Annotated in this window: 78 protein-coding genes and 1 pseudogene (2 of these 79 only partly in view); 36 read left to right on the forward strand and 43 right to left on the reverse strand. The window is 49.3% G+C overall.

Features of this window, described 5'->3' with window-relative positions; genetic code table 11:
• Positions 1 to 1,389 carry the 5' portion of a DNA mismatch repair endonuclease MutL gene (gene mutL / locus IPF95_13625; protein ID MBK6475723.1) on the reverse strand. It extends 477 nt beyond the left edge of the window, so 1,389 of the gene's 1,866 nt are visible here — the first part of the coding sequence; the start codon lies at positions 1,387 to 1,389; its stop codon lies beyond the left edge, outside the window.
• 269 nt (positions 1,390 to 1,658) lie between these two features.
• Between mutL and IPF95_13630 the strand changes: the two genes are divergently transcribed.
• Together IPF95_13630 and IPF95_13635 are read left to right on the forward strand one after the other, a co-directional pair.
• Positions 1,659 to 4,658 (forward strand): serine hydrolase, encoded by a 3,000-nt coding sequence (locus IPF95_13630; GenBank protein ID MBK6475724.1) that lies wholly within the window; start codon positions 1,659 to 1,661, stop codon positions 4,656 to 4,658.
• A gap of 85 nt (positions 4,659 to 4,743) precedes the next feature.
• The gene (locus IPF95_13635; protein MBK6475725.1) at positions 4,744 to 5,379 is read left to right on the forward strand and encodes a hypothetical protein; all 636 of its coding nucleotides are present in this window, start codon (positions 4,744 to 4,746) and stop codon (positions 5,377 to 5,379) included.
• 87 nt (positions 5,380 to 5,466) lie between these two features.
• Here the strand turns inward: IPF95_13635 and IPF95_13640 are convergent, their stop codons facing one another.
• Complete coding sequence (locus tag IPF95_13640; GenBank protein ID MBK6475726.1) at positions 5,467 to 5,988, reverse strand: hypothetical protein; 522 nt, start codon at positions 5,986 to 5,988, stop codon at positions 5,467 to 5,469.
• Positions 5,989 to 6,154: 166 nt separating this feature from the next.
• Here IPF95_13640 and IPF95_13645 point away from each other — a divergent pair, with 166 nt between their 5' ends.
• Complete coding sequence (locus tag IPF95_13645) at positions 6,155 to 6,397, forward strand: hypothetical protein (protein ID MBK6475727.1); 243 nt, start codon at positions 6,155 to 6,157, stop codon at positions 6,395 to 6,397.
• Positions 6,398 to 6,811: 414 nt separating this feature from the next.
• Here IPF95_13645 and IPF95_13650 read toward each other — a convergent pair whose 3' ends face one another.
• From IPF95_13650 to IPF95_13670, 5 genes are all read right to left on the reverse strand, one after another.
• Entirely contained in the window at positions 6,812 to 9,085 is a 2,274-nt protein-coding gene (locus IPF95_13650; protein ID MBK6475728.1) for a BamA/TamA family outer membrane protein, read from the reverse strand.
• A gap of 72 nt (positions 9,086 to 9,157) precedes the next feature.
• Positions 9,158 to 14,278 (reverse strand): translocation/assembly module TamB domain-containing protein, encoded by a 5,121-nt coding sequence (locus IPF95_13655; protein MBK6475729.1) that lies wholly within the window; start codon positions 14,276 to 14,278, stop codon positions 9,158 to 9,160.
• A 154-nt stretch (positions 14,279 to 14,432) separates the two neighbouring features.
• Positions 14,433 to 15,413, reverse strand: coding sequence for an SIMPL domain-containing protein (locus IPF95_13660; GenBank protein ID MBK6475730.1), 981 nt, complete (start codon positions 15,411 to 15,413; stop codon positions 14,433 to 14,435).
• 44 nt (positions 15,414 to 15,457) lie between these two features.
• On the reverse strand, positions 15,458 to 16,660 hold the full coding sequence (locus IPF95_13665) for a class I SAM-dependent RNA methyltransferase (protein ID MBK6475731.1): 1,203 nt from the start codon (positions 16,658 to 16,660) through the stop codon (positions 15,458 to 15,460).
• Positions 16,661 to 16,749: 89 nt separating this feature from the next.
• Positions 16,750 to 17,382, reverse strand: coding sequence for a carboxypeptidase-like regulatory domain-containing protein (locus IPF95_13670; GenBank protein ID MBK6475732.1), 633 nt, complete (start codon positions 17,380 to 17,382; stop codon positions 16,750 to 16,752).
• Positions 17,383 to 17,524: 142 nt separating this feature from the next.
• On the opposite strand from IPF95_13670, the gene IPF95_13675 reads away from it, so the two are divergent.
• Positions 17,525 to 18,586 carry a T9SS type A sorting domain-containing protein gene (locus tag IPF95_13675; GenBank protein MBK6475733.1) on the forward strand — a complete coding sequence of 354 codons (1,062 nt, stop codon included), beginning with the start codon at positions 17,525 to 17,527 and terminating at the stop codon, positions 18,584 to 18,586.
• On the opposite strand, the gene IPF95_13680 is transcribed toward IPF95_13675, so the two are convergent.
• On the reverse strand, positions 18,583 to 19,182 hold the full coding sequence (locus IPF95_13680; protein MBK6475734.1) for a hypothetical protein: 600 nt from the start codon (positions 19,180 to 19,182) through the stop codon (positions 18,583 to 18,585). The genes IPF95_13675 and IPF95_13680 overlap by 4 nt on opposite strands.
• A gap of 157 nt (positions 19,183 to 19,339) precedes the next feature.
• Between IPF95_13680 and IPF95_13685 the strand changes: the two genes are divergently transcribed.
• The 5 genes from IPF95_13685 (at position 19,340) to yaaA (ending at position 22,919) form a co-directional block, all read left to right on the forward strand.
• A complete protein-coding gene (locus tag IPF95_13685; protein ID MBK6475735.1) occupies positions 19,340 to 19,930 on the forward strand; it encodes a LemA family protein in 591 nt (196 codons plus the stop codon).
• Positions 19,931 to 19,933: 3 nt separating this feature from the next.
• Positions 19,934 to 20,401 (forward strand): TPM domain-containing protein, encoded by a 468-nt coding sequence (locus IPF95_13690; protein MBK6475736.1) that lies wholly within the window; start codon positions 19,934 to 19,936, stop codon positions 20,399 to 20,401.
• On the forward strand, positions 20,398 to 21,207 hold the full coding sequence (locus IPF95_13695) for a TPM domain-containing protein (protein ID MBK6475737.1): 810 nt from the start codon (positions 20,398 to 20,400) through the stop codon (positions 21,205 to 21,207). The genes IPF95_13690 and IPF95_13695 overlap by 4 nt, the downstream gene beginning before the upstream one ends.
• Before the next feature lie 127 nt (positions 21,208 to 21,334).
• The gene (locus tag IPF95_13700) at positions 21,335 to 22,081 is read left to right on the forward strand and encodes a TerB family tellurite resistance protein (GenBank protein ID MBK6475738.1); all 747 of its coding nucleotides are present in this window, start codon (positions 21,335 to 21,337) and stop codon (positions 22,079 to 22,081) included.
• A gap of 61 nt (positions 22,082 to 22,142) precedes the next feature.
• Positions 22,143 to 22,919 carry a peroxide stress protein YaaA gene (yaaA, locus tag IPF95_13705; GenBank protein ID MBK6475739.1) on the forward strand — a complete coding sequence of 259 codons (777 nt, stop codon included), beginning with the start codon at positions 22,143 to 22,145 and terminating at the stop codon, positions 22,917 to 22,919.
• Positions 22,920 to 22,946: 27 nt separating this feature from the next.
• Here yaaA and IPF95_13710 read toward each other — a convergent pair whose 3' ends face one another.
• Entirely contained in the window at positions 22,947 to 23,579 is a 633-nt protein-coding gene (locus tag IPF95_13710; GenBank protein ID MBK6475740.1) for a hypothetical protein, read from the reverse strand.
• A 50-nt stretch (positions 23,580 to 23,629) separates the two neighbouring features.
• Here IPF95_13710 and IPF95_13715 point away from each other — a divergent pair, with 50 nt between their 5' ends.
• Positions 23,630 to 24,445, forward strand: coding sequence for an alpha/beta hydrolase (locus IPF95_13715; GenBank protein ID MBK6475741.1), 816 nt, complete (start codon positions 23,630 to 23,632; stop codon positions 24,443 to 24,445).
• Between the two features lie 200 nt (positions 24,446 to 24,645).
• The gene (locus IPF95_13720) at positions 24,646 to 25,254 is read left to right on the forward strand and encodes an FKBP-type peptidyl-prolyl cis-trans isomerase (GenBank protein ID MBK6475742.1); all 609 of its coding nucleotides are present in this window, start codon (positions 24,646 to 24,648) and stop codon (positions 25,252 to 25,254) included.
• Positions 25,255 to 25,411: 157 nt separating this feature from the next.
• Here IPF95_13720 and IPF95_13725 read toward each other — a convergent pair whose 3' ends face one another.
• From IPF95_13725 to IPF95_13735, 3 genes are all read right to left on the reverse strand, one after another.
• Positions 25,412 to 25,690: a DUF551 domain-containing protein gene (locus tag IPF95_13725; protein MBK6475743.1), complete on the reverse strand. Its 279-nt coding sequence runs from the start codon at positions 25,688 to 25,690 to the stop codon at positions 25,412 to 25,414.
• Between the two features lie 83 nt (positions 25,691 to 25,773).
• Positions 25,774 to 27,303, reverse strand: coding sequence for a hypothetical protein (locus IPF95_13730; protein MBK6475744.1), 1,530 nt, complete (start codon positions 27,301 to 27,303; stop codon positions 25,774 to 25,776).
• Between the two features lie 82 nt (positions 27,304 to 27,385).
• Entirely contained in the window at positions 27,386 to 28,456 is a 1,071-nt protein-coding gene (locus IPF95_13735; GenBank protein MBK6475745.1) for an alkane 1-monooxygenase, read from the reverse strand.
• A gap of 314 nt (positions 28,457 to 28,770) precedes the next feature.
• Here IPF95_13735 and IPF95_13740 point away from each other — a divergent pair, with 314 nt between their 5' ends.
• From IPF95_13740 to IPF95_13755, 4 genes are all read left to right on the forward strand, one after another.
• On the forward strand, positions 28,771 to 30,060 hold the full coding sequence (locus IPF95_13740) for an insulinase family protein (GenBank protein ID MBK6475746.1): 1,290 nt from the start codon (positions 28,771 to 28,773) through the stop codon (positions 30,058 to 30,060).
• Positions 30,057 to 32,240, forward strand: a complete 2,184-nt coding sequence (locus tag IPF95_13745; GenBank protein ID MBK6475747.1) for an insulinase family protein — start codon at positions 30,057 to 30,059, stop codon at positions 32,238 to 32,240. The genes IPF95_13740 and IPF95_13745 overlap by 4 nt, the downstream gene beginning before the upstream one ends.
• Positions 32,241 to 32,588: 348 nt before the next feature.
• On the forward strand, positions 32,589 to 36,377 hold the full coding sequence (locus IPF95_13750) for a lamin tail domain-containing protein (protein MBK6475748.1): 3,789 nt from the start codon (positions 32,589 to 32,591) through the stop codon (positions 36,375 to 36,377).
• A 364-nt stretch (positions 36,378 to 36,741) separates the two neighbouring features.
• On the forward strand, positions 36,742 to 40,665 hold the full coding sequence (locus tag IPF95_13755) for a T9SS type A sorting domain-containing protein (GenBank protein ID MBK6475749.1): 3,924 nt from the start codon (positions 36,742 to 36,744) through the stop codon (positions 40,663 to 40,665).
• A gap of 130 nt (positions 40,666 to 40,795) precedes the next feature.
• Here IPF95_13755 and IPF95_13760 read toward each other — a convergent pair whose 3' ends face one another.
• Together IPF95_13760 and IPF95_13765 are read right to left on the reverse strand one after the other, a co-directional pair.
• Positions 40,796 to 41,563 carry a DUF2490 domain-containing protein gene (locus IPF95_13760; GenBank protein ID MBK6475750.1) on the reverse strand — a complete coding sequence of 256 codons (768 nt, stop codon included), beginning with the start codon at positions 41,561 to 41,563 and terminating at the stop codon, positions 40,796 to 40,798.
• 43 nt (positions 41,564 to 41,606) lie between these two features.
• Positions 41,607 to 42,029: a hypothetical protein gene (locus IPF95_13765; GenBank protein ID MBK6475751.1), complete on the reverse strand. Its 423-nt coding sequence runs from the start codon at positions 42,027 to 42,029 to the stop codon at positions 41,607 to 41,609.
• Positions 42,030 to 42,081: 52 nt separating this feature from the next.
• Between IPF95_13765 and IPF95_13770 the strand changes: the two genes are divergently transcribed.
• The 8 genes from IPF95_13770 (at position 42,082) to ftsY (ending at position 50,701) form a co-directional block, all read left to right on the forward strand.
• Entirely contained in the window at positions 42,082 to 42,663 is a 582-nt protein-coding gene (locus IPF95_13770) for a tRNA-(ms[2]io[6]A)-hydroxylase (GenBank protein ID MBK6475752.1), read from the forward strand.
• A gap of 222 nt (positions 42,664 to 42,885) precedes the next feature.
• Positions 42,886 to 45,798: an insulinase family protein gene (locus IPF95_13775; GenBank protein MBK6475753.1), complete on the forward strand. Its 2,913-nt coding sequence runs from the start codon at positions 42,886 to 42,888 to the stop codon at positions 45,796 to 45,798.
• 89 nt (positions 45,799 to 45,887) lie between these two features.
• Entirely contained in the window at positions 45,888 to 47,138 is a 1,251-nt protein-coding gene (locus tag IPF95_13780) for a competence/damage-inducible protein A (protein MBK6475754.1), read from the forward strand.
• A 366-nt stretch (positions 47,139 to 47,504) separates the two neighbouring features.
• Positions 47,505 to 47,744, forward strand: a complete 240-nt coding sequence (gene rpmB, locus IPF95_13785) for a 50S ribosomal protein L28 (protein ID MBK6475755.1) — start codon at positions 47,505 to 47,507, stop codon at positions 47,742 to 47,744.
• Between the two features lie 66 nt (positions 47,745 to 47,810).
• A complete protein-coding gene (locus tag IPF95_13790) occupies positions 47,811 to 49,214 on the forward strand; it encodes an aminopeptidase P N-terminal domain-containing protein (GenBank protein MBK6475756.1) in 1,404 nt (467 codons plus the stop codon).
• Positions 49,215 to 49,318: 104 nt separating this feature from the next.
• Positions 49,319 to 49,501 (forward strand): 50S ribosomal protein L33, encoded by a 183-nt coding sequence (rpmG, locus tag IPF95_13795; GenBank protein ID MBK6475757.1) that lies wholly within the window; start codon positions 49,319 to 49,321, stop codon positions 49,499 to 49,501.
• A gap of 3 nt (positions 49,502 to 49,504) precedes the next feature.
• Complete coding sequence (locus IPF95_13800; GenBank protein MBK6475758.1) at positions 49,505 to 49,660, forward strand: DUF4295 domain-containing protein; 156 nt, start codon at positions 49,505 to 49,507, stop codon at positions 49,658 to 49,660.
• An 81-nt stretch (positions 49,661 to 49,741) separates the two neighbouring features.
• Positions 49,742 to 50,701 carry a signal recognition particle-docking protein FtsY gene (gene ftsY / locus IPF95_13805; GenBank protein MBK6475759.1) on the forward strand — a complete coding sequence of 320 codons (960 nt, stop codon included), beginning with the start codon at positions 49,742 to 49,744 and terminating at the stop codon, positions 50,699 to 50,701.
• A gap of 47 nt (positions 50,702 to 50,748) precedes the next feature.
• On the opposite strand, the gene IPF95_13810 is transcribed toward ftsY, so the two are convergent.
• The 8 genes from IPF95_13810 to IPF95_13845 form a co-directional block, all read right to left on the reverse strand.
• Positions 50,749 to 53,019, reverse strand: a complete 2,271-nt coding sequence (locus IPF95_13810) for an OmpA family protein (GenBank protein ID MBK6475760.1) — start codon at positions 53,017 to 53,019, stop codon at positions 50,749 to 50,751.
• A 4-nt stretch (positions 53,020 to 53,023) separates the two neighbouring features.
• On the reverse strand, positions 53,024 to 53,974 hold the full coding sequence (locus IPF95_13815; GenBank protein MBK6475761.1) for a type IX secretion system membrane protein PorP/SprF: 951 nt from the start codon (positions 53,972 to 53,974) through the stop codon (positions 53,024 to 53,026).
• Positions 53,971 to 60,711 (reverse strand): HYR domain-containing protein, encoded by a 6,741-nt coding sequence (locus IPF95_13820; protein ID MBK6475762.1) that lies wholly within the window; start codon positions 60,709 to 60,711, stop codon positions 53,971 to 53,973. The genes IPF95_13815 and IPF95_13820 overlap by 4 nt, the downstream gene beginning before the upstream one ends.
• A gap of 381 nt (positions 60,712 to 61,092) precedes the next feature.
• Positions 61,093 to 66,282, reverse strand: coding sequence for a T9SS type A sorting domain-containing protein (locus IPF95_13825; GenBank protein MBK6475763.1), 5,190 nt, complete (start codon positions 66,280 to 66,282; stop codon positions 61,093 to 61,095).
• Positions 66,283 to 66,695: 413 nt separating this feature from the next.
• A complete protein-coding gene (locus tag IPF95_13830) occupies positions 66,696 to 67,103 on the reverse strand; it encodes a DUF1987 domain-containing protein (protein ID MBK6475764.1) in 408 nt (135 codons plus the stop codon).
• A gap of 2 nt (positions 67,104 to 67,105) precedes the next feature.
• Positions 67,106 to 67,642, reverse strand: coding sequence for a hypothetical protein (locus IPF95_13835; protein MBK6475765.1), 537 nt, complete (start codon positions 67,640 to 67,642; stop codon positions 67,106 to 67,108).
• Positions 67,643 to 67,644: 2 nt separating this feature from the next.
• Positions 67,645 to 70,191 (reverse strand): SpoIIE family protein phosphatase, encoded by a 2,547-nt coding sequence (locus tag IPF95_13840; protein MBK6475766.1) that lies wholly within the window; start codon positions 70,189 to 70,191, stop codon positions 67,645 to 67,647.
• A complete protein-coding gene (locus IPF95_13845; GenBank protein MBK6475767.1) occupies positions 70,188 to 72,209 on the reverse strand; it encodes a TonB-dependent receptor plug domain-containing protein in 2,022 nt (673 codons plus the stop codon). Before IPF95_13845 ends, IPF95_13840 begins: the two co-directional genes overlap by 4 nt.
• A gap of 217 nt (positions 72,210 to 72,426) precedes the next feature.
• On the opposite strand from IPF95_13845, the gene rimO reads away from it, so the two are divergent.
• Both rimO and IPF95_13855 read left to right on the forward strand, forming a co-directional pair.
• A complete protein-coding gene (rimO, locus tag IPF95_13850) occupies positions 72,427 to 73,758 on the forward strand; it encodes a 30S ribosomal protein S12 methylthiotransferase RimO (GenBank protein ID MBK6475768.1) in 1,332 nt (443 codons plus the stop codon).
• 36 nt (positions 73,759 to 73,794) lie between these two features.
• Positions 73,795 to 74,790, forward strand: coding sequence for a gliding motility-associated C-terminal domain-containing protein (locus IPF95_13855; protein MBK6475769.1), 996 nt, complete (start codon positions 73,795 to 73,797; stop codon positions 74,788 to 74,790).
• Positions 74,791 to 75,042: 252 nt separating this feature from the next.
• Here the strand turns inward: IPF95_13855 and IPF95_13860 are convergent, their stop codons facing one another.
• Positions 75,043 to 75,414: a hypothetical protein gene (locus tag IPF95_13860; GenBank protein ID MBK6475770.1), complete on the reverse strand. Its 372-nt coding sequence runs from the start codon at positions 75,412 to 75,414 to the stop codon at positions 75,043 to 75,045.
• A gap of 77 nt (positions 75,415 to 75,491) precedes the next feature.
• A complete protein-coding gene (locus IPF95_13865; GenBank protein ID MBK6475771.1) occupies positions 75,492 to 76,631 on the reverse strand; it encodes an FAD-binding oxidoreductase in 1,140 nt (379 codons plus the stop codon).
• A 148-nt stretch (positions 76,632 to 76,779) separates the two neighbouring features.
• Here IPF95_13865 and IPF95_13870 point away from each other — a divergent pair, with 148 nt between their 5' ends.
• Complete coding sequence (locus tag IPF95_13870; protein MBK6475772.1) at positions 76,780 to 80,952, forward strand: hypothetical protein; 4,173 nt, start codon at positions 76,780 to 76,782, stop codon at positions 80,950 to 80,952.
• Between the two features lie 122 nt (positions 80,953 to 81,074).
• Here IPF95_13870 and IPF95_13875 read toward each other — a convergent pair whose 3' ends face one another.
• Positions 81,075 to 82,439 (reverse strand): T9SS type A sorting domain-containing protein, encoded by a 1,365-nt coding sequence (locus tag IPF95_13875; protein MBK6475773.1) that lies wholly within the window; start codon positions 82,437 to 82,439, stop codon positions 81,075 to 81,077.
• Between the two features lie 113 nt (positions 82,440 to 82,552).
• Positions 82,553 to 86,872 (reverse strand): T9SS type A sorting domain-containing protein, encoded by a 4,320-nt coding sequence (locus tag IPF95_13880; GenBank protein ID MBK6475774.1) that lies wholly within the window; start codon positions 86,870 to 86,872, stop codon positions 82,553 to 82,555.
• Between the two features lie 257 nt (positions 86,873 to 87,129).
• Here IPF95_13880 and IPF95_13885 point away from each other — a divergent pair, with 257 nt between their 5' ends.
• Positions 87,130 to 87,585, forward strand: a complete 456-nt coding sequence (locus IPF95_13885) for a helix-turn-helix domain-containing protein (GenBank protein MBK6475775.1) — start codon at positions 87,130 to 87,132, stop codon at positions 87,583 to 87,585.
• A 69-nt stretch (positions 87,586 to 87,654) separates the two neighbouring features.
• On the opposite strand, the gene IPF95_13890 is transcribed toward IPF95_13885, so the two are convergent.
• Positions 87,655 to 89,160 carry a DUF5106 domain-containing protein gene (locus tag IPF95_13890; GenBank protein ID MBK6475776.1) on the reverse strand — a complete coding sequence of 502 codons (1,506 nt, stop codon included), beginning with the start codon at positions 89,158 to 89,160 and terminating at the stop codon, positions 87,655 to 87,657.
• Between the two features lie 255 nt (positions 89,161 to 89,415).
• Entirely contained in the window at positions 89,416 to 91,026 is a 1,611-nt protein-coding gene (locus tag IPF95_13895; protein ID MBK6475777.1) for a peptide chain release factor 3, read from the reverse strand.
• 150 nt (positions 91,027 to 91,176) lie between these two features.
• Here IPF95_13895 and IPF95_13900 point away from each other — a divergent pair, with 150 nt between their 5' ends.
• The 3 genes from IPF95_13900 (at position 91,177) to IPF95_13910 (ending at position 96,411) form a co-directional block, all read left to right on the forward strand.
• Positions 91,177 to 92,796, forward strand: a complete 1,620-nt coding sequence (locus IPF95_13900; protein MBK6475778.1) for a PQQ-dependent sugar dehydrogenase — start codon at positions 91,177 to 91,179, stop codon at positions 92,794 to 92,796.
• A gap of 136 nt (positions 92,797 to 92,932) precedes the next feature.
• Positions 92,933 to 94,915 carry a hypothetical protein gene (locus IPF95_13905; GenBank protein MBK6475779.1) on the forward strand — a complete coding sequence of 661 codons (1,983 nt, stop codon included), beginning with the start codon at positions 92,933 to 92,935 and terminating at the stop codon, positions 94,913 to 94,915.
• Between the two features lie 161 nt (positions 94,916 to 95,076).
• Positions 95,077 to 96,411: a PhoH family protein gene (locus IPF95_13910; protein ID MBK6475780.1), complete on the forward strand. Its 1,335-nt coding sequence runs from the start codon at positions 95,077 to 95,079 to the stop codon at positions 96,409 to 96,411.
• Between the two features lie 230 nt (positions 96,412 to 96,641).
• Here the strand turns inward: IPF95_13910 and IPF95_13915 are convergent, their stop codons facing one another.
• The 3 genes from IPF95_13915 to IPF95_13925 all read right to left on the reverse strand — a co-directional run bounded on the left by IPF95_13915 (position 96,642) and on the right by IPF95_13925 (position 98,129).
• Positions 96,642 to 97,034, reverse strand: coding sequence for a DUF1987 domain-containing protein (locus IPF95_13915; GenBank protein ID MBK6475781.1), 393 nt, complete (start codon positions 97,032 to 97,034; stop codon positions 96,642 to 96,644).
• Between the two features lie 151 nt (positions 97,035 to 97,185).
• Complete coding sequence (locus IPF95_13920) at positions 97,186 to 97,590, reverse strand: hypothetical protein (protein ID MBK6475782.1); 405 nt, start codon at positions 97,588 to 97,590, stop codon at positions 97,186 to 97,188.
• Between the two features lie 2 nt (positions 97,591 to 97,592).
• Positions 97,593 to 98,129, reverse strand: a complete 537-nt coding sequence (locus IPF95_13925; GenBank protein MBK6475783.1) for a tetratricopeptide repeat protein — start codon at positions 98,127 to 98,129, stop codon at positions 97,593 to 97,595.
• A 187-nt stretch (positions 98,130 to 98,316) separates the two neighbouring features.
• On the opposite strand from IPF95_13925, the gene IPF95_13930 reads away from it, so the two are divergent.
• Both IPF95_13930 and IPF95_13935 read left to right on the forward strand, forming a co-directional pair.
• Positions 98,317 to 99,528: a hypothetical protein gene (locus tag IPF95_13930; protein MBK6475784.1), complete on the forward strand. Its 1,212-nt coding sequence runs from the start codon at positions 98,317 to 98,319 to the stop codon at positions 99,526 to 99,528.
• Positions 99,529 to 99,606: 78 nt separating this feature from the next.
• Positions 99,607 to 100,050, forward strand: coding sequence for a very short patch repair endonuclease (locus tag IPF95_13935; protein MBK6475785.1), 444 nt, complete (start codon positions 99,607 to 99,609; stop codon positions 100,048 to 100,050).
• Between the two features lie 40 nt (positions 100,051 to 100,090).
• Here IPF95_13935 and IPF95_13940 read toward each other — a convergent pair whose 3' ends face one another.
• Both IPF95_13940 and IPF95_13945 read right to left on the reverse strand, forming a co-directional pair.
• Positions 100,091 to 100,411: a prolipoprotein diacylglyceryl transferase gene (locus IPF95_13940; GenBank protein MBK6475786.1), complete on the reverse strand. Its 321-nt coding sequence runs from the start codon at positions 100,409 to 100,411 to the stop codon at positions 100,091 to 100,093.
• Positions 100,412 to 100,506: 95 nt separating this feature from the next.
• Positions 100,507 to 101,619 carry a PD40 domain-containing protein gene (locus IPF95_13945; protein ID MBK6475787.1) on the reverse strand — a complete coding sequence of 371 codons (1,113 nt, stop codon included), beginning with the start codon at positions 101,617 to 101,619 and terminating at the stop codon, positions 100,507 to 100,509.
• 102 nt (positions 101,620 to 101,721) lie between these two features.
• Between IPF95_13945 and IPF95_13950 the strand changes: the two genes are divergently transcribed.
• Positions 101,722 to 102,810: a PA0069 family radical SAM protein gene (locus tag IPF95_13950; GenBank protein ID MBK6475788.1), complete on the forward strand. Its 1,089-nt coding sequence runs from the start codon at positions 101,722 to 101,724 to the stop codon at positions 102,808 to 102,810.
• Positions 102,811 to 102,826: 16 nt separating this feature from the next.
• Here IPF95_13950 and thpR read toward each other — a convergent pair whose 3' ends face one another.
• Positions 102,827 to 103,378, reverse strand: a complete 552-nt coding sequence (gene thpR, locus IPF95_13955) for an RNA 2',3'-cyclic phosphodiesterase (GenBank protein MBK6475789.1) — start codon at positions 103,376 to 103,378, stop codon at positions 102,827 to 102,829.
• Positions 103,365 to 103,637 carry an acylphosphatase gene (locus IPF95_13960; GenBank protein MBK6475790.1) on the reverse strand — a complete coding sequence of 91 codons (273 nt, stop codon included), beginning with the start codon at positions 103,635 to 103,637 and terminating at the stop codon, positions 103,365 to 103,367. The genes thpR and IPF95_13960 overlap by 14 nt, the downstream gene beginning before the upstream one ends.
• A 52-nt stretch (positions 103,638 to 103,689) precedes the next feature.
• Between IPF95_13960 and IPF95_13965 the strand changes: the two genes are divergently transcribed.
• Positions 103,690 to 107,466: a PQQ-dependent sugar dehydrogenase gene (locus IPF95_13965; GenBank protein MBK6475791.1), complete on the forward strand. Its 3,777-nt coding sequence runs from the start codon at positions 103,690 to 103,692 to the stop codon at positions 107,464 to 107,466.
• Positions 107,467 to 107,511: 45 nt separating this feature from the next.
• On the opposite strand, the gene IPF95_13970 is transcribed toward IPF95_13965, so the two are convergent.
• Together IPF95_13970 and IPF95_13975 are read right to left on the reverse strand one after the other, a co-directional pair.
• Positions 107,512 to 107,664 (reverse strand): hypothetical protein, encoded by a 153-nt coding sequence (locus IPF95_13970; protein MBK6475792.1) that lies wholly within the window; start codon positions 107,662 to 107,664, stop codon positions 107,512 to 107,514.
• A gap of 123 nt (positions 107,665 to 107,787) precedes the next feature.
• Positions 107,788 to 108,954, reverse strand: coding sequence for a hypothetical protein (locus IPF95_13975; protein MBK6475793.1), 1,167 nt, complete (start codon positions 108,952 to 108,954; stop codon positions 107,788 to 107,790).
• A gap of 40 nt (positions 108,955 to 108,994) precedes the next feature.
• Here IPF95_13975 and IPF95_13980 point away from each other — a divergent pair, with 40 nt between their 5' ends.
• The gene (locus tag IPF95_13980; GenBank protein ID MBK6475794.1) at positions 108,995 to 109,690 is read left to right on the forward strand and encodes a phosphatase PAP2 family protein; all 696 of its coding nucleotides are present in this window, start codon (positions 108,995 to 108,997) and stop codon (positions 109,688 to 109,690) included.
• Here the strand turns inward: IPF95_13980 and IPF95_13985 are convergent.
• From IPF95_13985 to mnmH, 6 genes and pseudogenes are all read right to left on the reverse strand, one after another.
• On the reverse strand, positions 109,675 to 110,802 hold the full coding sequence (locus IPF95_13985) for a sorbosone dehydrogenase family protein (GenBank protein MBK6475795.1): 1,128 nt from the start codon (positions 110,800 to 110,802) through the stop codon (positions 109,675 to 109,677). The genes IPF95_13980 and IPF95_13985 overlap by 16 nt on opposite strands.
• Before the next feature lie 4 nt (positions 110,803 to 110,806).
• Positions 110,807 to 111,244, reverse strand: a complete 438-nt coding sequence (locus IPF95_13990; GenBank protein MBK6475796.1) for a universal stress protein — start codon at positions 111,242 to 111,244, stop codon at positions 110,807 to 110,809.
• A 91-nt stretch (positions 111,245 to 111,335) separates the two neighbouring features.
• Positions 111,336 to 111,920 (reverse strand): hypothetical protein, encoded by a 585-nt coding sequence (locus IPF95_13995; GenBank protein MBK6475797.1) that lies wholly within the window; start codon positions 111,918 to 111,920, stop codon positions 111,336 to 111,338.
• A gap of 16 nt (positions 111,921 to 111,936) precedes the next feature.
• Positions 111,937 to 112,697, reverse strand: a pseudogene (locus tag IPF95_14000) (IS5 family transposase).
• Between the two features lie 377 nt (positions 112,698 to 113,074).
• Entirely contained in the window at positions 113,075 to 114,127 is a 1,053-nt protein-coding gene (gene selD, locus IPF95_14005) for a selenide, water dikinase SelD (protein MBK6475798.1), read from the reverse strand.
• On the reverse strand, positions 114,120 to 115,136 hold the full coding sequence (gene mnmH, locus IPF95_14010) for a tRNA 2-selenouridine(34) synthase MnmH (protein MBK6475799.1): 1,017 nt from the start codon (positions 115,134 to 115,136) through the stop codon (positions 114,120 to 114,122). Before mnmH ends, selD begins: the two co-directional genes overlap by 8 nt.
• A 203-nt stretch (positions 115,137 to 115,339) precedes the next feature.
• On the opposite strand from mnmH, the gene IPF95_14015 reads away from it, so the two are divergent.
• Positions 115,340 to 115,343, forward strand: the beginning of a protein-coding gene (locus IPF95_14015; protein MBK6475800.1) for an SRPBCC domain-containing protein. The gene runs 515 nt beyond the window's last position; only the first 4 of its 519 coding nucleotides appear in the window; its start codon is at positions 115,340 to 115,342; the stop codon falls past the right edge of the window.

Consider the following 115,343-nt stretch of genomic DNA (forward strand, 5'->3'; position numbering starts at 1 on the left):
GTGGGCACGATGTTGATCCACGACCATATAGCCGTTCCGCAGTTGAGCCAAGATGTAGGTTCCGTGTAACTGGAATAACGGGCGGTCACTTTGCTCGCCATCCAATTCGCGCGATGGCAAAATGCGTGGTTCGCTGTATGGCCGACCGTCCATTTCACGGGCCGGTCTGTTTGCCTCATCTTCGATGGTGTCATCCACTGGCGATGCCAACCCCATATTGAATAACTGTTGCCAGCCTTCGGCACTCGGTCGTGGCGGGGCCGTGAATGCGCCTAGATCACGTGGGTTCCAGTCGGGTGCTTTGCTGGACGCAGCAGCACTGCTGAACGCTGCGATCATGGCCGGCTCCGGTTCAAAATCCAAACTGGGCACAATGTTGAATCGACCCAAAGCACGCCGTACAGCTGCATGAACGATCGCATAAATAGCGCGGTCATCACGGAACTTGATCTCGGTTTTTGTAGGGTGGATGTTAATGTCGATCTGTGCCGGGTCCAATTCGATGAACAAGAACCAGGATGGGAAATTTTCTCGAACCACCAACTCTTCGTAGGCACGCCGGACCGCATGGTCCAGGTAGCTGCTGCGGATGAATCGTTGGTTGATGAAATAGTATTGCTCTCCGCGCGTGCGCTTTGCGAATTCGGGCTTCCCGACGAAGCCGGTCACGCTCACGAAATCCGTGTGTTCTTCAACCGGGACCAACCGTTCATCATACTTACGGCCGTAAAGGCCAACGATCCGCTGACGTAGTGCTGCACTTGGTGTCGCATCATCCAACGCACCGCTCAGGTTGAACTCTTGAACATCGTTGTGTACGACTTGGAAGGCAATATCCGGATGCGCCAACGCCACACGATGGAATTCTTCCATAACGTGCTTCAGTTCAACACCATCACTCTTAAGGAACTGCCGGCGGGCCGGGACATTGTAGAAAAGACTACGCACCGAGATCGTGGTTCCAATAGGACCGGCCATTGGGTCCTGCGTACGAACGCGACTTCCTTCAATGGTGATGTGGGTTCCAAGCTCCTCGTGCTTATCCCTGGTCTTCAGGTCAACTTGTGCAATAGCAGCGATACTCGCCAAAGCTTCACCCCGGAATCCCTTGGAGCGCAACGTTTGTAGATCATTGGCTTCACGGATCTTGCTTGTAGCGTGTCGTTCGAAACAAAGACGCGCATCGGAAGCACCCATTCCGTGCCCATCATCGGTCACTTGGATCAGTGTACGACCGGCATCCTTGACCACAACGATGATCCGCTTAGCGCCGCTGTCCACACTGTTCTCCAACAGCTCCTTTACAACGCTGGCTGGACGCTGAACCACTTCGCCCGCAGCGATCTGGTTCGCCACGTGGTCCGGTAAGAGCCTGATCAGATCGGCCATGATCCGGAAGCGAAAGGGTTGGTGTATGACATGCACTTATGGAGATCGAACAATCGATATCCGAAGAATTCGTGCAAAAGTAACTGCTGGTGCTGAAGGGAGTTCGGATCGGTTCTTGTTCATAGATTCCTTCATCGATCCGCATGATCGGCAATATGATCACGTTTTCAGTTGTAGAATAGGCGCTATCACCATCAATTCGTTGTTAGCAAGTGAGCGGTTCCGGCCTTGATCTTGCGCATGACCACGGATAGTTTTGGGCTTCCTTAATGAAGAATACTCTTTCCATACTCGCTGTTTCCGCAGCATTAGCCCTATTTTTCAGTGGTGTTCCGCACCAGGATCGTGCTGTGGAATTTCCACCGCCTTTTCTGAAATCGGCCACGCCATGGGCCGACTCAGTATTCAATACGCTAACGTTGGATGAACGCATCGCCCAGTTGATGATGGTGGCTGCGTTCGGCAATAAGAACAGCAAACACGTAGAGGAAGTTGAGCAATTGGTCCGCGAACGGAATATCGGAGGGTTGATCTTCTTTCAAGGTGGTCCGGGTAGGCAAGCAAATTTGACGAACCGTTATCAAGCGGCCGCGAAAACGCCGTTGATCCTAGGGATGGATCTGGAGTGGGGCTTGGCCATGCGCTTGGACAGCACGATCCGTTTCCCAAGACAGATGACGTTGGGGGCAATACAAAATGACGAGTTGATCGAAGCGATGGGTTTGGAGATCGCACGGGAAATGAAGCGGCTTGGCGTACACATCAGTTTCAGTCCGGTGTTGGACGTGAACAACAATGCTGCGAACCCGGTGATCAACGACCGCAGTTTCGGTGAGGACCGTGAGTTGGTCGCGCAAAAAGGTATCGCCTATATGCGCGGGTTGCAGAAAGGAGGCATCATGGCCACAGCGAAACATTTCCCCGGTCACGGTGATACGGATACGGATTCGCACAAAGCATTGCCGGTCATTATGCACGATCGAAAACGCTTGGATGAAGTGGAACTCTATCCGTTCCGGAGATTGATCGCTGAAGGGCTATCGGCCATGATGATCGCGCACATGGACGTGCCAGCACTGGACAGTGCCGTTGGCGTACCAAGCACGTTGAGCAAGCCGATCGTTACTGATCTTTTGCAGACGGAGATGGGTTTTGAAGGACTGATCTTCACCGATGCACTGAATATGCAAGGCGTTGCAAAATTTGATAAGCCCGGGGAGATCGAATTGCGTGCGTTGATCGCTGGAAATGATGTAATGCTCTTTCCTCAGGATCCGGTTAAAGCAATTGAGCGGATCAAGCTTGCGGTGGATAGCGGCGAGATCGCACGATCGCTTATTGATACAAAATGCCTGAAGATCCTTCGCGCGAAAGAATGGGCAGGGTTAGCTAAGATGAAACCGATAGCGACCAAGAACTTACAAGAAGACCTGAACCCTGTGTCGGCTCAGTTACTGCGTAGAGAGCTCTATGCAAATGCCATTACGGTGTTGAACGACCACAATAACATCTTGCCGATCGGGAAATTGGATTCTCTGAAGATCGCTTCGGTTGTGATCGGCGATAGCGTCGGAAACCCTTTTCAAATTGGCCTCCAGCGCTATGCTGATGTGAAAATCTTCCGTTGCAATAAGGCCATGCGGCCGGATAGTATTCAAGCATTGTTGCGGAAGTTGGAGCAGTTCGATCGCGTGATCGTATCCGTACACAATACCACCTGGCGCTTGAACAAGGACTTCGGTGTTCCTGAATCTTCGATGGATATCATTCGAGAGATCGCTGCCAAGAAGCCGACCATTTTCGCCCTTTTCGCGAATCCGTACACGCTGACCAGAGCTTATGGATCCAACTACATGGCTTCGGTGTTGGTGGCCTACGAAGAGACCGAAGAAACGCAAGATCTAATGTCGCAAGTGATCTTCGGTGGCATGGGCGCGAATGGTAAACTACCCGTAACACCATCATCATTCTTTGTATTGGGCGATGGCAAAGAGGTGCGTTCCAATGGTCGGTTGGCGTATACGTTGCCCGAGAGCATTGGCATCCGTAGTGCGGATCTCGCTGCGATCGATGCCATCGTTGCGGAAGGCATTAGCGCAAAAGCCTATCCTGGTTGCGAAGTATTGGTTGCAGTGGATGGCAAAGTGATCATGAACAAAGCTTACGGCAATCCAACATACGAGAAACTGCGTCCCACAAGATCCGATGATATCTATGACCTGGCGAGCATCACGAAAGTGGCTAGTACCACACTCTCGTTAATGAAACTAGTGGATGAAGGAAAGGTGGATCTCGATGATACTTTCGGTAAATACCTCCCGGAATTGAAAGCCGATCATCCGGGTCATGCGCGGATGGAATTGCGCGATATGCTTACTCACCAAGCAGGATTGAAGCCTTATGTTCCATTCTATTTGAGGTTGATGAAGGATGGAAAGTTGAAGGCTGGAATTGCCAGTGACAGCGCCACAGAGAAACACAACGTGCGCGTTGCCGATGGTCTTTACATCCCACAAGCTTATCGCGATAGCATGCTCACGTGGATGCTTGATACGCCTCTTGGAAAGAAGGGTGACTACGTCTATAGTGACATGGGTTATTACCTCTTGCAGGAATTGATCGAACGCGTTACTGGCGAGCCGCTTGAACGTTATGTGCAGCACACGTTCTACGTACCTCTTGGTGCAAGTACATTGGGCTATAAGCCATGGGAGCGCTTTGCAAAAGGCCGCCTAGCACCGACGGAGTTCGATGTTGCATTCAGAGGGAAACAGATCCAGGGTGATGTACACGATCCGGGCGCAGCCATGAAAGGCGGTGTTGCCGGACATGCAGGCTTGTTCAGCAATGCGAATGACCTGGCCATAATCATGCAGTTGTTGGCCAATGGCGGCACCTACGGAGGTCGGCGTTATTTGAGCGAGAAGGTGGTAACTGAATTCACGAAGTGCCAATTCTGTTCACCCAGCGGAACGGGCAATCGACGTGGCCTTGGTTGGGATAAACCGGAGCGTGGTAAAGGTGGTCCTACGTGCGAATGCGTGAGTTATGCGAGCTTCGGGCATACTGGATTTACAGGAACCATGGCCTGGGCGGACCCTGACGCCAATGTGGTTTACATCTTCTTGAGCAACCGGGTTTATCCGAATGCGACCACGAACAAATTGGCAAGCATGGGCACGCGCACCAAGATCCAAGAGGTGATCCACGATGCCGTTGCTGCGCGCATTCGCCCTGAGCCACTGGCACGGACGGGGGTGGTGAAGTAGGGTGGAGTAGAAAACCAGATCCGCGGGAACGGGGTTGTAACGGTTAGTTATTATCTTTTAGCTTAAAATGGTTTGAATGAGATCCATGGCACGTTACGCTTTCGCATTAATACTTTTACTCGTCTTGGTCGGGTGTGGTGGACGTTGTGGCAAACCAGAAAATTTTGCTTTGCGAAGTACCGCGCTCGCATATTTCGGTCCATTCCTTGATAACAGTTATTGGGTATACCAGTGCGTAGAGGATACTTCCGTACTGGATACGATCACCTTGCATGGTCGACTGCATCGTATTGTGGAATTGGGTTCGGATTCAAGATGTAAACCGGACTATTCGGAAGAGTTATCATATCTGCTAATTGGTGGTATGGAGAGTGATACGATCCGGGTATGGTTGTCCGCTCGGCGATCCGACTCTTTTTATATGAACGGATCGTTCCTGGGTGATCAGCTTTACTTGTATGGAGATATTGAAGGTGACACCGATTGGTTCTATGTAAGTGACTATTGGAATGATGAACTCGTAAACCATGGTTCCCTGGCCATTGGAGGTATAACTTACGAGGGCGTTGTACAGATCAAGAAACCATGGGGAAATCCGTTTCCTGAACAAGTGCCATCATTCTGGTTGGCTCGTGGCGTCGGAATGATCCAGTTCCAGCTGTATGATGAAACCCTTGGTGAGCAAAGGACATATCAGTTGAAGGAATATCTTATCCAATAGTTCTTAATCGGATCGTTATTTAAGTTAAACCGCCGCAGGGTCTGCGCCTCGCGACCCTGCGACCGCTGAGATTGATTGTTACGTATTTCACCGCACGGTAGGTTGATAGGGTAGTTCATGGCGGTTCAACTCCGCTTTAATACTCGACAAAGCCATACTATTCTTTGGGAGAACGAAGCCCTCGACTAAGTCCCCATGTTCAAAAAACACACATTGTAACCTATCTGCTGGATCACCGCCGAATCTAAGTATCAAGAAGGCCTTGAATAATGCAGATCCCGGATAGTTTTCTTCTCCAAATTCAACTGACTCGGGAAGGCTCGGATCATATTGGAAGAATGAGATCATAGAAGTATTGTTGATGTTTTCCAATTGATGATCGAGAACTCGAATAATTCCGGAATGGATCGAATCACGATCTCCATCCAAGTAATAGAACGATTCACTAATTCCTTCTTTTGATTGAAGTTGGTAAACTTTGATCGAAGACGGTATGGAGATCTGTGATTGAAAATGTTCTTGACCAATGTCCTTATCAGAATTGGTCGTACAACCGCATACAAGCAAGATAGAGATGAATGTGCCGACGAACCTATGCTGATCTTTCATCAATAATTTCGTTAATCCAGCAGGTTCTATGCCTCGCGACCTCGAAGGTACGGCAAATCAAAAGCTGAACAAGGCAGAAATCAAAGACCACATTTACACCTGAAAAGCAACGTAGTTCCATCCGATCGGCTCAACATCGTAACTTTACGGGACGAAACCTAGCGCCATGGATATTGCACTTAAGAAGCTGGACCTGATGCAGCGCCTCATGTTGATCTGGGATGAAGCGGCACTGCAACGCGTTGCCAAGGTCATAGAGAAGGAAGCACCTTCCTCAATAGACCCTGATGATGATATTACGGATGAGGAGTACGCAGCGTTCCAAGAGGAGCTTGCCAAACGAGATCGCAATGAGATCAAATTTTTCTCAGAGGAAGAATCCATTCGCATTATCCGACAAGGGTCGTAAGAATGAAATACCGCTTGGATGTAGCGCCTAGCGTGGTTGCAGAAGCGAGGAAGGTCTATCTATATAGAGAGACGGAAAAGAAGGGGTCCGGCAACAGGTTTGTCGATTCGTTGGTCGAATGTTATGTAAGGATCAAAGCAAACCCATACGCGTATCAGGTACGCAAGGATCCGTTCCGTCATGCTTATCTGCATCGACTGAAATTCCGTGTAGTTTTTAAGGTAGAAGGAGATCTGGTCTCGGTTGTTCAAGTGCGGCACACAAGTCGCAAAGTCAGTAAACGATTTGGGCCATAAAACCGAGAAAGGTTTACTTCTCCGTATCAAAGAGGTGATCCACGATGCCCTTGCTGCGCGCATTCGCCCGGAGCCTTTGGCACGGACGGGGGTGGTGAAGGAGGAAGTGGGATCCGCCTCAGAACGGATACCCGATCGCGATATTCAGAATGAAATTATTCCACAGTTTCGGAGCTTGATCGTCGAATACCCAACGGTCTCCTTTTGGTAGGTCCGGGCGGCGGAGCGGGGTGGCGAGGTCCAGACGGATCACGATCACTTCGGGGTCGAAGCGAAGACCAACACCAGCTCCAACAGCGAGTTCATCCAACGCTGTGTCCCATTTGAATTGGCCTCCGGGGCGTTGTGGATCGTCATTCAAAAGCCACACGTTGCCGGCATCCGCAAAGATGGCGGCCTTGATAGGTCCGCCGATCACCCAGCGGTATTCCAAGTTCGCTTCGAATTTGATATCGCCCACTTGATCTATCAATAGGTTCTTTGGATTGTCGCTGTTCACTGAAGGAGAATAGGTGCCAGGGCCTACACCGCGCGCCCTGAAGGCACGCAAGCTATTGGTGCCGCCGCTGTAGAATTGTTTCACATACGGTGTTACCGAACTATTACCGTAGGGCACTGCTACCGACGCCAGTACGCGTGATGCGATCTGGGCCCCTTTGTTACCGATCCGTTGGAACCAGCGCACTTCGGGACGGAAACGTACGAACTGCGAGTAGCGCTCCCCGAACAGCTTGTACCCTTCCTCAGGACGAGGGCCGCTAATTGCATTCACACCGGAAATAATGTTACCTCCTTCATCTGTACCTACGCTGAGCAGCCACCACGAGAGATCAGCCTTACTGCGTTGTGATGTACGCATGTACGTATATCCTACGCCCACGATGAATTGCTCGTCGAAACTTCTGCGGATGGCGGGGTTGCCATTGAGGAAGGTGTTGAACACATCGCTAGCATAGTAGAGGTTGTTGTAGCTGATGTCCAACACCTTCAGATCATGCCATACCTGAGTATTGTAGCGCCAGACATAACTGTACGCCCCGTTAATGGATTCCAGACCATATAACCCGATCCTCCGGAAAAGTCCATAACCCACATCAATGCGCGTGGTGGGCACGGAAAAGCGGGCAGAGCGTAGAAAGGGCAGAAGCGCAAGTCGTGGAAGTACGAGCGAGGCTTTGATCCCGATCTCGTACGCATTCGTTCCCTTGTTCTGTCCGGCGAGTTGCGTTTCGAAGCGACCATTCAGATCCACGGTAAGCAATTCTGCGCCGCGTAGAAGATCGCGATCCTTAAAACCCACTTTTAGCCCTGGTCCTGCGAAGTTGTTGCTCTTGCTGGTGGCATTCAACTCGGTGAAGAGCGAGAATCGCTTTTGAGGAGTAAGCAGAACATCCGCGATCAGTGAGGCTTGTTTCGTACTGTCATCACGGAAATCAACCTGCACACTTCGGAAGGTACCGTAACTACCCAAGTAACGTTTGGTCTGCTCTGTGCGCAATTGCGAGTAGTAATTCCCGGCGCGAAGGAATACTCCGCGTGTGATCGTGCTGGGCCGGAACATGTTCAGGTAGTTGATGTACTTCAGGCTGTCTTCCGGGAACGTATCGTTGGGTGCAAGAAGATCATCATGATCGCCATGCACGAAGACCTCGCTCATGCGGTATCGCGTGCGTTCGTCATTACCGGTAGTGAGCTTTACACGTAAGCGCATATCCACCTGATGGTCCCCCACGGTGGTATCGGCTGCGAATTCCAGATCATCGTCCTTGAACCGATAGAATCCCATGTTCCTCAATTCGTCCGCCACGCGTGTGCGCTCTGCGATCAAGGCTGCCAGGTGGTAAGGGTCATCGGGTTTGATGGGACTTTTTTCCTTCGCCATTTGAATGTGTTTCTCCAGCGTATCGATACTGGCTACCGTTCGCGAACTATCCGTGTAGGCAATGGTACGTATGCGATGTACCCGGCCTGGTGTTACAAAAAAATCCACGCTTGCGGTGCGGCCTTTATTCTTCGTTTCGTGTCTGGATGTGGCGCTGAAATAGCCCCGGTTGTTCATTCGGTTCGCGAGTGCTGCATCAATATCCTTCAATGGCACTTCGTCGAAATAAACCGGTTTCGAACCGATCTTGTACTTCAGCAGATTCCGTAGTCCTTTGCCTTCCCGTTTAGGCTCCTTCGTCATGTTGTAGAGCGCAACAGTGGGCCGCATTCCGAAGACCGTGTTGTTCGGTTTGGGTTCGATAACGTTCTCCAATTCTTTCTGAGCTGCCGCAGCATCGGCTTCGGGGTTCTGGTTGAACCGGACTTCGTAACCACTGAACAACGGCCGTTCCGGTGTGGCGTATTTCAAACCACGACAACCGCTAATTAGCATGATCAACGCGATCATAAGAGGATATGTTTTTGCAGTTTTCAGGACTTCTCTTTCTTGCGTTCTTGGTGGTACATCTTCTATCTTATTCTACCGTCCGGGCGGAGGCTCTTCCGCCCCTCCTTCCCCATTTTCCGCGCGTCTTATCCTTTCCCTCTCCCGTATCCGGCCGCGTTCATTCTCTTCGAATTCCTTGGTGTACATCAATGCTACACCGCTATTGGTGATCTCGCCATCGTAAAGATCATACGCGTTCTCGTGGAAACCATGAATGCGGAAACGCCCGTCCTTCGTTAGATCATAGAGGATCGCATATTGTGCTGCTCGCGTGTTGCTCACGTTGCTCACTTGGCTGTTCGATTCATTCACGCCAACCGAACCTCCGACTTCAAAACTCAGGCGATCGTTCATTATGCTCTTGCTCACTTTGTAATCCACTGAAGTGCGCTGATAGGTTTGGTTCCCACTGGCTTGATCGTAAGTGTTCACACCCAGCTGGATATTTACGCCCTTGATGTATTTGCCACTGAGTTTGTTCAATTGATCGGTAAGCAATCCGTTAACGCTATTCCGCGCGGCACTGCTGGCGATACCGCTGCTGGGTGAACCGCCACTAGCTTCATCCTGAATGAAACTGTTCAACACCAGCAACCCGAATACTTGTCGATTTCGTTCATCGATACTGCCTGTTTGGGCCAGCTGCTCAAGTTTGCTGCTCACCTTCGGGTAGCTGTTACGCAGGTCGCGACTCAGGTCAATACCGAAATCGATCTTAGGGTCCTTGATGGCGCCATCCACACTGATCACCACTTCGAATGGGATGGGTTGTTGCAATCGGTTGCGTTCCACATCCGCTATGCCGCTGCTACTGCTAGCAACAAGCGGGTAGGGTGCACTTTCTGATATGTACCTTGCTTTGATCGCCATTGTCGCATCCAATGGGTCACCGTACCAGCGCACGGAACTTCCTTTCACCAGATCGAAGCGTTTTTTGACCAGGCCATAGAATTCAAGTGTATAGCCACCTTCTTCGATCGTGAAAGGGCCCTTCAGATAAATATCACCCTTCGGTGAATAGCGGAACGTAAGGTCTCCATTTCCCCTGAAGGTTGCTTGGTCGCCCGTAGTGGGATCCAACACCACAGCGAATTGTGCACCGTTGTCGATCAATATGCGAAGGTCCAATTCCACTCCCGGCAGATTGGCCATCAGACTATCTCGCAGCACTTCGCCATCCGTACTTAACGCCAAGGTGTCATAAGCATTCAAGTTATCGGTAAAGACCACCACACCTTCAGCTTGCACCAATTGCACTTTCGAACCGGGCAATACTACGCTGAAGTCCGTGCCGCTCAATATGCCAACAGTTCCCTTCAGCAATGGTTTCTTGGCCGAACCGGTTACTGTAAGATCCGTGCTCGCGAACAGGTCTCCGTAGAACAATTGGTTCTGATCGTACGTACTGCTGATCATCTGGAATTTATCAGTCTGAACTTTAAGGTCCAAAGTAGGTTCAGCCATATTCTTGAGTCCGATATCTCCATTCAATTCGAACGTATTTCCCAAGCTATCCGAGAGTGTGAAATTCTTTAGTGATGCATTCTGAGCAGTTAGTACCAACCGTTCGTTCTTCAGCGTGTAAGTGGCTCCGGTCATGATCACACCCACAGCAGCATTATTGAAGTCCAGACTCCCTTCCATTTCTGTCCGCTTCCCCTGTTGCGCGTAGCGCACCTTACCTTTTATACCTCCGTTCAGCGCATAGAGAAAGTTACTGACGAAGGGTTTCAGAAAGCTGATATTGCCAAGGTCTATGTCGGCTTCGGCACGGACCGCAGTATTTTCTCCAGTGGTGATCCTGGTGTTCGCATCCAATTTGTTCTGGCTGTTGGATAATTTTGCGGAGCCATCGTAGGTGGTGCTGTTCCGTTGGTCCGCGTTGAGGGTGAGTGTTCCAATCGGAGTGCCAAGTGTAGTCAGATCATTGATCGTGATCGCCGCTTTCAACAGACCATTCTCACTACGCGGAATGGCCACATCACCATCAATAGTGCCTGTAGCGACCGGTACGCTGTCCATAGTGCTCACCAAGTTGGTAAGGGTTGCCAATCTGAATTTGCCCAGCAGAACGTGCAACGCATCGGGTTCTGTCTTTAGTTCCAGACGCTGGTCTTCGGAGCGCAGAACGAAGTTCTCAGCACGCATTCCCTCTGCATCGAAATGCAACAAGTTCGTGCTATCGGCTTCCCACTTTATGTGGTCCAGAACAAGGTTCTCTTGAACGTGTAAGGTCCGGATCTTCTCAACATCCCGTAGGACCACTCCGATCAGGTATTGCTCAGTGCTATCCTCCGGCTGCACACGTAACGTAGTTATGAGCGCCCCTGCATCAGTTCTTGCCTTCACTTCCAGCCCATCAATATAAAGTGAATCGCGTTGGATGTGTGCAATGGTGATGTCTCCGTTCAATACGGCGCGTTCGGCCTTTACAGTGGTATGTAGTTCCTTCACACGGATGCTATCATACACGAGTAAAGGCATGTCGATGGTGAGGTCGATCACATCAGCATTACTGTCGTAGGTCCCCGAGAAGTTTTCCAGTTCTATGGCTTGTAATTGAGGCACCAATAATCCTGTGAGCCACTCCGTACGAGGTAAGGTGATCGCGAGGTCCATGCGTTTGCCGGTCCTAGCAATGAACGTAGTATCCGCAGTGAACAGGCTGATCAGCTTTTCGCGTGTACTAGGCAGTAAACTATCGATGGATAAATTGGTATGGTAGGCGAGTGTAATGGCATCGCTTTCGATCTCGAACGCAGTGGAATCGGTATTGAGCAACCCCTTCGCCAAGAAGCGTTCAAATTGGAAATCACGTTCATTATTGGCCATGCGCAGGCTATCCGCATTCAATTGGAAACTACCGTAACCATCGGGGTGGAATGCTGCTCGACCTTTCAAATTTCCATTGAAATTGAGCGCTCGATCCATTAAACCCAGTGCTTGCAATTTCAATGTATTCACCGCAATATCGAAACGTGCGGTGAGGCTATCTCCATTGCTAGGCCACGTGCCATGAGCATTGAGCACAAGATCGATGGGTTCCGCTCGGACAGTAATATTCGCATGGATCGAATCGCGCAGCGCATCGGCGACGATCTTTAAACTGCTGAGGTCATTGCCTTGGTAGCGTAATTTCTTGGGAAGAACTTCGAGATGGGCGATCCTGTTCGGTGAATTGATCTGCGTTCCGGAACCTTTGATGCGCGCACTTATGGGTGCGATGGCCGTGTCCTTCATGAATGCTGAAACGCGAAAGCGATCCACGTCCAGATCGATGTTGAATGCATTCGGAATGCTATCGCGCCAATCATCCACTCCAACTTTACCGCGTACTGATCCAAGGTCACTATCCATGTCGATGTTGGCCCGCATAGAACCATTGTCACCGGTGGCATCGGCAACTAGTGTGAAGCGTTCCGGTAGTACCATTCCCTGAGGGGTGAAGAGATGCACCGTCTGCCGTATACCCGCTCCCATCGTGATCTGTTCAATACCAAGCGCGAATGTTGATCGGGGCCAATCCGATGCATTCACAATGTGCCCTTTCAACCGTACTAGCGAACCTTGATCTCCGTCCAACAGCAATGCGATCGTATCCAGCGTCTGAAGCGTTCCACGTACGTTGACCTTCATTGCTAAGACCTCGTCCATGGTCAGTTCATTCGGAACTTCGATATCAAAGGCTTCCAGCAGTGGTTTCAATTGGGCAATATCGAGTTCTGAACTTGCTTTCAGTTTAAGTGGAATTGTTTTAGGGTCGCGATAGATCCGTGCGAGTTCCCCTTGTTCCGCTAGGGCTTCAAAGCTGATGGCAATCCCTCCAGCAGTAACCGATCCGTTGTTAATTGCGAAGCGTGCTGGAGTAGCATCCAACTTCAAGGAAGCTTCAAACGGAGTATCCTTGTGACCGGTCATCGCTTTCAACTTATCAATATCCGCAGCGATATTTTTGTTGTTCACCGTTAGGTCTTCCAATTCTAGCTCTAACTTTTTTACGACCAAGTGCTCGGGATCAAATAGCTTTTGTGCATCACTAACAGTGCTGGTATGCATAGCGAATTCACTTTCATTGATCGATACGGTTTTCGCCGTGATGTTCCAGTCACGAATGAAGAACCGGAAACCATCATTCTGGTCCAGCCAGATCGGTTCTTCTTTCAGTTTCTCTGTGGTGTCCGGTATCGCCTTCAGCATGCCGAAAGTGAATTCATTCAGCGATAGTTTCTCCAGTGAAGCCTGTTGTTCCGTTAGGTCCATGGCATCCGCAATAACTTCAACTTTCCCGGCATACATCCAAAGACTATCCCCCGTATTCGTGGTCTTCATGGTGAAGGATACGTTCTTCAATCCGAGGTTCTGAAAGCGAATATCCAAGCTATCCAGTGGATTGATCAGAGCGGGATATTCGTCCGCTTTCGGAGGCGATGATCGGGTCCGCATGGCGATCTTGGTATCGCTGAGTTGTAGATCACCAACGTAATAACGCTTCTGGGCAAGGTCTAGATCATCCATATCAATGGAAAACTCACCCAGATGCAGGTCCAAAGCCAAGTGCGAAGGTTCAAGTTCCAGGTCCAGAACGATATTCTTCAGCAACACATCTTCGATGGTAAACGCCCACCCGCCACTTGTATCTTTTGGTGCAACGGTCACGGTATCCTTTGAAGCAAAACCATCGATCACGAACTGGAAATTGAAGACACTATCGGCACGTTGGATCACTGTTGCTCGGACATCAGTTAGTTGCACCCCGCCCAACAAGATCTTTTTTTGGGTGAGTGCTGTAAGAGCTAAACGTGCTTTCACATCACCGGCATAGAGCAGCGTATCACCATCCTGTCCTTCTACATAAAGCCCTTCCAACGAAACCCCGATCGGGAAGCGTAAGGCGAAATGCCCGAGTTGCACTTCCGTTCCCGTCTTTTCTTGAAGGAAAACGATCGCCTTTTTACGAATGAAGTTCTGAACGGGTGGAACATAGATCAGAACTGCGATCAATGTGATCAGGAGAACTGGCCAGAAAGCGATATGTAGAAGTACACGAAGAAGCCTGCGTCCTATGCGTTTACGCTTTGGCGCAGGCCGTTCATCGTCTTTATTTTTTGTTCCACTCGCCAAGGCCCCTAAAGTACGTGCGCGCGATAGCGCCATAAACGTGCCGGATCAGGAGATCCAAACATTCATCGGTCGATCCCGCATATCGTCACTCCGGGCGCAGGGAGGCTTTGCGACTGGAGACCCGGATCAATACCAAGCCGATGCACGCTCATATCTGGGGAAGCACTGCCCCGCACCGAATAAGGCTTTACCCGCCAATTGCAAGCGGTTTCACTTCACCCTTCTCCGTTATCCAGATGTACTTGATGATCTCCTTCACGTCCTTCTTTGGGAAAGCCTCGGGCAGTTGGCATTGGAGTGTAAGGTTATAGGTGTACTGCACAGGAGGCTCGGTGATATCGGCATGTAGAATGATATCGAAATTACCATAAGGAACCTTGTTGTAGAACAGCGTATTCGGCTTGCGGATATCGTTCACCACTTGTCCGCGACGTTTGCTGTTCAAGCTGCTTTGGGTACGCGATTGGTAAGCGGTGTAGCGGTCCAACGGGAAATAGGCTGTGTTCTTTTCTGCACCAAGTCGATGGCTTTCCTCTACCTTCAATCCGAGCTTCTCGAAGTTGCTCAGCTTCTCTTTCATCAACCGCGTAGCGAAGATCCTGAGTGTATCATAACAAGCACTTTGCTTCTCAACGAAGAAATCCACTTTCACCAGATCGTAGATCTCCTCCTTAGCTGCTGCAGTCACTAATTTATCAAGCACCCGAGCATCCGTGAATTTCACGTGGATGTTCTTCTGGATCTCAAAACCTGCTGGTACCTCCTGGTACGTTTTGCTGAATAATTTCCGTGTAGTCTCGATCTCATAAACGGGCACGAACGACAACATATCCGCAAAGACATCACGCTCTTTTACGCCATGCACTTTCACACGATCGGTAAATCCGCTGATGCGCATGTTCATTAAACTATCGGCCTCTTCGGTATTCTGCCCCAATTGCGAAATATGAAAAATGGCCAAGTAACTATCGGCCTTCATGTTCATCATTGCATTCACTTCCAACACCAGCACATTGCCTTGTATCGATGCCTTCACGGTCTGTTCAGCCTGTTGAAAGAACATACGGCTATTGGTCTCATACATCAGGTTTCCCATGGCTTGGGACCTGGCCTCAAGGGCAACGGTGAAAAGAAAAAGCGCGAGAAAAAAATGTTGAACGTGTCTCATGTTGTGGTGTTTGCCGAATAGGTACACCACACGATCACTTTCGTTCAATCGCGTTCGGAATTCTGATGATCCGGATCGTTCGGATGAGGCGTTAACCGACGTGATCCCGCATAAATCTCGTAGCGCAGGAACCTGCAATCCAATGCACCATTGAACAACTGGATCTTCGGCTTGGGCGTGAGCTTGATGTATTTGGCCGCTTCCATATTGCTTGTCAGGATCCATGCTGTCCAACCTGGCCAATTGTGTTTGAGTGTGTCGCCGATCATCTTGTACATGGCATTGATCGACTCGTCATCACTTGGTGAGTTGATGCCGCGCTCGTCCATACGTTCTCCGTACGGCGGGTTGAAGATCAACGTACCTGCGCGGTCCGGAGGTGGTTCGAGATCCGCAAAAGCACAATGACGGATAGTGACCACATCATCGAGCTTCGCGTTGCGCAGCGTTTCCTTCGCTTTACCAACGGTTACGCCATTGATATCGCAGCCCCAAAGAATAGGGCGTTCATCAATGATCTTATCCACTGCGCCGTTGAAGATGGTTTCATAGAGATCGGCATTGAAATCATTCCAGCGCTGAAAACCGAATTGTGCACGATGAATGTTCGGCGGAATATTCGCTGCGATCATCGCTGCTTCGGTGAGTATTGTCCCTGATCCGCAAAATGGATCCACCAATGGACTACGCTTATTCCAATCGCTCAACAGGACCATTCCGGCTGCCAATACCTCATTCAAAGGTGCGGCGTTGGTCTCTGTGCGATACCCGCGATGATGCAAAGAGCCTCCCGAACTATCCAACGAAAGTGTGCAACGATCTTCATTGATGTGCAAATGGATCCGCAACAACGGGTCCTCCGTATCCACCGAAGGACGAATGCCATACTTATCCCGAAAACGATCTACCAGCGCATCTTTTGCTTTTTGCGCGACATATTGCGAATGGCCGAAATACGTCGAATTCAACGAAACACGGAACATGAACGTGTCCTTCACACCCATGAACGTTTCCCAATCGATCTCGCGGAGGGATATGTATAATTCTTCTGGACTACGTGCCTCGAATGTTTCAAGCGGAACTAATATTCGCAGCGCGGTACGCAAACACAAATTCGCCTTGTACATGAAGCCGAGGTCCCCGGTAAAGCTCACAGCACGGTTGTGACGCTCCAGATCCCTTGCCCCAAGTTTCAAGAGTTCCAGCCGCAACACCTCTTCCAATCCATGAAGGGTTTGGGCGACCATACGGAACGAGGAGGTTGTGTGTTGTTCTTCCAAAATCAGATGAACGTTAGCTCAGTTATGACGATGAACGCGTGAAAGAAAGACATGTATCAAGGACCTTTCTTTTTAAAATCGCCATTCTGCCATGCTTGCAGGAATTGAGCCCAGGCGATCGGGTTGAAGAGATTAATGCTTGGTGTACCTCCAGAATTATAAAGGCGGGTCTGGTCTGCGGCCATCGCATAGCGGAAGCTGGTATATGCGTCCGGCGGTAAGTTCTCCATGCGTTGCATCATTTCCGCAGGTGAAAGGTTGCGCATAGCGATCTGGTAGTCATCCTCCGGCAAGCGAAGACCCAAGAATGCATCGCGAAATTGCTCGCGTGATGGCCATGGGGTCACAACGAACTGATCCAGTAGGACCGTATCCAGTTTCAGTACATGGATCAGGGAATACTTGTTCTGACCTAGACTATCCGGGATCACATATTGCGAGCGTTTGAAGCCGACCGCGGAGAACAGGATCGTATCACCTTCCTGCCCCACGAAGCTGAAATATCCGTATACGTCAGACATGGTTCCACGATATGAATTCTTGATCAGAATATTCGTGAACGGCACTGGCATCAGACTATCGGTAACAATTACACCGCTGAATTGCACAAGATTTGGCTGACCAGGTTGGGCGTAAGCGCTGGAGGCAATGAAAAAGATGCAGAATATGGATAGAACGAATGTTTTCATTGTTGACAAAGGTAGTTGGTCTCAAACGTGTATTGGGTCAATTGCCATACCAAGCTTAGTATTGGTTCTGTGAAGAACTATGGCAGAAGTCCATGGGTGTTAGCAAGTGAAACCGATACATTTGGCGAAACTCAACGAACCAATGCGTGCGATCCTTACGCTAACCGGCACCTTTAGCATTCTTTGTGCTTCAGCACAGATCTCCATTTCTGAAACGGATATGCCAAGTGCTGGAGATACCATGCGCTACAGTACCATAGCTGCTCAGGGTATCGATGTGCTTTCAACAGGAGCTGGTTATACATGGGATATGAGTCTGCTGGTTCCGCAAGGATCCAGTGCAGATACAGCAGTGACAGTAGGGTCTACGCCTTTGTTGTACCAATTCTACTTCAACAACCAGATCCTCTACCCGCAACATAAAGCGGACTATGCGCAGAAAGGACCCAGTTTTGGGGCACAAGGCCTCCAGGTCAGCGATGTGTACGAGTATTATAAGAAAGGCACGGATGGTTTCAGGAATGTTGGTTTCGGGGCATCGATTAATGGCGTGCCGGCGAGCGTTCGTCGTATTCCCGTGGATGTGGTTTATGAATTCCCGATGAATTTCGGTGATGTGAGCAGTTCGTCAAGTTTCTTCGAACTTACCGTACCCACGTTGTTGTATTACTCACAAAGTCAGCAACGTGACAATGTCGTTGATGGCTGGGGAACTTTGAATTTGCCTACGAATACCTTCCAAGTATTACGTGTGAAGTCGGTGGTTCAGCATCATGATTCGGTCTATATTGAACAATTCGGGACCGGCTTCGGGTTCGATCAACCGGAAACGATCGAATACAAATGGCTCGCTGCCGGTATGGATGCACCTATATTGATCGTAACTACGGTTGGAGGTGCAGCAACGACGGCACGTTTCTTCTACGACAACTCCATAGTGACGACCATTGTTGAAAATGAACAGCTGACTCCTAAGATCTATCCGAATCCGGTATCCGATATGCTTTCTATTTCGATCCCGAACAAAATGACCGGTATTGCTTCCATCCATGATGCGAGCGGTAGAGAAATTCGTGGAGGCATCCGGTTGAATGGTACCGATCTCTTGAAGGTCGATGTCGCACAACTGGAACCGGGTACCTATGTGCTGCGTTCGGTCGGTGGTGAGCGACCATGGAGCAAAAACTTTGTTGTTTCACACTAAGGCCGGGACAAGTAGTTGGCTTGATAAGTCTTTCGTAAACCTGCGATCAACTCGGCGTGGACAGCCAACCAATTGATCATGGAACTAGGATCTTCTAAGGCAAGAATATCGGATAGATCTTGTCGTCGTTCTGTTCTGGCAATGGTTTCCATTAACTTTCCAAGCACCCACCGACCTTCGTCGGCCTCGCGTTCCAATGGGGCATCATCGTGCGCATGGGTGGGTCCGTTCCGTAAGGCACTCCATCCGTATTGTCCAGCAGCCCAAACCGCGTAGCGTATTTTCCCAAGACCGTTCATTCCGAAGCGGTGGGCTTGTGGAAGGTGACCGACTTCATGCGCCAAAAGGAGTAATGAAGCACTATGCTCCGGACCGCTTGTGTGATGGGTCCCTGCGAGTGATCGTTCCTTGAGATAGATCCTTGAACCCAACACGAACGCTCCACCCCGACTACGCGGGTACCACGGGAAGTGCAACCAATTAGCCGTATGCGGATAGATGCGTGCGCGTTCCAGAAACTGCCGTTCAACACCGGAAACAGCGTGTAACAACTCCAGTAGCGGAACAGTAAGGCTACGATCGGACCTGACCAACATTGCTGCAAAGGTCGGAGGCTATTAATGGTTTTGGGCGACTTCTCGGAAAAATGAAGCGTTCTCTGCCAGTATGACACAACAATGGATCCGGCACGTAGATCGTATTAGAACGCGTTATCGTGTTGGCAACTATCTTCGCAGCGCAACAAAAAAAACCATGAGAAAATACCTCGGAATCATAATAGTTCTTGGCGTTATTGCATTGATCGCAATGTGGGGCGTTGGCTTTTACAACGGCACAGTAGGCCTTAATGAGGATGTGACCAAGCAATGGAGTAACGTGGAGAATGCCTACCAGCTTCGCGCGGATAAGACCAAGAATCTGGTCGAGATCGTAAAGGGTGCTGCGGATTTTGAGAAGGAGACCTTGATTCAGGTTACGGAAGCAAGAAAGCAGGTGTCAGACATTAAAATCGACCCGAGCAACCTTACCCCTGATGCAATCCAACAATTCCAAAAGGCACAAGACCAATTCAGCGGAGCGTTATCGCGATTATTGGTGACCATAGAGCGGTACCCGGATCTGAAGGCCGTAAAAGGTTTTCAGGATTTCCAAGTACAATATGAGGGAATGGAGAACCGCATCGGTGTGGAGCGTCGTAAATTCAATGACGTCGCACGTGACTACAACACCCGCATCAAACGCTTCCCGGGTAATCTACTTGCGGGTATGTTCGGTTTCAGCGAGAAAGGATATTTCGAGGCACAGGAAGGTACCGAGAATGCTCCTGATATCTCCTTCAAATAGATCGTGCTTTCAGTAGAGGAATTTATTACGCTTGCTCAACGAGAGCAGGTAGAGCGTGCGATCGTAGCGGCAGAAATGCTCACGTCCGGTGAGATCCGTGTTCACTTGGACCAACACATCGAAGAGGATGTAATGGACCATGCGGCCTTTATTTTCGAAGCATTGGATATGCACAGGACACGCGATCGTAATGGTGTTCTGATCTATATCGTTGTAGGCGATCGGAATATGGCTGTTCTTGGCGATGTCGCTATCGATAAGGCGGTGCCCCATGGATTTTGGGATGAAGTCTATCATCTTCTGAGAACGCGTTTTGCTGCAGGAGAACAAGTGGACGGCTTATGTGAGGCGGTAACCTTGGTCGGGCAAAAGCTTCAGCAATTCTTCCCGCTTTTACCCAGTGATACCAACGAATTGCCCAATACGATCACAGTTGGTAAGCCGAACATTTCATCGAGCACCAAGCCATGAGGATCGCATTGCTATTTGCGGCCATTCTGGTTGGTATTTCCTCACGTGCGGCGAACTTCGACTGTAGGTTGATACCGCCCGCTAAAAGTGAACAGATCAAATTGGTATGGCAGTTCACCGAGCTTTTGAGCAGTAGTGAGGAGGCACAGCTCAACGCAAAACTGACCCAATTCGCACGGGAGACGAGTAACCGCCTTTTGGTGATCATTGTTGATACGCTTTGCGGACTTCCAGAATCGGATCTGGCATTTGATATTGGCGAGAAGTGGGGGATAGGAAAAGCCGGTTTTGATAATGGACTTGTGCTGTTGGTGAAACCAAATGGACCGCCAGGACAGCGTAAGGTGTTCATTGCTATTGGCTATGGCCTTGAGGGAGGTATTCCTGATCTGATGGCCAAGCGTGTTGTTGATAATGAGATCATACCGAGGTTCAAAGAGGGCAACTATTATGCAGGTATCAATGCAGGAACCACCGTGCTGATGGATATTGCCAAAGGCGAGTACGATGAACAGAGCTATGGCGAAGATGAATTTCCTTGGAGCATATTGATCTTCTTCGGCATATTCGGAGCCATCATGTTCTTTGGTTGGCGCAATCGCGTTAGCAGTTATGCTGCGACCAATAAAGTGGATTTTTGGACTGCGATGTGGTTAATGAGCCAAATGACCGATCGACATTCAGGAGGGTCCAGAGGCGGCGGTGGTTGGACAGGTGGAGGCGGAGGAGGATTCAGCGGTGGTGGTGGATTCGGTGGTTTTGGCGGCGGCGGATTCGGCGGAGGTGGAGCCGGTGGATCCTGGTAGGGTCCTTGGGGAGCGACGATCGAGAATGAACAATGATCAAACCCATGCCTGCCAAGATCGGACCCGAACAGATCCCTTCTTTCCGACTGATCCAAGTTCCGTGAATAAGTAGTAAAGGATACGAACAATGAGTTTCAAAAAGTGGATCGGAAGTGGATTGGGTTGGGCGTTCGGCGGTCCTATAGGTGGAGTTATCGGCTTTGCCATTGGAGCCATGCTGGACCATATGCAGCCGCAGTCCAGGTTAGAAGAAGGGGATACGCGTTATCGCCGGACAACACAGAGCACCACGGGTGGTGACCTCACCATGAGCTTGGTGGTGCTTACCGCAGCGCTCATGAAAGCCGACGGTAAGGTCACACAGCGCGAGCTGGACCATGTCCGTCAATTCTTTTCGAGGGAATTCGGTGCAGCGCAAGCTGGTCAATTATTGATGGTGTTGCGCGATGTACTGAAGCGCGAGATCCCTGTGCACGATGTATGTGAGCAAATACGGCAGAACATGCCCCATGCCGTGCGCCTTCAATTGATGCATTATTTGATCGGGTTGGCCAATGCGGACGGTTCAGTGGACCGCAGTGAATTTGATATGTTGCGGCGTATTGGCCATGGTATGGGCATAAGCGATAAGGACCTTGGTTCGCTCAGTGCAATGTTCCGAACGTCAGATCCAACTTCAGCATATAAGATCCTGGAGATCGAACCGACAGCAACCGATGATGAAGTGAAGAAAGCTTATCGCCATATGGCGAAGAAATATCACCCGGATAAAGTAGCCCAACTTGGAGAAGATGTTCAAAAATCGGCAACGGAAAAATTCAAGAAAGTGCAAGAAGCGTACGAGACGATCCAGAAGAAACGCGGCATGAATTGATACCGCCAACTGGTGTTGTTATCCTACATCTCGCATAAAGAATAGTATTCCCTTTACAACCATGCTCCTTCTCCTTTCACCTGCCAAAGATCTGTCCACATTGCCGGCGCCGACCGTGAAATGCACGACCATCCCGGTTCTGTTGGAGCATAGCCAGCCCTTGGTGAATAAGATACGCGGGTTTACCGCGAAACGCCTGAGTAAATTGATGGGCGTCAATCCCAAGATCGCGGAATTGAACGTGGAACGCTATCAGCGGTGGAACACGCCGTTCACGCAAAAGAATGCTACCCCAGCAGCAATGCTGTTCAATGGTGAAGCTTACCGTGGATTGGATGCCCGTTCGATGGATGCTGCGGATCTCGCCTTCGCACAACATTATTTGCGGATCCTTTCAGGCTTGTACGGTGTCTTGCGGCCGTTGGATCTGATGCAACCGTACCGCTTGGAAATGGGTACGAAGTTGAAAGTTGGGCGCCCAAAGGATCTATACGGCTACTGGGGAACCCGCATTTCGGATGTGCTGAAGGAGGATCTAGTACGAAGTGGCAGTAAGGCGATCATAAACCTGGCCAGCAATGAATACAGTAAAGTTGTACAGTTGGATGAATTCGGAGTTCCGGTGATCACGCCCGTTTTCAAGGACAGGGTAGGAGCGGGTTACAATATGCTGATGGTCTATGCGAAACATCAACGCGGCGCTATGGCACGGCATGTCATCCAGCACCGGATCCTTGAGCCCAATAAGCTCAAGAAATACGATGGGGATGGATACCGCTTTTCCAAAGAGGATAGCACAGAGACGGAATTCGTGTTCTTGCGAGATACGCGTCAATAGGTCGATCTTGCCATTTCATAACAACTCTCAGAACCGCACGATCATGCCGGCCGAAACGCGCTGGGCATTCCAATTGAGCTGAATTGGATCCAGGTCGGTGCCGATCATGACTTTGTCGTTCTCCGTAAGATCACCATCACCGGAAACCGTGTGTTCCAATGTGACATATGAACCGATCACGTTGCTGAACATCAGAAGATAGCGCCCCCCAAAGGTCAGTACCCCGCTATCCGATCTCAGCGGAAGGTTGGATCTACGCGGTGTAAGTGCCATTAGGCCGACACCGAATGCCGCATGTGTTTCGATGGACGAGTTCTCGCCGATCCATGGACGCCAGATCGCTTCCAGCTGGTAGGTGGTGAATCGTACTTTATCCGTAATGACCGTAAGTCCCTCTGTACCCAGTCGGTCGTAGTGAAAGCCCAAAGACCAGTGGTCCGTAAGTGCATAGGCAAAAGCGAACCGCACCGCGGCACACGTTGCATTCCGAGCGGCATAGCCCGATGTATCACCTCCGGTCGCGATGTGCAACTGCCCGATGCCCGCGCCAAAGCTCGTAAGCAGATGTTTCCGATGAACAGCTTGCGCATTCGTTCGCGCCGCATACATCAGCATTATGAAGATCATGCTGACCCGAAATATCTGCTTCTTTATGATCACGAGTGGCAAAGATCGGTCTCTTGTTCGGAACACACCGGTAGATTTGCAACGTGTTACCGCTCATCCTTGGTATAATTCTACTGCTCTTCCTAGGGTATGTACTGCTATGCCTGTTCTATTTCATTTTTCAGGAGCGATTCATTTTTGTACGGTACCAGCTCGCCGTTCAGGAGCATTTTAAATTCAATTACCCTTTTGAAGAGCGCAGGATCAGTGCCACGGATGGTTCAAAGTTGCATGGCTTGTATTTCACTACTGGATCTCCGAAAGGCGTAGTGCTCTATTTCCATGGAAATACAGGAAACCTGCACCAATGGGGAAAGGTGGCTCCACGGTTCACGAAACTGGGCTACGATGTATTGATGCCGGATTACCGGGATTATGGTCTAAGTGAAGGGAAATTGGGTGCACCGGAACTGCAATCGGATGCAATGAAATGGTACGATTTCCTCAGCCAGCAATGGAAAGAAGAAGACATCGTGATCTACGGAAGGTCGCTAGGTAGCGGTATGGCCACTCCTGTCGCAGCGGAGCGCAGACCGCGGATGTTGGTGTTGGAAACGCCGTTTGCCAACCTTTATGATGTTGCCCGTTATTACTTGCGGATATTGCCATATAGGCTATTGCTCCGGTATCCTTTCCGCAACGATAAGGCCATGCTACGGGTACAGTGTCCGGTCTATATTTTTCATGGAAAGCGTGATACGGTGGTTCCTTACCATTCAGCGTTAAAGCTCTATTCCTTGGTTCCGACCACCGTAGAGCGCGAAATGTTCACCTTCGAAAAAGGACATCATAGTGACCTCGCCGGATTCAAACGATTCAATGCCCAATTGCGGAGGATCATGGAGTTCCCAAAAGCCTAGCATACCACAACAGTTGTTAAGCGCAGCCGATGTGTCCACCGTTTTTCATGGATAACATCGAGCTATCCTAATCAGGATATTACCTTCGCGCCCCTATAAAACAAACCATGACAGTAAGATTCGTTTCTCTAGCGCTGGCGATGACCATCCTCAGTGCATGTTCCCAAGGCCAGAAAGGCCGCGTTCAACTCAAGAATGAGATGGACTCAGTGAGTTATTCCATTGGCGCTGATATTGGTGCGAACTTCAAGCGCAGCAAGTTGGACAGCGTTAATATCGCTGCGATCTCAATGGGCCTCCGCGATGGGTTGGACAGTGCGACCATCCTTGATGAAGCCGCAATGCGCAGTTGCATTGAAGGATTCATGGCGAAGACGCGAGCGGCACAGCAGGCAGAAGAGCGTGCCGCAGGTGAAGTAAATATTGCTAAGGGGGAAGAATTCCTAGCAGAGAATGGCAAGAAACAAGGCGTTATTACTACGCCGAGCGGCCTGCAATACGAAGTTGTGACCATGGGCACAGGAGCCAAACCTGTAGCAACCGATAACGTGAAGGTCCATTACGTAGGAACGTTGATCGATGGTACCGAATTCGATAGCTCGGTAGCGCGTGGCGAACCTGCGGAATTCCCTGTAGGCCAAGTGATCCCAGGATGGGTAGAAGGCATACAGCTCATGCCAGTGGGCAGCAAGTTCAAATTCTGTATTCCAAGTGATCTGGCATACGGCGCAGGTGGTGCACCAGGAGGTACGATACCTCCGAACAGCACACTTGTCTTTGAGGTGGAGTTGCTGGATATCGTGAAGTAAATAATACGGAACAACCTGAAAAGGGTAAAGAAGTAGCCGACCGGCTGCCTCTTTACCCATTTTGTTTGCCCATCTTCTTGATGGCGATCACGCGTAAGCGGAGCCGCGGATCAGGATATTGAGCGGCGCTAGGTTGATGGACCTGGTGGTCTACTGATCATTTCATAGGCCCCTTGGGCAATGACCGCCAATACGTGACATCCGCAAAAAAATGATTGCTTGTTCCCTCGCCACTCCAGAAATGTGGGCTTCCGGTATAGCCTGTCTTGCTTGGGTTCTTTATGAAATAATCCTTCTGGAATTTCAGGATGATCACGTACCTTTCCTCGCGCGCACCGGTTTTGCCAGGTAGGTGAACGCTATGGTTAGGAACGAAGCATAACACCCGTTCTCCATCCTCAGGTAGATGATCACTTATCGCGTTCCAATCCTCCATACTTGACTGCGAAATACATATCCGTTACTTCTCGGACGGGGAGCAAGTTATTTAGAACGATCGGACTGCGGCAGGATATGCAACTACACCATTGGCTCCAATGGTAGCATATCACCCGTAACCTGTTCCAGAAGGTGTTTTACTGCGGCTTCTGCACGCTTTTTCACCGGCTCCGGACCCTTCCCATACATTTTGTCACTTTCCTTCTTTATCAGGTATTTCAGTAGATCATCGTGGATCTCTAACCCGGAATTGGTGATCTTCCCGTACTCACTTTTATTCCATTGCCAGAGCAAACGCAGTGATAATCGGATGGAGGAACGGTCATGCACGCGGCTACCTTGGACTATCCATCCTTTATGATCCTGGCGTTCCACCATATTACGCAGCGTGGATCGAATGATCGCAAGCAAACTTTCCACGGTAATACTCCCCTCCGGTCTGCGGATCAGATCGGCCGGGGATATGGCATCATTTCGCAAATAGTTCAATTGATTCGATAGCGGCATGCTTTTGTTGAATTCCACCATGGTCGGTGTCACGGTATCTGCGTGTACTACCAAAGTGCCATCATGGCCATCAACCGCTTCACGTTCTTTGTCTCCTAGCATATTCAAGTATTCCGCCTTCACTTTCTCCGCAGTACGCGATGGTAGTACCAACGATGCTGCACCTATTGCATGGCAACCTCTTCGGTGGCAAATACCGATCGCATACAAGCTCAATGCACGCAAGAACGGGGCATTTAGCCCAATGCTCTCGCGATCCGGCAAGGTTTGGCGGTCCGGTGCATTGAACAGCGCAATATGATCGGCGGCATATCCCTGCGGATCCAGGGAAAGGCCAGCACTGTGGTGCATTAATTCGAAGAGTATTTCCTCTGCTTCCAAAGCAGCCGAGACCGTATCTAGAATAACCGTAGCCCGAATTGTTCCACGAGTCCATTGCATATACTCTTCCAGAACATCGAATAGGTCGTTCCAGAATCGAGCTTCGAGGTGGGTTCGTACATCACGGAGATAGAACAAGATGTTTCCTTGTCTGGCCTTAAGGGTCGATCCACAATTGGTCACGAAATGGGCAAGATCGTACAGCGTAGCTGATACCGGTTCGTCTCCGATCAAATGACCCGGTTCAAGCACATAAAGGGGACGGGGAACGACCGTTAACCGACAGGTGGTCTGTGGATTGATCCGTACACGGCCACCTTCTGGTGGTAAATACGCCAGATCCAAATTGGAGGCTCGCTCCAAGTAGCGATGTGCGCGTACCATATTGGAAGTATCACCGGACGTGAAGTTCCAGAGATCGGCGATATAACTTTTCGCGCCAGAGTTAAGCCCATTCACTAGTTCGGAGCGCGTAGCACCACCGATCATTTCAACCCTCCGTTCAAGTAAGTTGGATGGAGTCTGGATCTTCCATTTTTCCTGACGTATGTGTGCTGTAGCATCAGGGAATGCAACATTTCCCTGTGATAAGGTGTTTGTATAAGCCTCGCGATGAGCCAACAGTTCTTCGCGACGGTCATCGAAACGCTTGACCAGCGTATCGATCAGTGAACTAGTAGCAGAGAACATGGTACTATTTTGTACGGGGCGGGTCACGTCCATTGAAGTGCAGCTGGATCCCTTCAACGTTTGTCGCGGTAGATAGGTTCAGTTTTTAAAAGCAAGACCTTTGTTCAAGGAGAATTCAAGTTGGTGGATCCAACGTGTCATGCGCTTGTACCATGGCTTTCAGACGTGGATGCATAACGTTGAAGAACACAGGTGGGATAAGGCTTAATACCATCATTCCGGGATATCCAGTCGGAAGCTGCGGAGCATCCTCGAGGCTTTGGAGCACTTGGTATTTCTTGCTCGCCTTCCAGTGGTGATCACTGTGTCGTGTCAGTTCGAATAACATGAGCCTGCCTAAGAGATGGTTGCTGTTCCACGAATGAACATGCTGCACACGTCCGTAATTGCCGGAGGCAGTGCGCTTTCTTCGGAGACCATAGTGTTCGATGTCGTTCACCGTTTCCAATAACAGGATACCGGTCAGGGCTGCACCGATAAAACTGAACAACGCCAGGTTTCCGAAGGCTAGGCCGATCACAACAAGCAACACGGCTTGCCATGCAATGGCCTGTAGCATTTCATTCCTTATGCCATAGGCTGCTTTGTTCAGCTTTCTCATTCGGTCCGCCTCAATACGCCATGCGGAAACGAAACTGTAAACTATGCTGCGGAACCAAAAGGCAAATAGGGTCTCACCGTAACGGGCACTCGCAGGATCTTCCGGCGTGGCCACATGACGATGATGCCCGCGATTATGCTCTATGATGAAATGCATGTACAAGCTGGTTAACAATAATGCCCTTGCGAGGTCACGTTCCCAGCGTTTAGCACGGTGCCCAAGTTCATGTGCGACATTGATCCCATAAATGCCACAAAGCATACCCATGGTCGCAATTCGGCCCATTACCTCCCACCATAATAGGTCCGTCTCCTGAACTTGAATGAGAAAGAGCACCAGCAATACCCATTGAACTGGAAAGATCAAATAGAGCAGCGCATCATAGATCGGATCTTCAAGGGCTGCGTGCTCCTCAGAATTGGTGAGGTTTTGGTCAGAATGCCCGAGCATGAGTTCAAGTACGGGGATTATCGCGAATGCTAGAATAGGTACTGACCATGTCCACAAACCATCCCGAACCAGACCCAACAAAGCCAGTATTGGTAAAATGAATGTAACCGTGTATCGGAGGGTCCGAATGCGCATTGCCCTTCTATCGGGCAATGATGTTGAGTGTTCCATGGCGATCGTTAGAACAAAAGTAAGGAGGTGGGAAGGAGCTTCTGGGCGCGAAGCATCGTTGATCGATCAGCAACTTGTTAGAATAACCTACGCAAGACCATTGTGCGGGAAGTCCAAGATCAATGTTCGGTCCGATCCAAAAGTGTGAGGAACATTCTTCCCTCCGATCCACTAAATTCGCGCCTTGCCAGAATAAACCTGAGCGAGATCGCGCGTCACATAATAGAAGGATAGGGTCCGGAAAAAGGCGGGCCATTTCCATCATATCCGCTGCATATATGATAACAGCCCCTGTTGCTGCACAGAAGCGTGCCATAGCCTACACTGAATTCGACTTGGACAACGGCTTGCATGTGATCTTGCATGAGGACAACAGTACGCCCATTGTTGCGGTCAGTGTAATGTACCATGTAGGAAGTAAGAATGAAAGTGCGGATCGCCGGGGTTTCGCTCACTTCTTTGAACACCTCCTGTTCGAAGGGTCCAAGAATATTGGTAGAGGAGAGTTCAGTAAGCTTGTTGAGAATGCTGGTGGTGTTCTCAATGCCAATACCAGTGGAGACCGCACATACTATTATGAGGTGCTGCCAAGCAACCAATTGGAACTGGGACTATGGCTGGAGAGCGAGCGTATGTTGCATGCTAAAGTGGACGAGAAAGGGATAGTAACGCAGCGGGAGGTCGTGAAAGAAGAACGAAAACAGCGTTACGAGAACCAGCCTTACGGGAGTATTTTGATAGAAGTCCTGGATCGGGCCTATACCATGCATCCCTATAAATGGCCGACGATCGGGTTCATGGAGGACCTCAACAGTGCTACTGAGGAGGACTATAAAGCATTCTACGAACGATTCTATATACCCAATAATGCTGTCGTTGTTGTGGCGGGTGATATCGTACCGGAGCGTGCCAAGGAATTAGTGAAGAAGTATTTCCAGGATATTCCGAGAGGCGCGGATATTGAGCGACCGACTATTGTCGAAGCACCACTGGAACGAGAGATCCGTGATGTGATCTATGATCGTATCCAATTGCCTGCTGTTGTGCAGGCATACCGCATACCAGCTGTCGGCTCCCAAGAATTCTATGCAGTGGATATGCTGAATCGTTTGCTCTCTAATGGGAATTCATCCCGTTTGAACAAGGCATTGAAGGATGAACAAGAAAAGGCCCTCAACGTTGGTGCATTCAGTTTACCCTTCGAGGATCCTGGACTGGCCATTCTTTATGCCATAGCCAACGCGGGTGTGAATGCAAATGATCTTGAACACGCTATGGATGCGGAATTGAAGCGTGTACAACAAGATGGTGTGAGTGAGATGGAATTGGCCAAGTTGAAAGTGCAGGTCGAAGCCGAGACCTTGTCCGAGAATAGTCGCGTTGCAGGTGTTGCAGGACATTTAGCCACTGCATACACATTGTTTGGCAATGCTGAGCACATCAATAAGGAATTGGAACACTATTTGAAGCTAACGCCTGCCGACCTGCAACAAGCCGCAGTGAAATACTTCGCAGCAGACCGGCGTGTCGTGCTTCATTATCTCCCACTCGATCAAAAGAACAAATGAACAGTAAGTACTCATTATTCCAGTGCTCGACCACAGCCGGTCTACTATTGGCAGGAGTACTTTATGCCATATCACCTATGTACGCACAAGTCGACAGAACCTTACCGCCTCCTCCTGGACCTGCACCAACCGTGCATTTAGGGGAACACTCTTCGTTCACATTGGAGAATGGCATGCGTGTCATCGTCGTAGAGAACCACAAACTGCCGATGGTAAGTGTGCAAGTGCGATTCGACATTCCACCCTTTGTCCAAGGTGAAAAAGCAGGTTATGTGGATATGATCAGTGAATTGTTGATGTCGGGTACAGCGACATTGACGAAAGCTGAGATCGATGAAGTTGTTGATCGGAACGGGGCATCTGTAAGCGCCAGCAACGATGGAGTTTACGCGAGTACATTGAAAAAGAATTTGGAACCTATCATGACCTTGGTGGAAGAAGTGGTGCAATCGCCGCTTTTCCCGGATGAGGAATTCGCTAAAGCCATCAACCGTCATCGTAGTGCGATCCAACAACGACAGGATGATCCTGAGGGCATTGCTGAATCGGTTGGCAAGGCAGCTGTTTTTGGTGCGGACCATGCGTATGGTGAAATGACCACACTGAAGACCTTGGGAAATATCGATGTAGGAACAGTGCGGTCATTTCACGCTCGTTATTTCAGACCGGAGAGTGGTTACCTGGCCTTTGTAGGTGATATCGATGAGAAGGAAGCGAGGACATTGGCGGAAAAGCATTTCGGAAAATGGATGCCAGAAGGAAAGCCGGTGGACAGCTCCGTTGCCGGTGAATTTGTTCCGGGCATGGGTGGCGTTCTATATCTGCGTGAACCGAAGATGCCAGCCGTCTATAGGCAAGTAGTTGTCGTTGATCGGCCAGGAGCACCACAGTCGATCATTCGTGTGAGTTATCCGTTCAATTTGAAGCCCAAGGATATTCGTGCGCTGGACGCTCAGGTGCTCAATACGATCCTTGGAGGAGGTGTATTCAATGCGCGATTGATGCAGAACCTACGTGAGGATAAGGGGTATACGTATGGAGCATATTCCAGTATGGAAAGTGATCGCTTCAACGGTAGTTTCACGGCCAGTGCGAGTGTACGGACGGAAGTAACAGCCCAGGCGGTTACAGAGATCCTTGCAGAAATGGAGCGGTTGCGTGAGGAACCAGTGCCACAGGCTGATCTGGACCTGGCCAAACGTTATATGGCTGGGAGTTTTGCCAGATCCTTGGAAGATCCACGAACGGTAGCACGTTTCGCGTTGAATACCTATTTGAATGGGTTATCCCAAGATCACTATGCAACATATCTCCAACGTTTGGAAAAAGTTACCGTTGATGATATTCAGCGTGCAGCAAAGGCATTTCTTCTTCCGGAGAATGCGATCGTATTCGTTGTAGGTGACCTCGAAAAGATCCGCCGGACAATGATCCCATTAAGTATGGAGCCATTCATTCCATTGTTGGAATTGGATGTGGAAGGACAAGTAAAGGAAGATCATTTGGTGGATGCTGGAGATACCACGGCACAACAAGTGATCGATCGGTATTTGGATGCAATTGGAGGTAAGAAAGCCATTGGTAAGATCTCATCTATGGAAAGGCGAATGACCGGCAAGATGGGTAAGGCCAATGTTGTGGTCACCGAGCAATTCGGTAAAAACAACAAGTACCGGAAAGAGATCATTGCGGACGATCGGATCCTGCAACAAGTGGTATGTAATGGTACACGGGCCGTGGATGTACAAAGCAATATCCCCGAGGAATTGGAAGGCGATCGTTTACATGAGCTGATCCTATGGTCACATCCGGTTCCCGAAGCGTTGGAAGTAAGTGCGCCTATTGAGCGCTTTATGGATGGCCGCACTACAATTGGTGAAAAATCGGTTTACAAGATCACGACCAATGTTGGAGAGATCGACGTGACCACGGATTATTTTGATGTGAATACAGGTCTTAAGGTCAGGCGCATTGTTATGCAACTGAATCTCGGTCAATTCTATGTGGTCACAACGGACTATTCCGACTATAAGGAAGTGGATGGGGTACTATTCCCGCATACGATCGATGAGGACGGTGGCATTACCGGGGTCATCCAATTGAAAGTTGGGTCGATCAAGACCGGCGTGTCGTTCAATGACCATCAGTTCGATCCTGACCCGGCCGTCCATACCGAGTAGGATACATTACGTTTCCAGTGCGACATGGTATGGTCGATCGTATCTAATGGACCCGATCGAATGCATTGGTCATAACGGAATTGATCTCCACCAGTGGAATGGAATGGGTCGTAAGAACAAGTGATCGACGGGCTAGTTGTGTGGTCCCGGAACATTTACTCTTGGCGTATCGCATGAACGCCAAGCTGCATCGAATTGCAGTTTCAGCCGGTCAGGTAGCTTCCGAACTTTTTCATTAAGTGGGGAAGGGTAATATGGCCATCATGAATTCCTAACATTCCATGTCGTATTTTGCAACGTGTAATGGAAAGGCCATTACCCATCAACTAACCCTAACCCCCCATTGGAATGAAAGCTTCTCGACTCTTCTGGCCTACCAAGTTGCGCTCCATGCTTTTCGCATTTTCGGCAATATTGGTTGCTTCGGTAAATGCCCAAACACCGTTTACCGCTGTATACACCCTAGTCGGCAACGGCAATGATGTAAGTACGTTGGCATTCAACGGAACCCCGATTCCCGCGGCGACTTTTGAATCGTTGGATAAAGTTGGCATCGCCACGAGCTCAAGCTCCGGGAATTATCGTGGTAACAACTGGCCAGTTGGCACAGTGGATGTGGGCTCACCGGATGGTGCCAAGTACATCACGTTCGCAATAACTGTTCTGCCAGGTTACGCGATCGACCTTACAGGTGTGAATTTTGGTGTTGGGCGAAGTGGAACCGGACCGCGCAATTGGCAATGGCGTTCAAGCGATGATGGGTTCGCCTCACCTCTACCTGACTATTCAGCATTGAATGCTAATGTTACCAACAGCGGTGGCTTGCTGACACATCCTGATGCGAATACGAACTACGCAGGGAATGCATTGGATCTTAGCGATGCAGCATTCCAAGGTTTGGGCACAGGAACCATCACCTTCCGGGTATATGGATACAACGCTGAACAAACAACTGGTACCGGTGGTTTGGCCGGCAATCTTACTATTACTGGTACTTACGAAGCGGTTGTTGGTGGTTGCGGACTCATCATTGGAACCCCATTCACAACATGCGTCACCAATACGCCTGGCCTTATAGATACCTATGACCTCAGTATCCCATACACAGGCACGCAAGGAGGCCTGATCATTGGAACCGCATCCGGGACCATTGGCGGCGATGACCCCACCGCGACCGACCCAGGTACGATCATCATTAGCGGCATTAGCGAGGCTGATGCATACAGCGTAACATTCTCTACTCCATGCGATGATCAGAATGTATCCGGCCCGGCACCTGCATGTGATCCGCCACCATCTTTGGTCATCAATGAGATCCTTGCCGATCCGGATGCCGGAACCGGCGATGCCAATGGTGACCTTTCTGTAAATACGACCCAGGATGAATTCGTTGAGATCATTAACACGGCTGCGTTCGCTCTGAATGTATCGGGCTGGACCATTAATGACCTGAGCCAGGTCAGGCATGTATTCCCCCCTGGAACGGTGATCGAACCAAGCTGTGGAATACTTGTATTCGGAGGTGGAGCGCCTAATGGGATCTTTGGAGGCATGCCTTGGCAAACTGCATCGACTGGTTCATTGGCATTGAACAATAGTCCGGGCGATCAGGTTTCGGTAATGAACGGAGCTACCGTTGTTGTTTCGTATGCATATGGCATTGAAGGAAACAATAACAATTCAATCACGCGCGACCCGGATCTAACGGGCATCGATCCATTGGTCGAGCATACACTGGCATCAACAAGCGGGGGTGCACAGTTCTCGCCTGGTACCAATGCGGACGGAACTGCATTCAGTGGTTGTACGTTACCGTCATGTACGTTGGTACTTGGTGCTGCGAGCACGGAATGTGATTCGCGTATGCCTGGATTAGGAGACACATATACGGTGAGTATTTCGTATACCGGAATGCAAGCCGGGATATCCGTTGTGAATAACAGTGGTTCCGGAACGATAGGAGGTGCTGACCCCGGGGTTACCATGAATGGTACGATCATTGTTTCCGGTATATCCGATAGCGATCCGTATTCGGTTTCGTTGGATGGCGTTTGCATAGCACAAATGGTATCCGGCCCGGTTCCAAGTTGCGAGCCTATACCAACGATCGTCATCAACGAAGTGGATTATGACAATGCTGGTACTGATGATGATGAATGGGTGGAACTGTACAATTATGGGGTGGATCCAATAAATGTTGCTGGCTTTACGTTGGAATTTGCAAGTGGTGCTGGTAGTTCACTTTATGGGACGAATGTGCTTCCTTCGGTCGTTATCCCTGCTGGCGGTTACTACGTTATCGGCAACAATGCTTCCAATCCAGGAGTGGATCACGTAGTTACGCCAACTAGCGGATTGATACAGAACGGTTCTCCCGATGCCATTGGACTTCGTGATCCTCTCGGTGTCATGATCGATGCGATCAGCTACGAGGGTGATGCAGGTGCTCCCTACATCGAAGGCACAGGGTTTACTGGTGGTGATGATAACAATGCCGATGGTAAAGTGATCGCTCGCTTCCCGGATGGAGTTGATACCGATGATAACAATGCCGATTGGATCGAGTATTGTGCAAGCATTGGTGCACCGAACATGGGTATTCAGGATAGCGATGGTGATGGACTAGTGGATTGTCTGGATTTCTGCCCGACCACAGTGAATACAATTCCCGAATTTGATCCTTTGACCTGTGGATGTATGCCAGGATTCCTTCCTGTGGTTACGCAAATGGGCAGCAATACGGTGATCACGTCCTGTGAAGTGATCGTGTGCACAACGGATGTGACCTTCGATATCACCATGCCTGGAATTGGTACGCTACCCACATTTGAATTCCGGGAAGTGTATACCAATACGGTCGTGCAGAGCGGAGGTGCAGGAGTTGGGAATGGTGGTATTAACCAGGTTACCACATGCTTGCCAAATGGCAAGTTCAAGTTGTTCGTTGATGGTGTTCCATTCGGTGGTAACTACAACTTGCACTATACCGATGCTCCATTTACACGATTGATCGACAATACCGTATTTGCTATCCCCGGTGCGTCACAAGTTGTGGAGGTTTCAGGTAACCCTTCTGTTCTTGGTTCCAACGGTCCCATCCAGATCCCTGTTGGACCGAACGATCTGTTGTATACGAGCTGCGATAAATACTTCTGGAAAGCGGGAGAATACATCGTTTGCAATGAAGACTTGGATGTTGCTACGGAATGGGTGCCAAATGGCGCGAATGCGGTACAGTCGGGTACTTCCGGTTACGACTTCTGGTTCTATGACCCAAATGGAGGATATAGCTACATCCGTCAACGTAGACACAATGTTTCGGACAATTTCGGTTCGGTAGGGTCTTCACGGACATGCCACATGAAGGTGAACAATTGGGCTAGCGCGAACCATATTGCTGAAAATGCTGCCTTGAATGTTCGCATACGTGCAGTGGTGAACAACCAACCGAAGAACTGGGGCCCCGCTTGTAGATTCCAGCGGAATGAAGCATTGGGGAATTGTCCACCAACGCTGTTGTTCGATATCCCTGGCTACTTTGCATACAGTTGTGATGTGTTCCGTGATTTTACCACGAATTCGGCTAACAGATTGTATGCGCGCCCAGTAGCAGGTGCAACTAAATACCGATTCACAATTACGAATGCGGAATTGGTTTCGCCCATCGTTCGCGAGGTTACTACGTACTATCTGACATTGGGATGGGGGCCATTACTGGGAGAACCATTACAACCCGGTCAGAGTTATGATGTCACCGTTGAAGCATTCAAAGGTGGAGTTTATTGCCAAGCTGGCAGATCTTGCATGGTGACCATTAACAACATGGCATCAGGTGGTCAACAGAACCTAGCGCTTCGTGGATCTGCTGATGAGCCAAGGATCGAGATCTTCCCGAACCCGAACTCCGGTGACCAGATCAACGTCCGGATGCATGGAATTCAAGAAGTGAACGGAACAATGAGCTTCGATATGTATGACCTAAGCGGTAAGCGTGTGTTGTCGCGCACCTTGGTTGCACAGGATGGTATGTTGAATGCTACGGTTGCGGTCAATGGTGAACTCGCCAATGGAATGTATATGGTTCATGTTACGGCCGGTGAATATGTTCACACAGAGCGAGTAGTGATCCAACCCTAAAGGCACACATTAAGAAGTAGATAATTCGTGATCCGCAAAGCCCCGTTCGCCAGTTTGGTGAACGGGGCTTTCGCTTTATATGGACCAATGTTGTGCGACGAACAAGGTGGATATGTCGTCGAAAGCCATCTTTCTTTCGACGAACTATTGACAAAAGTCGACGGATCCAATAATTTGCGCTTCATAAGTAAAACAATCAACAAAAAGCTTGACCTCTCCCAAGGTTTTTTCATCCTTATGCCGAAGACCGGAACATAAGGCAGTTGTGATCCGAGGCCCACGTGGGTCTCCAGAGACTCTACCAGCGATGGCAGCCGCTAGTCTGCCGAAAGCCGATCTTTTAGTTCAATTAAACCAAGAGAACATGAAAAACGTTCACTCTCATCAACACGCCCTGTTGCGAACACTGCCTCGAGTAGCAGCCTTCTTGGGCGCGGCAATGGTCATGCAAAGTGTGGTCAATGCGCAGACCTACGTTACCATAGGTAGTACCAATGGCAGCAACTCGACCACGAGTTACCCTACACCATTCGGTGATTACTACGAAAGTCACAAAGCCCAATACTTGTTTCGCGGATCTGAACTATCAGCCTCCGGTATGTCGGCGGGAACCATCACTGAGATCCAATGGTATGTTACTTCATTAGGTAGTGCAGGAAACCACGAACGGTTTACTTTATATGCAGGCACCACGGGATCTACACAGTTAGGGAATAATTCCTTTCTGGCCACACCAACGCAACAATTCGGACCCACGGACTATTATCCTACGTCCGGTCTGAACTCGTTTACGCTTGCGTCTCCAATAGTATGGAATGGCAGCGACAATATCCTAGTGCAGATCTGCCATGGTAGTGAGAACGCTTATATAGGGTGGTGGAACAACCCCAACACCTCTACGAACAACGCTCGTGTGGAGTGGCAAACGGGACTGAGCTTCAGAGGGTCAGTGAGTACACGTGTTGATAACAACAACACGCTCTGTGCAACATCTACTTATAACGGAACCCAAACCACGCGTCCTCGCATCCGGTTCGGGTATTGTACGGGAGCTGCACCTGGTGTTGCTCCTGCGAGTAATGGTCCGGTCTGTGTTGGCAATACACTGAATCTGTTCGGTACGCTAAGCTCAGGTAGCGCGACCAACTTCAATTGGAGCGGCCCTGGCGGATTCAGCAGTTCGGTTCAGAACCCAAGCATTTCCAATGTGAGTTTAGCAGCACTTGGTGAATACATATATACTGCAAAGACAGGTGTTAATGGATGTTCATCCACTGGAAGTGTAATTGTCGCTGTAAACCCGAGCCCCGGAATTTCTTCCAGTGCAAGTGCACCAACAGTATGCGAAGGAGGTTCAGTGGTCCTCACTGCAACCTTAACACGGCCGGCCTATAGCGCAGGTGGATCCAGTGGTAGTCTAGGAATTGCAATACCGGACAATAGCACAACTGGTGCATCCAACTCCATTAGCGTGGTAGGTGGTTCGGGCAACATCAGCGCGAATAATACGATCTCCGTTGGTGTGAATATCACGCATACGTGGGATGCCGACGTACAGATCTTTTTGGTGGGTCCGGCAAACTGTGGCACCCTCGAGCTATCTACATCAAATGGTGGTAATGGAGACAACTATACCGGTACGATATTCCAAACCGGCGCAGCAACCGGGATAACTTCTGGTTCTGCACCGTTCACCGGCACATTTGCACCAGAAGGACCCTTGGTCGGCACGCCGAATACGGGCATTTACACCTTGCCAGCGGGAGACTTGAATGGTTGCCCAGTAAATGGAAGCTACACATTACGTGTATTTGACAGAGCCAATCTGGACACTGGTACGCTCCAAGATTGGGACATCACAATAGATGGTACTGGTGTAGCTACTGCATCATTCAGCGGCCCAGGAACCGTTGGTTCGGTGAGTTATTCAGGACCCAACAATACAACTGCAACAGCAACTGTATCGAACATCCCAGCCGGTGTGCATAGCTACGTAGCCACTGCCACTACTGGAGTAGGATGTACCGCAACCGCCAATGTTGGTGTTACGGCCATAGCTCCACCGAATGCTGGTACGAATGGTACGCTTACCGCTTGTGAAACCAGTACTACGGACAACTTGTTCGTGGCCCTGATGGGATTACCGGAAACCGGTGGTACATGGAGCGGACCGAGTGCGGTAATTGGTGGGAACTACAACGCTTCGACCATGACGCCTGGCGTTTATACATACACCGTTACGCCGAACTCACCATGCATTGGTAACGCAACAGCAACCGTTACCGTTACTGAACAAGCCGTTCCTTACGCAGGTATGAATGGTACGATCACGGTTTGTGCTTCCAGCACCAACGCGGATCTATTCCTGGCACTCACAGGCAGCCCAACTGCTGGAGGAACATGGAGTGGGCCGAGCGCGGTCATTGGCAACAATTACGATGCCTCTACCATGACACCGGGTATTTACACGTACAGTGTTGCTGCAACTGCACCTTGTACTATCGCAGCAACTGCGGCGGTAACCGTAACTGAGAACGCATTGCCAGTAATGGCTTGCTTGCCTAATTCAACTGTTTGCATACTTACTCCAGCCTATGCATTGGCGGAAAGTACACCGTTGTTGGGGGCCTATTCCGGAACAGGAATTAGTGCAGGCAACTTTGATCCGTCCGCAGCCGGAGTGGGAACGCATACCATAACGTATTCGTTCACGGATGCGAACATATGCACCAACACATGTACGTTCCAGATCACCGTTGATGGCGATGTGGATAACGATGGCGTTTGTGATCTTGATGATAGCTGCATCATGACCCCTGGCCAGATCGGGTCGGCATGCCCTGCGATACCGGGCTTCACGATCGGATCCTTACAAAGTGACGGTATGGGTGATTGCGTCTGCGTAGGAGCAACTTGTACCACAGACCTTTCTTTGGATGTTACACAAGGCAATTTAGGCACTTCGCCTGCATGGGAATTACGTGATGCCACAAACAATACCTTGGTACAAACAGGTGGAGGAACTCCATGGACCAATCCCGGCGTACACTCGGACCTCACTTGTGTTCCTGATGGCAAATTCAAACTGATCGTTACAGGCTTGCCTGTCGGAGCATCATACATTCTACGTTTAGCAGATCCTCCCTTTACCCGCTTGATAGACAATAGCGTTGCAGCTGTTGCCGGTAATAACCAGATCGTGGAATTCACAACAAGCCCAACTGTACTGAGCTCAAATGGTGCGGTCCAGGTCCCTATGGGACAAGCGGAACTGCTCTATACCAGTTGCGATAAGTACTTCTGGCAGGCTGGTGAATACCTGGTAGTGAATGAAGATCCAGATGTCGCAGCGGAATGGGTGCCAAATGGTTCCAGTGCTGTTCAGTCAGGTACGACCGGTTATGATTTCTGGTTCTACGATCCTAATGGAACATTTAGCTTCGTACGTCAACGCCGCCATAACGTAAGTGATAATTTCGGTAACGTGGGTTCAAGTCGTACATGCCACATGAAGGTGAATAACTGGGCTGTAGGTAGCCACATCCCGGATCTACTGCCACTGAATGTGCGGGTACGTGCAGTTGTGAACAATGTGCCTGAGAACTGGGGACCTGCTTGCAGATTCCAACGGAATGAAGCATTGGGAGACTGTGCACCAACGCTGTTGTTCGATGTCCCAGGCCACTTTGCCTACAGCTGTGATGTGTTCCGTGATTTCACCACATCCGCGGCCGACAGGTTATATGCTCGTCCTATAGCTGGTGCAACGAAATATCGATTCACCTTTACGAATGCTGAGTTGGTAACACCCATCGTACGCGAAGTACCGACCTACTATCTTACATTGGGTTGGGGTACTCCAGTAGCTCCACAATTGCAGCCAGGTCAGAATTATAGTGTTACGGTGGAAGCATACAAAGGAGGGGTCTATTGCCAAGCGGGAAGGTCTTGCTTGGTGAATATCAACAACGCTGTCCAGGGTGGCCAACAGAACAATGCCATCGACGCTGTTTCGGAACAGGATCCTGAATTAGCCTTGTGGCCAAACCCGAATCAGGGCGAACTGCTTAATTTCAAGCTTACCCGGATCGGTGACCATGTAAGTACCGTGAGTTTCGATCTGTATGACCTTAGCGGAAAGCGCCTAGTCCAGCGGACCATAGCCGTTTCCAATGGTCAAGTGAATACAGTGATCGATCTTCATGGAGAACTTGCCGCCGGTATGTATGTGGTGAACATCACTTCTGGAGGCGAAGTGTTCACTGACCGTGTGGTGATACAGCCTTAAATATTCAATAGAAAATAGAGCCCTGCATCAGCAATGATGCGGGGCTTTGTTTTTGGGTGGAACGGATGGAATAGGTCCTCGGATAAGGAATCGGCTCACGCGATCATATTTCTACGCTCCAGATTAATTATCACGTCTCGACGTTTACTCTGAAGAAGAGTCGGTAGCTCAACCAGATCACATTATCGATCCGAATGTTCTTCGGAACACCAAGCGCAACAACCTGATGGTTGTATTGCAGGCTAAATGATGAATGTGCGTTCAGGTGTATGACCGGTCCGACTACGATCCTGTTCTGATCGATCCGGAAATGACCGTTCATGCCACCAGAACGAAAGAATACCTCATCCGCAAGCTCAAGGATAAGTTGCCTTCCCTTTATACGGTCGGACAATTGCAGCATTTTCAGAACTACATGAATGCGGTATCTATAGCGGAAGTTGAAACTCGTCGAGATCACATGGCCGGAAGGATCGAATGAGTTGAAATAGCGCTCTTCTACCCGCAGACGGTTGGAAAATGTCCAACGCGCTTTGGTTTGTTTATGTGTGATCTCTTGATGCGGTCGGATCTCATTTCCAATTCGAACCGCGGAATTCCATGAACCGGTGTATCCACTGCCAATGGAGAGCCTCCATGCAGATCCGAATTGATACCCAATTCCTATACGACCGAGTGCAAGTACGCCATGTGGGGTAGTATCCACGGAGCGATAATTTCCATCTGCCAAAATGGTCCAGCGGTGATCTACAGCTAGCTCTACATAGGCTTGCAGCCACTGCTGAGAGACCCTATCCTTAATGGATATCTGTGCTAACAACGAAGCCGCTCGGAAAATGAGAACACTTACAAGACAAATGCGAAAGAGAACAGATCCGCGTTGGGCGAGTGCGACCATGGTCTTTGAATTCGAGCGATCAGGACTGTAAATGGGAATGATGCTACCGGCAATTGTCGGATAGCTTCTTGACCCGATCGATCTTCGACTGTCTTTCGAGAGAAAAAGTCTTTGAGATGGATCCGGCCAGATCATAAAGCCGCATGGACAAGTTGAGCATTTTGCTCTTTCGAGGATCAGAACGATCTGCAGTGTGCTCTACCATAGTTACCAATAGGTCCGCCAATTGCTCTATGCGGATATGATCGAAATATCTTAAGACCAAATGAGCCTGAAGTGCATCCGTACCATGATCGAAAAATTTGGTCAGGTCAATATCAAGCTCCGTTCTTAGTTGCGTTATGGCGAAGTCGACACGGGTTTCAATAAGTCCAGGAGCAGTCGACCCAAAAAAATCGGCAAGCACCTTCGCTATTGCTCTACCTACTTGTTCTATTTGATCCAGAAGTATGTCCTTGCGCTCCATTCGTGCTACAAAGATGGTTCGTACTAATGGATAAGAACCGACCTTTGCCCACATGCTAGGCTTACAACTACCTACCGATCGCCACTGGGCAGAGCTTATCCGCAGCGACATGCAGACCCTCCTCACTGACCATGCATGGTGTGAGCAAAAAGCAGCAAGCAATGCGATCAGTATGATCACACGCTATCCGGAATTGAGCGAGCTGGTGAGTGAACTTACCCGAATTGCACAAGAGGAACTTGAACACTTTGGGCAGGTCGTCGAAAAGATCCATGCGCGGGGTTGGGTACTAGGTCCGGAGCGAAAGGATAATTACGTGAACGAACTTTTCCAGTTCCTACGCAAGCACGGAAATAGGGAAGAACGTCTTGTGGACAGATTGCTCTTCAGTGCCATGATCGAAGCACGTAGTTGTGAGCGTTTCAAGCTTCTGACCGAAGAGGTTGAAGACCCTGAACTGCGTACATTCTACAATGATCTCATGGTGAGCGAAGCCGGACATTATGCCACGTTCATCGGGTTCGCTCGCAAACACGGAGGAAGGGTGGATGTTGATGCGCGTTGGAAAGCGTTCTTGGCCTACGAGGCCGAAGTGATCGCACGGTATGGCACCAAGGCAACGATGCATGGATGAATTATTGATTCCTAATTGCTCCCTTCGGTCGAATTCCTGATTCCCAGCGGATCTATCGATCTTCACTTAATTCCTTGTGAGGTTCAAGTCAAGCCCTTGAATTAAACTACCCAAGGCATGACCATATCTGAAATGGTGAAGTGTGGGAATCAGGAATTCGGGATAAGGAATGAAGAATACGACCGAAGGGAGTTACTTTCGTGATCCTCAAAAAAGATAAACATGCGTATTATTTCACTTTTGCTACTGGCCTTCTTGGTGTCAACGAATTGCTTCGCACAGAAGGAATACACCTACACCAGCGTTCCAGGCGATCCGCTCGAAGCGCGGATCTATACCCTTGACAATGGCCTACAAGTGTGGCTGAGCAGGAATACCGACGCTCCCCGAGTTCAGACCAACATTGCCGTGCGTGCTGGAAGCACTAAGGATCCGGCCACAGCTACAGGCCTAGCGCATTACTTGGAGCACATGCTATTTAAAGGCACGAGCAAATACGGCACTGCGAATTGGATGGAAGAAAGCAGGTTGTTACAGCAGATCAGTGATGCGTACGAAGAACGTCGTAATACCACCGACCAAGCGAACCGCGACATGATCTATCACCGGATCGATAGTCTCAGCCAATTGGCCGCAGCCCAAGCAGTGCCGAATGAGTACGATAAAATGGCGAAGAGCATTGGCGCAAAAGGCACCAACGCATATACCAGCACAGAGCGCACGGTATACATCAACGACATGCCCAGCGACGAGCTCGAGAAATGGATGATGATCGAAAGCGAGCGGTTCCAAGAAGCAGTTCTTCGCTTGTTCCATACCGAATTGGAAACCGTTTACGAAGAGTTCAATCGCGGTCAGGATAACGATGGCAGACAAGCGTACCAGAAGTTGAACGAGCTGATGTACCCCACACATCCATATGGTACGCAAACCACCATAGGCACCGGAGAACATTTGAAGAATCCGAGCATGGTAAAGATCCACGAGTATTTTGATACGTGGTACGTACCCAATAACATGGCCGTGATCCTCGCGGGGGACATCGACTACGACAAGACCATAGCAATGGTCGATAAATTCTTTGGCACTTGGAAACGCAAAGAAGTTCCGGTCGTTGAATTTCCTGTAGAAAAACCTATCACCGAGCCACGTACCGCAGAGGTGTTCGGCCCGGATGCTGAATGGGTTGATATTGCATACCGTTTTGACGGGTATGGAAGCGGGGTAGAACCCATGTTGAAAATGATCGAAGGCATTATGCAGAACGGCAAGGCCGGCTTGATCGACCTCAACTTGTTACAGGCCCAAAAAGTGCTGGATTCATACTGCTATGCGGATGTATCCACGAATTATTCGGACATGATGATCCACGGCGAGGCCAAAGAAGGACAGACCTTGGAGCAGGTGCGGGATCTATTGTTGGCACAGGTCGAAGCATTGAAAAAGGGCGAGTTCGAGGACTGGTTATTGGAAGCAGTGATCAACGATCAAAAGCAACAGCAGATCAAATACTGGAACGAGAACAACAGTCTGCGGGCATCGGCCATGACGGATGCCTTCATCCTCGAGAAGAAATGGGCTGATGAAGTCGCGATCTTCGAGCGAATGGGCAAATTCACGAAACAGGATGTGATCGATTTTGCGAACAAGAACTTCGGCAACAACTACGTGGCTGTCTTCAAACGCACTGGTGAGAACAAGAGCGTGCATAAAGTGGATAAGCCGAAGATCACAGCGCTGGACATTAAGCGCGATGGGCAAAGCGCTTGGCGAACCGAGTGGGAAAAGACCGCAAGTGCCACACTAACGCCTGTTTTCGTCGATTTTGACAAGGCCATCGATCATCGCTCCTTAACGAACAAGGTGCCATTGGCAGTTGTAAAGAACCCGACGAACGACCTTTTCAGCCTCCGTTATATTTTGGATATGGGGACCGATCACGATAAAGAACTCGGAGTCGCAGTGCGTTATCTGGAATACTTGGGAACTTCCAAATACGATCCGACGGCATTCAAGCAAGAACTCTTCAAGCTTGGTCTGGGCATTAGTGTTTACGTGGCGGAGGATCGTAGTTATGTAACCCTTACCGGACTGGAAAAAAACTTGGAACGTGGTATAGAGTTGTTGGAGCAGTTACTTGCTGATGCACAACCCAACGACGAAGCGTTGAAGGGACTTGTTGCAGACATCGGCAAAAGCCGCCAGGACCAAGCCAAGAACAAGAATAGCATCTTTTACGAAGGACTTGCGAGCTACGCGAAATTCGGTAAGGTGAACGCATTCAATGATGTTATGCCATTGGCTCGATTGGAAGCATTGACCAGCGCAGAAATGTTGGAACGTATCCACCAACTGACCAGCTACAAGCACAACGTGTTCTACTACGGAAAGAAATCCACCGACGAAGTAACGGCGTTGCTCAACAAGCACCACAAAACACCAGCAAACTTATTGGAGTATCCTCCCGAACGCCTTTATCCAGAGCTAGCGACCACAGAGAACAAAGTCTACTTTGCTGATCAGGACATGGTGCAAGCAGAGATGATGTTCTACGGAAAAGCAGGTCAATTCGATGTAAGCAAACTACCTTATGCGTCACTCTTCAATGAGTACTTCGGAAGCGGTTTGAGCAGTATCGTATTCCAAGAGATCCGCGAAGCGAAAGCGCTGGCCTACGGAGCTGGTGCGTCATACACAACCCCGAGCAAGAAGGAAGATGCACACTATGTGCGTGTATTCATAGGAACCCAAGCGGACAAACTCCCGGATGCTGTGGATGCGATGTTGGAATTGATGAACAACATGCCCATGGCGAAAGAGCAATTCGAAGGCGCAAAGACCGCAGCCTTGAAAGTGATCGCCAGCACCCGTATAACCAAAGAGAACATCTATTGGACCTGGGATGCGAATCAGCGTAAAGGCATTAACTACGACCTGCGCAAAGACAGCTATGAAAAGATCCCGAGCATCACGTTAGAGGACATGAAGACCTTCTTCGACAAAGAGGTAAAAGGCCGCACCTACCATTATACAGTGATCGGTAAGCAAGCCGGTATGGACCTGAAAGTGTTGGAGAAGTTGGGCCCGGTAACAGTGCTAAGCAAAGAGGAATTGTTCGGCTACCCCGTAGAGTAGCGTCGACCCTGTCATCCCGGCCTTGAGCCGGGAGGGTCGACACGTTACGGTAATCAGAACGCGCAGCTGTCGGGAACCAAAAGCAAACAATGCCCAAAGAAATTACAGCCACCATTATCAGTATTGGCGATGAATTATTGATCGGTCAGACCATCAATACGAATGCCGGATGGATGGGTGAGCAACTGGCATTGTCAGGTATCCGATCAAAACGTGTACTGACGATCGGCGACGACAAGCAGGAGATCGTGGAGGCGTTGGATGATGCGATCACGGATATTGTATTGATCACCGGCGGTTTGGGTCCCACCAAGGATGATATTACCAAACACACGCTCTGCGAATATTTTGATACGGAGTTGGTCCGTCACCCGGAGATCGAGGCGCAGATCAATGCGTTCTTTGAACAGATGGGCCGCGATCCATTGGAAGTGAACCGCGCGCAAGCGGATCTTCCGGCAGCATGTACGGTGATCCCCAATGACCGCGGCACTGCGAGTGGAATGTGGTTCAAGAAGGATGGCAAAGTCTACGTAAGCATGCCTGGTGTGCCATATGAAATGAAAGCGATGATGCAGGCGACAGTGATCCCGATGCTGCGCGATGAATTTCTTCCACCAGCCATTGTACACCGCACCATACTCACTACAGGAATGGGAGAGAGTTACTTGGCAGAACGCATCGCAAAATGGGAGGATGGACTTGCACAACACGGGATCAAATTGGCGTATCTACCCAGCCCTGGATTGGTAAAATTGCGTTTAAGTGCATACGCCAGCGATGACCCATCAGAAGCGCGAAAGCGCGTGGATGAGCAAGCGACCGTGCTCTACAAAGAGATCCCTGAATTGATATTCGGTGAAGGTGATGATACGTTGCAGGCCGCGGTTGGTAAGATCTTGAAGGAGCAAGGAAAAACCCTCTCTACGGCAGAAAGCTGTACTGGTGGCTATGTGAGCCATTTGATCACGAGTGTACCGGGCAGCTCTGCCTATTTTACCGGTGGGGTTGTCAGCTACGCCAATGCTGTAAAAATGGAGGAACTGGGCATTCCTGCTGATATGCTCAAGTTGGAAGGCGCCGTAAGTAAACCCGTAGTGGAGAAGATGGCCAGCGGTGTTCGCGAAGCGCTAAAAACCGATTGGAGCATTGCCATAAGCGGTGTAGCCGGACCGGATGGTGGCACACCCGAAAAGCCAGTAGGTACGGTTTGGATCGCAGTTGCCGGACCGGATGGTGTAGTGAGCAAAATGGGGCAGTTCTCAGGTACACGTGGACTGGTCATTAAACGCAGCGGGTATGCGGCATTGGGCATGTTGCGTAAGGAGCTATTGGGGTAGGCTTTTGGGATCAGAAAATCAGATGATCAGAGGATCGGAACTTTGTTCTTTGTTTTTGGTTAGAACAGTCTACATGATCGATGACGTACTACACTTGAAGACTTGTAATCCCGCTGCACGGGACTTCGCTTACAGCTCAGCTGGCGTTACTTGTGACTTGTGTCTTGTAGATTGAGTCTTTTCTTCTCTTAGACCAAGCAGGCGCTCACTTTTCGCTTTCCTAACTTTCTTGCTTCTTCACCCCTTTCATAGATCATTGTCAATCATGATCATCATGGGAATCAGCGTTCTTTTTTCTCTTTTTCGATCCAAGTCGGAGGGTGAGGCCATTTTCCATACATTTGCAGCCCTGTAACTCAAAACGCCATGTCCAAGATCTGTCAAATTACCGGTAAACACGTCATCACCGGTAATAAGGTATCCCACTCCAATCGTAAGACCCGCCGCACATTTGCGCCGAATTTGCAAGACCGCAAATACTTCGTTGCGGAAGAGAATAAGTGGATCAAACTGCGTGTAAGTGCTGCAGGCATGCGCACGATCAATAAGATCGGTCTTGGTGCAGCCTTGAAGCGCGCCAAAGAGAGCGGCTTTCTAACGGCTTAATACACTTAGCACGTTATTGGGAAGCGCCATGCGGATATCTTCGCATGGCGCTTTCGCATTCATAACATGATCCGCATACCCATCATACTGACATTTCTGACCGCTGTGTCCATGCAGGCGCAAGAGATCCCTGTATCGGTGCAGTTCGGAGAACCCGACAATGGCGTCTATGACGAGGATCTATTGCCAGCTGAGTTCCACAAGGATAGGCGAGCGACATTACGCGCACGATTGCCGGGAGGCGGAGTAGCCGTGGTATTTTCGAATCCAGTAAGGAACAGGAGCAATGATATCGATTACGAATACCACCAGGACCCCAATTTTTATTACTTGAGTGGACACAACGAGCCGAATGCTATGGTATTCGTATTCAAAGAGCCTCGAATGATCAATGGAGTACAAGCGAGCGAGCTATTGGTAGTTCAACCTCGGGACCCGACTAGAGAAGTTTGGAACGGGCTCAGGACCGGTAAGGAAGGCGCGTTGACAACACTAGGGTTTGAAGCGGCCATGACCGGGGAAGAGTTCTTGGATTGGGAGGCCGATTGGAGTGAAAGTGATAAGATCTATGTGCAAGCCACCACAGAGAATTTGACGAGTAATAAACACCAGAAAGCCAGTCTGAGCGAGCTGCTGGATCATTTCCGGACAAGCACGACCAAGGCAACGCAGGCCAATGCCGTTGATCTACAGGACTGGATGGCACAATTACGCGAGGTAAAACAGATCGAAGAACTTGCCATGATGCGGAAAGCCATTGATATCACATGTTTGGCCCAGAATGAGCTTATGACCAAGCTGCGACCGGAGATGACCGAATACCAAACTGAAGCAATCGTGGAATACGTCTTCAAAAGCAATGGTGCAGAAGATGAAGGCTTCCCTAGCATCCAAGGTAGCGGTCCGCACAGTTGCGTATTGCATTATCTCACGAATCGTAGAACACTAGGTCATAACGACCTGTTGGTCAGTGATATTGGTGCAGAATACCACGGATATACGGCCGATGTTACGCGCACCTTACCGGCGAATGGGAAATTCAGCCCAGAACAGAAGATCATCTACAATTTGGTCTATGATGCTCAGGAGGCCGGCATTGCTGAGGTGCGCAAAGGCAATGCCTTTCACGCCGCTCATCGTGCCGCAACTGCGGTGATCGTTAAGGGTTTGATAGCGAACGGGTTGATCACCGATGAAAGTGAGGTTCGGCAGTACTTTATGCACGGAACGAGCCATTATTTGGGGCTGGATGTTCACGATGCAGGCACTTACGGTCCTTTGGTACCGGGCAATGTGATCACGGTGGAGCCAGGTATTTACATAGCTGAGAATAGTCCGTGTGACCCCAAATGGTGGAACATCGGAGTTCGGATCGAGGATGATATTCTGGTGACCGATGGAGATCCTTTGAATCTTAGCGCTGGATCCCCAAGGAAATTGGAGGATGTAGAGGCCGCCATGGCGAGGTAATGGGCATTTGCGCCCTATGGATCACGTCGTATTTGGCAGATCCGAAAGATCCACCTACTTTTGCCGCCCCTGCGCAAAGTGGCAGGGCAATAAAGTAGCCCACAATGGCCAAGAAAGGGAACCGAGTACAAGTGATCATGGAGTGTACTGAGCATAAGACCTCAGGGCTTCCAGGAACATCACGTTACATTACAACCAAGAACCGCAAGAACACTACCGAGCGCATGGAGTTGAAGAAATACAACCCCATCATGCGCAAGATGACCGTTCATAAAGAGATCAAATAAGCCATGGCAAAGAAGACCGTTGCAACCCTGAAGAAGGCTGACGCCAAGACCTTCACCAAAGTGATCCGCATGATCAAAAAGGAAAAGACCGGCGGCTGGAGCTTTGTTGAGCAGGTAGTACCAAGTGATGACGCTGAAAAGCTGATCTCCGGTAAGTGATATCCTGAAGAAATGTACGCAAGAAGGCCGTCCCTCATGGGAGGGCCTTTTTTAGCATATGGGTGTTAAGTCCAACTATTGATGGCATTATTCGGATTATTCGGTAAGACCAAGAAGGAACCCGAGGTTTCGGAAGTCGAGAAACAGGACCTGGACCACGGTTTGGAACGGTCCCGAACCGGCCTTTTCGGTAAGATCGCGCACGCCATAGCGGGTAAGACCTCGGTGGACGATTCCGTGCTCGATGAACTTGAAGAGATCCTAGTGAGCAGTGATGTTGGAGTGGATACGACATTGAAGATCATCAGTTGTTTACAAGAGCGCGTAAAACGCGACAAATACATTGGGACAAGCGAATTACACGGTTTGTTGCGTTCGGAGATCGTTGCCTTGATGAAGGATCCCGAACCGATCGACCCCGCTGTTAAGCCCTATGTGATCATGGTGGTCGGCGTGAATGGGGTGGGCAAGACCACGACGATCGGGAAGTTGGCGCATGCCTTCAAAAAGGAAGGGAAGAGCGTTGTGTTGGGTGCTGCGGATACGTTCCGTGCAGCAGCTGTAGATCAACTCCGTATCTGGAGCGAAAGGGTCGGTGTGCCGTTGGTGGAACAAGGCATGAACGCCGATCCCGCAGCGGTGGCCTACGATACGGTTGAGAGTGCAAAGGCACGTGGTGCAGACATTGTGATCATTGATACTGCCGGGCGTTTGCACAACAAGGTGAACCTTATGAATGAGCTTACCAAAGTGCGTAACGTAATGCGCAAGGTGATACCCGATGCTCCACATGAGGTGTTGTTGGTCCTGGATGCCAGCACTGGTCAGAATGCCATTGAGCAAGCAAAACAATTCACCAAAGCGACCGATGTAACAGCGTTGGCGCTAACCAAGCTCGACGGAACCGCTAAAGGTGGTGTGGCCATTGGCATCAGTGAACAATTCAGTATTCCGATCAAATACCTCGGAGTAGGTGAAGGCATCGATCATCTTCAGGTGTTTGATAAGAACGCTTTTGTGGAGGCTTTGTTCAAGAACTGATCGGAACGCTCCCGATATCATTAGCGATGTGTTCCGGTGCGGAACCTTTATCGTTTTGATCCTGCATTCGCCAACCCACAATCCACGCACTGTGTAATGATGAACTCCGTGCGGCGGTTCATTTGATGCTCCTCCTCTGAGCATTCGACTCCATCCGCACATTTATTCACGAGCTTTCGCTCACCCATGCCTTTCGCAGAGATACGTTCCGGTGAGATACCTTGCTCGATCAAATATCGCCGTGAACTATCCGCCCTTTTCTGACTCAGTGCATCGTTGTACTCTGTGCTGGCACGGCTGTCGGAATGTGAGTTCAATGCAATGCTGATCCCCGGATTGGAGATCATCACTTCTGCAACTAGGTCCAATTCTTCGGCGGCATCGCTGCGGATCTTATTCTCGCGATAGTCGAAGTAGATCGGGCGCAGGTTCAACGCTTTTGCAATGTCGATGCCCGTAAGAACGGGAGATAGGGCAATACCTTCCGGACCGGTCAGACTTTGTTCTGAGAATCCGAGTATCCGAAAGTCAACAACGTTCTTCTGAGTGAAAAAGCCATCGCGTTCAATGCTTACCTCAAAACTGGCATCTTCACCGAAACGGCGATACGGGATCTGTCCTTGTGTTATCCCTTTGTCATTGGTAGTTCCCATGAATAGGATGGTTCCGTCGCGTATATCACGCACCGTTACGTTGACTCCGGCTACCCATTCTTCGGTCTGCTGGTCGCGAATGATCGCGTTCACGGGAAGGTCCATCATGCTGTTCACGTAGAGGTCCGGCACATCGGTATCGCTGAACATATTCACTTCGAATTCATCGGAAGGTAGCTCGGAGAGCGATCCGCCAGGGATCTTTACACTAATAATAACTGCCTTATTCGGTGCCGAGAATTCATAGGTGCCGTCCATCGAAGTAACGGTTCTCCCGATCTCGTTCCTGTCCATATCCAAAATACGGATGGGTAGGAATGGTATAGGTTGAGCATCTCCAATATCCAATACGCGACCTGCCCAAACACGATTTTCCTCGGCTTTACTATGCATCCGGAATGTGTAGATGTTCTCTTTTCCTAATGCACCATCGCGATCACTGGTAAAGAATCCGATCTCACCGGCGTCATTCAGACAGAAGCCAAGATCATCGGCAGTACTGTTGATGGGGGCGTTAAGGTTCTCGACACGGCCGTGTGTCTTACCGCGAATAGTAGTTCGGAACAGGTCTAGTCCACCTAGCCCTAAGTGACCGTCGGATGAAAAGTAGAGCGTCCCATCATGTACGTACGGGAACATTTCTGCTCCTTCCGTGTTCACGCCGGATCCCAAGTTCACAGGTTCCGTCCACTCGCCGCGTTCATCGCGATCACTGTAGTATAGGTCTTTTCCACCTAGGCCTCCTGGCATATCACTTGTGAAGTAGAGGCGCTTTCCGTCTTTGGTAATTGCCGGGTGGCCTATCGAATAGGCTGGACTATTGTACGGAAAGGCTGTCTCTTTCGACCAGCCTTCAGGTAACATTAATCGGGTGAAGATCTGTAGGTTGTTCACGCCTTCTTCGCTAAGCACCCCTCTGCCTTCGACGACGTTGTTGCGCGTAAAATAGAGTTCACTGCCATCTGCGGAAACAACAGCGTTGCTCTCGTGGTACTGCGTATTCATATCATCGCCCATCGGTTTGATGTTGGATACGGAACCATCCGGGTCCAATCGGCCGGTGTAGAGGTTCAGAAAAGGTTGGTCATTCCAGCTATGGGTATGGCGTGAAGTGAATTGATTGGACCGTGAAGATGCGAAATACACCGTATTTCCATGGATGAATGGAGAGAGGTCCGAGGATCCACTACTGATGTCCGCAAGTGTGACCTTATGGGTCATAGCCGACCCTTCCATTAATTCGCTCAATCGTTCAGTCGCGTTCTCTTGCAGGATCACACGGCTATCATCGGGTACAAGTTTTGCGTAACGCTTCAACCATAGTTCACTGTCGGCAAACTGCCCACTAACGCGTAACATCTCAGCGTAACGATATATGTCTTCCGGAGTTGCCTGTGATGAAGCAGACACTATCGCGTACCAACGCTCGGCATTCGGCGTATCACGGAGGTTCCAGTAACACTCTCCTAAACGGCGAGCATGAAAAATACTGCTAGCGTCGTTTTTGTGGAATGCTTGTTCGTAGTATTCGATCGCTTTTGAATAGCTGAAGTCCTCGAAATATTTATCTCCTAATTTGAGTAGTCCCTTTTGCGCATTGAGCGTGGTTCCTGCAACGCAGAAAGTGATACTGAGGATACTGATGATCTTCTTCTTGCCGTCCATTGGATCAGAAATAGCGGGGTGAACGAACGCGTTCGCGCGAGAATACCGGATCGTAGCTGAGCATGATCTCGTGTGCACCGTTAGCTCTGCGGTTCAGCTTGGATATACCGAAGTCGTATGCGTATCCGGCTCTGAACTGGTCCGTGATCTGAAATGAGAAGATCCCGGTTACACTATCACCATTCCGGTAAGCAGCTCCTACCCACATTTTTTCCATGAAGAGGAAATTCGCGGAAACATCAACGCTCAGTGGTGCTCCCTCGGTCATTCGGATCATTGTGGCCGGTTTGAAGATCACCGTTCCCAATGGAAATACATATCCGGCCGTTAAGAATCCATGTGTCGCTTCTTTGCTTAATTGCGTAACGACACCGTCGGTATTGATCTTGCCCATGTAATTTCTCAGTAGTTTTGGTACTGATAGACCCACATATCCCTTTTTGGACCAAAGAAATGCTCCGAAACCGAAATTGGGGAGGATCTTTCCACTCTGGTCGTTCAGAAATGTTGGATCGTTCGGGTTCGTATTCTCAACTTGGGTATTTGCGATCTGTGCGTGATTGAAACCAGCGCTGAGACCTAAGGCCAATCGCGTTTTGTTCCTGAAGCGCATGCGGTAAGCGACGTCGCCAAAGAAACTGGTCGTGGTCGATCGCCCGATCTGATCATACGTTAGGCTCGCTCCAGCACCCAATGTTTGTCGGTTTATTGGTGCATGGCCCGAGAGCGAATGTGTGGTAGGTGCACCTTGGATAGCAGCCCATTGGATCCTGGAGATCGCCGTTACGTTCAAAACATCCGAACTTCCCGCATATCCAGGGCTGATCGGCATCATGTTCCACATGTACATGCTGTACATCGGATCCTGCTGCGCCTGCGCAAGCTGCGCGAGCAAAAGTGCCGGAACGAGCCAGAACAATTTGCGCAGTACGAGATACTGGTTAATCGGTTTCATTTGTTCAGTTGTATGTAGCCCGTGCGGGTTTCACCATCTCCGAGTTCAAGTATGTAGAAGTAGTTCCCGGTTGGCAGATCGCCTGGAAGTGTTCCTTCGTTCACTTGTCCGTACCAATCGTTCAGGTAAGGTGCTGCGCTGAACAGTTTATTTCCCCAACGGTTGAATACGATTACGGTGTTGTTCGGGAACTCACGCAGTCCCTGGATCTCCCAAGTATCCGCAATGCCATCACCATTCGGCGAGAAGCCCGCTGGGATCACCAATGGTTTCACAGGTTGTTTCACGGTTACTTGCGAAGTACACGAGCTCGTATTTCCACTTGCATCGGTAACCGTAAGTACCACCTCGAAGGTTCCTTCCTCACTGAAGTATTCAATGCTACTGCTGTATACCAGGTCTCCGCTTCCACAGTTATCCAACGTGCCACCGTCCATCTGGATACCTGTGAGCGTGGCACTTCCGAAGAAGTCCATGAACACTGTAATATCCTGACAGATGACGTTCGGAGTTATAGTATCGAGTACGGTTACTTGGGCAATGCAGGAAGCCATATTTCCTTGGTCATCCGTCCCGGTGAGCGTTATCTGGTTGCTGCCGAGGTGGCTGCAATCGAAGACAGTTTGACCCGCTACTAGACTTTCCATAACACCGTTGTCATATGACCCGCCGTCGATGTCATTTGCGGTGATCGTTGCATTTCCGTTCGGATCGATTTGGATCGTCGTTGGTTGGCACAGAACTACTGGTGCTACATCATCACCAACAGTGACGACAGCAGTACAATTACTGCTATTCCCGCTTGGGTCGGTCACTGTAAGAACAACACTGTATTGGCCTACTTCAGTGAAGGTATCCTCATTGATCGCATAACCCAATGTTGCACTGGAGCAGTTATCGAAGGTGCCATTATTGACATCAGTAGATGTGATCGTTGCAATACCTTGTGAGTTCAATGCAATGGAAATGTTCTGGCAGACCACTGTTGGAGCGATCGTATCCAGGACCGTCACTACAGCAGCGCAGTCATCTGTATTACCACCCATGTCCGTCACACTTAGCACTACGGTATTCGCACCGAGGTTACCACAGTTGAAAACGTTCGGCGATGCTATTATAGTCGCAAGGCTATCGTTATCGAATGAACCACCATCGATATCATTTCCTGTTATTGACGCGCTACCGGTCGCATCCACGTAGATGGTGATCGGTTGGCATACCGCATTTGGTTGAATGTTATCGACCACAGTGACCGTAGCTACACATGAATTGGTATTCCCGCTGGCATCAGTTACGGTAAGGGTAACGTTGAAGACACCCGCATTCGGGAATGTGTACTGGCTTAGGCTCAAGGTAAGGTTGCCCAAACCGCAGTTATCCGTGCTCAGGCCACCGATCTGCAGTCCTGTTACAGAAGCATTACCGGACGGGTCAAGCGTAACGCTCACATTCTGGCAGACAGCCGTTGGTGCAATGGTATCCAATACGGTCACTATCGCGGTACAGAAAGCACTGTTGTTCGCTTCATCGGTCACGATCAAGGTCACATTGTTCGCACCCTGATGGCTGCAGTTGAAGTTGTATTGTGAAGCTGTCATGCTCACGATCGTACCGTTGTCCGTGCTACCACCATCGATATCATTCGCGGTGATGACAGATGTTCCAGCGCCGCTCAGATAGATCGTGGTGTCGTTACAGAGTGCAATTGGTGTAGTGAAGTCGTTTATTGTCGCCATGCTTACGCAGTAGCTAACGTTACCACTTGCATCCGTTACGAACAAGGTATCCGGGAACGTGCCCACGTGTTGGAATACGGTCCGGCTGATGGTGAATGTTGACCCAGTGCAGATATCCGTGCTACCGTTGTTCAATTGCGACGGCATTACGGTAACCTGTGCATTCAACGTGTTCGGCAGGGTGTAGGTAACGTTCTGGCAGATCGCCGTAGGTGCAATGGTGTCTATTGCGGTCACGGTCGCATCACAGGTTGCTGTATTACCATACGCATCGGTCGCGGTCAATGTGACGTTGTTCGCTCCGGTCGTACCGCAATTGAATGTTGTTTGGCTGGCGCTGAAAGTGAGCCCACCACACGCGTCAGAACTACCGTTGTCGAGATCCATCGCATTGATCGTAGCATTTCCAGTTGCGTTCAAATACGTTGTCACGTTCTGGCAAACAGCGATAGGCGCAACCGTATCCTGAACGGTCACAATGCTCTGGCAAATGCTTACGTTACCATTGTTATCCGTTACGGTCAGAGTAACCGTGTTCGCTCCTGTGTTGGTGCAATCGAAGCTGGTCATATCAGCACCGATCGAGGCAATGCCACAAGCGTCGTTGCTACCGTTGTCGATATCTGCCGCAGTAATGCTTGCGTTCCCGGTCGCATCCAACTGTACGGTGATGTTCTGACAAATAGCCGTAGGTGCAGCATTGTCTTCTACGGTAACCGTTGCGCTGCATGTGTTACTATTTCCACTCTGGTCGGTCACTGTCATTAGGACCGTATTCACACCTAGGTTCGTACAATTGAAGCTGTAGATGTCGAGAGCAAACGTGGTGATCGCACAATTATCGAAACTTCCATTATCGAGCTGTGTTCCTGAAAGAACAACGGTTCCACTTGCATCAAGTTGTACGGTGATGTTCTGGCAGGTCGGGGTAGGTGATATCGTGTCAATAACAGTTACGGTTGCAACACAGAAACTGGTATTGCCACTATCGTCGGTAACGAATAGCGTATCGCTATTAGCGCCGAAATGACCACAATCGAATGCAAGTTGGCTGGCATGCCGATCGAAAATTGCACCGTTATCCGAGCTGCCACCATCCAAGTCCGCAGGTATGATGCTTGCTGTGCCATTTGAATTCATGAACAGTGTTGTGTCTTGGCAAACGGCATCCGGCGGGCTATTGTCGATAACCGTTACGATCGCATCACAGGTGCTTGCGTTTCCGCTTGCATCCGTAACGGTCAAGGTCAGGGTGTAGTCGCCAATAGTGGAGAATGAGGCCTGGCTTGCGATGTACGTAAGCTCAGCTTGTGAGCAGTTATCCGTGCTACCTCCGTCGATATCGGCATCCAGGATGGTGGCAATATTAGGGTTACCCGACAAGCTCACTGTGATATTCTGGCAGATGGCAACAGGGTTGATGGTATCGATGACCGTTACGATGGCAGTGCAAACATCACTGTTGTCGCTGTCATCGGTTACGGTGAGATCCACGTTATTCGAACCTATATCATCACATGTGAATACGGTTTGGCTGGCAACGATCGATGAAATATCACAATTGTCCATTGATCCACCGTCAATATCTGTCAAGGCGATCGAAGCATTACCGGTACTGTTGAGATAGATCGTCGCAGTTTGGCACGCGGCAACCGGAGGTTCATTGTCAGTAACAGTTACCAACTGAGAGCAGGTCGCTGTGTTCCCGTTCGCATCGGTAGCGGTCCATATAACGGTGGTGTTTCCCAACGGGAATGCAACTGGAGCATTGTTAGTTGTTGTGGTACCAGCACAATTATCGTTCAGCAACGGGGCTCCAAGTGGAACTCCAGTGGCAGTGCAACCAGTGTTCGTGGTCGTGAATACCGTAGCAGGGCAAGTGATCGATGGTGCACTATTGTCTTGTACTGTTACTGTTGCTGTACAGGTTGAAGTGTTTCCGCTTCCGTCCGTTACGCTCAGTATTACCGTGTTTGTTCCTACATCAGCACATGTGAACGTGGTTCGGTCAAGTGCTACACTGGCGACGCCGCAATTATCGGTACTTCCGTTGTTTATCTGCGCAGCAGTGATAGTGTCATTGCCGGTAACGTCCAACTGTACTGTTACATTCCGGCAAACAACTGTTGGTCTGATCGTATCCTTCACCGTGACCACGGACAAGCAGATGTCGTTATTTCCGCCGTCATCCGTTACGATAAGCGCCACATTATTGGCCCCAAGGTTATTGCAATTGAAGTTTGTCTGGCTTGCCGTGTAGCTGGCGATGTGCCCGTTGTCAGTGGAGCCACCATCTAGCTGTTGACCGGTTATGGTAACAGAGCCTGCACCGTTCACGAACACGTTGATGTTCTGGCACACAGCGATCGGCGGAATATTGTCGGTCACCGAGCAAGAAACAATGCATGTGTCTGTATTGCCGACATTATCGAAAACGATCAAGCTTACGTCGTGGTTGCCAACAACGTTGAAAGAGTCCGGTTCTACGACCATGGAGGCCATGGCACAGTTATCCGTGCTGCCATTATTGATCATGACCGGTGTGAATACTGCCCATCCATTGGCATTCAAGCTCGCGGATGCGGTCTGGCAGATCGGTACAGGCGCTTCCGTGTCGTTGACGGTTACGGTGAATGAACAGCTCGTCGTAAGGCCAACATCATCTGTTGTTTCGTAGGAGACAGTGGTTGTTCCCAACGGGAATGTCGACCCAGAGGCTGTTCCGACCGAAGTCATACTGGTTGTTGTTCCAGGACAGTTATCGGTTCCAAAGGGTGCTGCATAATTCACTATGGCACCGCAGATACCTGCACTGTTACCAACAACGATGTCAGCAGGATAAGTTATTTCCGGGTTCTCTGCGTCATTCACTATTACTGTGAAGGAGCATGAAGCAAGGTTTCCATCAGCGTCCAATACGTCGTAGGTCACTGTTGTGGTGCCAACTGGGAAGAAGTCTCCGCTACCCAGTGGTGTAGCCAATGCGGTCAATGCGAATACGCAGTTGTCGATACCCTCCGGCTCAGTGTATGTAACCACGGCGCCGCATGAACCCGGGTCGTTGTCCACGATAATGTCCGCAGGGCAAGCGATCGTTGGTACTTCGTTGTCAACAACGGTTATATTGAAAAAGCATTCGGTGAAGTTCCCGTTGGCATCATCAACGCGATAGCTAACGGGCGTAACACCGATCGGGAATGTTGCACCGGACTCAGTGCCTAAGGTGACCATGGTCGTTACTGGGGAAGCACAATTGTCCGTACCAACTGGTGTTGTATAGGTGACAGTCGCACCGCATGTACCAGGGTCATTGTTCACGGTGATGTTACCTGGGCATGTGATCTCGGGAACGATGTTATCCTCAACGGTAACCGTAGCAGTGCATATACTTGTGTTACTGCTTCCATCCCGAACGCTAAGCGTCACGGTGTTCGCACCAACGTTCGCACAGGAAAAGCTTGTCACATCAAGACTAGGTGCATCGATGGCGCAGTTATCAGTTGAGCCATTGTTCACCTGAGCGGTAGTTACACTGGCATTTCCGGAAGCATCCAACTGAATCGTTACATTCTGGCATGTGGCAACAGGCGCTTCTGTATCTTTAACGGTTACAGTGAATGAACAGCTAGTCGTAAGACCGACACCATCTGTTGTTTCATAGGATACAGTGGTTGTTCCCAAAGGGAATATCGAACCCGAGGCTGTTCCGACCGAAGTCATACTGGTAGTTGTTCCAGAACAGTTATCGGTTCCTATAAGAGTTGCATAATTCACTACAGCACCACAAATACCTGCACTGTTGCCAACAACGATGTCAGAAGGGCAAGTAATTGCCGGGTTCTCCGCATCATTCACCGTTATTGAGAACGAGCATGAAGCAAGGTTCCCATCAGCGTCCAATACATCGTAGGTCACCGTGGTAGTGCCAATTGGGAAGAAGTCACCGTTACCCAGTGGTGTGGCCAATGCGGTCAATGCGAATACGCAGTTATCGACACCCTCCGGCTCCGTGTATGTCACTACGGCACCGCATGAACCCGGATCACTATCCAAGGTAATGTCCGCAGGGCAAGTGATGGTTGGTGCTTCGCTATCTACTACGGTTACATCGAAAAAGCATTCGGTGAAGTTTCCGTTGGCATCATCTACACGGTAGTTAACGGGGGTAACACCGATCGGGAATGTTGCACCGGACCCGGTCCCTACGGTGACCATTGCAGTAACAGGCGAAGCACAATTGTCCGTACCAACAGGTGTGGTATAGGTTACAACAGCGCTGCACGTACCAGGGTCATTGTTCATACTGATATTCCCCGGGCACGCGAGTTCCGGAACGACATTGTCCTCTACAGTGATGTCGAAGCTGCACATAGCAGTATTGCCAGTAGCATCGATAGCGGTGTAGGTAACTGTCGTGGTACCCACACTGAACGTGCTACCCGGAGCATGTGATGTAGAGATCGATCCACCGGTACAATTGTCTGAGAAAGTAGGTGCGGTCCATGTAGCAGTTTCGTTACAAGCAGCTCCTGCGGCAATGGATAGGTTTCCGGGGCATCCGGATATCACCGGGTCTTGATTATCCAGAACGGTTATGGTCATAGAGCACGTCTTCGCTCCACTACCATCGTCGGCACTAAAGGTCACCGTCGTTACACCAATGGGGTAGGTGTCGGAAGCATCGGCGGTATTGTTGAAGTCATTGGTCAGCGTATAGGAACCAGAAGAGCTCAATACGTTGGGTACAGGCACGCTAACAGAAGCGGAACAGTTTCCGACAGAAGCAAAACCACTGATGTTCGCTGGGCAGGTAATGGAAAATATCTCCTCACCGTCAGATACAACTTTGCCGTTCTCAGCGAAAGGCGTTGTGTAGCTATTTCGGGCACAAACACCTAATGAAATACCGAGTACTAGTATGATGCATAGAGACGACAGCAGCAGCCTTGACCCTGTTCCCGACTGGCACAGGAAAGACCCATGAATATGAATGCTGTTCATCGTAGATATATACTTCAACCCTAGAGAGTTGTCGTTTTGCATCAAGCGTTAATAGGCCATTTATACGCAGGTGCTTCCAAAGGGTTCACTTGTCGAAAAAAATCGGATCTTGAACGGATGAAACGACCTGTCGGTCGTGGGCGGAGATGAGCCCTCGAAAAGTCACCTACGAGAATTCAAATGGACCAAGAACTGATGACCATATTGTAGTTCATAACTCCATTTAGTCGGTTTAGACCTGATTCTGGATGGTTGAAAGTAAACCTCGAGTTTATACGACCGCGCTCAGTTTGAACGGATGACACGTTCCATTGCTATGAACGCAAGGGTGTCATGGTCTCCATGCCCTTGCTTCCGAAATTGCAGGCGGTTCAGAAGGATCTAGTGTTTGATCCACATCTGTATATGCATTACATGGCCGCGATCCGAGATCACGATCCGATATGCTCCAGTGCTTAGACCACTAGCATCCATATGGAATAGGGGAGCGTAGCCATATTCCGAGATGACCGAACGGCCCATGGCATCGTGGAGCTCAACATTCAATAGGTTCTCCGAAAAGTTCTTGATCAAGATGTTAATGATGCCACCTGACGGGTTAGGATACAAAAGCACATTGTCGTCTTCGGTCGCTTCCGGTCGGTATATGGCGACCACGTTTGATCGATAAATCGTCCCATTACTGTCCAACTGAAGCAAGCGGTAATATGAAGTTCCTGACAATGGAGAGCGATCCACTAATGCGTAGTGTTGCACGCTCAAGGAAGTTCCTGCTCCAGGTGTGTCCAGAATTGGCTCGAAATGTTCAGCATCGACGGATCGCTCGATAACGAAAAGTTCATTGTTTATTTCGCTGGCCGTTGACCAGGCCAGATCAACCACGTCGCCGTTCGGCACGGCGTTGAATGAGATCAATTCGACCGGTAACGGATTCACGCCAAAAGCAGAGGATAGCGTGAATGGACCAAGTTCATTCAACGGACCGATGCTCACAATGGTACCAGCACTCACATTACCTGTAGTACCACCGTTGCTATGATCCTGCCACTGACTTAAAGTAGATGACCACCGTGCGACCTGTAGGTCTATCAGCAATGCTACTAAGCAGTTCGGTGTTGCGGTGGAGCTCCAACTCAGCGTAACATGAACAAGGCCTGATCCCGCTATTCTATCAAGGTCCCAATACTCGCATAGATCCAGATTCTGGATGGTAGGCGTACGTTGTGAATGGGGATAGAATGCATTCGAGTTCAGAGGGTGGTATTCTGCAGAAATTGTAGTAGGAGATGTAGGAGCAGTGATCGCGATCGGCCTATAGAATGAACCATCACCGACCGGAAAAACAAATGGTTGGGCACCAGCCTTCCGAACGGGACCGACAACGTGACTGATATCGCTCATATTCGTTGCACTTGCGGTGGTTTGCAAGAGCAGTAAGGAAGTATTGGTTACGATCCCTTGAATGAAGTCGATGTTGGATCCCACTTCATGGGTACCACTAGTGAAATTCACGCCATTAGCATTGTCGATCACAACGTTGTAGAAAGTTTCTGAAGACGAACATGTAACGTTATTCGCGAGATCACATCCCATGAAGTGGACAGTACTTGTGGTTGCGTTCAAGGAACCTGCGTTCGACCAATTTCCCGTTATTTCCACTTGTACCCCGGCTTGTATGGTCAATGACCTACCAGTACCGATCGAAATACTATGGATAGCGGTATTATTGATGATCACGGGATCCAGTGTGCCTGAATTGATCACAGCATCACGTTTTGTATTCGGAACGCCGTTGCTCCAATTGTCCGGATCATGCCATGAAGTGGTAATGCCGAGCCAAGCCGTATTGCTGTTACTTGGAATTTGAATTGCGTTCGATGTATAGGTACTGTTAGCACATCCGTTAATATCAGGTGTTAATAAGCACGTTACTGCATCGCCAATTGAAGCCATTGCGTTGACATAGGTAGGAGAATTGGTCCCCACATTTGTGCCGTTCAATTGCCATTGATACGTTGGCGAGCTACCTGCATTACTTGCTACAGATGTGAAAACGCTGCCACCTGTATTGCCGATCCTAACATGTGCAAGCGTGGCGCCCATTCCTGCGGTCGAACCATCCACGTAGAGTGGAAAAGTGGGTACAACCGTACTTGAATAGAGCAAAGCACTATTTTGAAAGTATTGTACAGTACCGTTCTTGAGTTCGATACGTAATTCATCACCAGTAGAATACGGGCTCGTTGCTAGGGCTGTACCTCCATTCTCGTAAACCTTGAGTACACCATTTGATCGTAGAACAAATGCATAAGCAATGGAGGTATAGTTCCCGTCAATATCAGCATTGCTTAAGCCGATGGCACGCGACGTATTCGTTTCCTGAACGGTCGTTTCCATGTACCCATTGTTCGGAACGGGCTGCCAAGAGAAGGCATTACCGTTCCAGACCAGATCGTCATTGGTTTTCACAATGTTGTTGCCTGATACGTGATGGTGCAGCAACGTGGTCGAGGCCTGCCAGGTAACATCCGTAACCGTATTGGTACACAAGCTCGGGTCATCTGAGACGGCGATATAAGCTTCGGTCCATGATCCGGAATGGGCATTCTTGATCAAGTACTCCGTGGAGTTTGTGATATACCCACCACATCCGGCAATACCTGTCGTCAGTTGGCATGCCAACAGATCTCCCGCAACCAGTGCGGAATTGGAATAGGTCTGGGTCCCAGAACCCACATTGGCACCATTCAGTTTCCATTGGAATGATGGAGATGAACCGGTTACTGAAGGATCCGTTGCAATGGCGAAGGTCCCGTGCGTACTATTTCCTACGCGCACATTGTCAATGGTGCCACCTACCGTGCGTATTGAAGCATCGACGTATAACGGTAATGAAGGTAATGCTGTGCTGGTGTAAAGTGGAGTTCCGTTCGTATAGTAGCGAACAATGCCATTTTCTAAAGCCAAGCGAAGCACATCACCGGCGGAATGTGATGAAGAATGGACCAGAATTCCACGTTCGAATAATTTTAGAACACCTGTAGCTTCTATTAAGAATGCATGGTCAATGGACAAATATGAAGCGTCAATATCCGAGGAGCTTAGGCCCACGCAACGGGTGGAGGCAGATTCCTGAATAGTGGTTTCCATGTAGCCGTCATCATATACCGCATCCCAAGAGAACCCATTGCTATTCCATACATCCGCGCCGTTCACTTTGATGAGTCGATTCCCTGAGATCTCCGTGAAAGCATCCACGGAAGATCTGCGCCAACTAACGTTGGTGACTGCGACCAGACAAGCTGGAGCAGCAGGGGGGACCGTGATATGGAAATGATCCGGGCTAATTGGTTCATGGGTTGAGATCCGAATAGGGTTCGAAACCAAAGTATTTGTGGAACAACCATTCTGATCAAGTGTGATGTTACATGTAAGCACATCCCCATCAGCGAAAATGGTGTTGGTATAGGTAGGACTATTGATGCCAACATCCACACCGTTCAACTTCCACTGAAAGCCAGGTGAAGCGCCCAACCCACTAGCATCTGCAACAAAGGTGCCTTGTGAGATGTTGGCGATCTTAACGTTGGCCATGGTGCCGGGGATCCGTTTCAATGACATATCCACGTACAACGGCAGTGAAGGTGTTGTTCCACTGAAGTAGATCGGTTGACCATTCTGGTAGTACACGACAACTCCGTTCTGCACTTCAATGCGCAACAGGTCTCCGTTCACATACGGTATTGATGTAGCACGGGGCACACCGCTTTCGAAGACCTGCAGACCACCGACTTCATTTAAGTAGAAAGCGTATTGAATGGACGAATAATGGGCGTTGGCATCCACTGAGCTTAGACCGAACATACGCGCGTTCACTGGTCCTGTAATTGTCGTTTCCATATAGCCATTATCGGCCACGGATTGTAAGGAGAATGCATTGCCATCCCATTGTCCTTCATTACCCTGTTTAGTTGCCGTATTACCTGTAACTACAATACCTCCGTCCAGCGAGGATTCATTCCATCTTGCATCGGCAATAGCGTAAGAACAGCCAGTTGCAGCTGGTGTATTGGCGATATTCAGATCCGCTTTTTGTGAAGGGTCGTGGGCTATTATGGTTATGGTATTCGATGTGAACGCAGTACTCGTGCAAGAAGCCACACTTGGTGTAAGTTCACACGTGATAAAATCGCCATTCATCAACCCACCATTCGTATATGTTGGACTGTTCGTGCCGACAGGAGCTCCGTTCAATATCCATTGGTAGCTAGGCGTGACCCCAGCGTTGTTCGCCACGGCGGTGAATACGCCTTGCTCCAAGTTTCCCACTTTAACGTTCGCAACAGTTGCGCCTGCGTTTCGAGTTGAAACATCAACGTACATCGGTAACGTTGGCGAAACAACACTGACGTGTATCAACGCTCCGTTCTTCAAATACTGTATGCCTCCATTATCAACCGCAATACGGAGCAGATCACCCGTTGCATAGGAGAACACTATTGGAACGGCGGATCCACTCTCGAAAATACGGAGTACCGATCCGGTGTCGAGATAGAATGCGTAGTCGATCGTCTGGTAATCAGCATCCGTATCCACAGCGCTTAGACCCACCATTCGGAATCGATTGGTTTCCTGTGCGGTAGTTTCCATGAAGCCGTTGTTACCCACTGCTTGCCATGAAAAAGCATTACCGTCCCAGGCATTTGTGCTACTTACGTTCGTCAGCGAATTACCATTGATCAGATGCTGTTGGGAGGAGGTTGGCTGTCTCCAGACCACATCGACCAATGACGCAACACAAGCTGTGGAAGCCATGGTCCCTTGGATATGGAACGTATTAGAGAGCGTTGGGTCCCTGTTCTGAAGAACGATCGGATTGCTGGGGATCATTGTTGATGGTACACATCCGTCCGCATCAGTGGTCATATTGCAGGTCAGGATGCTTCCTGCGGTGATCGAAGCGTTTGAATAGCTCGTACTGGAGGCACCCACATTTCCGCCATTCAATTTCCATTGGTAAATGGGCGTAGTACCACCACCGGAGGTGTTCACTACGAAGTTGCCCTCGGTCGGGTTCGCTACTTTAACGTTGGCAACTGTTGCACCGATGTCATAAGTGGACACATCCGCGTAAAGCGGCATTACCGGTGCTTGTGAACTGGTATATAGGACAACACCGTTCTGATAGTAACGCACTTTGCCGTTATCAATGGCAATACGCAGTACATCTCCGGTTGAATAGATCGTAAATACTAGGTTCGCCCCGCCGTTCTCCACGACCCTTAACACCCCAGCGGTGTTCAGAACAAAGCCGAATTGGATAGTGGAATAGCTGGCATTCGCATCAACGGAGCTGATTCCCACCGCTCGTATGGTAGTGGTCTCTTGCGCCGTGGTCTCCATATAGCCATTGTCGCCAATGGATTGCCAAGAGAATGCATTCCCATCCCAGACCCCGGAACTGGAAGCTTTGGTGATGGTGTTGCCACTGGTCGTATTGACGACACTTAAGTTTGTCGCACGCCATACCACATCAGCGATCGCAATTGAACATCCTGAATTGGAATGCAATGCGGCAATATGGTTTTCTGCGCATTGAGCTTGCACGACGCTGGCAGTAATGCAACTAACGGAAATGGCCGAAAGCATCGAAAGCCTGATCCTTTTGGATCTTTCCGTATCGGATGGAATTCGAGCGGAGGCATAAATACGCTGCAGATACAGCGCATGGATCGAACCAATGCACCAAAGCTGAATGTTCCTCAACACAAGGTCAAGGAGCGCGAGAAGGCCTTGGACGAAACGCGTAGATAACCGGGATACCCATTCGAGACCCCGTATTACATCTGAAGGAACAGTTGTGCTGGAGATCTTATAGTACGGATATACCGGCAATATGATCTTATGTCCGTGTCGCTTCATTGTAAGAGCACCATCCCGAACTGTCAAATGGCTTATCGACAGGAGGGACCACGTGAAAGTTGTCAAGCGACTTTCCTATCACTGTTATTTTCGAGCGGTCCTTTGCGTAGGTTCAACTTAATTCCCACCATTTCACTGAAGGTCTCAGCAGCATCGGTCATGAAATCGTCGTCATCTTCGATGTACCAATCCACTTCGAATTCCTTACCTTTTTCGGATTCTTTCTTAACCTCCATAAGCATCATATAGAGTGCTTTGAGTGAGGATGAATTGAAATAAGGCAAGCAGAATTCGAAAACCGAACCGGATCTGATACCCGATATGTTCTCGCGTAACCATTCCAGTACGGGTGTATAGAATTTGCCAGCGTTCTCTGGAATGGAGTGACCAATAACACGGTAAACGCCCTTTTCCGTGTCGAGGAATAGCTCAGGTGTACTGCGAGTTGCGGGTATGTGGAATTGGCTCATTTTCAGGCACGTTTTTGGTCACCGGATAGATCCGTACTCACTTTGCTGGTACACATGAATTCGTTGGGGTCGATAGGGTATACTTCAGCGCTTATATTCTTTCCGACCTTACGGGCGATCTGAAGCATGCCAAGGCCGGCACCACCTTTATCACCGAAACCTTCATTCCTAAGCTGGTCCATAAAGGCCTTAGTGATCTCTTCTGGCGACATCTGGTCAATGCAATGCACGGCTTCCATTAACCGCTTTGCATCAGTTTCTGTTGCTTTGTTCTTAATGGTCACGACCAGGCGGGAGTCTTCTATGTGCCACCTGAAGTCAACATCGTTGCTCGAATTATAGCGTTGAGCGTTATCAAGGAGTTCCAAAGCGATCCCGATCAATTTCTTCAGGTCGTTCCGTTTACCCAGATTGCAGAGCGCAATGCATTTGAGCAGATCAAATAGCTGAACGCGTACATCACTCGTAAGCCGCCCTTTGTATTCGAGCAGGCTTGACGCGGTCTCGGCGCTATTCCGATTATCGTTTATGATATCCATGATCATGCTGCGTAACGCAGTCCAAGGAGTAATACGTCATCTGTCTGCGGAGAGTTTCCTTTCCAGGCCATAAATTCACGTTCCGTATGGTCTTTGACCTGTAAAAGGTCCATGTGGGCTGTATTTGCCAGTAGCTTCACTAATCTCTGCATAGAGAACTTCTTATGGCCTTCCACGCCCCCGAATTGGTGAATAAGCCCATCGCTGAACAGGAACATAGCGTCACCGTTGACCAATTGCATCTCGTGGTGTCTATAACCTTTGTTCCGCTTAAAGTGACTGTCTCCAAGTGGATATACATCCCCTTTGATGCGGATCACCTCGCCATTACGGATCACGATCAGTGGAAGCTGTGCTCCAGAGAACGAAAGTTTGCCTGTATTCATGTCCAAACTGCAAAGCCCAATGTCAAATCCATCATTGTACAAAGCCTGATGACCTCGCGCATCCATTGTTTTCTTCACGTGTTCATGAAGCAGGTCCAGCAGAACACCGCAAGACGCATTCGGGTTCTGTGCCAATAATTCGCTCAAGCCGTAATACGCAATGAAAGTCATCATGGCAGCAGGAACACCATGTCCGGTGCAATCGATGGCAGCAACGAAAACTTTGTTGCCTATCCGTTTTAGGAAGGGTAGGTCACCACTTACGGTTTCCAGTGGTTTGTAGAGCAAGAAACTATCCGGGATCGTATTCCGAAGGTCGGTCTCCGTGGGAAGGATCGCGGATTGGATCGTTTGAGCATAATCCAAACTGCTTTGGATGTTCTGACTCTTCACCGCCAGTTCATCGTTATTGCTTTGGATCAACGTGTTCTGTTCATGGATCGTCCTGTTCTTCTTACGCGTGATGTTCCAAGCCCGAGCCATATACATGGCCAATAATGCCGCACATATCGCGGCAGCTAGGCTGAAGCGTTTTACGGACGCATCATGTTTCTGTTGGATCAACAACGCATCACTTTTGGCTTCGACCAGTTCATTGCGTTGAGTGAGCACATCCATTGCGCTTTCCTGAGCCTTCTGCTCAAATTCCATTTTGCTTACGTTGAGCGCTTGTAACATGCGGCTGTTGTTCAACGATTCGATCTCCCGTTGTTGTTCTACATCCTGAAGTGTTGCTTGTGCCAATTGAAGTTCATTGTAGGCCTTTTCCCGCAAGATCATTTCCTCTCGTCTACCAGCTTCTTCAAGTTGTTTTTCGTAAACGAGAAGGGCCATTTGTTTTTCACGGTTCTCCGCGTCAAGTGCAAGTTGCTTTAGTCGACCTTCTTTGCGTTGTTCGCGATTCAATAGGTCTACCTGCTCACGCTCAATGCGCTGTAGTCGTAGCAATTGAGCATCTCGGTCAGTCTTGGTCTGCGTCGAGGTCAAGGCCAATTTCTGTTCCAGGTCACGTGCCTTCTTATTGAAGCTACGGGCTTCGTTCAGTAGATCGCGTTGTTCGAAAATGTTAGCTAAAAGATCACAGACCACACTTTGTTCCTTAAGGTCCTTATCCTCTTCTGCGAACGTGAGGGCCTCTAATGCGGTATTCTGCGCGCTGACCAAATCGCTTCTGAGAAGTTGAATGGCGGCCTTTGTGCGCAACAGGCGAGGCATTAGTCTCGTGAAGTTATTTGCTCGTGCGGCGATATCTGCTTCTTCGATCAAACGAACAGCGCTTTCCATGTTGCCTCCGGTTGCTTGGGCATGTGCCGCGTTCACTTGCACGCTCAAACGCAGATAGGGGACATCTTCCACAAGTATCAGTCCTTTTCCGAAGGCGATCATAGCCTCCTCGTTCCTTCCGAGTCTCTGATTCAATTCGCCCATGTTGTTGGCGCAGATACCGGACTGAAGCGTTTTGTCCAACGCAACAGCGAGCTTCATGACTTCGACTTCCGTGTCTAGCGCCGCTTGGTTCTGTTTCACTTTGGCTTGTGCTGTGGCGAGCGTTGAAAGCAGATCCAACATCAACTCCCGATCTGCTAGAGCATTCACTTCATTACGTTGATCCTGGCAGTAAGTAATGAGCAGGTCCGGTTTCATGACCATGGCGCGTGCTCTGATGTCTGCACGTATGTAACGCGAACGATCCATTTTGCCTGCCCCTGTTGTAGTTTTTGCCTCCTCTAAATGCTCCAATGCTTTCTGCGGATGACCGGATTCCAAATAGAGCTCCGCCAATTGAACCATTGCGTTCGTACGGATATTGCTGTGGAACGTACCATTGATCATCGTGGCGCGAATGCTAGCTCCGATCGCGTTGTCCAGATCTCCTGTCGCTCTGTGCGCTTCAGCTAGTTCGATCAACGCTTGGGCCAAGGTGCTTTCCAGTCCGTTGCGTTCAGCTTCCGCAGAACCAAGGATCGCGAATTCCACAGCTTCGCTATAATGTCCTCGACCTCGTTCGAATATTGAAAGGTCCAGCAGTCGTTGTGCGCGGTCCTGACCTTGCTTGGACTTTTGCATGTCAGAGAGCATGGAAGCGTAATCCTGCGCATTACCGTATTGCACCGATAGGGTACAAATGGTGGCGAATAGGATTTTTGCTATAGCACGCTTCATTGAATGAACTTGTAGGTAATGCCCAAGGTGTATTCCCTACCGCTTAGAGCGAATGGTGTTGTGTCAGTCCGGACAGGGCCGAGGATCGTCCGTTGAGTATCAGTGATGTTCCTGCATCCAATATCCACAGCTAACCGCATTGAGGCCTTAGGTCGCCAAGTTAGGCCGGCATTTATGATCAACTCAGCAGGCCAAGCGAACAAGGAAGGCTCATTATTTAAAGAGCCGGCAGCTCGGTGTGACCATACTTCGCCGCGATAATTTGCATTGGCCCGTAGCGTGAATGAAGGGTTGACGTCGAATGCGATCACCAACGAACCACGTTGTTCGGGAAGGCCCGTAACACTGTTGGATGAACTATCGGGTAGCTCGGCCTCAGGCGGAGCCATTGCGTTCAATGGTTGGTTGAAACCATAGCTTGCTAACACAGTAGTGCGTTTGGTCTCCCACGATAAACGGAGGTCGAGGCCGTGCGTACCTACGGCGTTCCCGTTCATGTAATTACCTCCGGTACTATCGCTGTATGTGTGAACGATGGGATCTGTGGATCGGGTTTGATATCCGTTGGCTGTGAGCGTTGCGGTCTTGCCGATGCTGTATCCTATCTCTCCTTCAGTGGTCGTAACGTATTCAACGCTTAACGTTCGGTTGTCAGGCCCGTAGTTCAGGTTCATTATGGTAGGCGTTCTGAAGCCCCGGCCCCAAAGCGCCTTCACATGCAAATTGCCGATAGACTTAGTATAGGCAAAACGAGGTGCAAAGAATTCGCCAGCTAGGTTATTGGCCTCAAGGCGGCATCCTGCGATTAGCATACCTGGTTTTCCGAAAACAGCTACCTCAGCGAAAGCGGCTCCATCATTCATTCCAATGGCACGTTCATCGTTCTTGCGGAAGGTCGAATTTTCGCTGCGTTCGTAAAAGGTCGATCGTTGCGTATAGCCCATAATACCAATTCGGCTAGAGAACCATTTAGCCGGTTTGAAGCCGAACGATCCAGTTGCTGATGTACGCCGGTTGTTGGTGTTTCTGCCGAGCCTATCCGGTTCACCGGTGTTCACATAATACCAAGGCAATTGATCGGCGTGGTTCACGCTCCAGGTCAGATCCAACTTCTGGCTCAAGCGCTTTTTACACCCTAAACCGAAAATGACATCGCGGAATTGAACACTGTATGCTGCATAACTTACCCTGAACGTTTCTTCGAGGTAGGTCATGGACGCCTTGAAATTCTTCCAGCGGTAATTGAACAGGAACGTACTGGCCTGTACAGCTGTGCTATCCGCGAAATTCAATAGTGTGCTATCAGGGAGAAGTCGAAGTGCATTTGACCGTCTGCCACGCGTATAGCTGGTCATATAGCTGATCTCACGGTCCCGATCAAGACGGTGTGAACCGCTGACAGTTGCAGTTGTTCGCGTAAAGTCATTTTCGCTGAAACCGGTCTGAACATTAGCGCGTGCGCCTGTTCCTTGATCCGCGTTGCGCGTTACAATATTCACTACACCCAGAGCAGCATAACTACCATGTATTACGGTGCCAGGACCCATGATCACCTCAATACGGTCCACATTGCTAATTGGGATACGGTCACCGATCGCATAAGTGCCGAAGTCATTTTCATTCAATTGACTACCATTCAGCATGAAGAGGCATTTGCCTTCTTCTGCCCAATTGCCGTGTATACCGACCCCGATCACATCATCAGCGTCACGCCCAAAGGATAGCCCTGGGACCATTTGCAATGCCTCATACAATGTACGAGCACCGGCAGCTTGGATCTGGCGCGCTGTAATGATCGTAACATTGGCCGGTGATTCTCGCACATGGCGGCTTTCCAGGTCGGCAATGCTCGTTACAAGAACTGCCTTTCCGCCTTCGCGCGAGATCTCCAGAAGCTGATCAGGGTCATTGAGCAGGACGCGTTCATCAACCACCGTTTGGGCGCAGATATGCGTACTCAGCGTTGCAGCGAGCAGAATGCAACCCCAAATGAGCGTCCGATGTCTGTATGATCTCATACCAAGAGCCTTGCAAATAGTGCGTTGCTCCTGCCATTTAATCGTATTTATCGGTTGGAAGGTTGCATTCGTCGTTGATCGTATGCCTCCTGTCATTCATTGAGGCAGTAAATGATATCAGGAGACGTTTGCGTCACACAGAACCTACATTTGCCGCGCCTTGCCACAGAGAATGGCAATTTTCTGGTCCTAAGTCCCACGCTTACCACAAGATCCAATGAAGGCCCGCACACTTAAAACCACCAAGGTCAACGTCATTACCATGGGGTGTTCTAAGAATACGTTCGATAGCGAAGTGCTCATGGCCCAGTTGAAGGCGAACAACATCACCGTGGATCACGAAAATGATAGTGGGGAGCACAATGTGGTGGTGATCAATACTTGCGGGTTCATTGAGAATGCCAAACAAGAAAGCATTGATACCATATTGAACTACGCGCGCGCAAAGGACGAAGGGTTAGTAGAGAAGGTTTATGTTACCGGATGTCTTAGTCAACGGTATGCTCCGGAATTGAAAGCGGAGATCCCGCAGATCGATGCATGGTTCGGGACGAGGGATCTGCCCCGGCTTTTGAAGACCTTGAAGGCCGATTACAAACACGAGCTGGTAGGGGAGCGTTTACTCACTACGCCGGCCCATTTCGCTTACTTCAAGATCAGTGAGGGCTGTGATCGTAAATGCTCATTTTGCGCGATACCCTTGATGCGTGGCAAGCATATCAGTACACCCATAGAACAGTTGGTCACCAGCGCAAAAGGATTGGCCGCCAAAGGTGTTAAGGAGTTGATCCTTATTGCGCAAGACCTTACGTATTACGGTCTGGACATTTATAAGAAGCGCAATCTCAGTGAATTACTTGCTCAATTGAGCGATGTGGAAGGCATCGATTGGATCCGTCTGCATTATGCGTTCCCTAGTGGATTTCCGATGGATATTCTGGACATGATGAAGGAGCGAAAGAACATCTGCAACTACCTCGATATGCCTTTGCAACACGGAAGCACGAACATGCTTACCCTGATGCGTAGAGGCATAACTCAGGAAAAGACCGAAGCATTGGTGAATAAGATCCGAGACAAAGTACCAGGCATTGCGATCCGCACGACATTGATCGCTGGCTTCCCAGGAGAGAGCGAAGCGGACCATGAAGACAACTTGCATTGGATAGAGCGCATGCGTTTTGATCGGCTAGGGGCTTTCACCTATAGCCACGAGGAGGATACACACGCACACACCATGGAGGATGACGTGCCGGAGAAAATAAAGCACCAACGGGCCAATGAGATCATGGAGTTGCAAGGTGGCATTAGTTTGGAACTGAACCAAAAGCGGGTTGGTAATATCCAGACCGTTCTTGTGGACAAAGCCGAAGGGGACCACTGGATAGCCCGTTCAGAGTTCGACAGCCCCGAAGTGGACAATGAGGTGCTGATCCCCAGAAAGAATTCAAACGGGCCAGTACACTTGCGCTTAGGCGATTTTGTTGATGTTCGGATCACGGAGGCCAATGAGCATGACCTAAGAGCAGAAGTGGTGAACGATCAGTAATCGATCTGATCGAAGTACGAATATCTTTTAATGTTCATGCGCTATTTGTTGGTATTGGTAAGTAGCGCTGTGTTATTCGGGACCAAAGCACAGGACAAGATCTTTGTAAGTACCGATCTCGGTGGGTTATTCCAAGTGGAGCCCAGTACCTGTTACGCTCGGCTTATTGGCTATTCACCTGCAGTATTCTTGGATATTGCGTTCACACCGAACGGTAGATTGTGGGGTATTTTGAATGGAAGCTTGTATGAGATCGATACGACCGATGCAAGCATTGCAGTAGTTGGTAGCACAGCCAATTTCAATACACCCGGATTGGTGGCATTCGATAACGATGTGTTGCTTGGTGAAGAGTTCGGATCACTCTACGGCATTCGTACCAGCGATGGTGTCGCGTGGCCCATCGTGCCGATCGGTTTTCAGGTCTCCGGTGACCTGACCTGGTTCCAAGGATCCTTGTACATCACAGCAATTTCGCCATATCGGCTTGTACGAATGCAGGTAGCCCCGGACTTAAGTGGAGTTTCTGATATTGAAGTAATGGGTCTATTGGGCGGCGGAATAGGCCAATGGTATGGTGCCAATACAACGTTCGTTGCTCCATGCGCCTCCGAACCTTACATCATGCTTGCTTGGGATGGTATTGACATGTACAAGGTATCGCCTTACGATGCGTCAGTGCAGCCATTGTGTTTGGGCATTTTGCCGTACGGCTCGCACGGTGGCGCTTCCATTGCCGAATCGCGAGATATTGATCTGCCTGAACTTGGCATGCCGAACGTATTCACGCCCAATGGCGATGGTAAAAATGATCTTTATGCGCCTATGGATCAAGAATATCCTTGGGCTATGAAAGTATATGACCGATGGGGACAGCTGGTATTTGATAGTAAAGGCAGAAAAGCAGGGTGGTCCGGAAGGAATAGTGCTGGAGAACAATGCAGTGATGGTGTATACTATTACCGCGTGATCATGTTCGATGAATGCAATGGCTCCAACGTACGGACCGGGCATTTATCCTTGCTTCGCTGAACGGTCTAAATTGGCTGTAACATCGATCAAGGTGGTGATCAATTCAAGGTCATTTCGCAATCATTACTTATCAGAGGCCAGTTCGAGAAAGATCTCGACCCACATCCTTCCGTAAGAGTTAGGATGCTTTATGGTGAGGAAACAAGAATGAACAGAAGACACAAAACATTCCGAAAGAAACGGAACGAGCTAAAAAAAGCTGCCCGAATTCAGGCAGCCCCTTTCATATATCTATTAGCAATAGCTCCAAAGTCACTTCTTCATGCCATCATTAGGCTGCACTTTCTCACCGTGTTGGTCTTGGCACCAAGTGGTATACTTCGCTTGCTGTTCTGTGGTCAGAACGGCCTTGAAAGCCGCTTCCTGTACCTCCAACGATGCCATGGCCTCTTGTAGATCTTTTGAAGCAATACGGCCCTGTTTGGTTGCTTCTTGGATTGCCTTTACTTCCGTAATTTGCGCTGCGTCCAAGCCAATGGACTTCAAGGTTTCTTCGTTGGCCATGATACACGCATGCCGATCAACTTGGAACGTGGGTTTTTCCATATTTCCATTGGCATCTTGCGCTTGTGCGGAGAATGTGGTGCAGATCGCAATACAGATCGTTAGGATCGTTTTTTTCATGGTTCTTGATTTTGTTAGAATGATCAATGTGCAGATCGCGGGCCGCTCTTGAAGGCATAAATATAGCATTGGTCGATCTAAAGTGATCCTACTGCTCGCCTAGCTACTTCGATCCCAATGGCTACGCCCATTCCCCCTAAACGCACAGCAACAGTTGTTCGCTTTCCGATACGTTCGATCAATGGAGCTTTGCTGGATGTACCCATGGCCATGATACCGCTCCAACGCTGGGCAATACGGAAGTCCTTACCTGGTAATACAATATCACGAAGGAAATTCTCCAAGGCATTTTGGATCTGGTCCGTGGTTCCTTCCTCAGTTGTGGTCTCTCCGACCATGTTCAAATTCCGGCCTCCACCTAAGAGTACCGCCCCACCCAGATCGCGGAAGTAATAGAAGCCTTCATCAAAATGAAATGTTCCCTTTAATTGAAGCGATTCAATAGGCTCAGTAATAATAACTTGTGCTCGTGCTGGTATGACGTCAAGTTCAGGAGCTAATAGGGGAGTGAAGCCATTTGTGGCAAGTAGAACATGACCGGCTTTTATAACTGTATCATCTGCCAATTGTATGCGAACATGGTCGGCTTTTTCATCCATTGCCTTTACTAGTGCACTTGTGCGAACAAGCACACCTTCAGACTGGGCCTTCTGGAGCAAGGTGCGCATCATGGCACCCGTATCAACGGCTCCTTCAAGATCGGTCGTGGCCATTTTCAAGGCAGGAGCTAATCCGAAGGATCCAGGACCATCAGCATTCCAACGATACACTGGCTTTTTGAACAATGGCAACAAGGAGTCATTCAACGCATCGAACTTTTCCCGAACACGCGTGTACAGTGGGTCATGCGCGCGATACACTTCATGCCCACCGGTTGGTTGGAAACCGATCTTCGCATCGCCCAGCTCGGCGCGGAGGTTCAGGAGTCCTTGCCAACGCATTTCTACCCGAGCGAGGGCAATGCCAAGTCCTTCCTTCTGTATATCCGCAAGCAATTCACTTGGGCTACCAAAGCAGGCAAAACCAGCGTTCTTTACACTTGCGCCAGAAGGATATACGCCGCGTTCCAATACCAGAACATGATGCGCTGGATTTGCACGTTTATGGAACAGGGCCGCGAACAAGCCTACAATGCCTGCACCAACAACAGCAAAATGTGGTTCGGCATGAAAATGGCGGCTTTCCCAAGGGCTAAGCATTGGCGCTATGATAGGCATTCGGTACCAAAGGTGAAACTGGACAGGTAACTTCGACACTTGTTCTCGCTAAAGTGTTACAAGCAATCGCTAATAACTTGTACAGCCCACAACCCAAAGAAGTCGTAAATTGCCGCGTTATATGCTTCTGCAAGAATATCTATATCCCGTGAAAAGTGCTTGGATCAAAAAGGTCATGGCCCGTGCGTGCATGGTCATGGTGTTATTCGGTATCGTCAGCATTGCGAATGCTCAGGTGGACAATGTAATGGTCTATGGGACGGTAAAGGATATGAGCACTGGAAAGAAACTCGATGGTGTTACTGTAACTGTCTTTAAGAATGGCGCGAAGCTCATTGACGTTATCACCAATGCCAGCGGGAAGTATGAGGTGAATTTGGATTATGGTGCAGATTTCAAGGTAATGTGCGCCAGAGATGGATTCGTAGGAAAGAACATTACGATCGATACGAAAGGTGTTCCGGAAGAGGAGCGACAAGGCGGTCATGGCATGAACATCGATTTTACGATGATGTCCAAGATCGAAGGTGTGGATTACAGCGTGCTCCTTGAGCCTTTTGGTAAGGCAAGCTATACAGGAGCTAGCGGTAATTTCGAATGGGACATGGAATACACCAACAGCATGCGCGATAAGCAAGCGAAACTGTTGAAGGAGTACGATGACCGTAAGAAACGGGAGGCCAATGCCGATGCCGATTTCGCCAAGTTGATGACGCAGGGCAGCGATGCAATGACAGCATCCGATTTCAAGAAAGCGGTTGGTAGTTTCACGGAGGCATTGGGTTTGAAACCTGGTGATGCGATCGCTACTGCAAAGCTCAGCGATGCACGAATGCAGATGGAAAGTCAGGATGCTGAGAATAAGCGTAAGGAACAATATGATTTGCTGGTCAAAGCAGGTGACGCATTGATCGGGAAAAAGGATTATGAAGGGGCAAAGGGAAAATTCAACGAAGCCCTTGCGGTAAAGGAGACCGAAGCCTATCCAAAGCAGAAATTGAAGGAGATAGAGGCTATTCTGGCGGACTTGGCAAAACAAGCAGAAGAAGAGAAAAAGAACAAAGAGCTACAAGCAAAATACGACGCAGCTATTGCCGCGGCTGATGCTGCGTTCACTGCAGAGAATTGGGATCAGGCTACAACCAAATACACGGAGGCGAGTGGCCTGAAAAAAGAAGAACAATACCCGAAGGACCGGCTCGCTGCCATTGTAGTAAAAAAGGCAGAGAGCGAGAAGAAGAAAGAAGAGGAGCGGTTGGCCAAGGAAATGGAAGAAAAATACCAAGCAGCCGTCGCGGCTGGCGATGCGGCATTCAAGGCGGCCAACTGGGATGAGGCCACGACCAAATACAACGCTGCCATCGCACTAAAGGAAAAGGAGCAATACCCGAAAGATCAACTTGCTGCTATTGCAGTTAAAAAGGCGGACGAAGCGAAAAAGGCGGATGAGGAAAAGTTGGCCAAAGAACTTCAGGAGAAATATCAAGCAGCAATTGCGGCTGGTGATGCTGCATTTGCTGGTGCGAAATATGATGTTGCCAGAAGCAAGTACGAAGAAGCCATCGCATTGAAGGCTCAAGAAAAATATCCGAAAGATCAGTTGGTCGCTATCCAGAAGAAATTGGATGAGATCGCAGCTAAAGCGGAAGAAGAGCGTTTGGCGAAGGACCTTGATGCGCGATACGAAGCCAAATTATCAGAGGCCGCACAAGCATTCACCGCAGAACAATATGACGATGCCATTGCGCGGTATACGGAAGCTTCTGAATTGAAGCCGAAGGAAGTTTACCCGAAGGATCAGATCGCTGCCATCCGCAAAAAGAAGGATGACCTGGCCAAGGCCGAGGAGGCTGCACGAAAGGCGAAAGAACAGCAGGAACTATATGATAAGGCCATCGTTGACGCTGATAAAGCGTTCGGCAAGGAGAGTTGGGACGAGGCAAAGACAAAGTACATTGAAGCATCGGGCATTAAAGCCAGTGAGCAATACCCCAAAGACCAAATAGCGGCAATAGTTGCCAAGATCAAGGAGGCTGAGGCGCGCAAATTGGAGGAAGAAAAGCAGGCGAAATACGATGCGGCCATTGCTGAAGCGGATAAACTCCTCGATAAGGAAGAGCTCACAACAGCAAAGACGAAATACATGATTGCGACCGGTATCCGTCCAGCAGAAGCGTATCCTAAGCAACGGCTTGCGGAGATCGAAACAAAGCTCGCTGAGCAAGCGAGACTGGCGGAAGAAGAGCGGAAGCGCCAGGAAATGGAGAAGCGATATGCTGATCTTATCTCAAAAGCAGATGCTTCGTTCCAGGGCGAAAAATGGAGCAGTGCATTGAACGATTACAAGGACGCGTTGGCCTTGAAACCTGCGGAATCGCACCCTAAGAACCGTATTTCGGAAATAGAAGGAAAGCTGGATGCAGCTGCTAAAGCCAAGGCTGAGGAAGAGCGTTTGGCACGCGAAAAACAGGATAGGGATAAGCAGTATAGCGACCTTATTGCTACAGCTGATAAGGCATTCCAAGCACGGAAATATGAAGAAGCACGCACGGGATACAGTGATGCCGCAGGAGTAAAGAGCGAGGAAAAATATCCAAAGGACCAATTGGCGGAGATCGAGCGTTTACTAGCAGAAATGGCACAGAAAGCGGACGAAGCTAAAAGCGCCGCAGAACGGGATGCTGCTGAAAAGGCACGTCAAGCGGAGGCTGACAGTCTTGCTGCAATTGCAGCCGCCAAGGAAAAAGAACGGTTGGCTGAGGAAGAGCGTCAACGCAATGCTTCCGCAGCTGAGACCGAAGCGCGTTATCAGGAGTTCATCGCGACTGCGGATCGTGCATTCCAAGGAAAGGACATGGGATTGGCGCGCACCAATTACACCAGTGCATTGGGTGTAAGACCTGGAGCGCAATATCCCACGGACCAATTGGCGGCCATAGAAGCGGTGTTGGCTGCCCAAGCCAATGCAGCATCGGATGCTGAGCGGTTGGCGGCGGAAAAGAAACGGTTGGAGGAGGAGGCACGCTTACGCGCTGGCCAGGACGAAGCCGCCCGTTTAGCTGCGGAAGAATCCCGCAAACGAGAAGAGGAGGAACGCTTGAAAGCGGAGCGTGATGCGGAAGCGGCGCGCATGTCCCAAGCGGACAGGGACCGTGCGGAACGCGATGCGGCCAAAGCGAAAGAAGAGAATTATCGGAACGCGATCCTTGCCGCTGATGAAGCACTCGCCGCGAAGGAGTACAGCGTTGCACGTGGTGGCTATGCGCAGGCAAGTGACATTAAGCCGGATGAAACCTACCCATTGGCCAAGATCGATCAGATCGATAAGATGTTGGCCGAGTTGGAGCGGTTGCGCTTAGAGGCCGAGGCCGCAGCCCAGACGAAAAAGGAAGCTCCAGTAAAAGTGGGGAACACCGTGGATGTTCGAAAAGAAGAAGAGGCCGAGGCATTCATGCGGGAAGCGCGCGAACAGGAGGAGCGCGAGAAGTACGAACGGATAAAGAAATTGCAGGCCGACCTGGAGGAAGAGACTGCGAATAACACGGATAAAGCTGCGGATCGCCGCATGGTAGGTGTGCAGGAGAAAGAACAATTCCAAGAGGCTTCAGCGGGTTTATATACGGGGGACGAAGCGCGTCGGGAACAAGCAGCTCAGGAGCTCGAAGCCTACAAGACCGATCTGGAACTTTCGGAACAACGTCGTCGTGAGCGAGCAAAGGGATCAAGCGAGCAGAGCTATGACCAGACGTTAGCTACACAGGAAGAACATTTGCAACGTGCACAGACCTGGGATCAGCGCCAAACAGATGCAGCGCGCTCCATGGCCGACCGAAAAGAAGAACTGGCTAAGGCCGAAGAAGAACGCGTGCAGGCAAGTAATGAACGCAAGCAATTGGCCAATGACCGTGTACAAGCTCAGATGGAGTATCACGCAGCGTTGCATGAGCGGGGTTCGGGTAATGTAGAGGAAGGTCGCCAGCGGGTGGAAGAAGCAAAACGCGCACAACAAGCACGTGAGGCCAACTATGCGCAAACAAGCGAGCAGAAGCGTAACCTCAACAAAGAGCAATTGGATAATTTACCGAGGAACCAGCCACGATCCGAAGAAGATTACAACCGCTCCAAGCTAGCGCAGGAATACCCACCCGGCGTAACCGAGGAAAGCTACACGGAAGGCAACAAGGTCATAATCCGCCGCGTGGTGGTGGTAGGCAACAAAGCCGATGAATTCAGTAAGGTCATTGCGAAATGGGGCACCTTCTACTTCAAGAACGGCCAAAGCATTTCGGAGGTGACCTGGAGCAAGGAAACTGCGAATTGAAGGTTGGCTTGGGTGGTTTACTCCACAAAAGCGCTACCAGCCAACCACGTGGTGCCATCTGTGAGGTGCAGGTAGTACAAACCGGAGAGAAAGTTTGAAAGTGGTAAAGAGAAAAAGTGCCTTCACTCCACAACCACGCGCTCCGAACCAACTCGCTGATCATATTCCCAAACCTCTACCACATAAACCCCCGCGCTAAGCCCAGCAACGCCAAGTGTTGTGTAATGCCCCGTAACCCGTTGCTGTAGAACCTTACGCCCAAGAGCATCGCGCATTAGTACGGTAGCGTTGGTTGGTACTTTTTCTAATTGCAACGTAACGGCTGTTGTTGCTGGGTTTGGGTAAAGGTTTAGGTTTAGTTGTTGGTGCTCTGGTATGCCAACATCCGGGCCATACAATTTGGTTATGTATCGTTGGTTCGGGTAGTTGGTAGTGCCATCGTTGTAGCCTTGGAAAACTCCGTGAATCAGGTATGAGCCATCGGACAAAGGACCCGTTAATCCACTAACAATAAGGTATTCATACTGGGATCCGAAGATTGTGCCAAAATCACAACCCGGTTCTGTGAAAAGATCATTGAGAATGTTTCCAGCCGTATCAATCAAAGCAATACCGTTCCGCGGCATGCCATTCAGATGGGTAAATCCCCCAGTTACGATATAAGCATCAGCACCCCATTGCCGGATATTAGACATTGAACCTGAATGGTTTGGCGTGTTGTTCTCATGATGTGCTTCGATAAATTGAAATGTTGGATCGATCATGCCGTTTGGCAGCAAACGAACAATGCATGTGCTATCAGTAAATCCATCAAATAAAAACAAACCCACACCAATGGTTTTGTCGTCTGCGACCGATAAGTATTTGTAGGCATTCCCGTAATCAATAACTGGCCCAGTAAAGGCATTGTCGAGTTCTCCATTGGGTTGGATACGAAAAATGCCACCAACAGATTGTCCCTCAAATTGGGATAAACCGTAACCGCCACTGCATATAAATTTTCCATCTGGTAAAATTTGTAGGCAACTTAATGGTGCATTCGCATTTCTATGAGTTTTAGTGGTGTCCAACTTACCGTCGTGATCGAACCAAGCCAATTCGTATATTCCTGTAAAGCCATGGACTGGATCATTCAATAGAAAATCCCCGCACCCTAATACGTTGCCTGCAGTGAACACATGATAGTCAGACAAAGCAGTATTTGTGATGAAAGGATCTTGTGCGAACTGATAGGATACTTCCCTTTCACCGTCATTCAACAATCTCATTAGTCGCAATCCGGTACTCAAGTACCACTGATTATTCCATGCTTTAAACCTCAGTCCAGTTCCAAGAGTAACAGTATAACCTGGGTCTACAGATCCACTCTGGTACAGGCGACCCACACCAATACCCAAGGTCTGTGTGGAATTGTAACGCATATCACCGGCAACGAGCAGTCTACCATCGGAAAGCTCCACTATATCGCTTACCCTGGAGTGTTGCATGCTCGTACCAAAACTCGGATCGACAAGAAAAGGCTGTTGGGCTAAGCCCGTGTTGGTAGCCATAACGGCCACCAACACGGAACAAAACCACATCTTGCAACTTTTCGACATGCCTATTGAAGAACTAGTTTCTCAGAACTGATCAGCGTTCCATCATTGCTCAATTCAACCGTGTACAAGCCCTTTGCCAAATCTCTTGGGTCATACGCAACCTGCGCTTGGATCAAAGAGATAGGAATAGTAGCGATCATTCGGCCTGTTGCATCTTTAACGGTCAAAAATGCTTTTGTAGGAGCACTTTCTAACTTATACCCAAAGGTAACATAAGTTTCAGCCGGATTGGGAAATACATGAAGACTTGGTTTGGTCTCGATAGTAGACGTTGGAGCCTCTGGTCGGTTGGATTTGGGGTTCGAATCATCCCAACCCGTTACGGGTGGCACACAATGATCGTAGTAAAAACAAAGGATGTTCCTGGCCCAAGCACCGGGTCTGTCTTGTCCCAATGCAATGGCGGATTCGAGTTGCTGTATCTCCACCGTGTTCAGTTCTGATTCATTTCGACCAGAACTTGTTACTTGCTCAAGGAAGGTGATCAGGTCTATCATACGGACCCTTTCTGCTTCTGCTAAGTTTTTCACCTTATGTTCTATGGGCAATAAGTTGACCACATCCTTTGCAGCAGTGAAATTGCCTTGTTCCACTAGCGCGTTGGCTTCAGCATAGCGCGCGGATGGCCGTCGCAATTCATGCCATACCATACGAATGCTATCCACAGGGTCACCGATAGAATCGGCGTATAGTTTTTGTACCAGGATGGATGTACCATGCGACATATTGCTGCTATGTATGCCAATGGCTTCTTCCATATAAAAGCGTACCGTCTTACTGTGCCAGCTAGCTTCGATCACCCCCAACATGTACTCTGGCATTGGTGTTGGTGCCTCATACTCCATCCATTTTACAAAACCCTCCTTCGATGTGGCCTCTGGATTAGCTAAGCAGATCTCAAGCACGATCGCATTGGGTAGGATATTCTTACTTACCGTCTCGAATAGCGCTTCTGTGCTTAAGTAAGGCGACTTGGACATCAACTTGCTTCGCAGATCCCTTACCTCAGCAGGCCAGGTATCCATGATCTCAACCACAAGTTCATCCGTGCTACCGCCATCGATCATATTGTCATACACATAACGCAGATCGGCGTACACCGTTCGTTCGCTTGCGATCATGGCACTGAGGTCTTGCACAGCCATGTGCTGGATGTTGCCACCACCAATGGCTTTGGTACGCTGAGTGCATACATTGGTGGGAGCAGTTGCAACAATGGTCTTGGCAAAGTAGGTAGCATCGATATCCAAGGGGTCAAAGACGCTTCCGGCAGAATGACCGATGTAATTCACTACGTTCAAATTTCCATTGGCGTGTAGATCACTTTCAACTGGTAAGTTCATATCATCACGGTCGAACGTATTGCCAGCAGGGAAATCAAGTTCGCCTTGGACCGTTCTAATGGTCTGTCGCGAATCGATAAAAGCGTTACCCGTCACATTCAAACGGTTCCAAATGTTGTACCCGTTATAGCTGTTCGCATTGCATCGGAACTGGAGGCCATGCAATGGTTTAGCCAATTCATCGGCACACCACCCTTCGCCAACATAGGCAGCATTCATGCCTTGCACGAAGTTTCTGAAAACGAGGTCGTCGTGATTCCCGCTATTGTTCACAACTATTCCTTCGCACTTGATCGGTCCCTGCCGTAAAAGCCTGTTATCATCAATCGCAAACCCGTATCCGTAGGTGCTAAAGATTCCGCGATGATAGGGTGCCCAATCAACAGTTTCTAATGGATTCGTCATTGGCACATTTCTACCTCCAACGCCGAAAATGTTATTCGTAATGCTGAATCCGACTACGCCATCTGCATAAACGCCACATATATTCCTGAGAAAGGTGGTATTCTGCACAGCGAACTTGCGTGTTGTCAAGGAACTCATGGCATGTATGGCATGGTCGAAACCTTCGAAGGTGCTAGGTACTATATTGTTTTGTGGGCAAGGGTAAGTATTGCTATTGCAAATGCCCTGCACTTTGAATTCGGCATCCATACTGTAAATGCCATAGCCAAGATCGAGACTACCCATGTTCGTGAAGAACGTATCGGACCATTCGTTCCTGAAATGGCATAACGAGAAGTTAATCCCACTTACCTTGTTCATGTACACATGGTGTTTGAAGTTGTACGGTTGCGGGTAATTCGCATCAACCTTGAAAGTAACCCCTGCGAAATTGGAGCGGTTACCAAGCAAAATACTGGAATTACCCGCTGCGAAATTCTGGTACCGCATCATACGTACCCCTTCTATACAATTGACGAAGGAACTGCTGTTCGCATTTAGGATACCACCTGAAAAGCCTTGGACATTGGAAGATGTTTGCGTAGCACCAAGAAGTACTCCAACTTCGGCATTTTCGATAATGCTATTGTAGACCATGATCATGCGCCCTTGGTTGGTAGGGTAAGCGGCCCACGTTTGCGGTTGGCTGATGGTGCCACGCACTTCTACGCCGCGCCAACGTGTGTTTGGGCACTGTAAGGATGTGAAACGGGTGTTCCGCATATCCAAGTACCCACCGCGTTCAACAATTACGCGCACGCCAGGTGCGAACCGTACGGTCATGTTATTGAGGGTGAGCTTAGCGCCCGGTTTTACCACCAGATCACAATTGAACGTTAACGTAGATGCGTTGCCATACGGATTATTCGTATCGCTCCATGACGCTGTTCCGGTATGTTCCAATCCTTCTACAACGCCGCTGCCGGTCTGGCCTAAGAAGGTGCAACAGGCGGCTTTGTTGGCTGTTGTCAAGTAAGAGTCGTTGCTCACACCAATATTGAGGTAATACGGATTGTAATTCACACCATAATTGACAGTGGGATCGAACGTAGAGACCGTGGCTGTAAATATGTTGCTTTGCCATTGTGCCGTTATCGGACTCGCTACGTTAGTCAACGCGGCTATGCCGCTAGGCAATGGAAAATACACCGCATCAGAGGAACCATTTGGGGTTTTGTTCCTGTAGGTACGTGAGCGCATAAGGTCTAGGTTCACCGGGGTAGGTATCAGGTTGGTGAGATCAGTAGCTTGCCCAGAGAGTAGGTCCAAGTGCCCGAGATACGGGATCCATTGTTGATTACCGTTTTCGAATTCGCCAGTTACATACAAGCCTTGCCCATCTGGTCTAAAAGAACAACCACGCAATCCTCCCGGTATATTGGCTGTTGGTCCGTATGGAGAAAAAGGTTGAGTTACATTACTCACAGTATGCGTCTGCACTGAGTTATTCAAAAGTACCCCGGTATTCGAATTGAAACGCATAGTAACGATGTTGCCCATGTTGGTATAGGTGGGATAGTCAAATAATGCCTCATCTACCATCGCGAATGCTACACCGTTGCTCGTCATAATTGCATCTGCATCGCGCATGAACGCCTTGAATGTTGACGGGTCGGTATCTGTGAAATCATCAACTGTTTGCACATACCATTTGCTAGGAACAGGCTGCACGGAGTAAATTCCGTGGTCGGTAACACGGTACACATAGATCCGTGACTTCAGGATCAAGAAAAGGAGATGCTCACCATTATTTCCAGATTCTACAACACGGATCTGAGGACTTATGGATTTTCCGGTTGCATCGGCAAACAGCCTACCCATATGTGATGATGTGAGGGTTGAGTTGAATGATGTCACAGCAACGCCTCCAATTCCCGTGGTATACCATTCGAAGAACATCGAATTCGCATAGTCTTCATTGAAGTTAAGAAATTGAGGATATAATGTTGCGAGTTCGGAGTGTGGGTTGTTGCCAAGATCCAGGTCTAAGATCCGACCCATTTTTGAACATCCGGAAGCATTTGCGGGAAACCGGGTGTTAATTGCGTTCATATCCAGAACGCTCCATTGCAAATGGGTGCCATTATAATTGTCGCTTTTCGGTTCAGCTGCGATCAAATAGAACAAACCGCAATTACCGGGTACAGGAATGCTTACGAACTCCATAACACCCCTTGCAACGCATTGTAGGCAACCTGGGGCGCGTGCATCAGCGATCAACCAGCCATTCCCGTCGTACACATTACCGTCGATCGCGAAGAACAGAATACGTCCGTCTCCTGTGGCCCTAATGTGTTGTGATCGTTGCGGTATTTCTCCATGATAAGCCTGAGGAGTCCCAACAGGATGAGTAGGTAATGTTATTGGAAGACTTGTTAGAGAACCAACCGCTGGGCTTAACAAGAGTCCTTCGTTTCCCGCAATAAGTGCATCGGGTTGCGCCAAGAGCTTACCCGGTTCGTATCCGCTCCACCCCCACGTGGAAAAATAAGCCGCTAACAAACCAGCTCTGAGAAATGTGCTTCGTGTTTTCATTGGACCTAAGGATTTTGTTCTTTGGCAGTATTGCCGGGCCAATGTTCAGGTGAATGATCGAATAAAGTAATGCGTTGGAGGCATGATCATATGCTTTTTTAATGCCTCTTTATCATACGAATTATGCGGTGGAGTAATGATCAATCTTTTCAACCGTTCCTAAGTTCAATGATACCAATGGCTGTTCAGCGATAAGCGATCTACGCATATAACGCATATATTGGCACACCAAGTTCACCACCGTTGACTCTCTCCGAATGAATGCAAAAGTGATCGGTAAAAATGTTCGTGCGTTGCGCAAGCGGAAAGGGTTATCCCAGACCCAATTGGGTGAGGCGCTCTTTTTATGTCAAACCCGTATTTCTCGTCTTGAAAAGGGGGAACGCGTGCCACCCGCCGATGTGCTTGAACGGTTAGGAAAGTTTTTCGAGGTTACGATCGAAGATCTCGGCACGAAGCATTACTGGGAATTTGCAGGGCTACCGCTACCACCGGTCGGACCTTCACCTGCACCTGTGCAACAAGAGCACGCCGAATATAGAGCGCCGCGTTCAGATTCGTTACCACTCAGCATTTATCTGGATATACGCAAGGAAAGCAGATCACGGATCCGCTATTTGGAAAACCTCTGCAAAGAGCTTACAAAGACCATCAGGGGCTTTGGAGATGGCCTCCAACGGGGGGGGGTAAGTAGTTGTATGTCAGCTTATTAACACGTTATCCTTTAGGCCAATACCCAATACCCTTTACCCTATACCCTGTACCAGCTACCCAAACCAACCTCACTCCTTCGCAACCCCTTTCCGTTCCCTGATCTTCTTCACCAGGTCCTCGAGCTGATCCACGGAAAGTTGCTTGCCTACGATCTTGCGGTCGCCATCCACAAGGAACACTTTCGGTGTGCTATACACATCATACGTATCGGCGTAGTTCAGACTCTCCAACGTGGTGTGCTCCGGTATGTACATGCGCGGGTTCTTCTTCGCATTCTCGAAGACGGTCTTCGTGAGGCCAACGTTCACCCAATCCAATCCATTCTCCCGGATGAATTTTTTCCAATCCTTCATCAGGGTTTCATCCACGGATTTGGACACAGCATACACTTCAATGCCCATGTCCCTAAGTTTCTCTTTATAAACCTTGTAGATCTCCGGCAATTCTGTTTTACAATGCCCGCAATGTGGATCCCAAAAGAGGATCACCACAAACTCAGCAGGCAGATCATAGAAGTTGATCCACTTCTCTTCCGTGCTATCGGTGAGTGAGAGGTAGGGAGCTTTCTTGCCGATCAACAGTGGTGCCAATTTCTGCGTTTTATCACAAAGCTTGGTCAAGTTCTCGTCGGTCATCCATGGTGTGCGGCTGGCCTTACCGCTACCGGGGCAGTAATAGGTCTGCGCCATGTGTACCAATACGGCGTCCATGCCCATGATGTCGCTGGTCTCGTAGCGAAGGGTAACGTTGTGAACGATGTACTTGAACGTTTCGGGATCGTCCATGGTCCTGGCAACCAGTTCATCGACCAGTTTGTTGATGGTATCCGGCACTTGTGGTAACACTTTACCCATGTATTCATCGAACTTATTGGCAAAGACAGGAATGCGCACAATGCGCTCATCGGAGAGGTTGAAATTGTCCCAAAAATGCGCACGGTATTGATAATACGAAGCGGCGCTGTCCAACGTACCATCGGCCTTGCGGGGTTCAGGAAGCTCCACGGGCATACTCATGCGCACTAAAGATGCCACCAAGGTGTTCGGGTTCTTCGCCACCAGATCCCGCTGGTAATCTTTCACGGCCTTGTCCAGCGCCTCCATTTCGGCCTTCAGCGCAGATCGGCCAATGGGGTCTTGTTGTCCGTCCATCTTAGCGCGCAACGCATCGCTATCCAGCTTGCGGTCGTTCAGGAATCGGATGTAATCCACAAAGAGCTGGTTCTCCGTGCTTTGGTCAACGACCAAGTATTTCAGCATATCCTCTTTCTTCGTGGTCACTTTGATCGTGGGTTCGTTTACGACCATTTCGAAAAACTTCGGACCCGGCGCCACCACAGCATACATACCGGTCTTGTAACCCTTCGGGCTTTTGAAGACCACCTTGCCTTTGCCATCGGCAATTGCGGTATCCGCGTAATACAATTTGTTCCCGTAGTAATTCGCCAAATAGATGGTGTCCTTTGCGGCACCTTGTATGGTTACGTCGATGTTGCGTTTCGGTTCATCCTGCGCGGAAAGCAGGGTAGTGGAACACGCAAAAAGGGTCAAGAAAAGAAGTACACCGTATCGCATGGCGGCAAAAATAGACTGAACTGTTTAGTTGACCGAAAGGCAATTCTTAAGCCAAGACGGATATGAAGGAACAGAAGGCTACGTGTTCACATCATTTAACCTGCCGTGATCTCTCGCGGATTCGGTTCCGGCAAATGATCTGGAGCTCGCCTGCCGAACGACAGGGTGAGGCCGCCCATGCAGGGTAAAGCTGATGAACACTATGATGTGCAGAGCGAAGCAATGCACCGATCAAAGTTTAGAACCGTTAGGGTGCTACCTATTCTGCACAAGATCAATATCCGTCTTGAACTCACTCGTGGTGTGGAAGGTGATCTCCGGATTATTGCGGCGTTCCAGATCCAGCATGTATGCGCTAGGCGCCATGAATACTGGGTTATCATCCTTGTCCTGTACGATCTGTTGCGCTTTTACGCGGATGAACTGATCAAGTACATCCTCATCCGTGCTGGTCATCCAACACGCCTTGTATGCCGGTATTTGCTGGAATGCGCATTTGGCGCCATACTCGTGCTCCAACCTGTAGCTGATCACTTCGAACTGTAGCTCACCTACACAACCAACGATCTTCTTGTTACCGGGCTGTTGCGTGAAGAGCTGAGCAACACCTTCGTCGGTAAGTTGTCGAATGCCTTTATCAAGTTGCTTGGACTTCATGGGGTCCATGTTCACCAGCTCACGGAACATCTCCGGACTGAATGCCGGAATGCCACGGAATTGGAAGTCGGCACCATCGGTAAGGGTATCACCGATCTTGAAGTTGCCTGTATCGAATAAGCCGATCACATCACCCGGCCATGCTTCCTCTACGATCTGCTTGGTTGCTGCAAGGAATGAAGTAGGAGCGCCGAACCGGAGTTGTTTTTCGAGACGAACATGTTTGTACAGCGTGTTGCGCACGAACTTTCCGGAGCAGATCCTTAGAAATGCGATGCGATCCCGGTGGTTAGGGTCCAAATTCGCATGGATCTTGAAAATGAAACCGCTGAAATGTGGATCATCCGGTTCCACTAGGCCTTTATCCGTTGCACGTGGCTGAGGTCTTGGTGCAATATCCACGAACGCGTTCAACACCTCCTTCACCCCGAAGTTATTGAAAGCGCTGCCGAAGAATACCGGTGCAATGCGGCCATCCCGGTAGGCTTCGATGTTCAGCGGGTCATATACACCCTCGATCAGATCAATGTCCTCACGAAGTGCAGTAGCAGGTTCGGGACCGATCTTACTGTCCAAGAGAGGATCCTTCAGGTCCTTGATGCTCACGCTGTCCTGCTCCACCTTGGTCTTACCGGGATCGAACAGGCGCAGGCTTTTGCTGTACATATCATAGACACCTTTGAATGTCGCTCCGATGCCTATCGGCCAGCTCATGGGCCGCACCTTGATGGAAAGTTTTTCCTCCAACTCATCAAGCAGATCGAATGGATCACGACCTTCAAGGTCCAATTTATTGATGAATACGATCACCGGGGTGTTCCGCATCCGGCAAACTTCCATAAGCCGCTCGGTCTGTGCTTCTACACCCTTTACACAATCGATCACCAGAACAACGCTGTCAACGGCAGTGAGCGTGCGGTAGGTATCCTCTGCAAAATCCCTGTGGCCGGGCGTATCCAACAGGTTGATCAATTTGCCGCCATAGTTGAACGTCATGACCGACGTACTTACGCTGATTCCACGTTGGCGCTCAATGTCCATAAAGTCGCTCGTAGCTCCTCTACGGATCTTATTGCTCTTTACGGCACCCGCTGTTTGAATGGCGCCTCCATACAACAGGAATTTCTCTGTTAGCGTGGTCTTGCCCGCATCAGGGTGGCTAATGATCGCGAACGTTCGCCGGTGATCGATCTCTTCTTTAAGGCTCATAACTTGTTATGCTCCCGTTGACCGCTCCTTTGGATTTCCGGCAATGGGGCCGCAAATGTAGCCGGTTAGTAGCACAAGCGTCTCTGCCATGAAAAGCTTCCTTCTTACTTTCGCACCGCTCTGGAATACGGAGTACAACCTGCAACCTTCATGAAGAAACTTCTGTTACTCGTTTTCCTACCAGCCACATTTGCTTATTCGCAAACGCCGGTTTCGATCAACCTTCAGTCCTTCGCGACAGGTCTACCTAGCGTAGTGGACCTTGCGCACGCTGGTGATGAACGCCTGTTCGCTGTATTGCAGCCAGGCACGATACGGATCATTAATGCTGATGGAACCGTTGTTCCCACACCGTTCCTGGATATTACGTCTCGTGTTAATTCGGGTGGTGAGCAAGGATTATTGGGTCTTGCATTCGATCCGAACTATGTACAGAACGGGTTTTTCTATGTGAATTATATTTTTGGAAGCGGAAATGGGAATACGCGGATCTCACGTTTCCAGGTTTCCAGTGATCCAAACGTAGCACTTGATACGACCGAGCAAGTGATCTACACCTGGCCACAACCTTACAGTAATCATAATGGCGGTGATCTGGATTTTGGTCCGGATGGCTACCTATACGTTGGTTTTGGTGATGGCGGCAGTGCGGGAGATCCGGAAGGCCGTGCACAGGATGTAAGCAATCCCTTAGGTGATATGATCCGCATCGATGTAAGCGATCCGGATACGATCTATACCATACCACCGACGAACCCTTTTGCGAACGTAACGGCAAATAGTGATACACTTCCTGAGATCTGGGCTTCGGGATTACGCAATCCGTTCCGATGGGGCTTCGATGCGCTTAGCGGTGATCTTTGGATCGGTGATGTTGGACAGAACGCCTATGAAGAAGTGGATTTTTGGCCTGCTGGGAACAATTCCCACCCCAACTTCGGCTGGCGCTGTTATGAAGGTCTGCACCCATATAACACAACGGGCTGCCTTCCTATAGCCAATTATGTAGCTCCGGTCTCGGAGCATGCTCAAAGTACATTCGGTTGGTATTCAGTTATTGGAGGGCGGGTATATCGCGGTCAGGAATTTCCGCGTTTGGAAGGTCGTTACATCTATACGGATTATGTGGGTGGCGATTTCTTTTCATTGCTCCCGGATGGTATTGGTGGTTGGGTTCGTGAGGAGATCAGGAATAGCACAACGACAGGATATACCTGCATCGCCGAGAATAATGATGGTGAATTATTTGTAACTAACATCACAAGCGGGATCGTCTATCGCATTGTCGACGCATGTCCACAGGATGCACCAACGGTTGATCAGAACACGAACACGCTCACAAGCTCCCAAGCAACCGCTTACCAGTGGTATCTGAACGGTCAAGCGATCACCGGAGCAACTGATCAAACACTAGATGTTGTTGAATCCGGAACTTATTACGTAGTTGCCACGGTCGGCCCCAATTGTCAATTGGCTTCAGATACGGTAGAGGTCATTTTCAATGGCATTGGCGGAACTGTGCATACCAGCTTAGAGATTTATCCGAACCCGGCCAAGGAGCGCATTGTGGTGAATGGGCTACCAGCAATGGTAACTTTGATCAAATTGTTCGACGTTTCCGGCAGAGAACTTCTAAATTCTTCGGCCAGGTCGGTGAACGGCAGCACCACGGTGAACGTAAGTGATATTTCTACTGGACGCTACTCGCTGGTGTTCCTGTCAGCTGATGGAACCGTAATTGAGCAACGTTCGGTTACCGTGCAACATTGAACCAATACACGTCGATATGAAAACCCTGGACATCCATTGTTCAGGGTTTTCTTTTGCGCGAGCATTTCACCCGATATGATGAGGTCATTGCTCCAAAAAGGAATTTGGGTTAGTTTCGGAGACCATAATTGAAGCCATGAGATCATTTCTATTACCCGTTTTTTATGTGTTGGCGCTTTCCTTAAGTGCACAGACCGTACTGTTCAATGAAGATTTTGAAACAGCCCTTCCTGCATTTGCACCGAACACTCCGGATATGGGTTCGGTACAGACCGGGGACAATACTTGGCTGATCAATAGCTCATATGCAGGTGGAAGTGGCGAGATCGAGTGCCTTGGGATCCCGTTCACGTTCACAATACCGACCACTGCGGCACAACCGGCTGGTATATCCATGGCCAATGGCAAGTACCTTCATATTGCAAGCACTCCCGGTATTGCAGCCGGTATCACCAATTGTTCCTTCGTTGCTGCAGATGGGTTATGTACCAATGCTGCTAACCATTTTGCACGCATGACGCAGGATGTGAACACCACTAGCGCAAGCACCATAACATTAACGTTCTGGTGGCTCTGCGGCGGAAGTGCAAGCAACTATGGCGAAGTATATTACAGCACGAATAGTGGGAGCTCTTGGACACTGGTCACTACGCCGATCAGTCAATATTCCAACCAGGCCAACTGGGTACAACAGACCATTACCGACCCTTCATTCGCAGGACATGCAACTTTGCGTTTTGGATTTCGCTTTGTGAACAATACCACACTAAGTGCAACCGACCCAGCCTTCGGGATCGATGATGTTGAGATCACTTCCGGTTCGATAGTTTCCAACAGTATAACAACCGGAACTATCGCTCCTGTTTCGTACTGCCAAGGAACCGGGCTCAACGTGCCCTATACGGCAAATGGTATATACACAGCAGGCAATTCATTCACTGCCGAACTTTCTGACGCAACCGGGAGTTTTGCGACACCCGTGTCCATTGGGTCGGTAAGTTCAACGACGAGTGGGTCCATTGCTGCCACTATCCCAGCGAACACACCGTTAGGCACTGGTTATCTCATTCGCGTGGTGAGCAATACACCTGTTACCATAGGAACGCCTTATGCAGTGTCACTTTCGGTTAGCGCAGCTCCATTTGCTGGCGACGATGGGGCAATCGTTCTTTGCAAGAATACTGGTACATATGACCTGTTCCAGTTGCTTGCCGGAACACCAAGTGTGTGTGGAACTTGGTCTGGACCTACAGGCGCTTTGGCGGGCGGGATGTTCAATACAGCTACTGACAATGCTGGAGCTTATGTGTATACGACCAATTGTCCGGGTGCTTGCCCACAGGATGTGGCTACATTAACGGTAACTCTACAGAACCCAGCGAATGCTGGGAGCAACGTGACTACCGCATTATGCAGTAATGACCCACCAACGGACGTGCACGATCTGGTATTGAACGGTGACATCAATGGTTTCTTCTACTACCAAGGACAATCATCTCCGCAACCAGACCTTACCATTCCGGGCAGTTATCCGCTTACCTACATCGTATTCGGAGTAGGCCCTTGTGAAAATGATACATCCGAGTTCATTTTGGATGTGAATGAAGCACCGAATGCAGGTGTGAGCGCATCTGCAACCATTTGCACCAATGCCGCGACCGCTTTACTTGTCTCGTTTTTAGGTGGAACCCCTGACTCCGGTGGTATTTGGACCGATCCGTCCGGTCAGGTCATGTCAGGTCTTGTAATACCTGGAACTTCGGTTTCCGGTTTATACACTTATACCGTTACAGGCCTTGCGCCGTGTGAAGATGAGCAAGCGTTCGTGGCGGTGGTTTTCGATCCTTGCACTGGAATTGGGGATCAGGCTGTGAGTATGACGCCATTGCGCTGGTTAGGCCAAGTGGGGAATATGCATACGCTAGCGATCGAACCGGGTGGTTCGGACCACTACGAATTGATCGATGCAACCGGTCGCGTGCATATTCAACATAGTGGTGTTGTGCGGGATGATCGGATCTTGTTGGACCTAGCTGGTCAAGCAACGGGAGTTTATTTCCTGAGAACAAGCGGTAAAGCCGGGCATTCAGTGATCAAGATCCTGCATCGGGGGATCTGAACCTGGTTGGCTTGAGACGTGCTTACCCACACGATCGATCGTGCATAAGTGGACGTTCATGTCCGCAAAGCTGAGATCCGTGGTCCAATACATTTGAACGAACGAAATATGCATTGGAAGTTGCAATGCCTGTTCCGGGCTAAACTCAGTTCATTGATCGCATGAAGAAAAAGGACCGAAAGATCTTCGTATTGGATACATCCGTTATTCTATACGACCATTCAGCCATTGAAAACTTTGAAGAGCACGATGTGGCCATACCCATACAAGTCTTAGAAGAACTAGACACATTCAAGAAAGGCAACGACACGATCAACTATGAGGCGCGTGAATTCATTCGCCATTTGGATAACATTGCGCAACGCGATGTACTTACGGATTGGATACCCTTGAATGGTGCAACCCACGGAAAGTTCAAAGTAGTCGCGAAGCACGACCTTAATGGGGTGGATGCGACCAAGGTCTTCGATGATGCCAAAGCTGATCATCAGATCTTGAATGCGACCCTCACGCTTCAGCGGCAGAATAAGGACCGGACCGTTGTTCTGGTAAGCAAGGACATTGCACTTCGACTAAAAGCGAAGAGCTTGAACATTGTTGCCGAGGATTACCTCACGGGCAAGGTGCGTGATGTGCGGGAGAAGCTGTATACGGGACGAACCAGCATTGAGGATTTCAGCGAAGACCTCATTGACAGCTTATTCGAGCGTGGCAGCATGCAGGTGGAGGATGTTGGTATCGAAAGACCCAAAGGCAATCACTTTTTTATTCTGAAACACAAGAAGAAAAGTATCCTTGCCAAATTCGATCCCCGTTCCGGAACATTGAATCGAGTGGAAAAACATAGCGTGTTCGGTATCGGACCGAAGAACGCGGAACAAGCGTTGGCAATGGCTGCTTTGCTGGATCCAGAGATCAAGTTGGTCACCTTGCAAGGAGCTGCTGGCACCGGTAAGACATTGCTCGCATTAGCCTGTGCATTGGAACAGCGGAGAGAGTATCGCCAGATCTATGTAACACGCCCTGTCGTGCCATTGAGCAATAAGGATATCGGTTATCTGCCTGGAGATATCCAAAGCAAATTGGATCCCTATATGCAGCCGTTATGGGATAATCTGAAGCTTATAAAAGGTCAGTTCGAGAAGCACGATGGTACTCCGAAACGTATCGACGAGATGCTGGAGAATGAAAAGATCTCCATTGCTCCACTAGCGTACATCCGTGGCCGCTCTTTGAGCAACATCTTCTTCATTGTTGATGAGGCACAGAACCTGACGCCGTTGGAAGTAAAGACTGTGATCAGCAGAGCTGGCGAAGGTACCAAGATCGTCTTTACGGGTGATGTACACCAGATCGATTCGCCGTTCTTGGATTCAGAAAGCAACGGACTAAGTTACTTGATCGATAAAGCGAAAGGAGACCCGTTGTTCGCGCACATTACGCTGGAAAAGGGCGAACGTAGTCCACTTGCGAATTTGGCTAACGAATTGTTGTGAAATATTCCTGATTCCTAATTCCCGGAATTCATGTCTTTGTGTAGGGTCGTTCTTTGGTGGTTCAGACGATTGCATTAGATACGTTCGGGTTCCATTCCGAATGCTAACCACCCAAGGAATGTACACCAAGCCAGGGAAAACGCAGGGAATCCGGAATCAGTAATACGACCGAAGCGCGCGATCAGGAATACGACCAACGGGAGCGGATCAGGAATGGAAAGCAGTGGATCTCAAAACAATTCCTCCACCTCGATGAATTTGAAATTCATGTTGAAGAAGCTCTGGTAGTCCTTACCGGTCTCTGCCATTTCCTCATCGCCGCATTCGAAATGCCAATTCACTTGGACCTTGTTTCCGGTCTCACCTGCGGTATTGAGTCTTTTGAAGATGTTATAAAGATGCCTGGAAGAACTGGTATCCAAGTAATCCATATGCATGTTCACCGTCGTCTCTTCTGAAGGCTTTTCCAAATATTCATCCAGCCAGTTGTATATCTGTGCATAGAATTGCTCGGAATTGTGTGGTAAGGACCGTCCAATGAATTCCAATATTCCATTGTCCACGTCAATATCGATCTGCGGAGATGTATCCGTACGTTCAACGTGGTACCGTTTTGAGGTCATTGCAAGTGTACAGGCATTTTGCAAACCAAGTGTTATCCTGTATATGCAAAGAAAGCGGCACACGTTGCTGATCGTCAGAACGCACACCGCGAACCATTAACAAAATGACGTTGATAGCCTAAAAGCGCCGAGCTGCCTGTCGCAACTTTTCTCACTTGGCGGCGTAAGCCGTAAGGATGTCGTGATCACTTGGTAAAATGATCTCAGTGTCATCAACCCGACGAACCCAGTACAAGTATTTCCCGCTTCCATGACATGCAAATACAGCGGTTGATTCTTGAGGTTCCAATGCCCTTATTGGGAACGTACGCCAAGAGCCATTTTCTTCCTCCATTGCGATCTTTACTTCCACCATCACAGAACAGGCGTTCTTCATTTCCAATTGGAAGGTGCCGCTATAGTCGCGCTTATATCCTTCGGTATAGTATTCACATTTCTCACAAACTGCCCCCCATTTGGTATCAGTCTTTACAAGGCAATCTGCATAGTTCGTATCCTGTGCACCAGCCAAGAAAGCAGCAAGTACGATCACGATCAGGAGGATGATCTTCTTCATGTTCATTTGCAACCGGTATTGATCAATATGATCTTTGCTTCTGCATTTCCGAATTTCTTACTGGTCTTCCAGTCCTTACAGGCCGACTTCATGTCGTCTTTTCCCTTGTAGGCCCATCCTCTATTATTATAACCCTCCTCGTTCTTCGGTTCCAGTTCCAACACCTTGTTGAAGTCATTCAATGCGAGATCGAATTGTTCAAGTTTGTTGTAAGCACTACCACGGCTGATATATGCCCATACATGATCTTTCTGACGCGTGATCACGGATGAAAAGTCTGCAGCTGCGTTGGCATATTGCTTTAGAAGGCTGTAGCAGAATCCACGTTGCAGGTAAGCATTCACGTGGTCAGGGTTAGCCTTCAACGCTTCGCTGAAATAGAGAATGGCTCCTTTATGGTCTCCGGACCGATAAGCTGCTTCGCCAGTCTTGAACATTACCTCTGCATCTGCGGGTGGTTTTGATGCATCCGCATAGGACTGCGCATTGATGGACAGAGAAAGCGATATCGCTGCTGTGGTGATCAATAGTGTTTTCATCGGTTGGTGCCATTTGTACGTAGTCCATCCATTGAGGTTTCATCGAATAGCATATGAGAAGTAGATCCTTCATAAAAGAGCAATGGTACTGATGCTGTCCACGATCAGTGTCGTTGGCGCATCAGACAATTGACCTGCCCGGTAACCCTTTGATCCGGATCACCGTAAAACGCGGCATAGATCGGGAATGAAGAATAGAGTGATATATGGAGTTGGCCGCAGCTTGGCCTTGTTCATTTGTGCTATTGGATTAAGCGTTACTGCGTATGCACAAGCAACGTTACAGGTCAATGGTCGCATAAAGATCGAGGGTGGAGATGTTCAGGGTTCTCGTGCAGTGGTCTATAAGAACGGCGTTAAAGAACGGACCATCACCACGGATCTGAACAAGTTCAGTGTAGTGATGGACGTGAATTCTACTTATATCATCAGCTTTGAGAAGAACGGTTATGTGAGCAAGAAACTCTCATTCAACACAACTGTTCCATCGGACGCACCGACGAAGGATTTCTTGCCCTTCGATTTTGCGGTTTCCCTGTTTCAGCAATATGACGACATCAACATCGTGGTGTTCAACCAACCCGTTGGAATAATTCGCTATGAACCTTCCATGGGTGATTTTGATTACGACACTGACTATACGAAGTCCATCCAGAGCCAATTGCAGGCAGTTCTGGACCAAGTGGAAGAGCGGCAAAATGAGGAGGCGAAGCAAGCTGTGGACCAACAAAAGGAAAAAGCACAACAAGCCAAGGAACTCGCTAAAGCTGAAGCTGCTGCTAAAAGGCAGGAAGAAGCCAATGTCAAAGCTTTAGCAAACGCGGAGGAGGAACATAAGGCCCAATTGGCTGAAGCCGAAGCTCAACGCAAGGAACAAGAAAAACGGGATGCTGAAGCCCTAATGAAAAAGAAAGCAGAAGAACAGGCGGCTCTCAGGGTTGAACCGATCAAAGAAGAAAAGCCGGAACCTATAGCTGCTGCAAAACCTGAACCTATACCGGTACAAAAAAGACCAGAGCCTCTGGTTCAACATAATACGTCACTAGCTAATGTGAACAGTGGAACGGAAAACAGAAGATCCATAGCTGCAACCTCGGGCTTATCGGAGAATGCGGTAAGGCCCGCACGCGAAGTGCCACGGATGGAACAAAATGATGTACCTGAACACCTCCGACCTGTAACTGTGCGTAACGAGGATCTTATTGTAGAACCCTCCAAGGTCATTAAGCTTATTACCTACGAAACTGCCGGTGTGGAAACTGAATACCGAAAAGTAACTCACAAGTGGGGTGGGGTGTTCTATTTCAAGAGCGGAGTTTCATGTTCGCAAGAGATCTTCGATCGGGAGACGTTCGAAGAAGCTGATGAACAGATAGCAGGAGCTACTCGAAGTCGCTAGAATTGGCTCTTATGAATACCTTTTCTAGTATTTATCGAGTGATGTATTGGTGCGGAGTGCTCACTCTAACTTTGCTGAATGGCACGCACCTATCTCCGCGACGGCCGTTCGCCAACTCCCGGATCCGAGCGTATTAGCGCTCAAATGAGTCGTATCCGTGCCCGCAATACGGGACCGGAAAAGGCAATGCGAAGGATATTGGTAAAAACAGGTATTCGTGGATATCGGTTACACTATAAACGGGTTCCGGGAAGACCGGACCTTGCGTTCGTGGGAAAGAAAGTCGCGGTATTCGTACATGGATGTTTTTGGCATTGCTGCCCGTACTGTACTCCAGCACGACCCAAGAACAATCGAAGATTCTGGCATAGGAAGTTGGATCGTAATGTTGAGCGCGATTCAGCAAAAGCTGAGGAGCTTCGCTCGATCGGATGGCGCGTCATCACCGTTTGGGCATGTCGCTTGCACGAACGACCATTATTCCAGGCTGCTCGAGTTCACAGAGCTTTATTAGGTTCCTAGAAGATAAAATGAGAAGGGGGCCGAACGCTATTCCTAATTGTCAGTGCTTGTTGCGCTTCCCGAAGATCCTGGAGAAGAAGCGCTTTTCGAACGCCCAGAAGAATTTGAATTGACCGAAGATGGCGCCATAGATCAACAGAAATACATTGTAGATCGGTAATATCAATATGTAGTAGACTATTGTGAAAAGCAGCGGTTGTTCACCATCTCCAGAAAAAAATGCAACTATGGGTTGCTTCAGGAAAAGAACGGTGAAACCTGTACATGCGAATACCAGTAATATCACCAGCACTCGGCCTGAGCTTACACCCCAACGTTCCCCTAAGCGCTGTCTCCAACTTGGTTTTTGTCCACTTTCCATCAACGCGCGAAGATCGTTGTTAGGTGATCATTACGGATGATATTAGTGAAGGAACGATCCATTATCCACAAATTTAGCCACTGCCATTAGTTCTCTCAATCTGCCCACTCAGCCAGAAAGAGGTTCGTTTCGCGTGTTCCTCCGTTTGCCCGGTTACTGCTGAATACAAGGTATTTCCCATTTGGGCTAAAAACCGGGAATGCATCGAATTGATCACTGAAACTAATTTGTTCCAGACCCGTGCCATCCACGTTTATCATATACAATGTGAATGGAAAGCCTCGTGGTGCCGTGTGATTGCTTGCGAAGATCACTTTGTTCCCACTCGGATGCCAGAATGGTGCCCAATTCGCCTTACCAAGATCGGTGATCTTTTGTGCATCGCTACCATCGGCATTGGCAATATAGAGTTCCATATTCGTCGGCATGACCAAGCCTTCTTTCAGCAGTTGCTTGTATTCGTCTTCTTCTTCCTTTGTCTTCATGCGGCTAGCTCGCCAAAGCAATTTGGTTCCATCCGGGCTGAAGAAAGCACCGCCATCATAACCTAATGTATTGGTGATCTGTTTAACATCAGAACCATCTATATTCATCGTATACAGCTCCATATCACCACTGCGCATACTCGTGAACACGATCCGATCTCCCATGGGTGAAACAGTTGCTTCTGCGTCATACCCATCCGTCCTGGTGAGCTGTTTGCGGATATTGCCATTGAGATCGCTCACGAAAATGTCGAATGATGCGTAAATAGGCCAGACGTATTTGCCATCCGTTCTGTGCTCCGGAACAGCGGGACATGCAGTATCATCAAGGTGTGTGCTTCCGAACAATACCAAGCTATCACCTGGGAGAAAATAACTACAGGTCGTGCGACCACCGTTCAAACTGATCTTCTTTGGTGGTTGTGCGGAAAGGTCATCCTGAAAAGGATCGAATACATAGATCTGGTCGCATTCTACACCCCAGGCCGGATTATTGGCTTGGAAGATCAGCTTATCACCAGCAAAGCTCCAATATGCCTCGGCATTATCACCACCGAAGGTCAATTTCTTCAGGCTTTTGAAATGACTTTCACCGGACGCGATCAAGCTGTCCTTAACCACGGTTAAAGTATCTGCAGAAGTTTGGGTTGCTTGATCATCCGGAGGCGTTGGTGAACCACAACCAAGCGCAAGGAGCGCAAGTACATAAATTGATCGATGCATGATCTGTTTGAAAAAGAATGAATTGGATCGGGCGGCAAAACTATTCGTATGGATCGAATGGATCGTCATTGTTCATTCAAATCGATCATCTACATTAAGGCAATGTGGATCGACAATAAGCCTGTCAAGGGAAGGGGCGCGGCAATACAACCTTCGAACAGATACCTGAAGAACGCTTATGGGACCTGGGATAGCGCAGGTGTGGACGCCTTGCTTAACGAGGACGGTGAACAGGAGATCGATGATCCGCCAACGAAGTTCATTGTTGGTCACGCTAAGTCAATTCTCAATAAGGTGACCTCAAAGGATATTGGAATTGAGTGGAGCGTGAACCCGTACCAAGGATGTGAACATGGATGTGCCTATTGTTATGCCCGGCCTACCCATGAGTATTGGGGCTATAGCGCAGGTCTGGATTTCGAACGGACGATCATCGTAAAACGGAACGCTGCTGACCTATTGGACAAAGCCTTGCGATCCCCAACATGGGATGTTGGCACGATCTCCATCAGCGGAAATACGGATTGTTATCAACCAGCGGAGCGTAAGGAAGGAATTACACGGAAGATCCTACAAGTTGCGCAGAACTTCGGCCAACCGATCGGCGTCATAACGAAGAACGCGTTGGTACTTCGGGATAATGACATCATTGCAGAAATGGCATCACGGAAGTTAGCGAGCGTTGCAATTAGTCTTACTACGCAGGACGAAGCATTGCGTCGGGTTCTTGAGCCCCGGACGAGCACTGCTCAGACGCGTCTGCGAACCATAGAAACGCTAAGCAAAGCTGGCGTTCCTGTACTCGCCATGTTGGCACCGATCATTCCGTCCATGAACGATCACGAGATACCGGATCTGTTACGGTCTGCTGCTAATGCTGGTGCACGCACTGCAAGTTATACCGTGGTTCGCACGAATGGGCCTGTAGAAGATGTGTTCCGGAAGTGGTTGGAGGATCATTTTCCGGACAGGGCTGCAAAAGTGATCGCACAGATCTCAGAATTGCATGGCGGCGGAATGAAAGATAGCAGTATGGGTAGACGCATGCGCGGTGAAGGAGCACTCGCGGAGAGTATTCGTTCCGTCTTCAACCTGATGCGCAAACGCTATTTCGGCGATCTACGGATGCCGGATCACGATCGAAGTCAATTCAAGATACCGGCAAATGGACAGTTGGATCTTTTCAGTTAGAGGCCATGAAACGTACTCATACACAACGCTCTAAAGGCCATTGCTCAATAACACTATGTTGCGAACCCCCAGGGTCACGATGTGATCGGAATAGTGTAAGGCAATCAATATGGAACTGTTCGACGATATCCTCGTTCGACTGCGGGAGAGATAGTGCTCCGTTGCCGCGTGCTAACGTTATATGTGGCCAATAGGGAACATAGACGGATGGAGGCGAACCCAGCGCGTTCGCTAATGCATGATGCAACGTAGTGAGCGCTTTGTGCGGACGGAACCGGACCCAAGCCATATAAGGACTTCTTTTTGGCATGCTAAAGATCCTTCCGTGTGTGATAGTGATCGGATCTGTTATCGATGCAACGTGGGCTACACGTTCACGGATCGATGGGAGAAGGGTAGGATCCCTATTTCCAATGAACATGGCCGTTACATGCAATTGTGCGGTCGGAGTTATCCGATAGTCGGAAGAAGCAGGTAATAAGCTTGAAATACGTTCGTGAAGATCATTAGCCAGTAATGGCGGCAGCGCTGTACCAACGAATAATCTTAAGCGCTCATTCCGCAACATTAAAACCTATATGGCCTATTACTAATCCATCCGTCACTTCTACGTTATCCACCTTCGCCATTACCGGACCATTTCTGCACCATTCCACGAAGCGTTCCAGTGCTTTTTCTGTTCCTTCAACCTCCATTACCACAGCACCTCCTGAGGTATTCCGCACAGTACCGTTAACTTTCATAGTCGATGCATGGGACATTGCCGAGCGTCTGAACCCAACACCTTGAACCTTTCCTGTTACAATTATCGTAAGATGCTTTTTCATTGGGGCACCGAAGGTAGCAGTGTAAAAGTTGAATTTGACTCAGTACTATGGAATGGCTACATTCGTCGTTGCTCTTGATCCATCTATCGAAGGAATTACTATGTTCATCACGATCTCCCGTCCAAAAAAGATCAGTTCATCTCATGGATTGATACGCGCATCATTGGTTTTGAGCGCATTTTTTGCGTTGACCTTCTCTGGTCGAGCACAGACCTTGGAACCGAATTTCAGTGATGTTCTTGTAATGAGTGGCTGGAGCCAACCTGTTGGAGCCACGTTCGATGCGAATGGCCGGTTGTACGTGTGGGAGAAGAGTGGGAAGGTGTGGATAGTGCAGAACGGTGTTCGATTGGCAACACCATTGATCGACATTAGTGAGGAAGTTGGAAATTGGCGTGATCATGGATGTTTGGGTTTTGTTCTGGATCCGAATTTTCTCACCAATGGCCATATTTATTTGATGTACTTGGTGGATCGTCATCATTTGATGAATTTCGGTACACCAGCCTATAATGCTGCTACGAATGAATATTTCGCGGCTTCGATCATGCGGATCACGCGGTATACCGCGACCGGCCCTACGTTCAATACGGTAAATTACAACAGCCGTCTGGTTCTGGTCGGGGAAACGCGCAAGACCGGAATTGCATTAACACACGAATCGCATAGCACGGGATCATTGGTCTTCGGAAGTGATGGAACCTTGATCGCTACGGTCGGTGATGCCGCTAGTTACAATAATGTGGATGTTGGTAGTGACGGCGGTACGTACTACGCGCAATGTCTTGTGGATTCTATCCTGCGTCCACAGGAGAATGTTGGCGCAATGCGTGCGCAGATGGTGACCTGTCTCAATGGTAAGGTTCTGCGCTTGGATCCGAATACCGGTGATGGAGTTCAAAGCAATCCTTGGTATTTGCCTGGCCAGCCTCGCGCCCCTCAATCCCGTGTATGGGCATTGGGTCTTCGCAATCCATATCGAATGACCATTAAGCCGAACAGTGGTAGTACCGATCCTGCTGATGCGGATCCAGGGACTTTATACATTGGTGATGTTGGTTGGTATACCTGGGAGGACCTGAACGTTTGTAATGAACCGGGTATGAATTTCGGATGGCCGTTGTTCGAAGGTATTGATGTGAACGTACCCTACACGGATGCGGTAACGCGCAACTTGGATGCACCCAACCCCAATTACGATGGAGTAACGTGTACGGAGGAATTCTATGCATTCCAGGATCTGACCAAACAGGCAACACCGCAGCATGTGGGTGGCCATCCGGATCCGTGTAACCCCGCCTTGCAGATCCCGGCGACCGTACCCCATCATTTCCATTCCCGGCCAGCGGTTGATTGGTTACATGGTAATCAGTCACGCGTACCGGAGTTCGTTGGTAACACATCCGTAGCTTATGATCTGGACGATCCCCAAAGCCCGGTACCGGGTCCAAGATTTGGAGGTAATGCGGCAATAGGAGGACCTTTCATGTCCGGATTGAATATGCCGGCAGGGTATCAGAACAGTACATTCCAAGGCGATTTTGCTGGAGGCTGGATCCGTCGTTTCATGTTCGACGGGAATGATGAATTGCTGAGCGTTCACAACTTTGCGTCCGGGCTTGGTGGTATAACCTGGATCGGTGCCGGCACGGATGGCTGTGTTTGGTACATCAAATATGACCAGAACGAATTACGTAGGATCTGTTACACTTTAGCGGTTAACCTGCCACCGGTTGCCGTTGCCACACAGAACGTTTCTTATGGTTCTGGTCCGCTTGCTGTTCAATTCAATGGAATTGCAAGCACTGATCCTGAGAACGGTGCGCTTACTTACCTGTGGAACTTTGGTGATGGTCAGACAAGTACCTCGGCGAACCCTTCTCACACCTTTACATCACCTGTTGGAGTTGTCACAACCCGGACCGTAACACTTACAGTAACAGACAACATTAACCAAAGCGCTAGTGTACAATTAGTTGTTTCAGTGAATAATACACCACCTACAGTGAACATCACTAGCATACCGGTGAATGCATTCTATCCTGTTGGTGTCGATACCACATGGACGCTTGAGGCAGATGTTTCGGATGTTGAACACGGACCGGCCCAACTGACGTATGGCTGGGTCACGACGTTACACCACAATACACATAGTCATACAGAACCTTCGGATCCAGCGGTCGTATCTTCTACGCTGGTCTCTGGAGTTGGATGCGGACATGTGGAAACATTCTATTATGAAGTAAGTCTTACTGTTACGGATGCCGGAGGCCTTGCTACTACACAGACCAGACAGCTTCAACCACGCTGTTATGCCATACCACCTACTGCGATGATCTCTGCCTCGACCAGCTTTGGTGCTGGGCCATTGCAGGTTCAATTGGATGGTACGATGTCCTATGATCCGGGGACGATAGTGAGCTATTCGTGGGCTTTTGGTGATGGAACCTTTTCGACATCCGACGCACCCTTTAAGATCTTTACTGAGGAAGGTGACTATGTTGTTACCCTTACTGTTACGGATGATGATGGTTTGACCGGACAGGCTACCAAGGTAATTAGCGTGATCTCTTCAGTACCACCACAGTGCGTTGGAGCAGCAGGAAGTATACTGCGCGAGTATTTTGCGAACATTGCCGGTAACAACATTAGTGATCTTGTGAATAGTCCGAATTATCCAGCTAGTCCAACGACAGTGAGCTATCCGACGAGTTTCAAGGTGTCGTCTTCAACCCAGAGTAATTTCGGTACGCGGTTGCGGGGCTACATTGTTCCGCCTACCTCAGGTACATATACGTTCACAAGTACAAGTGATGACCAATCTTTGGTATACCTGAGTCCGAATGCGGATCCACAATTCAAGCAAGTGATATGTTCAATTCTCGGCTATACCGGGGAAACTGAATATACGAAGTACGCTTCTCAGACCAGTGCGCCCATCCAGCTAGAGGCGGGTAGGTACTACTATGTCGAAATGCTACAAAAAGAAGGCAGCGGAGGAGATCATATGGCGTTGCATTGGCAAACGCCTAATAACTCTACGCGAGCAGTTGTACCAGGAAGTGTTCTGGTCCGTTGGCAGGATTGTAGCCCAAGTGTACGTGTTCGGATGGCATTACAAGGCCCATATGATGGAGGCACTGGTCTTATGAACGATGATCTGCGCATTGCAGGATACATTCCAACAGTTGAGCCATATACAGCACTTGGCTATCAGATGATCGGCGGAAGTGGGAATACCGTTTCTCCAGCAACGTTGGCCGTTACGGGAATAAATGCCGTTGTGGACTGGGTTCTGGTTGAACTAAGGAGTGCTGCAGCCCCTTCGGTCATCGTAAGCACGCGTACGGCATTGTTACAACGCGATGGTGATGTAGTTGGCACGGATGGATATTCCCGTCTGATCTTTAATGTGGTATCCAACAACTATTACGTGGCAGTGCGCCATAGAAATCATCTGAGTGTTATGACAGGTGCATCCGTTACATTGAACAATGCGCTTGCAGTTGTGGACATGACCTCCACTGCGCAGGCCACTTACGGTACAAATGCTCAGAAGATCTTCACCAACGGGAAACGCGGAATGTGGTGCGGCAATGTGAATAGCGATAACCGCTTAATGTACACCGGGAGTTCGAACGATAGGGATCTTATCCTTACTCGGATCGGCGGTATAATTCCAACCAATACGGTACTTGGATACTATAGGGAAGATGTCAATATGAACGGTAATGTGCGTTACACCGGCAGTGGCAATGATCGAGATCTGATCCTATTGAACATTGGCGGGATCGTACCAACATCGGTTAAAATGGAGCAACTACCTTGAATCCAGGTTCAGTTATACTGTTCCAGGGTCATAGAATGCATCTGATCAAGACCTCGATCGGGTCCGGAGGTATGCACTAAGGGCGTTGCCTTTAGGTTCTGTGAGGATCGCGTTCAATACACTCCGAGTACGTTCATCGAGAATGCGTTCTGCTTTGGTATCCTTTGTGCGCGCGGCATATTTCTTTCCTATGGTCATGGTCTTGATCCGTTAATGTGCCTGTAAAATTCCTTTTATACAAAGCACTTCGCAATACCACGATCACAGTATAAGATCAGCAATGGATCAACGATCTAAAGTTGATCGTCCGGATAAATGGGTTCAAAGTCCCATTTCGTCACGCCTTAGAAGGAGCACTTTACATCCAGCGTCATCGAATGACCAACCGGTTGCGATAAGACCATCGCCCAGCGCATGGATATCCAGCAGCTTCTCTTCCTTACCTTCATCGATCGTATGCTCCCAGATCAGAACACCTTGGCTGGAAAGCCGTTGGATCATTGCGTCGCTTGTACCAGTGGTTACGTACCGTTCTCCACCAATTAGCAGGTCTCCATTCGGTGCGAGATCCATACAGAACACATTGCGTTCAAATAAGGTATCACCTATAGCACGGGTCCATAATGTATCCCCTACAGCATTGAATGCATACAGGAATACATGTTTCTTGAACCGATTTTCAGTTTGATCGAACGCACCATAGCTCTCGGTAGTACCGGCCATTAGGAAGTTTCCATCAGTAGTGCGCACCAACGCTCTACCGATTTCATTTTCCGAGCCACCCCAACCAGAAGCCCATTCCAACGTACCATCCATCGCAAAGCGCATGAATACAACATCGGATGTTCCTCCAAAATTCATTTGCCTACCTGTGATAACCACACCCGTGGCGTCGCTAGCAATGGCATACGCTTCATCATCAAGACCTCCGTCTTCCGTAACGCTCCATAATAGGGCACCTGTAAGATCGAATCGGGCGACCAGAATGTCATGACCATTGCTGGTATCACTAACGCCGCAAACCATCGCACCTCCGTCATCCAGAGCAGTAACGCCGTAATACTGTTGGTCGCCGGGAACATCCATATGAGAAACCCATGAAATGGAATTATCCGAACCTACTCTGATCAATAGGCCATCATGTTCATGCGCATCCGGTGCGATATGGCTACCTACCAAGAATGCGCCACCACCGGGGATGGGTGTCATACCCTGAAGAAAAAGCGTACCCATCAGATCCAATTCCGTTTCAATAATGGATGACCCATCAAGGTCGCGCAGATCGAGCCGCGCGCGATAGTTTCCTGTTTCGAACGTTCGCGTGCCAACCAGAACAGCGGTGTCATTCAATACCACTCCTGTTCCATGTTCCGCTAAAGGCCCACCATAGACCACGGTGAATGATTGCCCTAGTGACACGCACCAGATCGAACAGATGAACCAAGTACAGAAAGCAAGCCGGATCGAATATCCACTGAACCCTATCATGGCTCTAATATATCGCTGTCTTGTGGATTAGATTCGCCACATGCAACGGATCCGTGCAGTCGCGGTATTTCTTTTTGTTTCCCTAGCGCTTGCCATTCCTGCGTTCTGGGCTCATTTGCGGTTAGGCAGAATTGCTCTTCATGCAGCGGTGAATGAATACAACTGGCCTTGGGCGGATGTGTTCTTCAAATATTTCACGAACCTCGGTGATGGATGGACCGTAGTGGTGGTTGCACTTATCGTGCTAGCGTTGCACACGTGGCGTTCATTCTTCATGGTGGCGATCAGTAGTATTCTAAGCGCAACGATCACACAGTTCTTGAAACGATCTGTATTTTCTGATAATGATCGGCCTAGTATGTTCAAGGATCACTGGCCCGACCTTCATTGGGTGCCGGGAGTGGAACTCCATTCACACTTCAGCTTTCCAAGCGGTCATTCCACGGCAGCCTTCAGTATGTGCCTAGCATTGGTGGTGATAATCGGTAAGCAAGGGTGGGCTGCGTTTTTGGCCGCAGTGGCAATTATGCTCGGTTTTTCACGCGTGTATTTGTCTCAACATTTTACGCAGGATGTTTTTGCCGGCGCTGTGGTCGGGATCGCCTGCAGCTTGATCGTGTACTACGCATTGTATCAAGGTAAATGGGCGCATCGCGAAGGATTCGACCGTAAACCCTTCAGAAAAGGTCGATCAGCTAATGTTCAAGCTCTAAGCTCGATTCATGGCTCCTTGTAAGTGATCCGATAGATCATATCAGCATCGTCGTCACTGACCAATAGGCTGCCATCAGGTGCTTCCAGCACATCAACTGGGCGGCCAGTTGCACTGCTTCCTTTCAACCAACCCTCTGCGAAGATCTCGGTTGTTGCTGTACCATCCGCTTGTGGAAACGCGACGACTACACGATATCCGATAGGTGTAGTACGGTTCCATGACCCATGTTCAGCAATGAATATGGCATTCCAATACTTTTTCGGGAACTGTTTTCCACGGTAGAACCGCATACCGAGCGGTGCCACATGGGGTCCAAGTTTTGCTGCGGGAGGTATGAATTCGTTGCAATCCCGAAGTGTTCCGAATTCCGGGTCGGGTATCGTTCCTTCATGGCAGTATGGGTAACCGAAATGTTCTCCTTCATTGTTGAGGACGTTCAGTTCGCACTGCGGAATGTCGTTGCCCATATTGTCCCGCCCATTCTCAGTGAACCAAAGCTTACCTGTTTCCGGATCCCAATCGAACCCTACTGAATTTCGAACTCCATGCGCAATGATCTCCCTATCTGTACCATCGCTATTGATCCTAGTTATTGAAGCGAATATCGAGTCCGGGCTTTCGCAACTATTGCAAGGAGCACCAACGGGGATGTACAGTTTCCCATCAGGTCCAAAGGCAATGAACTTCCATCCATGATGTTTCTCAGAAGGGTAGGCATCCGTTACAAGGACAGGAGTCGGCGGTGTTTCCAAGTGGTCCTCGATATCGATCAATTTCACGACACCATTCACAACGCTGATGTATAGATCGCCATCCTTGAATGCCACGCCGACCGGCATCGTTAAGCCGCTTGCGATCGTGTGCTGAACCTCAGCTGTTCCATCACCGTCTTCATCGCGCAACGCATATACATTACCAGCGCTTCGAGAACCTACGAACAATGTCCCTTGATCGCCCCAGCACATAGCGCGAGCATTGGTAACGTTCTCAGCGTACACGTTTAATTCAAATTCTGGCGGAAGCAGTATTTCGTTCAGTTTGGGCTTGCCACCTACCATCGTAGGTACACAGACCGAACCTGATAGTGAGAATGCAACAAGCACTATCAACGAAGCCTTGAAAGAAGTTGACATGAGATCAATCTTTCTTGGGGACGATCACGACTGGTACAGGACTTTTCGAAAGCACTTGTTCGCTAATGCTCCCTACAAAGGTTTTGTACAAAGCACCATGTCCATGAGATCCCATTACGACCATATCCGCATTGAGCCTTGTGATCATGGATAGCAGGGTGTCGGAAGTAGGTCCTTGAACCAATAATGCCTCACACTGGATGGATCTATTCACGAGGTCCGAAGCTAACCTTTGCAGATCGACATGCTCTTTCCGGAGCTCATCGGCACGTATTTCACGAACGGACCCCGGTCCAACATCAAATCCGACGAAATCCGGCTCAGGTGCAGCTACATGAACGAGCCAGAGCTTAACGTTCATGCGTTGAGCAAGTTCCGTAGCAACATCAAGCACGCGTCCGCTAATGGCCGATAGATCCAATGGTACAAGAATATTCTTCATAACTGCTGTATCGATTTATCCCACTAATATATGGAGTAAAAAAAATGGGCGGTAACAGGACCACCCATTTCTTGCTGCACAATGTTCGGCGTTATTCGTTCGATTCCACGTTGTAGTCGATCCGTTCGAAATGCTGTTTCCGCAATTTGCCGCTACTTGCAAAGAACCAGTTCATGATACCGTAGTGGTATCCACGTATCATGCCTGTACGATGCGTACCAAGTATCTGGCGCTTACCACTGAGTTTCTGAAGAACACGCGTAAGCTTGTCCTCCACATCTTTCGGGGTCATACCCGGCTCATTCTTTTTTGCCCAAACCAGTGCAGCTTTTAGTAGACGCCCTTTGGTTATAAGCTGATCCGCCTTGGTAATGGTATCTATGACCAAGTGGTCCCAAGGACTTAAGCGGTATCCACCATCTTTAATTTCGCGTTTCTTTCGTTTACCAGAGCTGCGTTTTGCCGAGTTCAATTGGGATGGGTCTTTTCTTGGTCTACCCGGTCCACGTTTTACGGGGATAACAACATCTCCAGGCTCTCTGGGAACAATGGAACCTTTAAGTTCAGCTATTGCTGCACGTACCTTTTCCAGTTGAAAATTCAATCTTCGTCGTTCGCTTCTGTACTGCATAAGAAGCTGTTCTGCATCCTTGGGGCTAAGTCTTCTGATCGCCATCTTATTAGAAGCCATCTCAAAAATAACTTTTGAGAATTATCATTACGCAAGCCAACTGCACCATGCCTAAGAAGAGGTCTGCATGGTATTCATACCGAACGAATGTACGGCGCGAGTTAAACAACCACGCGAACAACCTTTCGACCTTCCAGCGGCGTTTGTAGCGCCGTAATTCCCGTCCATCTTGATGCACTTGTCGTTTTCTGTTACTCCTGTGCGGACATACCAGTTGGATTCCGCGTTTCTTCAATGTGCGTCTTAGTTTGTCACTGTCGTACGCCCCTGATCACACGTTTGGGCTTTATGGCACACGAACGGATCGTCCTATCGGCTAGCTTTACTTCATGGGTGCTGGCGCTAAAGGCCCGTACGGTGAGAGGAATACCAACAGCGTCTGTGACTGCCATGATCTTGGTGCCTTTCCCTTTCTTAGTAGGTCCAACACAAGCCCCCCTTTTTGGCACTTGCGAAGGTGCCATCGATAAAGCATTCGGTAATGTCGATCTTCCCTCGATCGCGTAGATCCGATGCAAGAGCATGCAGCAGTTTATCCCAAGAACCGCTCTTGCACCAGTGTTTGTGGTACCGATGGCAAGTCTGGTATGGCGGGTATCTGCCAGGTAGATCCGCCCATGGTGCACCGGTCCGGCATATCCACAAGATCCCGTTAAGCACCGCACGTGGATCTTGTCTGGGCCTGCCACGTGTTTCGCTCTTATGAAAAATACTTGTAAGCGGTTTTTCCAACACTTCCCATTGCTTGTCGCTGATGTCCATCGCTTTTCTTAGCGAAGTACATTGCGCCAAAGAAGAAGATCAACTGGAACATTAAAAAGTTGATCAAAGCCCAGTGTTCATAGATAACTTAGGCAATGCTTATTTTTGAGATTCCTTCTAATAACCTTCTAAAGGTTCTCGTTTCTTAATTAACAAAGGTACAATGCCTACTCAGATCAATATCCTTTCATTCGCTGAATGCTAAGCTTATGCGCATGCATGCCGTATATGTCCAGTTGAATAGATACGGTTATCAATTTCTTTTAATTGATCCGATATTTATTCCGATGTTCAACGGAATTACCAGCCGTAGCTGAATACCATAGATCCACTCGGATCTATGGTATTCAACGAACTTGTCCATCCATGAATACGATTCAACTAACGAGAATACCTTTCGTTGTTCTTGGTACCATTTTGCCGATACGCACAATCGGGTCCGTAATGCCCAACTCGATCAAGAGTTCTGATAAGTTGTGATCCGCAGCCATAGTGAACATCAAGCCTCCACTTGTTTGTGGGTCGCTCAATAGCAACATTCTTTTCATGTCATCCGCACCGGTGATATGCTCACCATAACTCTTCCAATTCCTGAGCGTCCCGTCCGGATAACATCCTTCAGCAACATATATCAAGGCTTCAGGTATGACCGGGATCCTATCGAACTCGATCTCTGCACTTAGACCACTTCCGTTACAGATCTCCAGCAAATGCCCAGCTAAGCCGAACCCTGTAACATCGGTCATTGCTGAAACGTTCTTGTACTTGCCCAGATCATATCCGATCCGGTTCAATTGAACCATAAGATCAGGACCAATGTGCTCATGTTCGGCTTTGAGCTTACCGCGTTTCTGAGCTGTGCTAAGAATGCCAACTCCAAGTGGCTTTGTGAGATAGATCAAGTCGCCATCCTTCGCAGTGTCATTCCGTTTAATGTTCGCGATCTCCACCTCACCCGTCACGGCCAGTCCGAAGAATGGTTCCGGCGCATCAATGCTATGACCACCTGCAAGCGGTATGCCTGCATCATGGCATGCCTTACGACCACCTTCCACTACGCGTTGCGCAAGTTCTGGCCCGAGTTTTTCAATTGGCCAGCCAAGAATAGCAACGGCCAACAGTGGCTTGCCACCCATGGCGTAAATATCACTCAGTGCGTTTGTGGCGGCAATGCGTCCAAAGTCGAACGCATCATCTACAATAGGAGAAAAGAAGTCAGTTGTACTGATGAGAGCCCTACCATTTCCAATGTCGTAAACGGCCGCATCATCGCGACTACCGTATCCAACAAGCAGTCGTGGTTCGTTCAGTATGCCCAGATCGCTTTTCAGGATGGTCTCCAGAACCGCAGGCGCGATCTTACAGCCGCATCCGGCTCCATGACTATATTGAGTAAGCCGAACCGGCTCAGTTGAAGGTTGGTTATCCATGCGCTATTATGGCTTGCTCAGCAATTGCTTTCATATTCTTGAATGAGGCAGTTTCTCGCACAATTCGGGACGCATCACGTTTTTGTAGCCCGTGTAGATAGGTCTTGTCGTAATACGTTAGTGTGATCATGGCAACGCTATGAAGGTCGTCTTTTTCCAGAGCTTCCAAAGCTGTTCTACAATGTTGAGGACCAAGTTTCTTTTCTATTCGTTTGGTTGCAGCTGCCAGTTCATTCTTAGGGTACTTACCATACACTTCCACCAACCGAGCGGCACGTTCTTCACGTGGCATATCCGCAAAATAGCAGAGCGCTGATCGGATCTGTGCGAAGAACGGATCAGGGATCTTTACCCTGCCGATCAATTGACTTTCATCTTCCAACCAGATCGGTCTATTCGGGTCGATATGCTGCATTGCTGACCATAGTAGATTCTCGAAGTGTTCTGTACTCGGCTGTGGATCCTCTCCAATTGCACCGTAGCTACTGCCCTTATGATTTGCCAGGCCTTCCAGGTCCACTATTTGTTGGCCAAGGTCTTTCAGATATCCGAGCAGTTCGGTTTTTCCAGTGCCAGTGTATCCACTTAGAACGCGCAGGTCATAAGTGTTCTCGAAAGACTTGAGTACAAGATTTCTGAATGCTTTATAGCCACCCTTGAGTGTAACCACATCCGCAAACCCCGCCTTCTCCAAAAGCCAAGCTATGCTGGCGCTCCGCTCTCCACCGCGCCAACAATGCACAGCGATCCGTTCATCGATACCGAGTGAACGAGCTTCTTCAACCATGTTCGCCATTTTTGGACCCACGATCCGCAAACCTTCGAGCATGGCCACATCCCGACTTTTCTGTTTGTAGAGCGTACCTACCAAGGCGCGTTCTTCATTGGTGAAAAGGGGAAGGTTATGCGCTCCAGGTATATGTCCCTGAATGAATTCGGCGGGGGACCGCACATCAATAACAGGCGACTTGGTCGCAATGAATTCCGCTATGGATAGTTGTTTTGGCACATGCAAATGTATTGCGCAGGTCTTTGCTTTATCCGTTAGGAAATGCCATTGGTCGATATCGATATGCTAAGCATGTTTGATCATGAGGGTATTGATCGAATAGGGCATATAGCCGAATTAAGGTCGAGGGTTATCGCGATCCCGCATATTAGATCGTGCGTAGTTCATAGATCTTTTAGAAATTTGTAATTCAATTGATCACTATGC

It is taken from the genome of Flavobacteriales bacterium, from assembly GCA_016704485.1.
Lineage (GTDB): Bacteria > Bacteroidota > Bacteroidia > Flavobacteriales_F > PHOS-HE28 > PHOS-HE28.

Coding starts and splice junctions, on each gene's coding strand:
- IPF95_13630 (MBK6475724.1), top strand. CDS start 1,659: ATGAAGAATACTCTTTCCATACTCGCTGTTTCCGCAGCATTAGCCCTA.
- IPF95_13635 (MBK6475725.1), top strand. CDS start 4,744: ATGGCACGTTACGCTTTCGCATTAATACTTTTACTCGTCTTGGTCGGG.
- IPF95_13640 (MBK6475726.1), bottom strand. CDS start 5,988: ATGAAAGATCAGCATAGGTTCGTCGGCACATTCATCTCTATCTTGCTT.
- IPF95_13645 (MBK6475727.1), top strand. CDS start 6,155: ATGGATATTGCACTTAAGAAGCTGGACCTGATGCAGCGCCTCATGTTG.
- IPF95_13650 (MBK6475728.1), bottom strand. CDS start 9,085: ATGATCGCGTTGATCATGCTAATTAGCGGTTGTCGTGGTTTGAAATAC.
- IPF95_13655 (MBK6475729.1), bottom strand. CDS start 14,278: ATGGCGCTATCGCGCGCACGTACTTTAGGGGCCTTGGCGAGTGGAACA.
- IPF95_13660 (MBK6475730.1), bottom strand. CDS start 15,413: ATGAGACACGTTCAACATTTTTTTCTCGCGCTTTTTCTTTTCACCGTT.
- IPF95_13665 (MBK6475731.1), bottom strand. CDS start 16,660: ATGGTCGCCCAAACCCTTCATGGATTGGAAGAGGTGTTGCGGCTGGAA.
- IPF95_13670 (MBK6475732.1), bottom strand. CDS start 17,382: ATGAAAACATTCGTTCTATCCATATTCTGCATCTTTTTCATTGCCTCC.
- IPF95_13675 (MBK6475733.1), top strand. CDS start 17,525: ATGCGTGCGATCCTTACGCTAACCGGCACCTTTAGCATTCTTTGTGCT.
- IPF95_13680 (MBK6475734.1), bottom strand. CDS start 19,182: ATGTTGGTCAGGTCCGATCGTAGCCTTACTGTTCCGCTACTGGAGTTG.
- IPF95_13685 (MBK6475735.1), top strand. CDS start 19,340: ATGAGAAAATACCTCGGAATCATAATAGTTCTTGGCGTTATTGCATTG.
- IPF95_13695 (MBK6475737.1), top strand. CDS start 20,398: ATGAGGATCGCATTGCTATTTGCGGCCATTCTGGTTGGTATTTCCTCA.
- IPF95_13700 (MBK6475738.1), top strand. CDS start 21,335: ATGAGTTTCAAAAAGTGGATCGGAAGTGGATTGGGTTGGGCGTTCGGC.
- yaaA (MBK6475739.1), top strand. CDS start 22,143: ATGCTCCTTCTCCTTTCACCTGCCAAAGATCTGTCCACATTGCCGGCG.
- IPF95_13720 (MBK6475742.1), top strand. CDS start 24,646: ATGGACTCAGTGAGTTATTCCATTGGCGCTGATATTGGTGCGAACTTC.
- IPF95_13725 (MBK6475743.1), bottom strand. CDS start 25,690: ATGGAGGATTGGAACGCGATAAGTGATCATCTACCTGAGGATGGAGAA.
- IPF95_13730 (MBK6475744.1), bottom strand. CDS start 27,303: ATGGACGTGACCCGCCCCGTACAAAATAGTACCATGTTCTCTGCTACT.
- IPF95_13735 (MBK6475745.1), bottom strand. CDS start 28,456: ATGCGCATTCGGACCCTCCGATACACGGTTACATTCATTTTACCAATA.
- IPF95_13740 (MBK6475746.1), top strand. CDS start 28,771: ATGATAACAGCCCCTGTTGCTGCACAGAAGCGTGCCATAGCCTACACT.
- IPF95_13745 (MBK6475747.1), top strand. CDS start 30,057: ATGAACAGTAAGTACTCATTATTCCAGTGCTCGACCACAGCCGGTCTA.
- IPF95_13750 (MBK6475748.1), top strand. CDS start 32,589: ATGAAAGCTTCTCGACTCTTCTGGCCTACCAAGTTGCGCTCCATGCTT.
- IPF95_13755 (MBK6475749.1), top strand. CDS start 36,742: ATGAAAAACGTTCACTCTCATCAACACGCCCTGTTGCGAACACTGCCT.
- IPF95_13760 (MBK6475750.1), bottom strand. CDS start 41,563: ATGGTCGCACTCGCCCAACGCGGATCTGTTCTCTTTCGCATTTGTCTT.
- IPF95_13765 (MBK6475751.1), bottom strand. CDS start 42,029: ATGGAGCGCAAGGACATACTTCTGGATCAAATAGAACAAGTAGGTAGA.
- IPF95_13770 (MBK6475752.1), top strand. CDS start 42,082: ATGCTAGGCTTACAACTACCTACCGATCGCCACTGGGCAGAGCTTATC.
- IPF95_13775 (MBK6475753.1), top strand. CDS start 42,886: ATGCGTATTATTTCACTTTTGCTACTGGCCTTCTTGGTGTCAACGAAT.
- IPF95_13780 (MBK6475754.1), top strand. CDS start 45,888: ATGCCCAAAGAAATTACAGCCACCATTATCAGTATTGGCGATGAATTA.
- rpmB (MBK6475755.1), top strand. CDS start 47,505: ATGTCCAAGATCTGTCAAATTACCGGTAAACACGTCATCACCGGTAAT.
- IPF95_13790 (MBK6475756.1), top strand. CDS start 47,811: ATGATCCGCATACCCATCATACTGACATTTCTGACCGCTGTGTCCATG.
- rpmG (MBK6475757.1), top strand. CDS start 49,319: ATGGCCAAGAAAGGGAACCGAGTACAAGTGATCATGGAGTGTACTGAG.
- IPF95_13800 (MBK6475758.1), top strand. CDS start 49,505: ATGGCAAAGAAGACCGTTGCAACCCTGAAGAAGGCTGACGCCAAGACC.
- ftsY (MBK6475759.1), top strand. CDS start 49,742: ATGGCATTATTCGGATTATTCGGTAAGACCAAGAAGGAACCCGAGGTT.
- IPF95_13810 (MBK6475760.1), bottom strand. CDS start 53,019: ATGGACGGCAAGAAGAAGATCATCAGTATCCTCAGTATCACTTTCTGC.
- IPF95_13815 (MBK6475761.1), bottom strand. CDS start 53,974: ATGAAACCGATTAACCAGTATCTCGTACTGCGCAAATTGTTCTGGCTC.
- IPF95_13820 (MBK6475762.1), bottom strand. CDS start 60,711: ATGAACAGCATTCATATTCATGGGTCTTTCCTGTGCCAGTCGGGAACA.
- IPF95_13830 (MBK6475764.1), bottom strand. CDS start 67,103: ATGAGCCAATTCCACATACCCGCAACTCGCAGTACACCTGAGCTATTC.
- IPF95_13835 (MBK6475765.1), bottom strand. CDS start 67,642: ATGGATATCATAAACGATAATCGGAATAGCGCCGAGACCGCGTCAAGC.
- IPF95_13840 (MBK6475766.1), bottom strand. CDS start 70,191: ATGAAGCGTGCTATAGCAAAAATCCTATTCGCCACCATTTGTACCCTA.
- IPF95_13845 (MBK6475767.1), bottom strand. CDS start 72,209: ATGAGATCATACAGACATCGGACGCTCATTTGGGGTTGCATTCTGCTC.
- rimO (MBK6475768.1), top strand. CDS start 72,427: ATGAAGGCCCGCACACTTAAAACCACCAAGGTCAACGTCATTACCATG.
- IPF95_13855 (MBK6475769.1), top strand. CDS start 73,795: ATGCGCTATTTGTTGGTATTGGTAAGTAGCGCTGTGTTATTCGGGACC.
- IPF95_13860 (MBK6475770.1), bottom strand. CDS start 75,414: ATGAAAAAAACGATCCTAACGATCTGTATTGCGATCTGCACCACATTC.
- IPF95_13865 (MBK6475771.1), bottom strand. CDS start 76,631: ATGCCTATCATAGCGCCAATGCTTAGCCCTTGGGAAAGCCGCCATTTT.
- IPF95_13875 (MBK6475773.1), bottom strand. CDS start 82,439: ATGCAACACTCCAGGGTAAGCGATATAGTGGAGCTTTCCGATGGTAGA.
- IPF95_13880 (MBK6475774.1), bottom strand. CDS start 86,872: ATGAAAACACGAAGCACATTTCTCAGAGCTGGTTTGTTAGCGGCTTAT.
- IPF95_13885 (MBK6475775.1), top strand. CDS start 87,130: ATGAATGCAAAAGTGATCGGTAAAAATGTTCGTGCGTTGCGCAAGCGG.
- IPF95_13890 (MBK6475776.1), bottom strand. CDS start 89,160: ATGCGATACGGTGTACTTCTTTTCTTGACCCTTTTTGCGTGTTCCACT.
- IPF95_13895 (MBK6475777.1), bottom strand. CDS start 91,026: ATGAGCCTTAAAGAAGAGATCGATCACCGGCGAACGTTCGCGATCATT.
- IPF95_13900 (MBK6475778.1), top strand. CDS start 91,177: ATGAAGAAACTTCTGTTACTCGTTTTCCTACCAGCCACATTTGCTTAT.
- IPF95_13905 (MBK6475779.1), top strand. CDS start 92,933: ATGAGATCATTTCTATTACCCGTTTTTTATGTGTTGGCGCTTTCCTTA.
- IPF95_13910 (MBK6475780.1), top strand. CDS start 95,077: ATGAAGAAAAAGGACCGAAAGATCTTCGTATTGGATACATCCGTTATT.
- IPF95_13915 (MBK6475781.1), bottom strand. CDS start 97,034: ATGACCTCAAAACGGTACCACGTTGAACGTACGGATACATCTCCGCAG.
- IPF95_13920 (MBK6475782.1), bottom strand. CDS start 97,590: ATGAAGAAGATCATCCTCCTGATCGTGATCGTACTTGCTGCTTTCTTG.
- IPF95_13925 (MBK6475783.1), bottom strand. CDS start 98,129: ATGAAAACACTATTGATCACCACAGCAGCGATATCGCTTTCTCTGTCC.
- IPF95_13930 (MBK6475784.1), top strand. CDS start 98,317: ATGAAGAATAGAGTGATATATGGAGTTGGCCGCAGCTTGGCCTTGTTC.
- IPF95_13935 (MBK6475785.1), top strand. CDS start 99,607: ATGGCACGCACCTATCTCCGCGACGGCCGTTCGCCAACTCCCGGATCC.
- IPF95_13940 (MBK6475786.1), bottom strand. CDS start 100,411: ATGGAAAGTGGACAAAAACCAAGTTGGAGACAGCGCTTAGGGGAACGT.
- IPF95_13945 (MBK6475787.1), bottom strand. CDS start 101,619: ATGCATCGATCAATTTATGTACTTGCGCTCCTTGCGCTTGGTTGTGGT.
- IPF95_13950 (MBK6475788.1), top strand. CDS start 101,722: ATGTGGATCGACAATAAGCCTGTCAAGGGAAGGGGCGCGGCAATACAA.
- thpR (MBK6475789.1), bottom strand. CDS start 103,378: ATGTTGCGGAATGAGCGCTTAAGATTATTCGTTGGTACAGCGCTGCCG.
- IPF95_13960 (MBK6475790.1), bottom strand. CDS start 103,637: ATGAAAAAGCATCTTACGATAATTGTAACAGGAAAGGTTCAAGGTGTT.
- IPF95_13965 (MBK6475791.1), top strand. CDS start 103,690: ATGGCTACATTCGTCGTTGCTCTTGATCCATCTATCGAAGGAATTACT.
- IPF95_13970 (MBK6475792.1), bottom strand. CDS start 107,664: ATGACCATAGGAAAGAAATATGCCGCGCGCACAAAGGATACCAAAGCA.
- IPF95_13975 (MBK6475793.1), bottom strand. CDS start 108,954: ATGATAGGGTTCAGTGGATATTCGATCCGGCTTGCTTTCTGTACTTGG.
- IPF95_13980 (MBK6475794.1), top strand. CDS start 108,995: ATGCAACGGATCCGTGCAGTCGCGGTATTTCTTTTTGTTTCCCTAGCG.
- IPF95_13985 (MBK6475795.1), bottom strand. CDS start 110,802: ATGTCAACTTCTTTCAAGGCTTCGTTGATAGTGCTTGTTGCATTCTCA.
- IPF95_13990 (MBK6475796.1), bottom strand. CDS start 111,244: ATGAAGAATATTCTTGTACCATTGGATCTATCGGCCATTAGCGGACGC.
- IPF95_13995 (MBK6475797.1), bottom strand. CDS start 111,920: ATGGCGATCAGAAGACTTAGCCCCAAGGATGCAGAACAGCTTCTTATG.
- selD (MBK6475798.1), bottom strand. CDS start 114,127: ATGGATAACCAACCTTCAACTGAGCCGGTTCGGCTTACTCAATATAGT.